General features: G+C 58.6%; 102 protein-coding genes, 1 tRNA gene, 1 pseudogene and 1 CRISPR repeat array (2 of these 105 only partly in view). Of the genes and pseudogenes, 54 read left to right on the top strand and 50 right to left on the bottom strand.

Annotation, left to right across the window (positions count from 1 at the left end; translation table 11 throughout):
* On the bottom strand, positions 1 to 950 hold the 5' portion of the coding sequence (locus GEI7407_RS13870; protein ID WP_015172824.1) for a DUF262 domain-containing protein. 868 nt of this gene lie to the left of the window's left edge; only the first 950 of its 1818 coding nucleotides appear in the window; it begins with the start codon at positions 948 to 950; its stop codon lies off the left edge, out of view.
* A gap of 1081 nt (positions 951 to 2031) precedes the next feature.
* Positions 2032 to 2355 carry a hypothetical protein gene (locus GEI7407_RS13865; RefSeq protein ID WP_223294430.1) on the bottom strand — a complete coding sequence of 108 codons (324 nt, stop codon included), beginning with the start codon at positions 2353 to 2355 and terminating at the stop codon, positions 2032 to 2034.
* Between the two features lie 220 nt (positions 2356 to 2575).
* On the opposite strand from GEI7407_RS13865, the gene cas12k reads away from it, so the two are divergent.
* Positions 2576 to 4837, top strand: a complete 2262-nt coding sequence (cas12k, locus tag GEI7407_RS19665) for a type V CRISPR-associated protein Cas12k (RefSeq protein WP_015172821.1) — start codon at positions 2576 to 2578, stop codon at positions 4835 to 4837.
* Positions 4838 to 5403: 566 nt separating this feature from the next.
* Positions 5404 to 5598: direct repeats of the CRISPR family, unit length 32 nt; unit sequence GAGTTGCGATCGCCCTTCCGGTACTGGAAGGG.
* A 642-nt stretch (positions 5599 to 6240) separates the two neighbouring features.
* Here cas12k and GEI7407_RS13855 read toward each other — a convergent pair.
* From GEI7407_RS13855 to yvcK, 3 genes are all read right to left on the bottom strand, one after another.
* A tRNA-Cys gene (locus GEI7407_RS13855) sits at positions 6241 to 6311 on the bottom strand.
* Positions 6312 to 6383: 72 nt separating this feature from the next.
* Positions 6384 to 6893 carry a bifunctional alanine racemase/tRNA (adenosine(37)-N6)-threonylcarbamoyltransferase complex ATPase subunit type 1 TsaE gene (locus GEI7407_RS13850; RefSeq protein WP_015172820.1) on the bottom strand — a complete coding sequence of 170 codons (510 nt, stop codon included), beginning with the start codon at positions 6891 to 6893 and terminating at the stop codon, positions 6384 to 6386.
* A gap of 14 nt (positions 6894 to 6907) precedes the next feature.
* Positions 6908 to 8278 carry a gluconeogenesis factor YvcK family protein gene (gene yvcK / locus GEI7407_RS13845; protein WP_015172819.1) on the bottom strand — a complete coding sequence of 457 codons (1371 nt, stop codon included), beginning with the start codon at positions 8276 to 8278 and terminating at the stop codon, positions 6908 to 6910.
* A gap of 385 nt (positions 8279 to 8663) precedes the next feature.
* Between yvcK and GEI7407_RS13840 the strand changes: the two genes are divergently transcribed.
* Together GEI7407_RS13840 and GEI7407_RS13835 are read left to right on the top strand one after the other, a co-directional pair.
* Positions 8664 to 9446 carry an ABC transporter ATP-binding protein gene (locus tag GEI7407_RS13840; RefSeq protein ID WP_015172818.1) on the top strand — a complete coding sequence of 261 codons (783 nt, stop codon included), beginning with the start codon at positions 8664 to 8666 and terminating at the stop codon, positions 9444 to 9446.
* 130 nt (positions 9447 to 9576) lie between these two features.
* On the top strand, positions 9577 to 10941 hold the full coding sequence (locus tag GEI7407_RS13835) for an MlaD family protein (protein WP_015172817.1): 1365 nt from the start codon (positions 9577 to 9579) through the stop codon (positions 10939 to 10941).
* 39 nt (positions 10942 to 10980) lie between these two features.
* Here the strand turns inward: GEI7407_RS13835 and GEI7407_RS13830 are convergent, their stop codons facing one another.
* Positions 10981 to 11271: a DUF3288 family protein gene (locus tag GEI7407_RS13830; RefSeq protein ID WP_015172816.1), complete on the bottom strand. Its 291-nt coding sequence runs from the start codon at positions 11269 to 11271 to the stop codon at positions 10981 to 10983.
* Positions 11272 to 11678: 407 nt separating this feature from the next.
* On the opposite strand from GEI7407_RS13830, the gene GEI7407_RS13825 reads away from it, so the two are divergent.
* Together GEI7407_RS13825 and GEI7407_RS13820 are read left to right on the top strand one after the other, a co-directional pair.
* Positions 11679 to 12215: a hypothetical protein gene (locus GEI7407_RS13825; RefSeq protein ID WP_015172815.1), complete on the top strand. Its 537-nt coding sequence runs from the start codon at positions 11679 to 11681 to the stop codon at positions 12213 to 12215.
* A 50-nt stretch (positions 12216 to 12265) separates the two neighbouring features.
* Positions 12266 to 14068 (top strand): penicillin-binding protein 2, encoded by a 1803-nt coding sequence (locus tag GEI7407_RS13820; RefSeq protein WP_015172814.1) that lies wholly within the window; start codon positions 12266 to 12268, stop codon positions 14066 to 14068.
* A gap of 83 nt (positions 14069 to 14151) precedes the next feature.
* Here the strand turns inward: GEI7407_RS13820 and pdhA are convergent, their stop codons facing one another.
* Complete coding sequence (gene pdhA / locus GEI7407_RS13815) at positions 14152 to 15183, bottom strand: pyruvate dehydrogenase (acetyl-transferring) E1 component subunit alpha (protein WP_015172813.1); 1032 nt, start codon at positions 15181 to 15183, stop codon at positions 14152 to 14154.
* 424 nt (positions 15184 to 15607) lie between these two features.
* On the opposite strand from pdhA, the gene GEI7407_RS13810 reads away from it, so the two are divergent.
* The 6 genes from GEI7407_RS13810 (at position 15608) to GEI7407_RS13785 (ending at position 23026) form a co-directional block, all read left to right on the top strand.
* Complete coding sequence (locus GEI7407_RS13810; protein ID WP_015172812.1) at positions 15608 to 17872, top strand: IMS domain-containing protein; 2265 nt, start codon at positions 15608 to 15610, stop codon at positions 17870 to 17872.
* Between the two features lie 11 nt (positions 17873 to 17883).
* The gene (locus tag GEI7407_RS13805) at positions 17884 to 18882 is read left to right on the top strand and encodes an AEC family transporter (protein WP_015172811.1); all 999 of its coding nucleotides are present in this window, start codon (positions 17884 to 17886) and stop codon (positions 18880 to 18882) included.
* Between the two features lie 96 nt (positions 18883 to 18978).
* Positions 18979 to 19740 (top strand): winged helix-turn-helix domain-containing protein, encoded by a 762-nt coding sequence (locus tag GEI7407_RS13800; protein WP_015172810.1) that lies wholly within the window; start codon positions 18979 to 18981, stop codon positions 19738 to 19740.
* A 125-nt stretch (positions 19741 to 19865) separates the two neighbouring features.
* Positions 19866 to 21206 carry a PAS domain-containing sensor histidine kinase gene (locus tag GEI7407_RS13795; protein ID WP_015172809.1) on the top strand — a complete coding sequence of 447 codons (1341 nt, stop codon included), beginning with the start codon at positions 19866 to 19868 and terminating at the stop codon, positions 21204 to 21206.
* 123 nt (positions 21207 to 21329) lie between these two features.
* Positions 21330 to 22121 carry a pseudouridine synthase gene (locus GEI7407_RS13790; protein ID WP_150109883.1) on the top strand — a complete coding sequence of 264 codons (792 nt, stop codon included), beginning with the start codon at positions 21330 to 21332 and terminating at the stop codon, positions 22119 to 22121.
* The gene (locus GEI7407_RS13785) at positions 22118 to 23026 is read left to right on the top strand and encodes a RodZ domain-containing protein (protein WP_015172807.1); all 909 of its coding nucleotides are present in this window, start codon (positions 22118 to 22120) and stop codon (positions 23024 to 23026) included. The genes GEI7407_RS13790 and GEI7407_RS13785 overlap by 4 nt, the downstream gene beginning before the upstream one ends.
* Positions 23027 to 23041: 15 nt before the next feature.
* On the opposite strand, the gene malQ is transcribed toward GEI7407_RS13785, so the two are convergent.
* Positions 23042 to 24547, bottom strand: a complete 1506-nt coding sequence (gene malQ / locus GEI7407_RS13780; protein ID WP_015172806.1) for a 4-alpha-glucanotransferase — start codon at positions 24545 to 24547, stop codon at positions 23042 to 23044.
* A 243-nt stretch (positions 24548 to 24790) separates the two neighbouring features.
* Between malQ and GEI7407_RS13775 the strand changes: the two genes are divergently transcribed.
* Together GEI7407_RS13775 and GEI7407_RS13770 are read left to right on the top strand one after the other, a co-directional pair.
* A complete protein-coding gene (locus GEI7407_RS13775; RefSeq protein ID WP_041269074.1) occupies positions 24791 to 25222 on the top strand; it encodes an NUDIX hydrolase in 432 nt (143 codons plus the stop codon).
* A gap of 54 nt (positions 25223 to 25276) precedes the next feature.
* On the top strand, positions 25277 to 25672 hold the full coding sequence (locus tag GEI7407_RS13770) for a RidA family protein (RefSeq protein WP_041268451.1): 396 nt from the start codon (positions 25277 to 25279) through the stop codon (positions 25670 to 25672).
* Between the two features lie 139 nt (positions 25673 to 25811).
* Here the strand turns inward: GEI7407_RS13770 and GEI7407_RS13765 are convergent, their stop codons facing one another.
* The 3 genes from GEI7407_RS13765 to GEI7407_RS13755 all read right to left on the bottom strand — a co-directional run bounded on the left by GEI7407_RS13765 (position 25812) and on the right by GEI7407_RS13755 (position 29843).
* Positions 25812 to 26873: an ABC transporter ATP-binding protein gene (locus GEI7407_RS13765; RefSeq protein ID WP_015172803.1), complete on the bottom strand. Its 1062-nt coding sequence runs from the start codon at positions 26871 to 26873 to the stop codon at positions 25812 to 25814.
* Between the two features lie 118 nt (positions 26874 to 26991).
* The gene (locus tag GEI7407_RS13760; protein ID WP_015172802.1) at positions 26992 to 28626 is read right to left on the bottom strand and encodes an iron ABC transporter permease; all 1635 of its coding nucleotides are present in this window, start codon (positions 28624 to 28626) and stop codon (positions 26992 to 26994) included.
* Between the two features lie 149 nt (positions 28627 to 28775).
* Positions 28776 to 29843 carry an iron ABC transporter substrate-binding protein gene (locus GEI7407_RS13755; protein WP_015172801.1) on the bottom strand — a complete coding sequence of 356 codons (1068 nt, stop codon included), beginning with the start codon at positions 29841 to 29843 and terminating at the stop codon, positions 28776 to 28778.
* A 380-nt stretch (positions 29844 to 30223) separates the two neighbouring features.
* Between GEI7407_RS13755 and GEI7407_RS21420 the strand changes: the two genes are divergently transcribed.
* From GEI7407_RS21420 to GEI7407_RS13745, 3 genes are all read left to right on the top strand, one after another.
* Positions 30224 to 30385 carry a hypothetical protein gene (locus GEI7407_RS21420; protein WP_190274141.1) on the top strand — a complete coding sequence of 54 codons (162 nt, stop codon included), beginning with the start codon at positions 30224 to 30226 and terminating at the stop codon, positions 30383 to 30385.
* A 19-nt stretch (positions 30386 to 30404) separates the two neighbouring features.
* Positions 30405 to 33650: a carbamoyl-phosphate synthase large subunit gene (gene carB / locus GEI7407_RS13750; RefSeq protein ID WP_015172800.1), complete on the top strand. Its 3246-nt coding sequence runs from the start codon at positions 30405 to 30407 to the stop codon at positions 33648 to 33650.
* A 683-nt stretch (positions 33651 to 34333) separates the two neighbouring features.
* Positions 34334 to 35290, top strand: coding sequence for an RNA polymerase sigma factor, RpoD/SigA family (locus GEI7407_RS13745; RefSeq protein WP_015172798.1), 957 nt, complete (start codon positions 34334 to 34336; stop codon positions 35288 to 35290).
* An 83-nt stretch (positions 35291 to 35373) separates the two neighbouring features.
* Here the strand turns inward: GEI7407_RS13745 and mutY are convergent, their stop codons facing one another.
* A complete protein-coding gene (mutY, locus tag GEI7407_RS13740) occupies positions 35374 to 36555 on the bottom strand; it encodes an A/G-specific adenine glycosylase (RefSeq protein WP_015172797.1) in 1182 nt (393 codons plus the stop codon).
* A gap of 33 nt (positions 36556 to 36588) precedes the next feature.
* Here mutY and GEI7407_RS21415 point away from each other — a divergent pair, with 33 nt between their 5' ends.
* From GEI7407_RS21415 to GEI7407_RS21110, 3 genes are all read left to right on the top strand, one after another.
* Entirely contained in the window at positions 36589 to 36906 is a 318-nt protein-coding gene (locus GEI7407_RS21415; RefSeq protein WP_190274140.1) for a hypothetical protein, read from the top strand.
* A gap of 165 nt (positions 36907 to 37071) precedes the next feature.
* On the top strand, positions 37072 to 37473 hold the full coding sequence (gene msrB, locus GEI7407_RS13735; protein ID WP_015172795.1) for a peptide-methionine (R)-S-oxide reductase MsrB: 402 nt from the start codon (positions 37072 to 37074) through the stop codon (positions 37471 to 37473).
* Positions 37474 to 37478: 5 nt separating this feature from the next.
* Complete coding sequence (locus GEI7407_RS21110) at positions 37479 to 37976, top strand: hypothetical protein (RefSeq protein WP_015172794.1); 498 nt, start codon at positions 37479 to 37481, stop codon at positions 37974 to 37976.
* On the opposite strand, the gene GEI7407_RS20330 is transcribed toward GEI7407_RS21110, so the two are convergent.
* Positions 37897 to 38361, bottom strand: coding sequence for a hypothetical protein (locus tag GEI7407_RS20330; RefSeq protein WP_015172793.1), 465 nt, complete (start codon positions 38359 to 38361; stop codon positions 37897 to 37899). The two genes, GEI7407_RS21110 and GEI7407_RS20330, sit on opposite strands and share 80 nt — an antisense overlap.
* An 87-nt stretch (positions 38362 to 38448) precedes the next feature.
* Entirely contained in the window at positions 38449 to 38964 is a 516-nt protein-coding gene (locus GEI7407_RS13720) for a hypothetical protein (protein WP_015172792.1), read from the bottom strand.
* A 90-nt stretch (positions 38965 to 39054) separates the two neighbouring features.
* On the opposite strand from GEI7407_RS13720, the gene aroA reads away from it, so the two are divergent.
* Complete coding sequence (gene aroA, locus GEI7407_RS13715; RefSeq protein ID WP_015172791.1) at positions 39055 to 40404, top strand: 3-phosphoshikimate 1-carboxyvinyltransferase; 1350 nt, start codon at positions 39055 to 39057, stop codon at positions 40402 to 40404.
* Here aroA and GEI7407_RS13710 read toward each other — a convergent pair.
* From GEI7407_RS13710 to GEI7407_RS13700, 3 genes are all read right to left on the bottom strand, one after another.
* Positions 40370 to 40813 (bottom strand): thiol-disulfide oxidoreductase DCC family protein, encoded by a 444-nt coding sequence (locus GEI7407_RS13710; RefSeq protein WP_015172790.1) that lies wholly within the window; start codon positions 40811 to 40813, stop codon positions 40370 to 40372. The two genes, aroA and GEI7407_RS13710, sit on opposite strands and share 35 nt — an antisense overlap.
* A gap of 48 nt (positions 40814 to 40861) precedes the next feature.
* Positions 40862 to 41359 (bottom strand): hypothetical protein, encoded by a 498-nt coding sequence (locus GEI7407_RS13705; protein WP_190274139.1) that lies wholly within the window; start codon positions 41357 to 41359, stop codon positions 40862 to 40864.
* Positions 41360 to 41441: 82 nt separating this feature from the next.
* Positions 41442 to 42674, bottom strand: coding sequence for an RNA-guided endonuclease TnpB family protein (locus tag GEI7407_RS13700; RefSeq protein ID WP_015172788.1), 1233 nt, complete (start codon positions 42672 to 42674; stop codon positions 41442 to 41444).
* Between the two features lie 1012 nt (positions 42675 to 43686).
* Here GEI7407_RS13700 and lepB point away from each other — a divergent pair.
* Complete coding sequence (lepB, locus tag GEI7407_RS13695) at positions 43687 to 44334, top strand: signal peptidase I (protein WP_015172787.1); 648 nt, start codon at positions 43687 to 43689, stop codon at positions 44332 to 44334.
* Positions 44335 to 44376: 42 nt separating this feature from the next.
* Here the strand turns inward: lepB and GEI7407_RS13690 are convergent, their stop codons facing one another.
* Together GEI7407_RS13690 and GEI7407_RS13685 are read right to left on the bottom strand one after the other, a co-directional pair.
* On the bottom strand, positions 44377 to 45636 hold the full coding sequence (locus GEI7407_RS13690; RefSeq protein WP_015172786.1) for a dihydroorotase: 1260 nt from the start codon (positions 45634 to 45636) through the stop codon (positions 44377 to 44379).
* A gap of 50 nt (positions 45637 to 45686) precedes the next feature.
* Complete coding sequence (locus GEI7407_RS13685; RefSeq protein WP_015172785.1) at positions 45687 to 47057, bottom strand: histidine phosphatase family protein; 1371 nt, start codon at positions 47055 to 47057, stop codon at positions 45687 to 45689.
* A 170-nt stretch (positions 47058 to 47227) separates the two neighbouring features.
* Here GEI7407_RS13685 and GEI7407_RS13680 point away from each other — a divergent pair, with 170 nt between their 5' ends.
* The 6 genes from GEI7407_RS13680 to GEI7407_RS13655 all read left to right on the top strand — a co-directional run bounded on the left by GEI7407_RS13680 (position 47228) and on the right by GEI7407_RS13655 (position 53200).
* On the top strand, positions 47228 to 48751 hold the full coding sequence (locus tag GEI7407_RS13680) for a CPBP family intramembrane glutamic endopeptidase (protein ID WP_015172784.1): 1524 nt from the start codon (positions 47228 to 47230) through the stop codon (positions 48749 to 48751).
* A gap of 202 nt (positions 48752 to 48953) precedes the next feature.
* Positions 48954 to 49214: a TM2 domain-containing protein gene (locus GEI7407_RS13675; protein ID WP_015172783.1), complete on the top strand. Its 261-nt coding sequence runs from the start codon at positions 48954 to 48956 to the stop codon at positions 49212 to 49214.
* A 102-nt stretch (positions 49215 to 49316) separates the two neighbouring features.
* A complete protein-coding gene (locus GEI7407_RS13670) occupies positions 49317 to 49778 on the top strand; it encodes a DUF2752 domain-containing protein (RefSeq protein ID WP_015172782.1) in 462 nt (153 codons plus the stop codon).
* Between the two features lie 35 nt (positions 49779 to 49813).
* Positions 49814 to 49999 (top strand): hypothetical protein, encoded by a 186-nt coding sequence (locus GEI7407_RS13665; protein ID WP_015172781.1) that lies wholly within the window; start codon positions 49814 to 49816, stop codon positions 49997 to 49999.
* Positions 50000 to 50132: 133 nt separating this feature from the next.
* Positions 50133 to 52547 carry a cation-translocating P-type ATPase gene (locus GEI7407_RS13660; RefSeq protein ID WP_015172780.1) on the top strand — a complete coding sequence of 805 codons (2415 nt, stop codon included), beginning with the start codon at positions 50133 to 50135 and terminating at the stop codon, positions 52545 to 52547.
* 230 nt (positions 52548 to 52777) lie between these two features.
* Positions 52778 to 53200: an FHA domain-containing protein gene (locus tag GEI7407_RS13655; RefSeq protein ID WP_015172779.1), complete on the top strand. Its 423-nt coding sequence runs from the start codon at positions 52778 to 52780 to the stop codon at positions 53198 to 53200.
* Between the two features lie 74 nt (positions 53201 to 53274).
* Here GEI7407_RS13655 and GEI7407_RS13650 read toward each other — a convergent pair whose 3' ends face one another.
* Positions 53275 to 53622 (bottom strand): hypothetical protein, encoded by a 348-nt coding sequence (locus tag GEI7407_RS13650; RefSeq protein WP_015172778.1) that lies wholly within the window; start codon positions 53620 to 53622, stop codon positions 53275 to 53277.
* A 336-nt stretch (positions 53623 to 53958) separates the two neighbouring features.
* Between GEI7407_RS13650 and tmk the strand changes: the two genes are divergently transcribed.
* The 4 genes from tmk to GEI7407_RS13630 all read left to right on the top strand — a co-directional run bounded on the left by tmk (position 53959) and on the right by GEI7407_RS13630 (position 56795).
* Positions 53959 to 54660 (top strand): dTMP kinase, encoded by a 702-nt coding sequence (gene tmk / locus GEI7407_RS13645; protein WP_051030871.1) that lies wholly within the window; start codon positions 53959 to 53961, stop codon positions 54658 to 54660.
* The gene (locus GEI7407_RS13640; protein ID WP_015172776.1) at positions 54606 to 55574 is read left to right on the top strand and encodes a DNA polymerase III subunit delta'; all 969 of its coding nucleotides are present in this window, start codon (positions 54606 to 54608) and stop codon (positions 55572 to 55574) included. The genes tmk and GEI7407_RS13640 overlap by 55 nt, the downstream gene beginning before the upstream one ends.
* Positions 55575 to 55758: 184 nt before the next feature.
* Entirely contained in the window at positions 55759 to 56223 is a 465-nt protein-coding gene (locus GEI7407_RS13635; RefSeq protein ID WP_015172775.1) for a hypothetical protein, read from the top strand.
* A gap of 11 nt (positions 56224 to 56234) precedes the next feature.
* Positions 56235 to 56795, top strand: coding sequence for a glutathione S-transferase family protein (locus GEI7407_RS13630; RefSeq protein ID WP_015172774.1), 561 nt, complete (start codon positions 56235 to 56237; stop codon positions 56793 to 56795).
* Between the two features lie 171 nt (positions 56796 to 56966).
* Here GEI7407_RS13630 and GEI7407_RS13625 read toward each other — a convergent pair whose 3' ends face one another.
* From GEI7407_RS13625 to GEI7407_RS13615, 3 genes are all read right to left on the bottom strand, one after another.
* On the bottom strand, positions 56967 to 57104 hold the full coding sequence (locus GEI7407_RS13625; RefSeq protein WP_015172773.1) for a photosystem II reaction center protein K: 138 nt from the start codon (positions 57102 to 57104) through the stop codon (positions 56967 to 56969).
* Between the two features lie 59 nt (positions 57105 to 57163).
* Positions 57164 to 58288, bottom strand: a complete 1125-nt coding sequence (tgt, locus tag GEI7407_RS13620) for a tRNA guanosine(34) transglycosylase Tgt (protein ID WP_015172772.1) — start codon at positions 58286 to 58288, stop codon at positions 57164 to 57166.
* Between the two features lie 154 nt (positions 58289 to 58442).
* Positions 58443 to 58898: a hypothetical protein gene (locus tag GEI7407_RS13615; RefSeq protein ID WP_015172771.1), complete on the bottom strand. Its 456-nt coding sequence runs from the start codon at positions 58896 to 58898 to the stop codon at positions 58443 to 58445.
* A gap of 469 nt (positions 58899 to 59367) precedes the next feature.
* On the opposite strand from GEI7407_RS13615, the gene cobS reads away from it, so the two are divergent.
* Positions 59368 to 60123, top strand: a complete 756-nt coding sequence (gene cobS / locus GEI7407_RS13610; RefSeq protein ID WP_015172770.1) for an adenosylcobinamide-GDP ribazoletransferase — start codon at positions 59368 to 59370, stop codon at positions 60121 to 60123.
* On the opposite strand, the gene GEI7407_RS13605 is transcribed toward cobS, so the two are convergent.
* Entirely contained in the window at positions 60120 to 61904 is a 1785-nt protein-coding gene (locus GEI7407_RS13605; RefSeq protein ID WP_015172769.1) for an N-acetylmuramoyl-L-alanine amidase, read from the bottom strand. The genes cobS and GEI7407_RS13605 overlap by 4 nt on opposite strands.
* 50 nt (positions 61905 to 61954) lie before the next feature.
* Entirely contained in the window at positions 61955 to 62929 is a 975-nt protein-coding gene (locus tag GEI7407_RS13600; RefSeq protein WP_190274138.1) for a mechanosensitive ion channel family protein, read from the bottom strand.
* Positions 62930 to 63352: 423 nt separating this feature from the next.
* Between GEI7407_RS13600 and GEI7407_RS13595 the strand changes: the two genes are divergently transcribed.
* Both GEI7407_RS13595 and GEI7407_RS13590 read left to right on the top strand, forming a co-directional pair.
* Complete coding sequence (locus GEI7407_RS13595) at positions 63353 to 64993, top strand: CTP synthase (RefSeq protein WP_015172767.1); 1641 nt, start codon at positions 63353 to 63355, stop codon at positions 64991 to 64993.
* A gap of 117 nt (positions 64994 to 65110) precedes the next feature.
* A complete protein-coding gene (locus GEI7407_RS13590; protein ID WP_015172766.1) occupies positions 65111 to 65530 on the top strand; it encodes a hypothetical protein in 420 nt (139 codons plus the stop codon).
* Here GEI7407_RS13590 and GEI7407_RS13585 read toward each other — a convergent pair.
* Positions 65527 to 66447 (bottom strand): ROK family protein, encoded by a 921-nt coding sequence (locus GEI7407_RS13585; protein WP_015172765.1) that lies wholly within the window; start codon positions 66445 to 66447, stop codon positions 65527 to 65529. The genes GEI7407_RS13590 and GEI7407_RS13585 overlap by 4 nt on opposite strands.
* A gap of 101 nt (positions 66448 to 66548) precedes the next feature.
* On the opposite strand from GEI7407_RS13585, the gene GEI7407_RS13580 reads away from it, so the two are divergent.
* Positions 66549 to 68189 (top strand): glycosyltransferase family 39 protein, encoded by a 1641-nt coding sequence (locus tag GEI7407_RS13580; protein WP_015172764.1) that lies wholly within the window; start codon positions 66549 to 66551, stop codon positions 68187 to 68189.
* A gap of 313 nt (positions 68190 to 68502) precedes the next feature.
* Positions 68503 to 68988: a rhodanese-like domain-containing protein gene (locus tag GEI7407_RS13575; RefSeq protein ID WP_015172763.1), complete on the top strand. Its 486-nt coding sequence runs from the start codon at positions 68503 to 68505 to the stop codon at positions 68986 to 68988.
* A 184-nt stretch (positions 68989 to 69172) separates the two neighbouring features.
* Here GEI7407_RS13575 and GEI7407_RS13570 read toward each other — a convergent pair whose 3' ends face one another.
* Complete coding sequence (locus GEI7407_RS13570) at positions 69173 to 69643, bottom strand: heavy metal-responsive transcriptional regulator (RefSeq protein ID WP_015172762.1); 471 nt, start codon at positions 69641 to 69643, stop codon at positions 69173 to 69175.
* 152 nt (positions 69644 to 69795) lie between these two features.
* Here GEI7407_RS13570 and GEI7407_RS13565 point away from each other — a divergent pair, with 152 nt between their 5' ends.
* A complete protein-coding gene (locus tag GEI7407_RS13565) occupies positions 69796 to 70701 on the top strand; it encodes a LysR family transcriptional regulator (protein WP_015172761.1) in 906 nt (301 codons plus the stop codon).
* On the opposite strand, the gene GEI7407_RS13560 is transcribed toward GEI7407_RS13565, so the two are convergent.
* Complete coding sequence (locus tag GEI7407_RS13560; RefSeq protein ID WP_015172760.1) at positions 70691 to 71395, bottom strand: dienelactone hydrolase family protein; 705 nt, start codon at positions 71393 to 71395, stop codon at positions 70691 to 70693. The genes GEI7407_RS13565 and GEI7407_RS13560 overlap by 11 nt on opposite strands.
* Positions 71396 to 71601: 206 nt before the next feature.
* Between GEI7407_RS13560 and GEI7407_RS13555 the strand changes: the two genes are divergently transcribed.
* The 3 genes from GEI7407_RS13555 to GEI7407_RS13545 all read left to right on the top strand — a co-directional run bounded on the left by GEI7407_RS13555 (position 71602) and on the right by GEI7407_RS13545 (position 74272).
* Positions 71602 to 72660, top strand: a complete 1059-nt coding sequence (locus tag GEI7407_RS13555) for a dipeptide epimerase (RefSeq protein WP_015172759.1) — start codon at positions 71602 to 71604, stop codon at positions 72658 to 72660.
* Positions 72644 to 73690: a DUF1611 domain-containing protein gene (locus tag GEI7407_RS13550; RefSeq protein ID WP_015172758.1), complete on the top strand. Its 1047-nt coding sequence runs from the start codon at positions 72644 to 72646 to the stop codon at positions 73688 to 73690. Before GEI7407_RS13555 ends, GEI7407_RS13550 begins: the two co-directional genes overlap by 17 nt.
* A 90-nt stretch (positions 73691 to 73780) precedes the next feature.
* On the top strand, positions 73781 to 74272 hold the full coding sequence (locus tag GEI7407_RS13545; RefSeq protein WP_015172757.1) for a helix-turn-helix domain-containing protein: 492 nt from the start codon (positions 73781 to 73783) through the stop codon (positions 74270 to 74272).
* Positions 74273 to 74310: 38 nt separating this feature from the next.
* On the opposite strand, the gene GEI7407_RS13540 is transcribed toward GEI7407_RS13545, so the two are convergent.
* Positions 74311 to 75285, bottom strand: coding sequence for an EAL domain-containing protein (locus GEI7407_RS13540; protein WP_223294429.1), 975 nt, complete (start codon positions 75283 to 75285; stop codon positions 74311 to 74313).
* A 2066-nt stretch (positions 75286 to 77351) separates the two neighbouring features.
* Between GEI7407_RS13540 and GEI7407_RS19660 the strand changes: the two genes are divergently transcribed.
* Entirely contained in the window at positions 77352 to 78404 is a 1053-nt protein-coding gene (locus GEI7407_RS19660; RefSeq protein ID WP_051030773.1) for a tetratricopeptide repeat protein, read from the top strand.
* 242 nt (positions 78405 to 78646) lie between these two features.
* Here GEI7407_RS19660 and GEI7407_RS13530 read toward each other — a convergent pair whose 3' ends face one another.
* Positions 78647 to 78901 (bottom strand): Asr1405/Asl0597 family protein, encoded by a 255-nt coding sequence (locus GEI7407_RS13530; RefSeq protein WP_015172754.1) that lies wholly within the window; start codon positions 78899 to 78901, stop codon positions 78647 to 78649.
* A 519-nt stretch (positions 78902 to 79420) separates the two neighbouring features.
* On the opposite strand from GEI7407_RS13530, the gene GEI7407_RS13525 reads away from it, so the two are divergent.
* A complete protein-coding gene (locus GEI7407_RS13525; RefSeq protein WP_015172753.1) occupies positions 79421 to 79975 on the top strand; it encodes a Dps family protein in 555 nt (184 codons plus the stop codon).
* A gap of 565 nt (positions 79976 to 80540) precedes the next feature.
* Positions 80541 to 82961 (top strand): sucrose synthase, encoded by a 2421-nt coding sequence (locus GEI7407_RS13520; RefSeq protein WP_015172752.1) that lies wholly within the window; start codon positions 80541 to 80543, stop codon positions 82959 to 82961.
* A 120-nt stretch (positions 82962 to 83081) separates the two neighbouring features.
* Here GEI7407_RS13520 and GEI7407_RS13515 read toward each other — a convergent pair whose 3' ends face one another.
* Positions 83082 to 84497, bottom strand: a complete 1416-nt coding sequence (locus GEI7407_RS13515) for an adenylate/guanylate cyclase domain-containing protein (RefSeq protein WP_015172751.1) — start codon at positions 84495 to 84497, stop codon at positions 83082 to 83084.
* A gap of 147 nt (positions 84498 to 84644) precedes the next feature.
* Entirely contained in the window at positions 84645 to 85757 is a 1113-nt protein-coding gene (cax, locus tag GEI7407_RS13510) for a calcium/proton exchanger (RefSeq protein ID WP_015172750.1), read from the bottom strand.
* An 815-nt stretch (positions 85758 to 86572) separates the two neighbouring features.
* Here cax and GEI7407_RS13505 point away from each other — a divergent pair.
* A complete protein-coding gene (locus GEI7407_RS13505; RefSeq protein WP_015172749.1) occupies positions 86573 to 89221 on the top strand; it encodes a DUF3536 domain-containing protein in 2649 nt (882 codons plus the stop codon).
* 140 nt (positions 89222 to 89361) lie between these two features.
* Here the strand turns inward: GEI7407_RS13505 and GEI7407_RS13500 are convergent, their stop codons facing one another.
* From GEI7407_RS13500 to psb28, 3 genes are all read right to left on the bottom strand, one after another.
* Positions 89362 to 89769, bottom strand: coding sequence for a YggT family protein (locus tag GEI7407_RS13500; protein ID WP_015172748.1), 408 nt, complete (start codon positions 89767 to 89769; stop codon positions 89362 to 89364).
* Between the two features lie 110 nt (positions 89770 to 89879).
* Positions 89880 to 90809 carry a TIGR01777 family oxidoreductase gene (locus GEI7407_RS13495; protein WP_015172747.1) on the bottom strand — a complete coding sequence of 310 codons (930 nt, stop codon included), beginning with the start codon at positions 90807 to 90809 and terminating at the stop codon, positions 89880 to 89882.
* Positions 90810 to 90820: 11 nt separating this feature from the next.
* A complete protein-coding gene (psb28, locus tag GEI7407_RS13490; RefSeq protein ID WP_015172746.1) occupies positions 90821 to 91210 on the bottom strand; it encodes a photosystem II reaction center protein Psb28 in 390 nt (129 codons plus the stop codon).
* A 274-nt stretch (positions 91211 to 91484) separates the two neighbouring features.
* Between psb28 and GEI7407_RS13485 the strand changes: the two genes are divergently transcribed.
* A complete protein-coding gene (locus tag GEI7407_RS13485; protein ID WP_015172745.1) occupies positions 91485 to 92168 on the top strand; it encodes a diacylglycerol/polyprenol kinase family protein in 684 nt (227 codons plus the stop codon).
* A gap of 223 nt (positions 92169 to 92391) precedes the next feature.
* Entirely contained in the window at positions 92392 to 93087 is a 696-nt protein-coding gene (locus GEI7407_RS13480; protein ID WP_015172744.1) for a hypothetical protein, read from the top strand.
* Between the two features lie 715 nt (positions 93088 to 93802).
* Here GEI7407_RS13480 and GEI7407_RS20325 read toward each other — a convergent pair.
* Together GEI7407_RS20325 and GEI7407_RS19655 are read right to left on the bottom strand one after the other, a co-directional pair.
* Positions 93803 to 93952: a hypothetical protein gene (locus tag GEI7407_RS20325; protein ID WP_015172743.1), complete on the bottom strand. Its 150-nt coding sequence runs from the start codon at positions 93950 to 93952 to the stop codon at positions 93803 to 93805.
* 313 nt (positions 93953 to 94265) lie between these two features.
* The gene (locus GEI7407_RS19655) at positions 94266 to 95459 is read right to left on the bottom strand and encodes a hypothetical protein (RefSeq protein WP_015172742.1); all 1194 of its coding nucleotides are present in this window, start codon (positions 95457 to 95459) and stop codon (positions 94266 to 94268) included.
* A 560-nt stretch (positions 95460 to 96019) separates the two neighbouring features.
* Between GEI7407_RS19655 and GEI7407_RS21410 the strand changes: the two genes are divergently transcribed.
* The 4 genes from GEI7407_RS21410 (at position 96020) to GEI7407_RS21405 (ending at position 99347) form a co-directional block, all read left to right on the top strand.
* Positions 96020 to 97003, top strand: a complete 984-nt coding sequence (locus GEI7407_RS21410; RefSeq protein ID WP_015172741.1) for a hypothetical protein — start codon at positions 96020 to 96022, stop codon at positions 97001 to 97003.
* Positions 97004 to 97179: 176 nt separating this feature from the next.
* Entirely contained in the window at positions 97180 to 97359 is a 180-nt protein-coding gene (gene rpmF / locus GEI7407_RS13465) for a 50S ribosomal protein L32 (RefSeq protein ID WP_015172740.1), read from the top strand.
* A gap of 217 nt (positions 97360 to 97576) precedes the next feature.
* Entirely contained in the window at positions 97577 to 98185 is a 609-nt protein-coding gene (locus GEI7407_RS13460; protein ID WP_015172739.1) for a sulfite oxidase-like oxidoreductase, read from the top strand.
* 820 nt (positions 98186 to 99005) lie between these two features.
* A complete protein-coding gene (locus GEI7407_RS21405; RefSeq protein ID WP_190274137.1) occupies positions 99006 to 99347 on the top strand; it encodes a hypothetical protein in 342 nt (113 codons plus the stop codon).
* Here GEI7407_RS21405 and GEI7407_RS13450 read toward each other — a convergent pair.
* The 5 genes and pseudogenes from GEI7407_RS13450 to GEI7407_RS13430 all read right to left on the bottom strand — a co-directional run bounded on the left by GEI7407_RS13450 (position 99344) and on the right by GEI7407_RS13430 (position 104195).
* Positions 99344 to 100492, bottom strand: coding sequence for a hybrid sensor histidine kinase/response regulator (locus tag GEI7407_RS13450; RefSeq protein ID WP_015172737.1), 1149 nt, complete (start codon positions 100490 to 100492; stop codon positions 99344 to 99346). The two genes, GEI7407_RS21405 and GEI7407_RS13450, sit on opposite strands and share 4 nt — an antisense overlap.
* Before the next feature lie 297 nt (positions 100493 to 100789).
* Entirely contained in the window at positions 100790 to 102499 is a 1710-nt protein-coding gene (gene ureC / locus GEI7407_RS13445; protein WP_015172736.1) for an urease subunit alpha, read from the bottom strand.
* A 157-nt stretch (positions 102500 to 102656) separates the two neighbouring features.
* A pseudogene (locus tag GEI7407_RS13440) lies at positions 102657 to 102959 on the bottom strand (urease subunit beta); the annotation flags it as partial.
* An 11-nt stretch (positions 102960 to 102970) separates the two neighbouring features.
* Positions 102971 to 103273, bottom strand: a complete 303-nt coding sequence (locus GEI7407_RS13435; protein ID WP_015172734.1) for an urease subunit gamma — start codon at positions 103271 to 103273, stop codon at positions 102971 to 102973.
* Between the two features lie 88 nt (positions 103274 to 103361).
* Positions 103362 to 104195 (bottom strand): urease accessory protein UreD, encoded by an 834-nt coding sequence (locus tag GEI7407_RS13430; RefSeq protein ID WP_015172733.1) that lies wholly within the window; start codon positions 104193 to 104195, stop codon positions 103362 to 103364.
* A gap of 166 nt (positions 104196 to 104361) precedes the next feature.
* On the opposite strand from GEI7407_RS13430, the gene GEI7407_RS13425 reads away from it, so the two are divergent.
* On the top strand, positions 104362 to 104598 hold the full coding sequence (locus tag GEI7407_RS13425; protein WP_015172732.1) for a hypothetical protein: 237 nt from the start codon (positions 104362 to 104364) through the stop codon (positions 104596 to 104598).
* A gap of 177 nt (positions 104599 to 104775) precedes the next feature.
* Positions 104776 to 105558 carry a DUF1350 family protein gene (locus GEI7407_RS13420; protein ID WP_015172731.1) on the top strand — a complete coding sequence of 261 codons (783 nt, stop codon included), beginning with the start codon at positions 104776 to 104778 and terminating at the stop codon, positions 105556 to 105558.
* Between the two features lie 2 nt (positions 105559 to 105560).
* On the opposite strand, the gene GEI7407_RS13415 is transcribed toward GEI7407_RS13420, so the two are convergent.
* From GEI7407_RS13415 to GEI7407_RS13405, 4 genes are all read right to left on the bottom strand, one after another.
* The gene (locus tag GEI7407_RS13415; RefSeq protein ID WP_041268449.1) at positions 105561 to 106214 is read right to left on the bottom strand and encodes a helix-turn-helix transcriptional regulator; all 654 of its coding nucleotides are present in this window, start codon (positions 106212 to 106214) and stop codon (positions 105561 to 105563) included.
* Between the two features lie 25 nt (positions 106215 to 106239).
* Entirely contained in the window at positions 106240 to 106362 is a 123-nt protein-coding gene (locus GEI7407_RS21825) for a hypothetical protein (RefSeq protein ID WP_015172729.1), read from the bottom strand.
* A gap of 96 nt (positions 106363 to 106458) precedes the next feature.
* Positions 106459 to 106944 carry a Dps family protein gene (locus tag GEI7407_RS13410; protein ID WP_015172728.1) on the bottom strand — a complete coding sequence of 162 codons (486 nt, stop codon included), beginning with the start codon at positions 106942 to 106944 and terminating at the stop codon, positions 106459 to 106461.
* Positions 106945 to 107098: 154 nt separating this feature from the next.
* On the bottom strand, positions 107099 to 107362 hold the full coding sequence (locus tag GEI7407_RS13405; RefSeq protein WP_015172727.1) for a ParB N-terminal domain-containing protein: 264 nt from the start codon (positions 107360 to 107362) through the stop codon (positions 107099 to 107101).
* A gap of 308 nt (positions 107363 to 107670) precedes the next feature.
* Here GEI7407_RS13405 and GEI7407_RS13400 point away from each other — a divergent pair, with 308 nt between their 5' ends.
* Entirely contained in the window at positions 107671 to 109344 is a 1674-nt protein-coding gene (locus GEI7407_RS13400; RefSeq protein ID WP_015172726.1) for a SpoIID/LytB domain-containing protein, read from the top strand.
* A 237-nt stretch (positions 109345 to 109581) separates the two neighbouring features.
* Here the strand turns inward: GEI7407_RS13400 and GEI7407_RS13395 are convergent, their stop codons facing one another.
* Complete coding sequence (locus GEI7407_RS13395) at positions 109582 to 109881, bottom strand: ferredoxin (RefSeq protein ID WP_015172725.1); 300 nt, start codon at positions 109879 to 109881, stop codon at positions 109582 to 109584.
* A gap of 448 nt (positions 109882 to 110329) precedes the next feature.
* Between GEI7407_RS13395 and GEI7407_RS13390 the strand changes: the two genes are divergently transcribed.
* Positions 110330 to 111367, top strand: a complete 1038-nt coding sequence (locus tag GEI7407_RS13390; protein WP_015172724.1) for a Gfo/Idh/MocA family protein — start codon at positions 110330 to 110332, stop codon at positions 111365 to 111367.
* Here the strand turns inward: GEI7407_RS13390 and GEI7407_RS13385 are convergent.
* The 3 genes from GEI7407_RS13385 to GEI7407_RS13375 all read right to left on the bottom strand — a co-directional run.
* A complete protein-coding gene (locus GEI7407_RS13385; RefSeq protein WP_015172723.1) occupies positions 111309 to 112286 on the bottom strand; it encodes a glycosyltransferase family 2 protein in 978 nt (325 codons plus the stop codon). The two genes, GEI7407_RS13390 and GEI7407_RS13385, sit on opposite strands and share 59 nt — an antisense overlap.
* Before the next feature lie 44 nt (positions 112287 to 112330).
* Positions 112331 to 113335: a glycosyltransferase family 2 protein gene (locus tag GEI7407_RS13380; protein WP_015172722.1), complete on the bottom strand. Its 1005-nt coding sequence runs from the start codon at positions 113333 to 113335 to the stop codon at positions 112331 to 112333.
* Positions 113336 to 113483: 148 nt separating this feature from the next.
* A protein-coding gene (locus GEI7407_RS13375; RefSeq protein ID WP_015172721.1) for an alpha/beta hydrolase crosses the window boundary here: on the bottom strand, positions 113484 to 113892 show its 3' portion. Its footprint extends 1343 nt past the window's final position; only the last 409 of its 1752 coding nucleotides appear in the window; its start codon lies beyond the right edge, outside the window; its stop codon occupies positions 113484 to 113486.

Raw genomic sequence — 113892 nt, 5'->3', positions numbered from 1 at the left:
AGTTGTTGGGTAGGGTTGCCTGCTGCGATCGCCTGTTGGCGTTGATGATAAGTAGCGACCAGCGCCACACAAGCAATGTAATCAGTCTCTTTTACGGTCTGTAAGACCCGATGCTGCTTGAGGCGGTCCTCCCGCTTTGCCCAGTCATCTCGGAGCGAAAAGTCCTGACTGGCAAAACAAGCGGTTGCCAAATCAAAGAAGTTGAGCTGCTCTGATTGAGTGTTGACCTTTTCAAACACGCGGCAGATTGCGGTTTTTGGCAGTCCTGGCTTGAGGCGAATCACTGGCACCTGAAAATGCTCAAATCGCTTGATCACCTCTCGCTCAAATCGATCTAAAAGTTCTAGTTTGACGGGATCGTACTGCCAGTATTTGGAATACCCCTGCCGCCAGGCAGCATAGCTAAACACTTGAGCCAGGGGAAACAATCCCAGTTCGTATTCTTGCTCTGGAGAGGAACAGTTGATGGCAGGATGTCCTGCAAAGCCAGGACGAATCCGACGGTTATTGAAACCCAGAATCGACTGTTCCCGCTCAACATCAGGGTCGAGGGCTTTCTGGATGTCAACGTAATACCAGCGATCGCTCATTTTGCCATTCCGTCGGCTCTGCACTCGTACAGGGCGATTAGAGAACAAACACATAAAGAGCGTGGTACACCGCTGCTGCCCATCCAGAATTAGTTCGGTAGGAATTGGAACTTGTTCCAACTGCACTCCTTCAACCAGCCGAGAACAAACCTTCCAGGAACCATTGCACACTTCTTGCAACAAGATGCCACCGATCGGCCACCCTTGACTGACGCTTGCAAGGAGATCAATCACCAGGTCATCGTGCCAACAGAAACTGCGCTGAAGATCAGGAAGTTGAATAAAGCCCTGTTGAATCTTCAGCAACAGATCTGGCAAGGCTTCCTTGGATAAATCAAACGCTGAAATAGGTGTGTTCATTGTCGCCATGTGGAAATGGGTAGAACTCGATGTTGGCAACAATAGATCCTGGAATTGAAGTAGATCAAGTGTTCTGTCTAAATTCCTATCAAATGATAGGACCAACCAAACACATCAAGGTCGTTTTGAAGGATAAAGAATCGCTCGTAATCGTGGAGGTAGAGGACATATCACATCCCAAATGTCAGGCGGAATCTCCTGATAATGGTGGAGAAGAAAATAAAACTCTCCCAATCGACGACTGTAGACTTCCTTCAACGCATGAGGTTGTCGGTTTTGGGTCATCCATCGAGTCATCGTTGGGATGCTACACCCCGCGATCATGGCAAGTTGTTCGTAATTGAAGTCATACTCCTGGTAAAGCTGCTCTGGGCTAATACCAGGTAGTTGACAATTGACGTAGAGACGGAAGAGCGATCGCTCCACATCCCCTAAAGGCTTCTGGTCTCCAGGATGGCTCATAGATCAACCTCCTCGCGATCGTTCAGGTGGAAAAGGAATCAACTCCAAATCCTCCTCACCAACCCAATCCACTGCAACCCACTGCCTTGACGGACTATCAACATCAAGCAGCAGCAAGTATAGCCATGACCATTCAGACGATGAGCGATCGTGGTTGGTTGGAATATAAACGTGACCAATAACCGTCCCCCAATCCGTATTTGGGTTGGGTATCCATCGACACCGACTTCCCAAACTAAATTTAGGTGCAGAAGCCATCGTTGGAAACTCAGCGGGAAGCTTACAAGAGTCGAGTTCTGAGAATTGCAGCACAGTCAGATTTCCGAGAAATCCCTTGAAGACAGTCAAATCACCCCTCCTTGTCTGCTGATTTGGGTTGTCGTTTGAGCAATCTTCAAGCCTCTCCATAACAAGTGACAGTGATTCGCAAGATTTTTGCCCAAACCCGGCTTAATGAGCCAATGACCCAAATTGCCGCTCACCCGTATATGTCAAATCAATGCAGCGGACACAACCTATTTTTACGGGCCAAGGAATGGGGTAACTACTCCCCCAATACCCACAGTAAAATGATCTACCCACAGCAACAAGAAAAACTTGCCAATTGGCAAGCAGCTTTTTATCGCTTCCGATGTTTTTTGATGTACATCTCACGGAGGGTCTGAAGATACTCCGGCTCAGTTTCGATCGTCGTCCAGATATGGTGAGCAAGCGCAAGCTTCTGCTTGTGCTTCTCGGAGGGGAATCTACGATGCTCTCCCTGCGAGAACCAGTGGTTCACCGTCGTCAGTGAACAGTCGCAGATGTAAGCCAGTTCCTCTCTTGTCACATCCCAGTGTTTCAGAAACTCATCGAGTTCCATGCTGTCATCTTCTAATGGCTGGAGATACGCTTCTAACGCAGTCCAGTGTCTATGAGCCGGGGTCTGTGGAGCAATAGCCATTGTCATCTTGTTTGTCACGGTGACAAGTTTAGGCTATCATATGCTTACCAGTTTAGATTTATCTTCTAAGGTATGTAGGAAGAATCAAGAGTTAGTGATTGACGGTGTTGCTTTCACTTTTCTCATTGCCGCTAAGTAATGCATACCTTCAGTTTGGTGAGGCAGTGTAGGCAGGGTCAAAATTCCAAAGATCAGAGAAAACTCGTTGTGTGGAAGAGTTATGCCTATCATCACCGTTGAGTGCCTATTGGCTGCTAGCGAAGAGACTCGTCAATATGTATGGTCGCTTATGGTGCAGCATGCAGTCCTTGTAAGAGAGCTTTTGGAAAGAGCCGCTCAGCATCCAGATTTTGAAAGATGGCAGAGTGCTGGCAATTTACCAGCAAAAGCTGTAGAACGCCTTGCCAAAGAATCAAGTAATGAAGAACCTCCGTTGCTTTTAGAGCCACGCTTCAGCCAACTACCTGATCGATTTTATAAATCAGCGATTTCTACCGTCCAGACTACTTATAAATCATGGCTTGCCTTACAGCATGGACGGCAACAACAACGTAATAGAAAGCAGCTCTGGCTAGATATCGTAGAAGACGATTTGCTCACGGAATATGATGAATCTCAACTGGATTCAATCATAAAAAAGGCTCATGAAATTCTATCTCAACTTTTGTCCGAGATGAAAAAGGAAGCCAATGAAACGTCGGAAGATAAAAAAGTTAGGAGGAAAAAAGCCACAAAAAAGAAAGATAAGGCTCAAACAGATTCAGAAGAAATGCAAGAAGAAAGAAAATTTATATCAATATACAAGCTGAATAAACTGTATAACTCTTCAACGGATGCTGTGACACGACGTGCCATTGCCCATCTGGTCAGAAATCATTCTCAAGTGAATGAAGAGGAAGATCCAGATAAGATTCCTTTAGAGATTGAGAAAACCAGAATTGAAATTGAGCGTTTGGATCAACAACTGAAGAGCCAATTGCCAAAGGGGCGAGATCCTTTTGGAACGCAGTACCAGAAGAATTTAGAGTTTGCTACTGAATTGCCAAGCAAACTTTCAACTTCTGAAGAGGATGTCTCAGAATTCATTAAATGGAATGCGGAAGAAGGGCAAAGACGAATTGCTGTTATGAGATTGCCAAAATCTTTACCCTACCCAATTAGTTTTGGTAGCAATACCGATCTTCGATGGTTCCAAGAGACACAGGAGCGTAAAACCCTCAAGGGTAAGAAAACAAACAAACCAAGAAACCAAATCATTGTCCGTTTTCAGGGATTGAAAAACCATAGCTTTAAGATCCTGTGCGATCGCCGTCAGTTACCACATTTTCAACAGTTTGTAACTGACTGGAAAACGTACCAAGAGTTGGACAGGAAAGGAAAAGCTGACTCAGAGAAGTGCTCTGCCAGTCTATTTTTACTCCGGTCTGCTCGTTTGATATGGAGGGAGGACAATCGGGTTCCACCCAAAAGCCTTCGCAAGAAGAAAGGGAAACAGAAAAATAACGCGGTAGTGGCATCGGGCAAGAATGTTGGCAGTTCTTCAGACAACCGAAAAACTGAACCTTGGAATACTCATCGGTTGTATCTTCAATGCTCGATCGATACTCGCTTGCTTACTGCAGAAGGAACTGAGGAGGTACGGCAGGAAGAGATTGGTCAGATCATTAAACAGTTGGAGGGCGATTCAAAGGATTCCAGAAAGAAGAAAGCGGTTACTGACAATCAGGAACTAACTGCTGGGCAAATGGCAGACAGGAAAAGGAAATCATCTACACTGACTCGACTTAATAATAAATCTGCTTTTTCACGCCCTAGCAAAAAACCTTATCAAGGACAGCCTGACATCGTGGTTGGGGTAAGTTTTAGCCGACACAAGCCTGCTACTGCTGTAGTGTGGGATGCAAAGGAGGACAAAATTCTAGAAACTCAAACTGTGCGTCAATTACTGGTTGACCGGAAGGTACAGGATAAAAGAGGAAATCAGACTATTGTTCAATTAAAGTTTCAACAGTATAGGTTGGTTGGTCGTCATCAACGATTGCGTCGAAATAGATTGCGCCGTCGTAATCAAGAGCGAAGTCGAGGTATGTACCAGCAATCCAAATCAGAAACAAATCTGGGTCTGTATGTGGACAGACTTTTGGCAGCTAGAATTGTCGAGCTAGCAATCAAATGGAAAGCTGGCAGTATTACTCTACCAAAGATCGAAAACATTCGTGAAAGTGTTGAAAGTGAAATAAGAGCAAGAGCTGAAAAGAAATTTCCTGGTTTGAAGGAAGCCCAGGATAAGTATGCTAAAGAGTTTCGGATCAGTTTTCATCAATGGAGTTACGGTCGGCTTGATACCGCCATTCGCTCTAAAGCAGCCCGTGTTGGAGTTTTGATTGAGACAGCATGGCAACCGGTGTCTGGAGATTTACAGGACAAGGCAAAAGACCTTGCCCAAGCTGCCTACTACACCCGAGAGTCTGCCGAAAGGTAGAAATAGTTTTTGCACCTTGACAATAGAATTAGAGCAATTCCGCCGCTATCGCATTGGCGAGTGCATAAAATAAGGGTAAGTTTACTGCTCAACGAGCAGGTACTTTCTAGCCTGGTGGTTCTGTTGCTGTATCAACGCTTTGACATCCATTACAGGTATCAAAGTTCAGTAACAGTTTTCTGTCGCTATGTGGATGGCTTAGGTTCTCCATCATGAGTACCAAAGTCCAATGACATCTGTAGGCTTAGCCTACTGTTCGGGGTCAGGTCTGGCGAGCCTGATACCAGGGAGTAAAGCTCTTTCAGCTAATCGGTTGATAAGGGTGCAGACGTACTGCGAGACAGCCACTAAAGTTTCCCCGATCAAGGGGACCTTCCTCAATTTTTGACAAACTAAAGCTAGGGACAACTTCCCGGTAGGTTTGCCAGAATCCAAATCCTTTATACGTAAGGGTTCAGAATCCTACATTTAAATGATTTATTCAAACAGAAAAGTTAACCTCTAAAATCTGTTTGGTTGGACAGAACAGGTTGCCGAAACCTGATTATGTTTGGATTTGGCTACCGGGAGTTGCGATCGCCCTTCCGGTACTGGAAGGGTTGAAAGTCCAGGCGGGATCATCGCGCCGAGAGTTTGTTCGTCCAGCAGAGTTGCGATCGCCCTTCCGGTACTGGAAGGGTTGAAAGCAACACTCCGTTTTCGCCTGACAACCTACTCCGCAGAGTTGCGATCGCCCTTCCGGTACTGGAAGGGCTGAAAGTAAGGTCACGGCAAATACATTACCGCAGCAGTCAAGTTCCAATTGCTTTCTCAGCATCAGCCAGTCTAGAAACAACTGGAATAAGGAGTGAGCATTAGGAAGCACAGCTTTGCACTGCTGTTCCGACATTAGAAGGGATACAGCTTTGGTTCTCTAGGTTGCGTCTTTATCAAAGTTGCGATTCGCCCTCTCGACACCAAACTGAGTGGGTTTGTATTTGTTCGAGCATGAGCTACTATGCTCACCCTCCTGTGCAGAAGAATTGAAAGTAAGAAACTGGCAATACATCATTCCATTCAGATTTACTAAATCTGGTTAGTCTGAAGAATGCGCTTTGAAAGCTTGACAGCGAGATGCCCATTAACAACCAAGTGGCTATCGACGAAGGAAGGTTTGAAAGAGGCAGGGGTCTGCAAAAGTTATCTTACTTCATCACGAGTGGGCTATGGTTAGATTAAGTCTTATGTGGCAAAATCAGGAATACGTCCAAATGTCAACTGCGACATTAATTCGTGAAACGTGCCCCAAATTGCCCAAACGACATTAATTTGTGAAATGGGTGTCAAAACTAGCCCAAACGACACGAATTCGTGAAACACGACAAAGAATTCGTGATTGTACACTTTTGGGCATAAAAATTTGAAGGCGGCACCCAGATTCGAACTGGGGGTAAAGGATTTGCAGTCCTCTGCCTTACCACTTGGCCATGCCGCCGTAACTCTGGGGAATCAATATAACAAATATGAGTGCGATCGCGAAACCCCCTAGGACCATATTTCCCAAAATCTATGGCTGAGGAGTGCTTGCAGAGAGATCGAGCGCGTCTGGCGTAAGGTCAAAATCCTCCAGAGAGAGCCCACCGACAGCCCGAATCTGCACTTGGCGACCCTCCTCGGTGGGGGCGATCTGGATATGTAGATAGGCGGGCGGCGTGTAGGTGAGGCGTTCGGGCCATTCGATGGCGACGATGCCGGGTTCTACCTCGAAGCCTTCCCAGTAGGTTTCGATACTGAGGGCATCCGCTTCGGCGGGTTCGAGACGGTACAGATCGAAGTGATACAGCGGTAGGCGGCCCTCTAGATACTCCTGGATGAGGGTAAAGGTCGGACTGACGAGGGGTTCGGTGATGCCGAGGCCTTCACCGAGGCCCTGGACGAGGGTGGTTTTGCCGCTGCCGAGGTCTCCCTCGAGGAGCAGGATGCTGCCCACGGGGAGCGATCGCCCGAGAGAGCGCCCGAAGCTTTGAGTTGCCTCAGCATTTGGCAGATACAGCGTGGCAGTGTTGGGTTGGTTCATGATCTGCTGAGCGCTCAAAGTCCTTCAACGCGGCTGTACCACTTCAGCAAGACCCGAGCGAGACGCTCTGGGCTGTGGCGCACGAGGGCTGTTTTTTCGTCCTCGTCCATGACGTTGGCTAGAACGATGCGCCGACCTAAGTTAATTACTTTTTCGCGATCGAGGGCGACGGCGTAGGAGCCCTCTTGGGCATAGTTGATCAAAGCCTGGGCGGAGGGCGTTTTCTTTTGGACGAGCACCGCATTGAAGAGGCGACGGCCGCCGCAGGCTTCATCAATGGCGCGGATGTGGTCGCTCACGGTGTAGCCCTGGGTTTCTCCGGGCTGGGTCATGATGTTGCAGATATAGATGCTGGGAACCTGGCGCTGGGCGATCGCCTCTGCGATTTCTGGGACCAGCAAGTTTGGAATCACGCTGGTGTAGAGGCTGCCGGGACCAATGATGATGTAGTCCGCTTCGCGGATGGCGCGCAGGACCCGAGGCAGGGCGGGAGGATTGGCGGGGATACAGCCAATGCTGCGAATGGTGCCTTTGGCCTCTGTAATGCTGGATTCACCTTCGATGCGGCGTCCGTCCGCCAGGGTGGCCCATAGACGCACATCGCTCAGGGTCGCGGGCAAAACTTGGCCGCGCACGGCGAGGACTTTGGAGCTGGCGCTGATGGCTTGCTCCAGATCGCCGGTGATCTCGCTCATGGCCGTGAGGAACAGGTTGCCAAAGCTGTGGCCGACTAGGCCATCGCCGGCGCGAAAGCGGTACTGAAACAGCTCGGTGAGCAGTTTCTCTTCATCGGCGAGGGCAGCTAGACAGTTGCGAATGTCGCCGGGCGGCAGGACGCCGATTTCTCGCCGCAGACGGCCAGAGGAGCCGCCATCATCGGCGACGGTAACGATGGCGGTGATGTTGGCGCTGTATTCTTTGAGGCCTCGCAGCAGGGTCGAGAGGCCGGTGCCGCCTCCGATGGCGACGATTTTGGGGCCGCGATTGAGGCGACGATGGGTCAGCAGGACGTCAACCAGCTCTTCGTCCCCTTCTGGCATGAGGACTTCGGTGATGGAGCCGAGGGTCCGGGTCTGCCCCCAAAAGATGAGCATGAGTCCTGAAATGATGGCGACAGGACCGCTGATATAGTTGGGGACGAGGGTGGCGATCGTCCCTAAAACCTGTGCGACCAGCTCGATCAGATAGTGGACGGGGGTGAGATTGACCCAGGTGGCTAGCCCGAGGCTAGCGAGCAGAACGCCGCCGGCACTGACCAAGAGCCATCGTTTGACCAAAAGACCAGGGGCGAGCCATTTGAACCACTGGTTGACGCGGTTGGGGGTCCGATAGCGCGACTCCCGCTTGAGGGTGTGTAGGGCTTGTTTTAAGGTGCTAAATGCCATTGGGAACCGAGGTCAGACATGGGGTGGGGCAAAGAAGCGAACTGGGGGGCACAGGCGATCGCAACAGAGGCTGGGAGAAATACCCAGAATAGATGTAGAAGAAATGCCTTGACTGTATCAGTCCATCCTGGGTCGGTTCTAGTCCAGTTTGGACTCAATCTGAGGATGGAAGGTTGCTGAGCCGGGAAGGAAAAGCGGCGATCGCCTTGAGGGAATCGCCGAATTAGCGGAATCAGTACCAAACCGCCAGAACGACAAAGCTATACTGCTAGGGGCGCAGCCCCGTTTGGGTGCGCTGGGGTGTCCCAGCATTGGCCGCGATCGCCCATCCACACCGTCTCATATAGAATCACCGTTGCGAGATTGCCCTACAGAATCAAACGCCATGGGGGAGCCCATCATTGAGCTAAAGGGAATCACCAAATCCTTTGGCCAAAGTCTCATCTTGGACGGAGTTGATCTCACCATCTATCGGGGTGAAGCTCTGGCCATCATTGGTCCCTCCGGTACTGGAAAGTCCACAATCTTGCGCATTATTGCAGGCCTGCTGGCCCCAGATGCTGGAGAAGTCTACGTCATGGGTCAGCGGCGCGAAGGTCTAGCGGGGGACTACGAAGAACCCCTAGGGATCGGCATGGTCTTTCAGCAGGCGGCCCTCTTTGACTCCTTGACCGTCGACGAAAACGTTGGCTTCTTGCTGTATCAGCACTCCAATCTGTCCGCAGCGCGGATTCGCCAACTCGTTGACCACAGCCTAGAGCTCGTCGGACTGCCGGGAGTGGGCGATCGCTACCCCGCCCAGCTCTCCGGCGGCATGCGCAAACGTGTTAGCTTTGCGCGGGCAATCATGTCCAATCCGGACGATGAAGGAGCCCCCGACCTGCTGCTTTACGACGAGCCCACCGCCGGCCTCGATCCCATTGCCTCCACCGTGATCGAAGACCTCATTCGCAGCCTCCAGGCCGCCAACGACGGCTGCGGCACCTACATCATCGTCACTCACCAAGACAGCACCATTCGGCGCACCGCCGATCGCATCGTGCTTCTGTACCAGGGTAAAGTGCAGTGGGAAGGCACCGTCAACGACATCGATACGTCCGATCATCCGATGGTGCGTCAGTTTTTCAGTGGCAGCATCGAGGGACCCATCCAAGTCGTAGGAGAATAAACAACGGCTGAGAGGGGCGTTAATGCATCAGATGTACTGGATGCATCAACCGTGGGGCAAACTGCCGGCCACCCTCCAGCAGGCCCCAAACTTCTGACGGCTCACCTCTGAAACGCAGTGAGGAGACGACATGCGCGCGCGAACAATTCGAGAAGGCTCAGTCGGGTTGCTGATTTTGCTGGGGCTTGGCTTAGCAGGAGGCCTGATCCTATGGCTCAAAGGCTTTAATCCAGCCAACCGCAGCTACCAAGCGACCGTCGATTTCGCCAACACCGGCGGTATCCAGCCCGGCGCGCCTGTGCGGTATCGGGGCGTGACCGTTGGTCGAGTGACGCGAGTGCAGCCCGCGATCGGCAGCGTCGAGGTCGACATCGAGATTTCTTCAGCAGACCTCTTGATTCCTCGAAATGTGCTGATCGAATCCAACCAGTCCGGCTTCATCGGCGAAGTGGCCATCGACATCACCCCCCTGGTCGAACTGACCCGCTCCGAAGTAGACACCCGCCCCCTCGATCCGGACTGCGACGAAAGCCTGATTGTGTGTGACGGTACGCGCCTGAGCGGCAGTATTGGCGTCAACTTTGATGAGCTGATTCGCGCGACCCTGCGCCTGACCAATTTGCTGACGGACCCCGAGATGTCAGCGAACATCAACTCTCTGACCAAAAATGCCTCGGATGCGGCGGCGGGCATCGCCGGGGCGACGGAGGAGATTGCCGTCTTGAGCCGAAATGTGTCGAGCCTGACCCAGGCTGCCAACCAAGAACTGCGGGCAGTGTCTGCCTCGACGGTGACAACCTCTAATGCGGTGGGGCAGGCAGCGGCCCAGCTAGGGCTAACGGCGAATCAGGCCAGTGAGCTTTTGGCGGCCAATCGCGTTGCCCTCACAGGAACGCTGACGAATTTGAATGCGACCAGCGGTCAGCTGCGCCAGATTTTGACGGACCTGTCGCCAGCGCTGAGCCGTGAGGGCGAAGTGGCCAACCGCCTCAATGTGACAGTGCGTAACCTGGAGCTGCTGACGACGAATGCGGCTCAGGCGTCGGAGGCCGTCCGGAATGCGTCTGTGTCGCTCAACAACCCTGAAACGGTGCTGCTGCTACAGCAGACTCTGGATGCGGCCCGAGCCACTTTTCAAAATACTCAGAAAATCACGTCGGACCTGGATGATTTGACCGGTGATCCGTCTTTTCGGGACGATCTCAAGCGCCTTGTGGAGGGACTAGGGGGCCTGGTGTCTTCGACGCAGCAGCTCAATGAGCAAACGCAGATCGCGCAGCAACTGGCTCCTCTGGGGGCGATCGCCAGTGTGCCGACCAAGCCGAGCGCTGCGGGAGTGGCGCGATCGCCGGATGAGCTGCCAGGATCGCTGTTGCAGCTAGACCCCCCTGAGTCCCCCGCAGATCTGCCCGCCGAAGCAGCTGAGTCTTCTCTGATCTTTGATACGGACTCTCAGAGTGCTGATTCCCCATTCGAGATGAAACTGGGAAATTAACGACTTACCTTCATAACTGAAGAACCGAAAGGGCTGGGCTTAGCTCCAGTCCTCGCGCTGGTTGCTGCGTCCCTTGTAGATCTGGGTGGAGTTGTGGATTTCTCGGGTGCGCGCGAAGAGCTCCTCTTCGGTCAGGTTCCAGCGCTGTAGGGCCTTGTCAAGGTTTGTCTGGATGTCTCGCGCTCCAGGAAATCCTTGATACCTCACCCGCAGCCGCGCTAGTTCAGCCAGATTCAAGTCACTGGGATCGCTGGCGAGCAGCTGCTGGGTGAGCTGGCGATCGGATTGTTCTTGGGGATGCTGCTGGTCTTTGGCGCTAGCGTCTGCCATGACAGGAAATGGGCCAGAAAGTCGGTCTTTCAGCATTCTCCCATACCCGAGCGATCGCCCAAGCCGCCGCTCATCTCAGCGAGTCAAAAGCTTAAAACTCTCTGAAGCTTGGCCAAATCGCGGATCAATCCCAGCTGAGTCTCATGATACGGTTGCATTGACAGCAATAAACTCGGCTATATTGGAGCCCAGCAAGGGGTCTCCCAAAGGCCAGAGCAGCTAAATAGCACCTAGAAAGCAGTTGCCAGCGTGGGCCGCAAGCCTTGGAGACACAAAACAAAGGCGTTGATTGTTGCAAGACAGGCGACAATCAGGGGAACAGCGCTCGCGATCCCCTGCTGAGCGAGTAAGCAGGGCAAGCAGTAGGCAAGACCTTTGATGCAAAATCACGGTGGGGAGGAGAGTCTATGCCGACAGTAATGGGATCCAAAACATCCGCGCGTCAGCGACCCAAAAAGCGTGTCAAGGGCCAGCCTCAGGCTGAAGTGATTGCCTTGCGGCAGGGGCGTGCTGGCCGACGGCCTCTGGCGGCGATCGATCCCCAGACCGGTCTCCCAAAAGGTATTGCTTCCCTGCGCAAGCCCTCAGTGCTTCCCTTGTGGTTCCGCTGCCTGGTGGTGATGCACCGGACCTCGGCGATCGCCGCTTTCGTGATGGTTGTGGCGGTACTGGGAGCCTACGGCTGGACCGTCTATTCCCAGCAGCTCTGGGGACGGACCTACGATCGCCTAGAGCACCTGCGCCGCAACGAGCGCCAGCTCACCGCCAATAATGAGCTGCTCAAAAATCAGCTAGCCCGTCAGGCCGAGCGCCCCGACTCGGGCTTTGTTCCCCAGAGCCCCAACAACACCATCTTCTTGACGCCAGCCCCCCAGCGCCAACCGCTGGCAGTTCCCCCCGAGCCTGAGTCCCCTGAGGCCACCCCGATGCCCTTGGGCTACTAGGGCAGGGTCCCGCGCTTCTTTCTGCTGTGTCTGGCTTGGTTCCTTTCTCTATGGCAACTTCTGTTCCTCCGAATTCTCGCCGAGCCCTGCGGCACTCTAGGGCTGTCCCCCGCCGGATGGGTCAGGCCTCGGCGGGGACTCCGGTTCACCCGACGCGATCGCGAATGCTTTTGGTTGGGGGCATTTTGTTGGCGGCGACCCTGGGCTTGGTGGCCAATCTAGTGCGGCTACAAATTGTCCATACGGCTGAGCTGAAAGAAAAAGCCCAGGCCCAGCAGCAGGTTTATTTGCGGCCTTTTGTGCCCCGCCGCCCGATTGTGGATCGCGATGGCAATGTGATTGCGGTGGATCAGCCGGTGGCGACGCTGTACGTTCACCCCAAGCTCTTTAAGGAGCCGCCGGAGGCGATCGCCGAAAAGCTTTCTCCCATCGTCGCTTTGAGCCCTGCCGAGCTGCTCAAGCGCTTTAGTGCGGCCCAGAGCGGGATCGAGCTGATCGAAAATCTACCGGAAGACAGCGCTGCCCGCGTCACGGCCCTGGGCCTCGATGGCTTGGAGCTGGTGCCCCACCAGATGCGCCTGTATCCCCAGCAAGAGCTCTTTGCCGACGTGCTGGGCTACGTCAACGTCGATCGCCAGGGCCAGGCCGGTGTCGAGTACAGCCAGCAAAAAATTCTCGAGCGCCATGTGCAGGCACTGCGCGTAAGCCGCATGGGCGACGGCACCTATATCCCCACCCAGGTGCCTGGGGGGTTTCTGCACAATGACGATCTTCAGCTACAGCTCACCATCGATGGTCGGCTACAGCGAGCTGCCCGGGCCGCTCTGAAGCAGCAAATTTCTCGCTACGGCGCCAAACGGGGGGGCGTTATCGTCATGGATGTGCGGGACGGAGCCCTGTTGGTCATGGCCAGCGAGCCCACCTACGACCCCAACCGCTACTACGACTTCAAAATCGATCGCTTCCGCAACTGGTTGCTGAGCGACCTGTACGAGCCAGGCTCGACCTTCAAACCTATCAATGTGGCGATCGCCCTCGAAGCGGGCGTCATCGAGCCCAACACCCAGATCTACGACGAAGGCCAAATCTTTGTCGACAGCTGGCCGATCTCCAACTTCGACTACTCCAGCCGAGGCGCCCGAGGCAATCTCAGCATCGCCGAGATTCTGGAGGTTTCCAGCAACGTCGGCATGGTCCACATCGTGGAGCGTCTGAAGCCAGAAGTCTACTACGGCTGGCTAGAGCGCATTGGCCTTGGGCAGCCCTTGGGTACCGATCTGCCCTTCGAAGTGAGCGGCCAGCTCAAGAACCGCGAGCAGTTCCTAGGCAGTCCGGTAGAAGCAGCAACCACGGCCTTTGGCCAAGGCTTTTCGCTCACGCCGCTCCAGCTGGTGCAGCTCGAAGCGGCGATCGCCAACGGCGGCAAACTCGTTACTCCCCACGTCGTCCGGGGCCTGCGCAGTACCGACGGCAAAATGCACTGGCAACCCGATTACACCCCCCGCCCCATCTTCTCTCCTGAAAACGCCCAGGCTGTCTTGGGCATGATGGAAAACGTGGTCAAAAACGGCACAGGCGAAGCCGCTCAGATTCCGGGATACCGAATTGCTGGCAAAACCGGCACGGCCCAAAAAGCCAACCCCAACGGCGGCTACTACGAAAACGCCAAGATCACGAGCTTCGTTGGCATTGTCCCCGTTGAAGCCCCTCGCTACGTGGTTTTGGCGGTGATCGACGAGCCCCAGGGCGGCGACGCCTTCGGTTCCACCGTTGCAGCGCCCATCGTGAAAGCGGTTATGGAAGTCCTGTTGGCGAGTGAAGGCATCCCGGCCCAGAAGCCCACAGCGCCCTAGCAAGCAACGCAAAAGCGGCAGAATTTTAGATTCTGCCGCTTCCTGTTCAATCGTTAGCTGGGACGCGATCGCCCTAAGAGGCTTTAGCTCTCAGCGAAAATGTAGCGGTAAAGGTCCTGAGGATTGGGCTCGGGGCTGCTCTCTGCAAACTGCACCGCATCCTCAATCACGGCCTGGATCCGCTGGTCGATCGCCTTGAGATCTTCCTGGGTCGCCAGGTTTTGCTCGGTCAGGTAGGCCGAGAACTTCTTGATCGGATCGCGAGCAAACCACTCTTCCTTTTCTTCCTTGGAGCGTAGCTCGTCGGGATCTGCCAGCGAGTGTCCCCGGAAGCGATAGGTCAGGCACTCGATCAGCGTGGGGCCTTCCCCTGCTCGGGCGCGAGCTACGGCTTCTTTGGCCACTTGGCGCACGGCCAAGACATCCATGCCGTCCACTTCATGACCGGGCATCCCAAAGACGCTGGCCTTCTTATAGATTTCGGGCTGTGAGGTAGCGCGCTCGTGGGCCATGCCGATCGCCCACTTGTTGTTTTCGACCACAAACAGAATGGGCAGTTTCCAGAGCGCCGCCATGTTCAGGCACTCAAAGAATTGACCATTGTTGGTGGTGCCGTCGCCGAAGAAGCAGGCAGTGACCTGGTCAGCGGAGGCATCTCCCATGGCTTCGCGGCGATACTTGCTCTGGAAGGCGGCTCCTAGAGCGACCGGGATGCCCTCACCGATGAAGGCAAAGCCACCCAGCAGGCGCTTGGGCTCGGAGAACAGGTGCATCGAGCCTCCCCGCCCTTTGCTGCAGCCGGTTTCTTTGCCGAAGAGCTCTGCGAGCACCTCTCGGGCAGAGACGCCCGCGCTGAGGGCGTGGACGTGGTCGCGATAGGTGCTGCAAACGTAATCTTCTCCTGGGCGCATGGATTGGATGACGCCTGTGGAGACGGCTTCTTGACCGTTGTAGAGGTGCACGAAGCCGAACATTTTGCCTCGATAGTACATTTCGGCGCACTTGTCTTCGAACTGGCGCCCGAGGACCATGTCTTCGTACAGTCGTAGCCCTTCTTCGCGGTCAAGGTCGGCGGAAGCAGCCGAAAATACTGGTAAAGTCCGTTCCTGAACCATCGATCTGTTCGTATCCTTGCGGCAATACCCGTCATGAGTGGACGACCCCGAACTGGAGATGTACGGGGTTTCTGACGCTTCCACTGTCCCAAAAGGGAAGGAGGTGGTCACCTATCGCGTCAAGCGGCTCTGTTATAGATTACTCGCTTTGTTAAGCCTATCAAGATTCCGACCCGGACTCCACCTGTGAACTGGGCGGATTGGGTCGAGGAAGGAGGCGATCGCGCTCTGGTTTTTTGGAAGGCTGCGGACTGCAAAACCGAGGGGCCAAAATTTCTGAAAGCTGCGATCGCGCCTAAACTCCGCTAGGATGGAGTGCCATTGATTGGGGAGGAACGAGTTATGATGAGGGCACTTTGGCCGGGGCAAAGGCGACGCCCAGGCTATGGACTGGATTAGTTGTTCACTGCTGGGGGAGTGAACTGTGCGGATTCCGCTTGATTACTACAGAATCCTGGGACTACCGATTCAGGCAACGGCTGAACAACTTCGCCAAGCCCACCGCGATCGCATGCTTCAGCTGCCGCGACGGGAATATTCGGAAGCCGCGATCGCCTCTCGACGTCATCTGCTGGACGAAGCCTACGCTGTTCTCTCCGATGTGGAGCAGCGCAAAGAATATGATGCGCGCTTTTTGGCCACGACCTACGAGCTAGACGCTGAGACGGCCCAAGCGCTTCAAGGGCCTGAGGGTGAGGCTACGGAGCTGACAGACGGCCCCAGCATCGAGATTGATGATCAGCATTTGGTGGGCGCACTGCTGATTCTCCAAGAACTGGGCGAATACGAGCTGGTGCTCAAGCTTGGGCGATCGTATTTGAGCAGTGATACCCTCGGGCTCAAGCAGGGGCGCTTTGGTGAGCCGGCGATCGCCCGGGCAGATATCCTCCTGACGGTGGCTCGAGCCCAGCTGGAGCTGGGGCGTGAGCACTGGCAGCAAGGCCAGTACGAGAATGCAGCGGCCTCTTTGCAGATGGGCCAAGAGCTGCTTCAGCGCGAGGGGGCCTTCAACGAGGTCCAAGCCGAAATTCTTTCGGATCTGCACAAGCTGCGTCCCTACCGGATTTTGGAGCTGCTGGCCCTGCCAGAGACGGCGCGAGAGGAGCGCCAGCAAGGCCTTCAGCTATTGCAGGCCATGCTGCAAGCGCGCAGTGGCATCGATGGCACCGGAGACGATCAGTCGGGCCTGAGCATTGACGATTTTCTGCGGTTCATTCAGCAGCTCCGGGACTATCTCACAGCGGCTGAGCAGCAGGTTTTGTTTGAGGCAGAGGCCGATCGTCCCTCTGCCGTGGCGACTTATCTGGCGGTGTATGCCTTGCTGGGGCGCGGCTTTGCAGAGCGTCAGCCTGCCTTGATCCGGCGAGCCAAGCGGCTGCTGATGCGCCTAGGGAGCCGGCAGGATGTCCACCTCGAGCAAGGGGTGTGCGCCTTGCTGCTGGGGCAAACCGAAGAAGCCAGTCGAGCCCTAGAACTGAGCCAGGAGTATGAGCCTCTGGCCTTTATTCGAGAGCATTCCCAAGGATCGCCGGATATGCTGCCGGGCCTGTGCCTCTATGCGGAGCGCTGGCTGCAGTCGGAGGTGTTTCAGCACTTTCGCGACCTGGCCCAAGATGAGGTGTCCCTGAAGGATTATTTTGCCGATCAGCAGGTGCAGTCCTACCTAGAGGCTCTGCCCAGCGAAGCGGAAGAGGAAGTAGTGCCGATGCCGCGGCGATCGCGGGCTGCCCGCAGCAGCGTGGCGGAGACCGCTACGCCGTCGATGGAGACGGTGGCAGCGCCCGCTGCGCGCTCGATGCCGACAGCGACAGCCGCCGCATCGTCCCCGCCCGTGGGCACAGAAGCAGGCCAAACGCCCCCAGCGGTGCGCGTGGGCCGCGCTGCCAAAGGCGCTGATGCGGCAGCCAAGCCTGCCGCTGCGGCTTCGGCCTTGGCCATCACGCGGCGCGAGGGGGCGCTGAGCGTTGCGGATTCCGGCAGCGGTGGCCGTCGCCGCCGCGAGGATCGGGTACGAGGCCAGCTCGAGAACGGCTATCGAGTTCCAGACCTAGAAGACCTGCCGCCCCGTCGACCGGGCAGCGGCTCGCGGCGATCGCCTAAGATCGGTCCGCTGCTGCTGCTGGTGACCCTTGCGCTGCTGGTTTTGGGTGGCACCGGCTGGGCCATCACGCGGGCTGTTGCCTGGCTGGGCAACCGGGAGCCTGCCGCCTCCTCGGCCAACTCAGAGCCTTTGCTGGTTCAGCTAGATCGGCCGATTCTAGAATTTCCGCCTGAGCTGCAAGCTGCTAGCGAGAGCCCAGCCGATCTCAACGCGGACATGGCCAAAGCCGTGATCAACGCCTGGCTAGCTGCCAAATCCTCGGCCCTGGGCGAGGAGCACTCTCGCGATCGCTTGGCCCAGATTTTGGTCAACCCAGCCCTGGCGGAATGGGAACAGCGGGCGATCGCAGCCGAGCGTGATGGCTGGCACTGGAAGTACCAGCACGAACTCTCGGTGGAATCTGTGCAGGTGAGCCCCAACGATTCCAACCAGGCCAGCGTCGAAGCCCAGGTTCGAGAAAAAGCGGATTTCTATGAACAGGGGACCCTCAACGCCGCTTCCTCCTACGATGACAATTTGCGAGTTCGCTACGATCTGGTGCGCCAGGAAGGAGAATGGCGAATTCAGGATATGGTAGTCCTGGACTAAGTCCTCCCGGAATGACAGAAACCCTTGTGCATGCCTATACGCCTTTGCTGGTTTGGGTCAGCTTAGGCCTGTTAGCTTTTCGGTTTGTCCCTCAATCCTTTCCCCGCCTGCTGGGCCGCGGCCTGTACTGGGTCGGAGTGCCCCTTCAGATTCTGGCGTTTACCCGCCGAACGGACTTCTCTCAGTCCATCGGCTGGGCGCCCCTGATGGCGATCGCCGCTCTGCTGCTGGGCCTAGCGTTTGGCTGGACGGGTTTGCGCTGGAGCCAGCATCAGCGCGATCGCACTCAGCAGAGTACCGCAGACTTGGCAGACCTAGCAGACCTAGCACCTGCCCTTGAGCCGCCCCGCTGGCTGAGCGAAGCGCCCAGCCAGGGCAGCCTGCTCCTCTCCGCCATGCTGGGCAACACCGGATTCGTGGGGCTCACCGTCCTGCCAGAGTTTGTTCCCGATACCCAGCTGGGCTGGCTCGTGTTCTACAACATGACTCAGAACGTTCTTGGGACCTACGGCCTTGGCATCCTGCTGTCCTGCCATTTTGGGGGACTCAGCGAAGCGCCCTCTTGGCCGCAAAAACTTCGGACCATGCTCAGCGTTCCCTCCCTCTGGGCCTTTACCCTTGGCGTCGCTACGCACTCCGTGAAACTACCTAGCGTGCTAGAAACAAATCTTCAGCGCAGCCTTTGGTTTGTGATTCCCTGTGCCCTGCTGCTGATGGGAATGCGCCTCAGCCAACTCAATGGTCTGACCAGTCTGCGTTTGGCTCTCTTACCCAGCGCCATCAAAATGTTTGTTTTGCCAGCAGCCATTGGAGGCGTGGCAACCGCAGCAGGCCTTGTGCAAGACGCTCGTCTGTCGATGGTGCTGATGGCTGGCATGCCAACGGCCTTTGCTGGACTCATCCTGGCAGAAGAGTACAGCCTTGATCATGAACTGATTGCCAGCAGCATCGCGCTAACCACGCCCATGCTGCTCCTGACGCTGCCTCTGTGGCTCCAGCTCTTTGGCTAGCCTCGTCTCCGCATCTTCAATAATCGGGGCTGTATTCTCCCATACTGGTAGGTTATCGATGATAGAATCGGGCTGAACCGTCACGGCAGCCCTATCATGCCGACTACGCTATCAGCAGAAGCCAGCCTGTCCCAAGCAAGCCTTAAGCTCGGCCGGGTTCTAATTGTCGAGGATGAAGAATTAATCCGAGAAACGATCGCACTTGCCCTCACGGACGAAGGCTACGAAGTCGTGGTTGCAGAAGATGGTCGGACGGCGCTGGAGCTGACCCACCAGTCTATGGCGCGGGCGAACTCTGACGAGGATGGGATCGACTTGGTGATTTTGGATCTCATGTTGCCCTACGTAAATGGACTGGATCTGTGCCGACTGATCCGGCGCGAAGGCAATAATGTGCCCATCCTGATGCTGAGCGCCAAAGGCAGCGAGACCGATCGCGTGGTTGGCCTAGAGGTTGGGGCTGATGACTACCTCACCAAGCCCTTTGGGATGCGGGAGCTGATCGCTCGCTGCCGAGCCCTGCTCCGTCGCCATCGCCACGCCCAAACGCGGGTTCAAGAGCCGGTGCTGCGCTTTCGAGATATTGTGCTGTATCCCCAAGAGTGTCGTGTTACCCTTTCGGGAGAGTCTATTAGTTTGTCGCCCAAGGAATTCCGGCTGCTGGAGCTGTTTATGAGCCATCCTCGCCGGGTTTGGTCTCGAGAGCAGCTGCTAGAGCGGATCTGGGGACCAGATTTCATGGGTGATAGCAAGACGGTCGACGTCCATATTCGCTGGCTTCGCGAGAAGCTGGAGGTCGATCCGAGCCGCCCCCAGTACCTTTTGACAGTACGGGGCTTCGGATACCGTTTTGGCTAATTTTGGGTGTTGTTCCGGCGGGTAGTTCCAAAGAGCACGCTTGGCGAAACTCGAAGGAACGCTCCAAAGGGGCGCTGCCCAAATCAAAAATGAGTTTTTGGTAAGGCTAGACGTCCGTTTTCCCGATGGGTAATGGGATGGTGGGACTGCTGGGGTTTGTGCTGGGCGTAGCCTTTAGTGCCGTGGCGTTGGTGCTATGGCAGTTTCGCTTTGGTCGACGCCTGGAACAGCTGCTGAAGGAAGAGCATCCTCAGAAACCATGGACGTTTCTGTATTTTCCGTCTGCTTGGCTGCGGGCGATCGCCCGTCAGCGGCAGTCCCAGCAAGCCCTAGAGCAAGAGATTGAGCTCTATCACCGCATCCTGCACGCTTCCCCGGTTGGCTATCTTCAAGTAGATGAAGAAAATCAGGTGACTTGGTCCAATCCGATGGCCCGGCAGCTGCTCGAAATCCAGCAGTCCGACTATCGCCGACCGCGTCTGCTGCTCGAACTGGTGCGCTCCTACGAACTCGATCAGCTGATTGAACAAACTCGAAACACTCAGCAGCTGTGTCGTCAGGAGTGGAATTTTCATGCCATTAACGCTGATCCCCAGCACTTATTCCCGCCGCGATCCTGTGCGCTCCGGGGGTATGGGCTGCCTCTGCACCGGGGACATGTGGGGGTCTTTTTAGAAAATCGCCAGGAAATTGCCCTGCTCACTCAGCAGCGCGATCGCTGGGTTTCAGATGTCGCCCACGAGCTCAAAACGCCCTTGACCTCGATTCGTCTCGTGGCCGAAACGCTTCAGTACCGAATTGATCCGGCCCTGCGCCACTGGCTCGATCGCCTGCTCAATGAAGTGGTGCGTCTGAGCAATCTGGTGCAGGACGTTCTTGACTTGAGTCAGCTCGAGCGCGGCACCCTGCACTGTCTGTCTATCAAGTCCGTTAACTTGCCGGACCTGATCCAATCGGCTTGGCTGAACCTAGAGCCTTTAGCCCGCCAAAAACAAGTAAAATTGGAGTATACGGGCGTTGCTCACCTCCTCATCCAAGCCGACGAGTCCCGCTTGTACCGAGTTTTGCTCAATCTTCTCGACAACAGTATCAAGTACAGTCCTGAGGGCCAGACCATTCGGGTTTGTCTGACCGAAATACAAGAGGCTGAGGCGAATCCAGCGAATTCTGCTCTTTCAACCAGACATCGAGTGCATCTAGAGGTTATTGACGCTGGTCCTGGCTTTTCGGAGGCTGCGCTGCCCTACGTGTTTGATCGCTTTTTTCGAGTGGATCAGGGCCGCGCGAGGCCTGCGAACCTCAAAGGCGATCGCGCCCTTGATCCCCAGATTTGTGGGGGAAACGGTCTTGGCCTGGCCATCGTCCGTCAGATTGTTGCAGCGCATCACGGCTCTGTCACTGCCAGCAACCATCCCGAAACCGGTGGCGCTTGGTTGCAAGTCACCCTGCCGTGCATCTCTCCATAAAACCGCACCAGAGATGCTTCGATCTCTCAACCAAGGCTGTAATATTTGTACATAGAACTTGTGTGTTTAGTCCGGCCCGGAGTGTTGCCCAGCTTGTTGCAGAGTGCCTCAAAACCCGCAATGGTGACTGAAAAACTGCAAAAAATCTTGTCCCAACGGGGTATTGCTTCTCGGCGAGGGGCGGAGGCGATGATCCTGGCGGGGCGAGTAATGCTGAACGGCAGCGTGGCATTTTTGGGACAGCGCGCCGATCCCTGGCGCGATGAGATTCGGGTGGATGGAGCGCTCTTGCGTTCAGAAGACTCTCCTCAGAGAGTTTATTTGCTGGTTCACAAGCCAGCGGGCTTCGTATCCACGTGTCGAGATCCCCAGAAACGCAAAACTGTCCTGGATTTGCTGCCCGTCTCTCTCCAAGAGGGTCAGGGTATCCATCCGGTGGGGCGACTTGACACCGATTCGACTGGGGCGCTATTGCTGACTAATGATGGAGAATTGACGTTCCAGCTTACTCATCCCCGCCATGAAATCGCCAAAACCTATGAGGTATGGGTAATGGGGCATCCTTCTGCGTCTGAGCTACAGGCTTGGCGCCAAGGGGTGATGCTCGACGGGCGCCGAACCTTGCCGGCCCAAGTTCGGGTATTGTGTCAGTCGGACGATCAGACCTGCCTCGAGATCATGTTGAAAGAAGGGCGAAATCGACAAATTCGCCGTGTTGCTGAACAGCTGGGTCACCCTGTTAAACGTTTGCATCGGGTCGCCATAGGTAGTATTCGCTTGGAGCGTCTTCGCCGCGGGCAGTATCGCTTCCTCACTCCTGATGAAATTGCACAACTCAAAATGCCTTGGGAACCCCGTTGCCAAAAATTGACCCTGACTCTGCCAGCACAAGCTACAAAGGAGCGCGACTTATGAGGAAGAATCTACCCCAATTTGAACAAGAGCGGGCGGAAAAGCTGTCTGAAATCGGAGGCTACCTGCGTCAATCTCGGGAAGGGCGATCGCTGTCGCTGGAGGAAATCTCCGCGAAGACGATGATTCCTGTGCGGACGCTCCGCGCGATCGAGGGTGGCGACCTCAAGCAGTTGCCTGAGCCGGTGTATGTTCATGGTTTTATTCGACGCTTTGCGGACTCTCTGGGGCTCAAAGGGGTAGATGTGGCGGGCGAGTTCCCCACGACGATGGCGATGACGCGATCGCACCGCCGTTTCCCTTGGCTCGGTCTGCGCTTGACCCAGCCCCGCCCGATGCACCTGTACTTGCTCTACATTGCGGTGATTGTCGTCGCCGTCAACGGCTTGTCCCGCCTGATCGAAGACTCTGCTCCAGCGACGGTCAACACGGCTAACCTGTATGAAGAGCCCCTGCCCGTTGAGAAATCTGGGCCTGTGCCTGATCAGGTGCAGCAGCCCTCCTCTGCTAAGGCTCCTAGCCGGCCTAACGGGACCGATAAGGTAGCCCCCCCTCGTCCAGCCTCTAAGCCAGTCGCTAGCCAGCCTGAGCGCTCTCAGCGATCGGTCGAAGTGAGTTTAACTTTCAAGGAGCAGTCCTGGGTGCGCATCGTGACGGATGGGCGCATGGCCTTCGAGGGCATGATGCAGGAAGGCGCTCAGCGCTCCTGGTCAGCGGATGAGCAGGTGGTGGTGCGCGCTGGCAATGCTGGCGGCGTCTTGGTGGCTCTCAACGGCGGCGAAGCCAAGGCTCTGGGGGCTCCCGGAGACGTGGAAGAAGTGACTTTTGAGCTCAACAACCCGTCAGCCGCCTTGCCGCCGACGGTGCTGGGCAGCGTGACGACGACGGCAAGTGTGATTCGCGACTAGGGCTGTGCTAGGGAACTAGTGGGGCAGGCGGCCGTAGGTCTCGGTCATGCCGCGCAGGCGATCGCGCAATTCTGGCGTCAGCGCGCCAGCGTGATAGCGCCAGCCCCAGTTGCCATGACTCTCGCTCGGCGTGTTCATGCGGCCTTCGCTGCCCAGCCCCAAGACGTCCTGAAGCGGGATGATGGCTTGGCAGGCAGTGGAGCTGAGGGCCAAGCGAATCATGTCCCAGTGGATGCCGTGGGGGCCAGTGCAGCCCAGATAGTGCAGCAGGCCTTCCTTCTCGTGGTGGCCGCACTGGGAGAACCAGCCCAAGGTGGTGTTGTTGTCGTGGGTGCCGGTGTACACGATCCACTTGGAGCCCTGGTAGTTGAAGGGCAGGTAGGGGTTGCCGGGGCCGGACCCAAAGGCAAACTGCAAAATCTTCATGCCTGGGAAGCCGAACTGATCCCGCAGCGCCTCTACTTCGGGGGTGATCACGCCCAAATCTTCGGCCACGATCGGCAGCTTGCCAAGGCGATCGCCCAACACCTGGAAAAAGGTCTCGCCGGGGGCCTTGATCCACTCGCCGTTGACGGCAGTTTCCTCGCCCATGGGGACGGCCCAGTAGGCCTCGAAGCCCCGGAAGTGGTCAATGCGAATCACATCGACGTAGCGCAGAAGCGCCTTGAAGCGCTGAACCCACCACTGAAAGCCCTGAGCCTCCAGATGCTCCCAGTTGTAGACCGGGTTGCCCCAGAGCTGACCGGTGGCGCTGAAATAGTCTGGCGGAACGCCCGCCATCAGAGCCGCTGCCCCCGTTTCCTCATCGAGGCAGAAGTTGTCCGGTTGAGCCCAAACGTCTGCGCTGTCGTGGGCGACGTAGAAGGGAATATCTCCAACAATCAAAATTCGTTGCTGGTTGGCGTAGGCCCGCAGCTTGGCCCACTGCCGGAAAAACTCAAACTGGGTGTACTGCCGGAAGAAAATGTCGTTGGCAAGGCGCGATCGCCATTCTTCTAGAGCGGCGGGGTCGCGGCGGGCGATCGCCTCATCCCACTGGTTCCAGGGCAGATCGCCGTGGGCGTCCTTCAGCGCCATGAAGAAGGCGTAGTCATCTAGCCAATAGCTTTCGTCACCGCAGAAGGCCTCAAATTCGCCCCTTTCCTCTGGAGATGCGTGATCTCGAAAATGGTCGCTGGCCAGACGCAGCAGCGGAAACTTGGTGGCAATCACCCGATCGAAGTCCACAGTGTCTGCCGGAAATTCGGGCAGCTGGGCCAGATCCGCCTCGCTGAGGTGCCCTGCCTGCTGCAACACCTCGAGGCTGATTAGCAGCGGGTTGCCGGCCGCTGCTGAGTAGGACAGATAAGGCGAGTTGCCGTAGCCGGTGGGGCCTAGGGGCAACACCTGCCAAATCTGCTGACCGCTGGCTACTAAGAAATCGACAAATTCGTACGCTGCAGGTCCCATATCGCCAATGCCAAAGCGGCCGGGCAGGGACGTCGGATGCAGCAAGATACCGCTTGATCTAGGAAAATCCATACACAGTTCAGATGAAGGTTAAACAAAACAGCAGTGGGCGATCGCGTCGCCCAACGTCAACGACGGCCGTAGCCCGAGACAGGCCAAATGAAACGGCGTCGTGAGCCGAAAGGGCGCAAACCCTTGCAAGAAGCTTGCGCTGAGGGCTAGGTGAGGCTGGGAAAAAGCGCGTGCCGCCTCGGCCTGCGCAGGACACGGTAGGATAAGCTCTGAAAAGACAGCGCAAAACTCCGGATGCCCTCAGTGGCCTATCGCAATCCCACCCCCACCGTTGACATTATTATCGAACTCATCGATCGGCCTCATCGTCCGATTGTCTTGGTAGAGCGCCAAAATCCTCCCTTGGGCTGGGCGCTACCGGGGGGATTTATTGACTACGGTGAATCGGTGGAGGCTGCGGCTCAGCGGGAAGCCCACGAAGAGACGGGGCTGTGGGTTGAGCTGCGGGAGCAGTTTCAAGTCTATTCGGATCCGGGGCGCGATCCCCGCCAGCATACCCTGAGTGTTGTGCTGCTGGCGACGGCAACGGGGGAACCCTACGCCGGAGATGACGCCAAGACGGTGGGAGTCTTTGAGTTTTGGCGGGTTCCGGCGAACTTGTGCTTTGATCACAACCGAATTCTGCGGGACTACTGGCAGTATCGTCACCACGGCCTGCGCCCTCGCCTTTCCTAGGGCAATTCGCCGTATACTGCCCGTTGGACCTTTGAGATGTTTGGCACCGGAGCCATGACTCGAAAAATTATTCAGACTGATCAAGCCCCTGCCCCCGTCGGCCCCTACAACCAGGCGATCGCGGCTCGCGGTTCCATGCTGTTTGTGGCTGGCCAGATTCCTCTCAACCCCGCCACTGGCGAGCTGGTCGGTGGTGATGACGTGGCTCAGCAGACCGAGCAGGCGCTGCGCAATCTAGAGGCGATCGTCAAGGCAGGAGGCGCGACACTCCAAGATGTCGTGAAAACCAGCGTTTTCCTGACCGATCTGAACGATTTTGCCGCGATGAACGAAGTTTACGCGCGATTTTTTGGGGAAGAGCAGGCGCCTGCGCGGGCCTGCGTCGAAGTGTCTCGCTTACCCAAGGGCGTTCGCGTCGAAATCGAGTGCATCGCTGTGCTGCCTGAATAGGGTTTGAGCTGACCGAGCTTGAGCCTGACCGGCTTGATTTGATCCCATGGAAACCCAAAGTGCTCTTGGCGAGTGAGCCGTGCAAGGCTGAAGCCAGGAGCGCTGTTTTTTGGGCAAAAAATTGCGGCAGCTCGGAGCGCTAGGCGGCGGGAAAGACGCGCAGGCTGGGGCTGGCGACTGAGAGCTGGACGCGGGTGCCAACGGCCAGCTGGGTGGCGGCGGTGGTGCGGGCGTGGAGCTCGCGGCCCGAGGGACTCAGCAGGCAGTAGCAAAGCTCGCGGCCCAGAAAAAGGCGATCGCGCACGACCACCGGCGCATCGTCGCAGGGCTCTAGAATGAGGTCTTCTTGGCGGATCATGAGGGTGCCCTTCTCCTCAGGCGCCTCGGCCCCACAGCGAAAGCTGCCGACCTCCGTTTCCCAGACTTCTCCTCGGCGCTGGGCCGGCAAAAAGTTTGCCTGGGTAACGAACTCCGCCACAAAGCGAGACACCGGCTCCTGATAGATCAGCTCCGGCGGGCCAAACTGCTCCAGGCAGCCTTGGCGAATCACGGCCACCCAGTCGGAGATGGAGAGGGCCTCCTCCTGGTCGTGGGTCACAAAAATGCCAGAGGTGCCGGTTTCTCGCAGGATGTGGCGCACTTCGTTGCGCAGGTGCGATCGCACATAGACATCCAGGTTGCTAAAGGGTTCGTCGAGCAGGATCAGGGCGGGCCGCGGCGCGAGCGCCCGGGCTAGGGCCACCCGCTGCTGCTGGCCGCCCGAAAGCTCGTGGGGGTAGCGCGCCTCGAAGCCTTCGAGACCGACCAGTCGAATCACCTCCGCCGCGCGATCGCGCGCTTCGGTCGGATTGACGGCCCCGCCTTTGGGTTTTTGGAGGCCAAAGGTCACATTCTGGGCCACGGTCAAGTGAGGGAAGAGGGCGAAGTCTTGGAAGACCATGCCGATCGCCCGCTGCTCTGGCGCAACGTGGCTGCCCTGACCCGCCACTCGCTGGCCCGCGAGCTCGATGGTGCCGCTATCGGGTTGCTCAAAGCCGGCAATCATCCGGAGCAGAGTCGTTTTGCCACAGCCTGACGGCCCGAGCAGCGCCAGCAAATCTCCCTGGGGTAGCGCTAAGGTCACCTGGTTAATAGCGGGGTGGGGAGTCCGGGGAAAGCGCTTGCTAAGCTGTTCGACGCGGAGAATGGGAGGCTGGGCCATGCGAGTTGACGAATCTCTAGTGTGGGAGTTATTGCGACAAAGTTTCAACTAAAGGCCATGATAAACGCAACAGTCGAGAACTTCATCAATTTGTCCGCCGAGAATAGACGGCTGAGCCTTAGCGCGATCGCTCTTGGAGCACCACCAGCAGCGTCAAGCCCGTCGACATCAGCAACATGGCCAACGACCCGATCGCCGCGTCGGTGAAATACACATCCTCGGTGGCCTGCCAGATTTGGGTGGCCAGGGTGCGAAAGCCGATGGGGGCGAGCAGCAAGGTGGCTGGCAGCTCCTTGACTGCCGTCAAGAACACCAGAATGGCGCCGCTGGCCAGACCGGGCCGAATCAGGGGCAGCGTAATGGCCCGGAGCGCCTGCCAGGGCGATCGCCCGAGGACGCGGGCGGACTCTTCGAGGCGGGGGTTGACCTGAAGCAGCGAGGTGCGCACGTTGCCCACCGCCTGGGGCAAAAAGAGCACCACATAGCCAAAGATCAGCATGGGCAAGCTCTGGTAGATCCAGGGTAGGTAGCGAGCGCCGAAGAACACCAGGGATAGGGCGACCACGATGCCCGGCAGACCAAAGCTGAGGTAAGAGCAGCGCTCAATCAGGGTCGTGATGGGGCTGGGAAAGCGGACGGCCAAAACCGCGATGGGCAAGGCCAGCACCGTAGCCGCGATCGCCGCCAGACATCCCCCCAGTAAGGAATTGCCCAGGGCCTGGCCCGTCGTCTGGAGAATGCCGCTCAGATCGGTGCCGCTGGCGATGCCCCGCGCCAGCCAAAAGAGCGTGATCCCGACCGGCAGCACGAGGCTGAAGCCCGTGATCAGGGCGCAAAACAGCAGAGCTGGATATTTCCAGGGTCCTAAGGGGATTAGCGTAGGCGATCGCCGACTGGTGGAGCCCCGGCTGTAGTACGCGGCGCGCGATCGCACTCTGTACTCTAACCATAGAATTCCCAAGACCAGCCCCACTAACACCAGCGCCAGCACCGCCGCCGAGCTGCGATCGAAACTGGATTTGTACTGAATAAAAATGACGCGGGTAAACGAGTCAAAGCGCATCAGCGACGGCGTGCCAAAATCCCGCAGCGCATACAGGGCCACTAGCAGCCCGCCCGCCACCATCGACGGCTGGAGCTGCGGCAGCGTGACCCGAAAAAAGGTTTGGCGAGCGTCATAGCCCAGACTGCGCGCTGCTTCTTCTAGGCTGGCGTCCATGCCTTGTAGCGCCGATCGCACGCTCAGCAGCAGGTAGGGATAGGTAAACAGCGTGATGCCTGCGATCGTCCCCGGCCAGCCGTAGAGCGACGGCAGCTGCTCAACACCCAAGGGCGCTAGCAGCAGCTGCAAAAAGCCCCCCCGGGGCGCAAAAGTCGCAATCAGCGTGAAGCTGCCCACGTAGCTGGGCACTGCCAGGGGCAGCGTGGTCACCACCAGCCAAAACCGCCGCCCCGGCAAGTCCGTGCGAATGGTCAAAAAGGCCAACGGCACCGCAATGAGGGCCGACAGCAGCGTCACGATGGCGGCCATCAGGCCGCTGTTGATCAGCACCTCTAGGGTGCGGGGCGCTGTGATCAGAGCCTCTAGCTTCTCGGGGCCAATGCCAGCGGCGCGCAGGAGCAGGTATATCAGCGGCAGCGCGATCGCCCCCGCCGTCAGAGCAGCCGGGATCGTGAGAAATATCGGTGGGCTGCCAGCCGAGCCTTGCCCAAGATTGCTGAGAGAAATCTGCCTACGAAGCCGCTCTAACACAGGCACTCACCAAAAATCAGCCAGAAACATAGTAGACGCCAGAAACGCCAATAGCTGAACTGGTGAAAATCACAGTTCAGCTAGGGTGGCTTGTTGGTAGGGCGGAGAGTCAGCGCGAGGGGCGATCGCCCCTGAGTCAAGAGGCTGCTCTAGATCACACCCGTTTCTTGGAGCAGCTGGAGCGTTCCCTCCAGATCGTCCAAATTGCTCAAGTCCACATCGGGAGTCTGGATTTCGCTCAGCGGCTTCGTGCCCTCACCCAAGGCAATCCCTTCCACCAGCGGATATTCTTCCGTTTCCTGGGCAAAGTAGGTCTGAGCTTCTTCGCTCAGCAAGAAATTAATCAGCTCTTGGGCTGCGTCGCCCTGGTCAGCGGTCTTCAGAATGCCCACGCCCGCCACGTTCACCAATGACCCAACGTCATTGGTGAAGTGGTGCATCACCGGCAGGGAGGGATTTTCTTTCTTGGCTCGATCGAGATAGTAGTGGTTGACCAGGCCCAGGGAAATTTCGCCGCGGCCGAGGGCTTCTACAATGGGGACGTTTTTGGGATAGACCTTGGCTTCGTTGGCCTTCATGCCTTCGAGCCACTCCCGGGTCCGATCTTCGCCCTCGCTGATACGCATCGCCGTCACGAAGGCCTGGAAGGAGCCGTTGGTTGGTGCCCAGCCGACCTTGCCTTTCCACTTCGGGTCAGTCAAGTCAAAGACGCTCTGGGGAAGCTCAGCCTCGGGTACGAGGTCGACGTTGTAGTCGACGGTGCGTACGCGACCCGAAATTCCGACCCAGGTTCCCTGGGGCGATCGATAGGTGGCAGCAACTTTGTTGAGGACGCTATCGGGGAGCTGGGTGAATTTGCCGGCTTTCTGGATCGCGCCGAGGGCTCCGGCATCCTGGGCAAAAAAGACGTCAGCAGGGCTGTTGTCCCCTTCTTCGAGCAGGGCTGCGGCCAGCTCGGCGGTGTCTCCGTAGCGGACCTGGATCTTGGTGCCGGTTTCGGTTTCGAACTTCTGGAGCAGCTCGCCGATCAGGCTTTCGCTGCGTCCCGAATACACTACCAGGGCGTCAGCGTCGGCGGCGGGGCTGGCCGGACTGGCGGCGGGGCTGGCGCTGGGAGAGCTAGCGGTGTTGGTAGAAGTGGGGCTGGAGCAGGCGATCGCGAGACTGCCAGAAGCGATGGCCAATCCCATTAAGGACAAGACTTTGCGGCGTTTCACGGACGTTTTCCTAATCGTTTACAAACTGGGGGATACAAACAGGGGCAAGACGCCTAGGGCAAGCAAGAGCGGCGCTAAGTCCCAAAACCGAAGGGCCGGACAGACAAGCGCTGCCCTCAGGCGTTTGGCGATCGCAGCTAACGTCGGCACCCCAAAGCGAATGCCGAGCAAAATTTGGCTTCAGCAAGCAAGTTTCTGAAGGTTTTGAGAAAAAATCTCTTCGAGACGCTAATTTGCGCTGATTTAAGGGCGATCGCTACAAGACAAAGACGTGAATTTTAATGCCTTATGACCCTAAAGCATTTCGCGATCGCCGTCAATACTAATGCAACTAATTCTCAAAAAGGTTTTGATCGCCCACCTCCCCGCGTGCAGGAGCGATGAACGGCAAAAATCCTGAGTTTCTCGGATCCCAATGGGCCGATTGTTCAGTTGTTTGTGGGGCGCGCTGGCAGGAAAAAGCGCATCAGCAAAAGCAAACCAAACAGGACGCTGCGATGTTAGGGATAGCCTTTACAATGGTCTGGATTTCAATGCTGTAATGCCAAGTCGACACGAACTATGCCCCGTCGCAATGACCTCCGAAAGATTTTGCTCCTCGGCTCTGGCCCGATTGTGATTGGGCAAGCGTGTGAGTTTGACTACTCGGGTACTCAGGCCTGTAAGGCGCTGCGGGACGAAGGATACGAAGTGGTGTTGGTCAACTCCAACCCCGCGACGATCATGACGGATCCAGAAACCGCTGACCGCACCTACATCGAGCCGCTGACGCCAGAGCTAGTAGAAAAGGTCATTGAAAAGGAGCGGCCCGACGCCCTGCTGCCGACGATGGGCGGCCAGACGGCGCTCAATCTGGCGGTGGCGCTGGCCAAAAACGGCGTGCTCGATCGCTACGGCGTCGAGCTAATTGGGGCCAAGCTAGAGGCGATCGAAAAGGCCGAGGATCGCAAGCTATTTAAAGAAGCGATGGAGCGCATTGGCGTCAGCGTGTGTCCTTCTGGCTTGGCCCACAACATGGTGGAGGCGCGGGCGATCGCCGAAAGAATTGGCACCTATCCGCTGATTATTCGGCCTGCATTCACCCTGGGCGGCACCGGCGGCGGCATTGCGTACAACAAAGAAGAATATGAGGAGATGGCAGCGGCCGGCATCGACGCCAGCCCCGTCTCCCAAATCCTGGTGGAGCAGTCGCTGATCGGCTGGAAAGAGTACGAGCTGGAGGTCATGCGAGACCTCGCCGACAATGTGGTGATCATCTGCTCCATCGAAAATATTGATCCCATGGGCATCCACACCGGCGACTCCATCACGGTGGCCCCAGCCCAGACCCTGACGGACAAAGAGTACCAGCGGCTGCGCGATGCCTCGATTCGCATCATTCGAGAGATCGGCGTCGAAACCGGGGGCTCCAACATCCAGTTTGCGGTGAATCCCGACGATGGCAATTTCATCGTGATCGAGATGAATCCCCGCGTCTCCCGTAGTTCGGCCCTCGCGTCCAAGGCGACGGGCTTCCCTATCGCCAAATTTGCGGCCAAGCTGGCGGTGGGCTACACCCTGGATGAAATCTCCAACGACATCACCAAGAAGACGCCCGCGTCCTTTGAGCCGACCATTGACTATGTGGTCACCAAGATCCCGCGCTTTGCCTTTGAGAAGTTCCCGGGAACCCAGCCGACGCTGACGACGCAAATGAAGTCGGTGGGCGAAGCGATGGCCATTGGCCGGACCTTCCAGGAGTCCTTCCAGAAGGCGCTGCGATCGCTGGAGATCGGGCGCGCGGGCTGGGGCTGCGACGGCCCGGAGAAGCTGCCCAGCCTGCCCCAGGTCCGCTCAGGCCTGCGCACGCCCAACCCCGATCGCATTTTCACCGTGCGCCATGCGATGCTCCTGGGTCTCACCAACGAAGAAATCTATGACCTGACCGGGATCGATCCGTGGTTCTTGGACAAGCTCCAAAGCCTGCTGGAAGTCGAGAAACTCCTCAAGCGGACGCCCCTGACCAGCCTCAGCCGCGATCACCTGTGGGAGGTCAAGCGCCAGGGATTTAGCGATCGCCAGATTGCCTACGCGACCAAAACCACCGAGGACGACGTGCGAGCCTACCGCAAGGGGCTCGGCGTGGTGCCCGCCTACAAAACCGTGGACACCTGCGCCGCCGAGTTCGAGGCCTTCACGCCCTACCACTACTCCACCTACGAAACCGAGACAGAAGTGCGTCCTTCGGACCGCCGCAAGGTCGTGATCTTGGGCGGTGGCCCTAACCGGATTGGCCAGGGGATCGAGTTTGACTATTGCTGCTGCCATGCGTCCTACGCGCTGCGCGAACAGGGCTTTGAGACCATCATGGTGAACTCGAACCCCGAGACGGTCTCGACGGACTATGACACCAGCGATCGCCTCTATTTCGAGCCCCTCACCAAGGAAGACGTCCTCAACATCCTGGAGGCCGAAAATCCCGAAGGCATCATCATCCAGTTTGGGGGCCAGACCCCGCTGAAGCTGGCAGTTCCCCTGGCTGAGTTCTTGGGCGGCGACACCAAAGGAGACGTGCCAACCCAGATTTGGGGCACCTCGCCGGACTCCATCGACACGGCGGAGGACCGCGAACGCTTCGAGAAAATCCTGCGGGCGCTGGACATTCAGCAGCCCCCCAACGGCCTCGCCCGCAGCTACGAAGAAGCCTTGGCGGTAGCTCAGCGGATTGGCTATCCGGTGGTGGTCCGTCCCAGCTACGTGCTGGGGGGCCGCGCCATGGAGATCGTTTACTCAGACGCTGAGCTCGAGCGCTACATGACCTTTGCGGTCCAGGTGGAGCCCGACCACCCGATCTTGATCGACAAGTTCCTTGAAAACGCCATCGAGGTGGACGTAGACGCGATCGCCGACCAAACGGGCCAGGTGGTTATCGGCGGCATCATGGAGCACATTGAGCAAGCTGGCATTCACTCCGGTGACTCTGCCTGCTCGATCCCGACCATCACTCTGGGTGAGCCGGTGCTGGAGGTGATCCGGACCTGGACCATCAAGCTGGCCAAGGCCTTGAAAGTCGTCGGCTTGATGAATATCCAGTTTGCTGTGCAGGGCGATCAGGTCTACATCCTCGAAGCGAACCCCCGCGCCTCCCGCACCGTGCCCTACGTGTCCAAGGCGATCGGCGTTCCCCTGGCCAAGTACGCGTCCCGCGTGATGTCTGGCGAAACCCTAGCCGACCTCAACTTCACCGAGGAGCGATCGCTGCGCCACGTCGCCGTCAAAGAGGCCGTGCTTCCCTTCGAGAAATTCCCCGGCACCGACACCATCCTGGGGCCTGAAATGCGCTCCACCGGCGAGGTCATGGGCATCGACACCGATTTTGGTAAGGCCTTCGCCAAGGCGGAACTGGCCGCAGGCCAGCGCTTGCCGCTATCGGGAACGGTCTTTGTCTCCATGAACGATCGCGAAAAGCAGGCCGTCGTGCCAGCGGTGCGAGAGCTGATCAATCTGGGCTTCCACGTCGTTGCCACCTCGGGAACCCAGCGCATCCTCGAAGAAAACGGCCTGAACGTCGAGCTGGTGCTCAAGGTCCACGAGGGACGTCCCCACGTCCTCGACTGGATCAAAAACCAGAAACTCCAGCTGATCATCAACTCGCCCGCTGGAGAAGAGGCGCAGCTCGACGATCGCACCATTCGCCGCACGGCCCTCTCCTACAAGATCCCCATCATCACCACGATCGCTGGCGCCAAGGCCACGGTGGACGCGATTCGATCGCTCCAGTCCCATCCCCTTGACGTCAAGGCCCTGCAAGACTACCTGGCCGAGTAGCAATAACTCGAAATTTGCCCGGTCATCGATTCATTTCGTGACATCCTCTCAGCTGCCCTCCGGGGCAGCTTTTTTTGTGGCTGCGGGGCGTGGGAGCAAGCCTTCGCCGGTTGGCCCAAAAAGCGCGAGAGGCCTCAAGGGGCGATCGCCGAAACCTGGAGCGGTATCATCCCAATGGATTGAATTGACGCAACCAAATGTAAAATATTTCTGTTAAGTAAAGTTGCGAATATGAAAAATGCTCCTGACGAAATCTTAAGAAAGTTGGCGAAAATTTGTTTCACAGGATGCATTCATAAATAGAATTTCTGGGTAATCTAGCTGTACAATCGCCCTCCAGCTCGCAAGTTCTACCTTAGGAAGAGTAGTCAAATTGCTCGGATATATTGTTACAATTTTTAATAGATCGTTTGTATAGAGGCCATCAATGAGCTTTTCCACAACTCTTCTATCTTTAATCTCCGTTGCGGGCGTGGTGGCAGCTTGGTACTGGCAGAGCCGGGCTTCTCATCAAACCGAGGCTGTTCTCATCCCTATCCGGACAGACGAGACGCGCTACCGCTCCTAGTTGCCCCTCGGTCCCCATCAACTGAACAATCTGCCCCCTTACAGGTTGACCTCTGGTTAGCCTGTAAGTCCCTTATTTTTACTCCAGCCTCCGATACTCTCCACTGTGCAGTCCTATGAAAACCGCTCAGAGCTCCACCGATCTGGTCCGCACCTACCTCCGCGAAATTGGTCGCGTTCCTTTGCTCACCCACGAGCAAGAGATCTTGTATGGCAAGCAGGTACAGCGCTTGTCTGGGCTGCAAAGCATCCGAGAGGGGCTGGTCGAGCGCTGGGACCGCGAGCCGACCTCGACGGAGTGGGCTGAGGCGGCGGGCGTATCTGAGGCCGATCTAGAGCAGGTCATCCAAGAAGGTGAGCTGGCCAAGCGCCGCATGGTCGAGGCCAACCTGCGCCTGGTGGTGTCTGTGGCGAAGAAATACATCAAGCGGAATGTGGACCTGCTGGACCTGATCCAAGAAGGAACGATCGGGATGCAGCGGGGCGTCGAGAAATTTGACCCGACGAAGGGGTATCGCTTCTCGACCTATGCGTACTGGTGGATTCGGCAGGCGATCACGCGGGCGATCGCCGAAAAAGGCCGGACGATCCGGCTACCGATCCACATCACCGAGAAGCTCAACAAGATCAAGAAAGCTCAGCGCCAGCTATCCCAAAAGCTTGGTCGGGCAGCCTCGGCGGCAGAGCTGGCCGAAGAGCTAGATCTGACGACCAAGCAGGTGCGCGACTACCTGGAGAAGGCGCGTCAGCCCCTGTCCCTGGACCTGCGCGTGGGAGACAACCAGGATACAGAACTGGGCGAGCTGCTAGAGGATACGGGACCCTCGCCGGAGGAGTTCACGGCTCAGGTGGCCCTGCGTATGGACCTCGAAGAGCTGATGGCGGACCTGACGCCCCAGCAGCGGGAGGTGCTGTCGCTGCGCTTTGGGCTGCGGGATGGACAGGCGATGACCCTGGCAAAAATCGGCGATCGCCTGAATATCAGCCGGGAGCGCGTCCGCCAGATCGAGCGAGAAGCCCTGACCAAGCTGCGCAAGCGCAAGGCCGACATGCGGGAATATCTGGCGAGCTAGGGCGCGATCGCCCGCTCCCAAACTGAAAAAGGGCAGCCAATCGGCTGCCCTTTTGTTTTGATATTGGATAGTTGAGCGAGGGATTAAGCTTCGGCCCGATCTGGGGCGTTGGCGCGCAGCGCCTCGATGATCTGGGTGTTGGCCTTGGGGAAGGGAAACTCGTCTAGGGCATCGAGGGTCACCCAGCGAATTTCATCGCACTCGATCGGGGTGGGCTCACCGGCTACGTGACGGCAGTGATACACCTGAAGGGTCACCCGAAAATGGGTGTATGCGTGGTCAATCGTGATCAGGTGATCGCCCACTTCAACGTCGATCGCCAGCTCCTCTCGAATTTCCCGAACGATGCAGTCCTCGACGGTCTCGCCCGCTTCGATTTTGCCGCCCGGAAACTCCCAGAGGCCGCCGAGCAAGCCGCTTTGGGGGCGCCGGTCGATCAAAATCTGGTTTTGGTCATTCCAGATGACCGCCACGCCGATCTGCTTGTGGGGAAGGGGAGAAGACGCTTCGCGCATGGGTAAAGCTGCTTGAATACCTAGAGAATAAGCCCGACAGTGGTTCTGCCAAGGGCAACCATAGCAGTCTGGCTGAGAGGGTGTACAGACCGTAGCGCCCAAGTCCATCAGAGCCTGGTTGAAGTCTCGCGGGTTCTGGGGGTCGAGCAGGGTCCCGGAGAGCGCCCAGAGCTGGGGCATGGCCTTGGCGGGCGGGGTGGCGAGGGCGCTCAGGCGAGCCAAAACCCGTTTAACGTTGCCGTCGAGAATGGACGTTGGCAAGTTGAAGGCGGCGCTCAGGATGCCGCCAGCGGTGGTTTGGCCGATACCGGGCAGGCTGATGGCCTCAGCCAGAGTGCTGGGAAAGCGTCCCCCAAAGCGCTCTACGATGTCTTGGGCGGCGCGGTGAAGATTGCGGGCGCGGGCGTAGTAGCCCAGGCCTTCCCAGGTTTTGAGGACGCTCTGCTGGTCGGCGGCGGCGAGGCTCTCGACGGTGGGAAACTGGCTGAGCCAGCGCTGGTAGTAGGGGATGACCGTCTTGACCTGGGTCTGCTGAAGCATGATCTCCGAGATCCAGATGGCATAAGGATCGCGGGTATTTCGCCAGGGGAGGTCGCGCCCTTGATGGCCGTACCAGGTGAGGAGCGATCGCCGCAAGTCAGCGACTTCGGTGACGGTGGGGGGCGGCGCGGGCTGAGCAGAGCGGGCGATCGCCTGCAAAAGGGGCAAGTCCGCCGCAGGCGGAGCAGAGCGCTTGGACCGAGGAGACACAGAACCTTCCTGTAAACGTTCCTGTAAAGGGCATTGTTTCAGCATATCGCCCCGGGAAAAACGCCTGGTCCGGGGCCGCTCCCAAAGAAAAACGGGGATCCGAAGGCCGCTAAACTTGAGGGTGAAGGCTTCTCGCTGATCGTGCCCTTGGCAAGGCTTCAAGGACTCGAAGGCGAGGACTTTCAGGCAAATTGCGTGCTGTCAAAAAGGCTTTTGAAATATGGAAAACACTGCATTTCTCGACCAAATCACGGGGGGTTTGGCTGTGGCGATTTTTGTGGGCGGAATGTTGATGATGTTCACCACGATTTTCACCAGCAAGAAATAGGTTGGAAATTTCTCAAACCCTAATCTGCCGCAATCTAAAAAATTGAGCTTAATGGGTGGAAATCTCGACTCCATTGGTCTCTGAGGGAACGCTAGGATCGAGGGGCAGAGGGCGATCGCTCCACAGTTCGCCGTGTCGCGCTCAACGGCGATCGCCTCGGGAACGCATTCGTGAAAAAGGATTCCTTCATGGCACCCAAAATCCAAAAGACCGAAGCTGAGTGGAAACAGCAACTCACCGACGAGCAGTTCCGAATTACGCGCAAAAAAGGCACAGAGCGAGCTTTTACAGGCGCTTACCATGACAACAAAGCCCCCGGAACCTACCGGTGCGTGTGCTGCGGTACACCCCTCTTTAGCGCTGAAACCAAGTATGAGTCGGGTACGGGCTGGCCTAGCTTCTGGGCTCCCCTGAGTGAGTCGGCCATTCGCTACGAATCAGACAACAGCTTCTTTATGCGGCGAGTAGAGGTGCTGTGCGCGGCCTGTGATGCCCATCTGGGCCACGTATTTGAGGACGGGCCGCGCCCCACGGGTCAGCGCTACTGCCTCAATTCGGCGGCTCTCACTTTTGAGCCTGTGGCGGAGTAAAGACCATGGCTGCGACGGCTAGCTGGCAGTATTCCATTCATGCGCCCAGCGCCTACGTGGTGGCTCACCAGAGCCAGTTGCTGCCGGCTTGGTCGCGGCCCATTGCTTCGGTTTTGATTGCGCTGCAGCACTGCCCCACGGCGCTGTGGGACCGAGTTGAAGCCTCCGAGCAGGCGAAAGACTGTCTTCGGGCGCAGTTTCTGGCCTTCGGGCAGGGGCTGGTAGCGGCAAACCACGGACCGGAGGAGCTGATCGAAATCTTTGATCCGCGCACGGGGCTGCCGACGCGATCGCCCGCTGGCACCCTGTGTCTAGACGATGTGGCGATCGCCCAAACCGCCCTCGGCTACCCTACCGTGCGGCGGGGCGGCTGCCTGCTGCTGCTGCATCCCCGCTGGGGTGCCCAGGTCTATCCCTCGGTGATTATGGCGTCAGTGTCGCCTGCTCGTTTGCAGCAGTGGGCGGAAGCGGCGGCTCAGCCTGATTGGGGGGCAGCGTGCTAGCGATCGCCACCCGCTTGGAGTACCACCACTCCCGCAGCGGTCCCGCTAGCTTCACCGGATAGAGCGTCAAAATAAACGGCTCTCCTCCATCACCTGGCCCCACGATCTCGACCCAATAGGATGGATGCCCTTGGGTGGCCATGTCCAGCACAAAGCGACGGCCCACGCGCCGCCAGCTGGGCTCCTTGCCGCGCCACTGTAGGCGACAGCATGGCCAAGGCAGCTCCTCGCGATCGAACAGCCGGCAGCATGCGCCCAGCACGCGATAGCTAAAGTGGCCACCATAGCTGCGAAAGACGTAGCCGGGCGAGAGCGGATGCTGAAGGGCCTCGGAGGTGAGATCTGCGCAGTGAATCTCAGTGGCTATTCGGCGATCGCTCCTCATGTCGTGTTCCTCGTTTCACTGTCTCAAATCCAGCTTCTCCCCGTATTTCAAAGGATTGCCGGGGATGGGGGGCGATCGCCCCGTGGATTAATGCTGAATTTCAACGTTTAACACGTAATGGCCCAGTTGTACCTTGGCCGCCCACAGTTCGTACTCAACCCGCAGGTGCTCCGGCATCAGAGGATTCTTGACCGTCAGGCTGCGCGTGTAGTTGCGCAGGTGCATCTGCCCATCATGGCCAAAGTCCTCGCTCCGGAGCCAGTAGCGGCTGAGCCCGTAGACCCCCTGCTCCCAAAAGTGGCGATAGCTGAAGTTTCCGTGGCCCTGCATCGTCAAAATGACCCGATAGGGCGAAATTTCGAGCCAGAGCAGCCGAGGAGACTCGCGAACGGCCGTCGTGGATTCGGTGAGGGCAGCCTCTGAGGGTTCCAAAGCGCCGTCTTCCCGGGGCGATCGCTCTGGTAACGCTGGCTCTGTCAGCACCAGATGAAAGCGATCGCGATCTTTTTGATAAATCGTAGCCGCCGTTTCCACCACTGACCAAAACGGGAGATCCGTCGAAACCAGCGAGAGGCAAACAGGCTTGCGGTGGTGTGTGAGCATGGTGTGAAGCGCAGATACCAGGCGGCGAAGGATGAATCGCGCGAAGAAAACGGTACGATCTCTAGCGCAGTTCCATGCCAGTCTAGCCCAATGCCTGTTGCGATCGAAACGCGGAAAACCCCGGAAAATCACCAAACTCTCGTCATCAAACCTGCCGCCGACGGACTGGCGCTACGGGGGCGTTTGCGGGTGCCCGGCGACAAGTCAATTTCCCACCGCGCCCTGATGTTGGGCTCCCTGGCCGAGGGCGAAACCGTCATCGAGGGGCTGCTGCTGGGCGAAGATCCTCTAAGCACCGCCCACTGCTTCCGGGCCTTGGGAGCCGACATCTCAGAGCTCAATTCCCAGCAGGTGCGGATCCAGGGCATTGGTCTGGGCAATCTGCGCGAACCGGGAAACGTGCTGGATGCGGGCAACTCCGGGACCACCATGCGCCTAATGATGGGCATTTTGGCTTCCCACAGCGATCGCTTTTTTGTCGTGACGGGGGATGATTCCCTGCGATCGCGCCCCATGTCCCGCGTCGTGAAGCCCCTCCAGCAAATGGGCGCCCAGATCTGGGGCCGTAAAGGCAACTCCCTCGCCCCCCTAGCCGTCCAGGGCCAGCGCCTCAAGCCGACCCACTACCAGTCCCCCATTGCCTCGGCCCAGGTCAAATCCTGCGTCTTGCTGGCGGGCCTGATGACCGAAGGGGACACCACGGTCACCGAGCCAGCCCTGTCCCGCGACCACAGCGAACGCATGCTGCGGGCCTTTGGCGCGAATCTCACCGTGGACCCGGAGACCTGTAGCGTCACGGTCCACGGCCCCGCCACTCTCCGCGGCCAAACCGTGGTGGTGCCGGGAGACATCAGCTCTGCGGCTTTCTGGCTGGTGGCGGCGGCCATCGTGCCGGGGTCAGACCTGGTGATCGAAAACGTGGGCGTCAACCCCACCCGCACCGGCATTCTGGAAGTGCTGGCCCAGATGGGAGCCGACATCACCCCCGAAAATGAGCGGGAAGTGGCTGGGGAGCCGGTGGCCGATCTGCGAGTGCGCCACAGCGCGCTGAAGGCCTGCACCATCGCAGGGGATATTATTCCTCGCCTGATCGACGAAATTCCGATCTTGGCGGTGGCGGCGGCCTTTGCGGAGGGGACGACGGTGATCCGCGATGCGGCCGAGCTGCGGGTCAAAGAGAGCGATCGCCTGGCGGTAATGGCGACGCAGCTGGGGCAAATGGGCGCTCAGATTACGGAGCTGCCCGACGGCCTAGAGATTACCGGCGGGGCGGCCCTGACCGGAACGGCGGTGGACAGCTACACCGATCACCGGATCGCCATGAGCTTGGCGATCGCCGCCCTCAACGCGACGGGCGAAACCCAGATTCACCGGGCCGAGGCCGCTGCGATCTCCTATCCCGACTTCACCGACTCTCTGCGTCAGCTGTGCGACCAGTAGGCCCGCAAGTGCCGGTATCGCAGACTCCGTAGGCGGCGTGATAGGTCTGGTCGCGCCGCCCAAAAATTTCGTAGCGGCGATCGCGCACCTGGGCATATACGCGATCGCCCACCCACTTCGCGCCGGGCAGGGCGCGGTACGCCTGCACAAAAGGACTGCCCCCCGGCAACAAGCGGCCGATTTCCTCCGCCGCGTCGCTGCCTTGCCAGCGGCGGCTCGGCTGCTGGCCATCGAGCAAAATCATGCCCATCTCGCAGTCTTGGGGCGTAATGCCAAAGCGGCCCAGGGTTTCGGTGTCCTGCATCGGCACATACTGAAAGCGATCGCCGCGATCGACTTGCTCTAGGACCTTGACCAGGTTGACGCAGAGATTGCAGTTGCCGTCGTAGATGACGTAATAAGCAGCCATGGCGATTCTTTCAAACGCTTCAAACCAACGCTTTTCTAGGCTAGCGCGCTAGTCCACCACCGCCCAGCGAACGTAGGGGCGGGCGTTGACAACGTTGAGATGGGTGATTTCGCTGTAGAGGCCGCTGGGGAGGGCCGTGAAGTCGACCCGAAAGGTCACCTGACCATTTTGAAACCGGGCGTGATAGTAGCGCTCTGGCTGCTCTAGGGTCTCTCCGACGCAGCTAGCGTAGCGGCTCTGGAGGGGCGCTGTGTACTCGATGCCCCGATCGCTGGCCCCCACAAGGGTTGCAGGCCCTCCGATGGTCAGGGTGTCCGGAATCACGGTGTACTCGGTGCCGCCCTCGTACTTGCGCTCCCAGGCCCACAGGCCCAGCAGCCGCGGACAGTTGCCCGACTCTTGGTAGACGCTGATGCGCAGGTTGGGCAGATGGGGCGGAATCACAGAAGTCGGGGGCATGGCCTGGGCCGACGGACTGAGCCCCAGGGCGATCGCCGCTGTGCTCAGCCACAGCCACTGCCCTGCCCCCCAAGAAATCGGAGCCATAAACCGCATGGGAAAGTACCTCGTCAGCGAAACGACGGAAAACCGGTAGATCGGAAGTCGCCGACCTGACCGTGACATACTCCTACACCGATACTGACGTATCCGGTGTCGGCTTCTCAGTGACCCCTGGTAACCCATCGGGCGTTTCCTGAGCTTTATTGACGGAATGCCCTACCGCCAAATACTTGATGTTGACCGCTGCATTGTGGTCACGGTCCAGCGTCAATCCACACTCAGGACAGACGTGAATCCTGTCCTGAAGTATTTTAGGAACTTTGACCCCGCAGCCACAGCAGTTCTGAGACGTGCCGCTGGGATTCACTGCAACCGTAAGCAATCCAGCTCTTTCAGCCTTGATTGCCAGAATTTGCAGGAACTGCCCCCAACCAGCATCCTGGGTCGATTTTGCGAGTCGCGTTCTCGCAATGCCTCGAATATTCAGCTTTTCATGGGCGACATGCTTTCCCTGGGATAAAAGCTTGCTTGCGACCTTGTGGTGAAAGTCCTTGCGCTGATTCGAGACTTTCAGGTGTGCTTTGGCAACTCGCTTAATTGCCTTCTTCTGGCGATTGGACCCTTTTTTCTTGCGTGACAGTGAACGCTGCAACCGCTTCAGACGCTTTTCGGCTTGGCGGTAGTGCTGGGGGATGGGTTCTTCTCTCCCTGAGTCGTCTACGAAGAACGACTTCAAGCCCAAATCAATCCCCATCGTGTTCTCAAGACTGGGGGCCTCGGGAGTGAGGGTGGGAACTGATGAATCCTCAAGACTCAGAGTCACATACCAGCCATCGACTTTGTAGCTGACGGTGGCAGTCTTGATCTTGAACCCTTCCGGTAAGGGGCGATGCTGAATCAGTTTCACCCAGCCAATCTTGGGGAGATTGATCTGCTTGCCCTGGATACAGTCTTGTTTTGCTTGAGGGAAGGTGAAAGAGCGGTATCGGCCTGCCCCCTTGAGTCGAGGCTTGCCGCTTCGCTTGCCGTTGCAGTCTCCCTTGAGCCAGCGGTCAAAGGTCTTCTTCACCCGGCCAATGCAGTCTTGCAGCACTTGAGAGTGAATCTGTCGGTACTCCGGGAATAAAGTCTTGGAGTTCACCAAGTCTCGTTTCTGGGAGTAGAAGTCAGGATTCTCTCGAAGTTCTGGCAGGTGGCAGATTAGCGGGCAATCGGTGATGTCACAGCGGTTTTGCTCGTACCAAGAGAACCGCTCACCGAGACGGTAGTTGTACTGTCTGCGCAGCAATTCCAGCCATTCGCCCATCAAGGCGACTTGGCTGACGGTTGGGCGCAATCGGTACTGGTAGGCGGTTCTCATTTGAGTATTTTACTGGGTGAGATTTTTCAGCATCCGCTCACCGAGCTGGAGAGTAGGACTTTCTGGCTTGAGGCGAAAGAGGGGGTTGATAGCGGGGCTGGTCGGTTCTCGCGTCAAACACAGTTCACCGACCGCCCTGCCATGAACGCGCCTTCGTCTCACGCCAAATCAGAGATTATGGACTTGAGGCTTCTGGCTGAGCTAGCTAACCCAATTTTCGACGCAAACTCAGGAACCTCAGGAGGCGATCGCCTTGAATCTTGCAGGCTCTGGCGCTACAACCAACCCTTTGCTAGCAAACCCAAAAGCAACTCCAAGCCCTGCCCGCCGCCGAAACCACTAGGTCTCTGGGTCTCGGAACAATTACGGACGCGACGGCATCTCAACACAGGCAAGGCTAGATTGGTAAAGTAGCAAGGAGTCGATGTCTTCGCTGGAAAGCCCTATGAACCGGTCCTTTGGGATGGGTGCAGGCCCGTAATCTAGGCGTTGGCGAGCCCAGCCCCGGCCTCTCAGGCCAAAGGCGATCGCGCCCCAGACAACATAAATCTCGGCGGCTAAAAATAGTCAAAATCCAGGTGAGACAAGAATTCGAGCGAAAAACTGCTTTGCCCTAGAGCCTGCAAAATGCCAAACAAAGCGCTGCCTTGAGGACCCAGTGTTCTGCGTTGACGGGAGCGAATGTGTCAAACTCTGACGAAGGTAGGATTGTTCCCGCTCTCCCGATCGTGCATCTTGTGTTTAGCAATTTTTGGGGAATCGGAGGGTAATCGCCCAGCCTTGCTCAGAACGTCCAAGGCGATCGCAGGCAGCGCTGGGACGCCTACACTAGACCAAGAGGGGTTATGGGAAGATGTCACCTTGTCAAGCTCAGCAAACTTGCGATTGGCAGCATCTGTTTTGAGGCTAAACTCAACTTGCAGCTAACCCAAACGCTTCTGCTCTGTTGCCCAGCAAGGGGCCTCGCAGCACGATGATTTTCAGACTGCATCCAGAATTGAACTAAACGTCTATGGCGCGCGCACAAAATCAAGTGTCCGAACAAAAACCTCAGCCAGCCTCGGAAAGTGTTTTGATCGAGGCGCTCAAAACCCTTGGCCTCACTGCTATTCTTGCCTTTGGCATCCGGACCTTTGTTGTGGAAGCTCGCTACATTCCCACCGGCTCGATGCTGCCAACGCTGGAAATCAACGATCGCCTGATCATCGACAAGATGGGCTACCGTTTCAGTGAGCCAAAACGAGGCGACATTGTGGTTTTCCGGCCGACGCCAGCCCTCCAGGCAGAGTTTAATGAGGCGTTTATTAAGCGGGTGATCGGGCTGCCGGGGGAAACGGTAGAGGTCAAGAACGGCCGAGTCTACGTCAACAATGAGCCTCTGCCGGAGAACTACACGGCTGAAAGACCCAACTATGAGTGGGGCCCGGAGACGGTGCCGCCGAATTCGTATTTGGTGCTGGGTGATAACCGCAACAACAGCTACGATAGCCACTACTGGGGCTATGTACCACGGGAAAATATTATTGGCCGGGCCGCTGTGCGCTTTTGGCCGCCAGGTCGGGTTGGGGGCATCACGCCGACGCCAGAGTACCGAGAAAATCCGTCGGAGAGTATGGCGGTGCCTCAATCTGAGTCCGGAACTTTGAGCTTGGGGCACTAAATTCTGGCGATCGCCCGCAGGCGATCGCACTAACTGTGGGGCCTATGCCCCAGGACACCAGGTTTTGACCACGCGGCCTTGCAGGGTGTGGTGAAGCCAGGCGGTGTTGCTGGAGCGCGATCGCAGGCTGCTTTCGGTGACGCTCCAGGGCTGACGGGGGTCAAAGAGGGTCAGCTCCGCAGGCTGGCCTGGGGCGATCGCCCCCAAAGCTTGGCCAAGACACTGAGCGGGCTGGCTGCTCAGGCAGCGCCACAGGGTCAGCGGCGACCAGCCGGCTTCTTCCACCAGGGCCTGCCACAGCAGCGGCAGCGCCAGCTCTAGGCCGATCGCTCCGGGCGGTGCTTCGGCAAAGGCGACGGTTTTTTCTTCGTAGGTGTACGCTGCGTGATCAATGGCGATCGCGTCTAGGGTACCGTCTAGCAGGCCTTGGCGCAGGGCCTCCATGTCTTCGGGGTTGCCGAGGGGTGGCGCCAGGCGCAAATTCGGGTCGTAGCTCTCGAGGTGGGTGGTGTTGCGCAGCAGGTGCAGCCACGAGACGCTGGCGGTGACGGGCAGACCCTGGGCCTTGGCCTGTCGCAAAAGCTGGACGCCGCCCGCAGTGGAAATGCGCAGAAAATGCACCGGGGTCGCGATCGCCGCGACGCAGGCCAAAAGGCTGCTCAGGGCCGCAGTTTCGGCAGCGACTGGGCTGCTGGCGAGGCCCAGCCGCAGGGCGTGGGTGCCTTCGCGGGCAACGCCGCCATCGAGAGCTCCTTCGCAGGCCCACAGCCCCACTGGCTTACCCAGGGGCTCGGCGTACTCCAGCACCCGCTGAACCAGCATCAAGTTGTTTAGAGACAGACCATCGGCAAAGCCGACCACGCCCGCGTCGACGAGGTCGGCCAGCTCGGTCATCTGGAGCCCCTTGAGCCCCTGGGTGAGAGCGCCCCACACCTGAACCTGGACCCCCAGGCTGCTGCATCGCCGCTGCAGCGCGGCGATCGCCTCTGGCTGGTCGAGGGCGGGCTGGGTGTCGGGCAGCAGGGTCACCCGAGTAAATCCGCCTGCGATCGCCCCTTGGGCCAAGGATTCGAGGGTTTCCCGCGACTCAAAGCCCGGCTCCCCGGAGTGGCTGTACAGATCCACCAGCCCCGGCCCCAAAATCAAGCCCTGGCCGCTGCGGACCTGGGTGTCAGCGGACCACGAATCGATCGCGCCCTCGACGGCCGCGATCGCCCCGTCTTCGATCAGGACATCGGCCACGCGGTCGGTGTTGGTGGTCGGGTCCAGCACCCGGACCTGTTGAAGCAGTTCACTCGTCATGGGGTTCTCAGAGCCTCAGGAAACACAAAGGGCGATCGCCGCTACAGGGCCTAGAGAGCGCCCGCTGCCGTTTTGTCCAACACGCTCCCGCTCAGGTGAGTGGTAATGTTCATCGCCTGGAGGACGGGCGGGCCGTCGGGACCGTCCGGATAGTCGATCACGCTCACTGCGCCATTGCCCTGCTTGCACTGCCAAAAGTCCTTGGCACCCAGGCCCAGCACGTGGCACAAGATGGCCTTGTTGACGGCGTCGTGGGCCACGACCATGCCCGTTTGGTGGGTGGGGTCAGCCTTGCGCCGAACGATGGCTTCCCAGGTTGCGATGGTGCGGTCCCAGACTTCTTGCAGGTTCTCGCCTTCGGGCATTTGCACCGTTTCCGGCGCAGTTTTCCACTGCTCGAGCTGGCCTGGAAACTCCGTTTCGATCTCAGACTCTAGCTTGCCTTCCCAGAGGCCGTGGCTGATTTCCCGCAGGCCGTCTTCGAGCTCGAGGGCGATCGCTGCGTGGCGCGCCAAAATCGCCTCAGCCGTTGCCTTGGGCCGCAGCATCGGGCTGCTGACCGCGAAGTCTAGGGCGACCTCTTGGAGAAACTCAGCAGCGCGCTGGGCCTGGGCTTGGCCATTTTCGTTGAGGGGCACGTCGATCTGGCCCTGGAAGCGCTTTTGGCGATTCCACTCGGTTTCGCCGTGGCGCACCAGCAGCAGCCGCGGTCCCTGATGGGTCTTGAGGGCGTCGGGCAGCGCTTCGCCCAGGTGGCTGGTCAAGTTGAGCGACTCGAGCTGAGCCGCCGTACCCCAGCCGCTGGGGAAGTTGAGAACGCTGATGCCGCAGTTAGACTGGCGAATGCGCTGATAGAAATCGGGCGCTAGGCCAATGGCGGTGCTGATGAGGGCGCGGTTAATGCCGTTGTGACCGACGATCAAGATAGTCTGGCCGCTGTGGCGGGGCAGGATGTCAGCCCAAAATTGCTTGGCCTGCTCGTAGAGGCTGGGGACCGGGTAGTGCTCGGTGGGGCCGTCGGGGCCGGGCAGCACCATCTTGAACTCATGGGGGCGATCGCGCCAGCAGCGATAGTCTTCTGGAAACTTCTCCTTGACCTCCGCAGACAGCATTCCTTGCCACAGGGGCAGGTCCACTTCTTGCAAGTCATCGCGAGGCTGGAGCTCGGGCACCGATATTTCCAGAGACCGCAGGCGATCGCAAATAGTCTCGGCTGTGGTCTTGGCGCGCTGTAGCGGGCTGGTATAAACCGCATCAAACGAAAGATCAGTGAAGGCCTCCGCCACTTTTTGGGCGGCTGCACGACCAAGATCGGTGAGCGTTGAAGCGTCCAGGCGGCCCTGAATTCGCCGCTCTAGGTTGTAGCTGCTCTGGCCGTGACGTACTAGAATGACGCGAGTGGTCAGGGTTCTATCCTCCATGTGTTTTCAATGGCTCTTGGCAAAACCCTAGGAGCCGGCAAAAGACCAGGAGAATTTTACCCTGTTCGGGTGCGCCTGAGGATTTGCGTCAGTAGCCTTTGTGACTGGACTGACCAAATTTCCGGCCGTCCCAACGGATTTTTGCCCCCCATACGGCACCCTCCAGCGGCATGACCTTGAAGCAAATTTTTGCGGCCCTTTTGACGGCCTTCGTAACCCTTAATCTGGTGATCTTGCTCTTGGGAAGCTGGCAGCAGCCCCAAATCCAGAGTCGCCTGGAGCTTTATCAAACAGACTTGCTGCTCCATGCGACGGAACTGAAGTCAGACCAAGAAATTGCTGCTGCAAGCCAGACTCTGGTGGGAGACAAGCCCCTAGAGACGGCGCAAAAACAGTACGAGTCGGTTCGCGAAGGAACCCAGGAGACCCTCAGCCAGCTGCTGCCGGGGCGGCCGGTGGCGGAGCTCCGCCTGGAGGAACTGTCGACGCGGACCTTGAAGGAGCTGCTGCTGCTCCAGCTGCGGCTGGATCTGCGACTGGGGGTGCTGAAGGCGGTGCAGGGCGATCGCCCAGGAGCGGTGGAGATCTGGACAGCCTTGGGCGATCGCCTCGAGCAGCAGCCGGTTGCTGGCCTCGATGCGGACCTGCCCCGCGTCCTGGCAGGGCTCTGGAGCGAGCCGCCCCGTCTCTTGCCGACCGCTGACGAATCTCTGATTCAAGAGTCCATGGAGGGGTGGTTTGAGTATCAGGCCCTCGCGCGCCTCTACGAGTTGCAGCAGCGCCAGAGCGATCTGGCAGCGCTACAGGCAGCGGAGCAGGTGACGGCTCAGCAGGCAGTCTACAAGCTGCTCCTAGTCAGCGCTATTCCGGGATTGGGGTCGTTTATTGGCCTGGTGCTGCTGATCGGGCTACTGATCCAGTGGGGGCTCAAGCGCAAGCAGGCGGTGCTGGCGGGCCGAGGAGATTTGCGCTGGTCGACGCCCTGGGACTGGTCCGATCTGCTGATCGTGCTGATGGGCGGATTTTTCTTCCTGGGGCAGATTGTTCTGAGCCAGATTTTGGTGCCTTTGACGGTGCAGGGCCTGAGCCTGAATCCGGCGATGATGACGGTGCGCACCCAGGCTGTTTTGACGCTGATCACCTATGGATTCTTGACCGCGGGCTCTCTGGGCGTGCTGTTTTGGGTGATCAAGCCTTTTCGGCCGCTGCCTCCGGACTGGTTCCGCTTCAGCTTGCGCGGAAATTGGGTCTGGTGGGCGGTGGGCGGCTACTGCGTGGCGCTGCCCTTGGTGATTGCTGTGTCGCTGATCAACCAGCAAATTTGGCAGGGTCAGGGCGGCAGTAATCCCATTTTGTCGCTGGCGCTCCAGGCCGAAGATCCGGTGGCGCTGCTGATTTTCTTTTCGACGGCGTCCATTGCTGCGCCCCTGTTTGAGGAGATCTTGTTCCGAGGATTTTTGCTGCCGTCTCTGACGCGCTATGTGCCGGTGTGGGGGGCGATCGCCCTCAGCAGCTTGATTTTTGCGCTGGCCCACCTGAGCCTATCCGAGGTGCTGCCGCTGGCAACCCTGGGCTGCGTGCTGGGCTTTGTCTACACGCGATCGCGCAACTTGCTGGCCCCGATGCTGCTCCACGGCCTCTGGAACAGCGGCACGCTCGTCAGTTTGGTGGTGCTGGGCAGCGGTCTCAACTAGACCTGATTCAAGCTTTCAATCTTGGTGCTAGGTGCTCTGGGAGAGGCGATCGCCTCTCCCAGGCTTGGTTTGAGCCGAAAAGCGCCTGCTTGCAACGTAAAAAAACATCACAAGTCGGCTATATTACTCGGCTTACCTCTGGGACGTGGCTATACTGGCGGGCAAAATCCATCATCTATCTGAAGGCAGAAGGAAATTGCCCATGACCAATGCAAGCGGCGGCGCCGACAAAAAAGTTGCAGCAGGCATCTGCGGAATTTTGCTAGGGGCGTTGGGTGTTCACAAGTTCTTGCTGGGATACAACACCGAAGGCCTCATTATGCTGCTGGTCACTCTGCTGACCTGTGGAATTGGCGGAGCAATCATGGGGGTAGTGGGCCTGATTGAAGGCATTATCTACCTAACCAAGACGGATGAAGAGTTTGTCAGCACCTACATTGTCGGTCGCAAAGGCTGGCTCTAGCATCTTCAAAAGAGCCTGACAGAGGCGTGACATCACGCCCTACTAGAGTTTTGGGAGCCAGTTCTAACGGTGTGGATTAAAGCAGCACACCCTCTAACCCCTGTGGGCAAACTTGTGCGCTGGGCTGGGTTGCTCCTGGGAGCCTCGCCCGTTGTGGGGGCCTATTTCTACGCTCGCGGCCTGCACATTCCCTTTCTGGTTTGTCCGCTGCGCTACTGGACAGGAGTGCCCTGCCCAACGTGCGGCATGACTCGATCGTTCACGGCTCTGGTGCAGGGAGATTGGGAACAGGCGATCGCCTACCATTTATTTGGGCCGGCCTTGTTCTTGGCGTTTCTGGTTTTGACCCTGCACTGCTGCTTGGAACTGGGGACGGGGCGCCGCCTCAAGGCTTTCTATGAAGCTTGGGTGCGCAAGCTTTCTCTCCAGGTAGCTGCGGGTTGCTTGGTTGGCGGCTACTACCTTCTGCGCTTAGGACTGCTGGCGCATTCGGGGGAATTGGGGCTGGCAATGGCGCGATCGCCTCTAGGGCAATGGCTTTTGCTCTGGACAGCCAGTTCCTAGCAAAGCAGAAAGACACTATCGGGACACTCTAAGCAATGAATGCACGCCCTCAGCGTTTGGCCTGGTTGGCTTTGCTGGCGATCGCCGGTTTTGGGTACTTTGGGCAGATGTCTGGACTAGACGCGCCGATGCTGCTCAAGCCCTGGCTCACGCTGCTGCCCATGCAAGGGGCAGTCTTGCTTTATTTTGTCTATCGCCATTGGCAACAGCGCCAAACCTAGCAGCTCTAGAGTTAAGTAAAAAATCTTAAACCCTTGGAAAGTACGGACTTTCGCGGACTGCTTCTCTTAGGCTATTAGAGAGCAGTCTTTTTTGTTGGCCCCTCTCCGGGCTTTCTTTGAGCTTTTGAAGTCTATGCAGCTTTCCTCCGTTCCCCGCGAAACCGCTGTGCCTGCGCCTGCGGAAACTGTGACCCTCGATGTCAGCGGCATGAAATGCGCTGGCTGCGTGAGCGCAGTCGAGCGGCAGTTGTTGAGTCATCCCGGCGTGGTGTCTGCCTGCGTCAATCTGGTGACGGAGGTGGCCACGGTGGAGTGCGCGACGGAGGCCGATCCAGCGGCGATCGCCCAGCGCCTGACCGAAGCGGGATTTCCGAGCCAGCCGCGCCAGACGGGCCGCAGTGCCCCCGAAGGCTGGAGCCCTGCCGAGCGTCATCAGCAGGAAACCCGCCAGCAAACCCGCCGATTGGCGATCGCCACCCTGCTGCTAGTGTTTTCTGCCATCGGCCACCTCAATTTGTTTGGGGGACCGACCCTGCCGCTGCTGAGCGACATCTGGTTCCACTGCGGATTGGCGACGGTGGCGCTCTTTGGGCCGGGGCGATCGCTGCTGGTCGACGGCTGGCAGGGCCTGCGCCACGGCGTCCCCAACATGAACACCCTCGTGGGCCTGGGCACCGTGTCGGCCTACACTGCCAGCGTGGTGGCCCTGGTGTTTCCGGGACTGGGCTGGGAGTGCTTTTTTGATGAGCCGGTGATGCTGGTGGGCTTCATTCTCCTGGGTCGCACCCTAGAGCAGCGAGCCAGAACTCGGGCGGCGGCGGCCTTCCAGGCGCTGCTGGCCCTCCAGCCCCAGCGGGCGCGCCTCGTCGCCAAAAAAGACTTGCTGCCCGAGGAGGAGCTGACCGAAACGCACCAGGCGATCGAGATTCCGGCGGATCAGGTGCGGGTGGGGGAATGGATCCAGGTGCTGCCGGGGGAAAAAATCCCCGTTGACGGTGAAGTGGTGGCGGGCCAGACCACGGTGGACGAGTCCATGCTGACGGGGGAATCGGTCCCGGTGCGCAAGCAGCCCGGCGATCGCGTTTCGGCGGGCACCCTCAACCAGTCCGGGGCGATCGCCCTGCGAGCGACCCGCGTGGGTTCTGACACGGCCCTAGCCAGCATCATCGAGCTGGTGGAAACGGCCCAAACCCGCAAAGCGCCGATTCAGCGGCTGGCGGACACCGTCGCGGGCTACTTTGCCTATGGCGTGATGGCGATCGCCGCCTTGACCTTTGGCTTTTGGTACTTCCTGGGGACGCGGCTGTGGCCCCAGGTGCTGGCCCACGGGGACATGGCCCACCCCATGACCCACGACCTCATGGGGCACATGGTCAGCCACGCCAGTGAAACCGACCCGATGATGCTGAGCCTCCGGCTGGCGATCGCCGTTTTGGTGGTCGCTTGCCCTTGCTCCCTGGGCCTAGCCACCCCGACGGCGATCCTGGTGGGCACCGGCGTCGGAGCCGAGCAGGGGCTGCTGATTCGCGGCGGCGACATCCTCGAGCGGGTCCGGCAAGTGTCCACCCTGATTTTTGACAAAACCGGCACCCTGACGACCGGCCAGCCCACTGTGACCGACTGCCAGCCCCTGACCCCGGACGGCAGCGCTGAGACCCTGCTGCGGCTGGCCGCTAGCGTCGAGCAGGGCACCCGTCACCCCCTGGCGGAGGCCATCCAGCGGGCCGCCGAAGATCGCACCCTAGCCCTACTTCCGGCCAAGGACTGGACCACCGAGCCGGGCTGCGGCGTAGCGGCCCAGGTGCAGCAGCAGCAGGTCATGCTGGGAACGGCGGACTGGCTCCAGGCCCAGGGCGTGGACCTTTCGCCAGAGGCCCAGGCTCTCGGGGATACCTACGCCGCCGATGGCAAAACCGTGGTGTATGTGGCCGCTGACCAGCAGCTCCTGGGCCTGATCGCCGCGATCGACACCCTCAAGCCCGACGCGGCCCAAACTGTCCAGCAGCTGCGGCAGATGGGCATCCGGGTAATGCTCCTCACCGGAGACCAGCCCGCGGCCGCGACGGCGATCGCCCGTTCCCTGGACCTCTCGCCCGAGGACACCCTCGCTGGCGTTCAGCCCAGCGGCAAAGCAGCGGCGATCGCCCACCTCCAGGCCCAGGGCCAGGTGGTCGCCATGGTCGGAGACGGCATCAATGACGCCCCCGCCCTGGCCCAGGCAGACCTGGGCATTTCTTTGCAGTCCGCCACCGACGCCGCCATCGAAACCGCCCAGATCGTGCTGATGCGCGATCGCCTGACCGATGTCGTCGCCGCCATTCGCCTCAGCCGCGCCACCTTGGCCAAAATTCGCCAAAACCTCTTTTGGGCCATGGCCTACAACGTTCTGGGAATTCCCATCGCGGCCGGAATCTTGCTGCCCGCCCTTGAATTTTCTCTTAGCCCTGCTGCTGCCGGTGGACTGATGGCCTTTAGTTCCGTGAGCGTCGTCACCAACTCTCTGTTGCTTCGCCGCTTCTCGGCTGCTCCCTCGAGCAAAGCTCGTTAATAATACTGTCAGCCTGGGCACTCTTAAGTAGAGTCTTTCTAAAGTCGAGGCATAATAGACTCATTAACCGCCTCACGAAAGCTTTAAGACTCCGGCCTGTAGCGATCGCCACCAAAGCCCAGCACCAGTGTTTTCTGGTAAACGCTCTTGGCTTTGCATCGCCCTCTCCTAGGTGATCATCGCTACCCAGAGCCATCCTGCTGGATTCATTTACGAAAGCATTCCTTACAATGCCATCAGAACCGAGTCAAAACCACCTACTTATCATCGAAGACGATAAAGGGCGGCGAGAATTTATCCTAGATGCCCCGGTCTACGCCATCGGACGAGACCCCAAGTGCGACATTCGACTGGTTTCCCAATTTGTCTCCCGCCGCCACGCAACCCTGGTCCAGCTGCCCAACGAAGACGGCAGCTACTACTATCGGGTCGTTGACGGTAACCTCAAGGGCAAGCCTAGCGCGAACGGCCTGCTGATCAATGGCCGCAAGCTCCAGGCCCATGACCTCCAAAATGAGGACGAAATTGTCTTTGGTCCCCAGGTCCGAGCGATTTATTACCTACTCCAGCGCGACTCCATCGCGACGGTGCCGCCGGATGAATTCGACATCACGCTGATCAGCCCCAACATGGTGGGCGATCCAGAAGACTAAAAAAATGCACTGCTGCCTAACCCATGAGTTAAACAGCAGTGCCTCAATTTGACAAAAGACTGGAGCTCGGTGCTCTAGCCAACAACGTTTTCGATCATTTGCCATTGCCGGTTTTCCAGAATGGCCTGATTGACGCGATCGAACATCTTGTGACAGTGGTTGTCTACCTGGAGAGGCAACTCTTCGTTCTTCATCACCAAGTTCATGCGGATCGCTTCATCTGTGGCGGTGGTCTTGTCGATGAGGACTTCGACGGTCACCAGTTTGGAAAACGAGACTTGGCCCGGGACTTCCCGCGCCATCATGTAGTCTCCCGTGTCATAGATAATGTCGAAGTCGCAATCTTCGAGGGTTTGCACTAGAAGTTGGCGAAGGTTGTTGAGCGGAACGGCAACGGTAAAAAAGCAAGTGTAGCGGGCCATAGGCCACCCTAGGAGCGCGACATCAAGAAGTTAACCCTATCTTACCGAAGGGGCCCCGAAGAACTGAATCATGCCGGGGTTAGGGATCGATAGGCTCGGGCGAGAAACAATCACGCCGGCACTTTGAATCATGGAGCCTTTTGGGCTAATGTTCAAGGGCATTGCTGGAATTCTTTGCGCTTGGTAGCGCGATTCTTCCAGCGTGCCTGTGAAAGCACGGAATTTCGCGACGAAAGAATACCCCAAGGGGCGATCGCCCAGGAATTAATCCTTTGGGCACTGCTCCCTTCGTTCGTATGATCCAAAGGGACATGCTTGGGGTCAGAAATTGTTTTGCTGAAGGGAAAACTAATTGTTTTTGAAGGGGTTGAAGGCGCAGGGAAAACAACCCAAATTCAACGCTTGCGGCACTGGCTGACGGAGGGCGCTGGACGCGACCTGATTCCGGCGGGCGGGCCTGGGGTGGTGGTGACGCGGGAGCCGGGCGGCACGGCCCTGGGAACCAAGCTGCGGCGGCTGCTGCTGGAGGTTGGCGAGGAGCCGATGAGCGATCGGGCGGAGCTGCTGCTCTATGCGGCGGACCGGGCTCAGCATGTGGAAGGTTTTTTGCGGCCGCTGCTGGCGGAGGGGGCGATCGTGCTGTGCGATCGCTTTACGGATTCGACGGTGGCCTATCAGGGGTTTGGCCGGGGGCTCGATGGCGAGCTGATCGCGCAGCTCAACGCGATCGCGACGGCGGGCCTGACCAGTGATGTGACGCTGCTGCTCGATCTGCCGGTGACAGTGGGCCTGGCCCGCACCCAGCGCCGGGGCCAAGCCGATCGCATGGAGCAGGCGAACCAAGCGTTTCACGAGCGGGTGCAGGCGGGCTTTCGGGCTTTGGCGGCGGCCCATCCGGAGCGCATGGTGGCCATCGATGCGGGCGGCTCAGAAGCCCAGGTGGCCCAGGAGATTCAGACGGTGATGACGGAGCGGCTTTGTCTATGGTATCCAGCCCTTGCTTTCCGCCCATCGGCCAGCCCCAAGCCGTTGAGCTGATCAATCAGGCGATCGCCCGCGATCGCGTTGCGCCGGCCTATTTGTTTGCTGGGCCGCCGGGGGTGGGGCGATCGCTGGGGGCGCGATATTTTATGGCGCAGCTGCTGAGCCGCAGCCTGCCGCCCCAGAAGGGGGACCTCCTGCGCGATCGCCTCCAGCGGGGCAACCACCCAGATGTGCTGTGGGTGCAGCCGACCTACCTCCACCAGGGCAAGCTGCTGTCGGCGGCCGAAGCGGCCTCGGCGGGCCTCAAGCGCAAAGCGCCGCCCCAGATTCGCCTTGAGCAGGTGCGATCGATCGCCCAGTTTCTGGGACGGCCGCCCCTGGAAGCGCCGCGATCGCTGGTGGTCCTCGAGGACGCGGACACCATGGCCGAGGCGGCGGCCAACGGGCTGCTCAAGACCCTCGAAGAACCGGGCAAAGCCACGCTGATCTTGATTGCGCCGGGGCCGGAGTCGCTGCTGCCGACCCTGGTTTCCCGCTGTCAGCGCATCCCTTTCTATCGGCTGACCCGAGAGGCTATGGTGCAGGTGCTGGCCAGTCTGGGACACGACGAGCTGCTCCAGCACCCTGAGGTTTTGGCGATCGCCCAGGGGAGCCCGGGAGCGGCGATCGTTGCCTGGGAGCAGATCCAGGCGATGCCGCCGGAGATCCTCGACGCCCTTCACCAGCCGCCGCGATCGCTGCGGGCTGCCCTCACCCTCGCTCGCCAAATCGACCAGACCCTCGACACCGAGGCCCAGCTGTGGCTCGTTGACTTTCTCCAGCACCGCTACTGGCAGCAGATGGCCGCCCACGGCCTGGGCTCCCATTTCCTGCTGAGACTGGAGAAGACGCGCCAGCACCTGCTGGGGTACGCCCAGCCCCGCCTGGTCTGGGAAGTCACCCTGATGGAGCTTGTGCCGAAACCCTGACTTGGACACTGGTTTCGCTGCGAAACGCAACGGTATGTCAAGTTTTCCCACGCGGGGCCAGAGCCCTGGGGCCTCTACCCTAGGATCGGGAGGTAGGCGATGACGCTCAGCACCTTGGCTGCAAAATCTCCCATCGGTCGCCAACACCGTGACGCCTTGAATTTGTGACTTTTGAGAAATCTCTATGACAACCGATTTGGCTTATCCCAACGTCTCTGATTTGACTGCGGAAGACTATGTGGTGATTGGCGTTGCCACCTGCTTTATCCGCGAAGACGGCGAGATTCACCAGGTCAAGATTGCGGAGCCGATCCCGTCGGCGGCCCTAGAAGCATTGCTCAAAGGCGTGCCCACTTCTTACGAAACCGCTCTGGGAACCACCCTCGGTGCCCTGATGCAGGGCGATCGCGTGGCTTTGCCAGCAGACTTTCCCGCCGAAACTCAGCTCTGCGACGACTTCGCCTTTCGCCTCACCGCCACGGCCCGCACCTACAAGCGCAAGCCCGAAGCCAAAACCCATTTGCCCCTAGGGACCAGCCGCAGCGACTTCAACTTCTCCGTCGAGCGCAAGCGGGTGCTCAACTCCGAACGCATTATTCGCACCGAGGATAATGTGAAACAGCACGCCTATACTCATCAGGTGCTGTAGGAGGCAATATTTTGTTAAAGCTGTATGGCGGGGCGCGCAGTCGCGCCTCAATTGTCCAGTGGTATCTGGAAGAGCTGGGTCTTCCCTACGAGTTCGTAATGCTAGACATGCAGGCGGGAGAGCATCGCCAGCCCGCTTATCTGGCGATCAACCCGGTGGGCAAAGTGCCTGCGATCGTTGATGGGGACTATGTCCTGTGGGAATCGGGCGCGATCTTGCTCTATCTGGCCGAGAAGTATGGCCCGGGCACGACTCCCGAAACGCGCGGCACGCTGGCCCAGTGGGTGAGCTTTGCCAATGCGACTCTGGGCCCGGGCCTGCTCAATGAATCTCTGCGCGAAAAAGAAGCGCCGCGCTTGCTGGGCGCAGTCGAAACGGTCCTTGCTCAGCATCCCTATCTCGCAGGACAGGAGCTGACGGTTGCAGACGTTGCGGTGGGCGCGACCCTGGCCTACATGCAGCTTTTTGTGGGCCTGACCTATGGCGACTATCCGGCGATCGCCGACTACCTGACCCGCATCACCGATCGGCCTGCCTACCAGAAAGCCATCGGCATTCGCTACCAAGCTTAGAGAGCTGGGGCCGGGACAGGGCGCAAAAATGAGAAAAACGCTCTAGGCGAAAACCAAGCAGCAAGGGCGCGATCGCGTCCTTGCAGCCCAGACAAAAACAGGAGGTAAGCGCACTTACCTCCTGTCTCGTATTGCAAATTTATATCTTGAAACCGAGGGTCAAACGTAGGTTTAACGGAAACCAACGGCTGCCTGCCAAACAAAAGCCAAAAGCAGGAAAAAGACCGGAATAATCGGCAAAACATCGACGAGGGGGTCAAAAATTGCGTAGGCTTCCGGCAACTTTGCCAACAGCAGGGCTGCTTCCATGAATAAATCCACCTCTCCAACACAGTTTTCAGAATTGGAACACATTTTAACATGGCAACTCAGGCCCGCAGAGACTCAGGCGAGAGCCATTCAGCAAACTCTGTGGTGAAAGTGCCTGCAAAAATCGAGTCCCGAATTCGCTGGGTAAAGCGGATCAGCTCAGTCACATTGTGGATGGACAGCAGGGTGTAGGCGAGCAGCTCCTGCGATCGCACCAAGTGGCACAAATAAGCCCGCGTAAAGTGCTGGCAGGTGTAGCACGGACAGGTTTCGTCAATGGGAGAAAAATCTTCTCGGTACTGGGAGTTCTTGATGTTCCAGCGGGTGCCGTGGCTGAGGACGGCGCCGTGGCGAGCAAAGCGCGTCGGAATCACGCAGTCAAACAGATCCACCCCAGCGGCGATCGCCTGCACCATCTCCCGGTAGGTCCCCACCCCCATCAGGTAGCGGGGCTTGTGGGCCGGCAGCAGCGGCGCTGTCGCCTGCACGATGCCCTCGATCAGGTCTGCGGGTTCTCCGACACTCACGCCCCCGATCGCGTACCCCGGCAGATCCAGCTCCACGAGCTGGCGCGCCGCCGCCTGCCGCAAATCCCCATAGACGCCCCCCTGCACAATTCCAAACAGGGCCTGATCCGATCGCTGATGGGCCGCGATGCATCGCTGGAGCCAGCGGTAGGTGCGGGCTGTGGCCTCCTGGACCGCCTCGCGAGATGCCGGATAGGGCGGGCACTCGTCAAAGGCCATGATCACATCGGCCCCCAGGGCGTTCTGAATTTCGATCGATCGCTCTGGCGTGAGATTGATCAGCTGGCCGTCCTTGGGCGAGCGGAACTTGACGCCTTCCTCGCTGATGACCCGCATCTCGCTGAGACTGAAGACTTGGAATCCCCCCGAGTCCGTGAGCATGGGGCCTTGCCAGTGCATGAAGCGGTGGAGACCGCCGGCCTGGGCCACGATATTCTCGCCGGGCTGCAAATGGAGATGGTAGGTGTTGGCCAGGACCATCTGGGCCCCCGTGTCCTTGAGCTGAGCGGGGGTGAGGGTCTTGACGTTGGCGAGGGTGCCGACGGGCATGAATCGAGGCGTCTCGACGGGGCCGTGGGGCGTCATGAAGACACCCGCGCGGGCGTGGGTGTGGCAGCACTGGGCCTGGCACTGGTAGGAAAAAGCGGATTGGCTCAAGGTGGCAGCTAGCGAGGAGAGGACAAAAGCGAACAAACACCAATGGCGTCAGCCACAGTCGACTGGCGCCCAAAGGAGAAAAACCTAGCGAGAGGTCTCGCGCGGCGTCAGGGGGCGATCGCCTCCCGAGGGCCGCAAGCGATCTCAGACTCTATCAGGAAAAATTTTCTTCGTCATCAATCTGGGCATCCCAGTTGGCGGAGAGCACATCTGCTACGACAGCCTCAAGGGCTGCCGTGCTGAGCGGTCGGCAGCCGGGCTCCTGAAACGGGTTGTGCAAGGGGATGAGCCGCAGTTGACGGTTGTCCTGGATCAGGTCAAAGTAGGCGCTGCCGTCCGGCGATCGCCCCATTTCCAGATAGTCAAAACTGTGGGTGTTGAGATAAATGCTCTGGTTGGCAATGAGGGTCGCCTGTTGGGAGTCGGCAAACACCTCCAGGATGCAGGCTTCTCCTTCGCTGGCGATCGCTCCGTCTTGTTGATAGACATAGCGAACACGACCCAAATCAGCCAGTAGCCGCTGCATGTCGCGTTTATGAACAACAGTGCCAACATCGACTATGCACGGAGCCGGCAGGTGCGTGCGTTGAGAAGATGGTTCGGGACTCATGAAAATAAGCCTCTAGCCAGAGTAGGCAGCTCAGAATTGTGGACAGTTAGGAAAGCGGATCGCTGCGCTAATCCAATGGGTACTGGGAAGAGCGAATCAGTGAAAGGCGCAGACTAGCGAAAACACTGGGTGATAGACGCTCAATCCTGGAGGGAGGGATGGTCCGTAATTGGGGGGCGGGGTGCCCAAAAGCTCTTCAGGAGCTAGCTTCTAGGCAGAGGGTGTAGATACCAGACAATTTTATCCCAGGATCTGAGGTCTGCCCTCCGGGGGACGGAATCCCATCTGCTGGGCGGTGGTAAAAATGTTTAGCATCTGGGGGAGCGATCGCTGGGATCTCCCCCGTGAGATCCATCATTGCACGGCGATCGGGCCAAAAGTTCAGTATTTTAGCGGAAGGACGGGGGTCGATCCTGAGTGCCCAAAAGTCTCAGTAGATTGGCCCTGGGCAACAGTAGCGTTTTTCCTAATGGGGCAAAAAATTTTTAGTACGTTGGCGGCTGCGTGGGTCTTCTATACCTGTGTGCCTCTGCCAGCTCGATGGCCGCTTAATTTTGACGGGATTGCCAAGGTGGCGCCCCTGGTGGGCGTGATCCTGGGGGCGATTGTGGGGGCGCTGGATGGGGGGCTGGCTTTGGCTGGGATGCCGATTTTGACCCGCAGCGCCCTGGTGGTCATGGTCTGGCTGGCCCTGACGGGGGGGCTGCACCTCGATGGCGCGATGGATACGGCAGACGGTCTAGCGGTGATGGATCCTGAGCGGCGACTGGCGGTGATGACCGACAGCGTGGCGGGGGCCTTTGGGGTGATGGCGGCGATCGCCCTCTTGAGTCTCAAGATCGTTGCCCTGAGCGAGCTGACGGGCGATCGCACCCTGGTGCTGATGGCGGCGGCGGGCTGGGGGCGCTGGGGCCAGCTCATGGCGATCGCCCGCTACCCCTACCTGAAGGCCGAGGGCAAAGGGGCTTTTCATAAGGCGGCGATTCGATCAAGCTGGGCAGCCCTGCCGACGGGGCTGCTGCTGGTGATCCTGGGCGGGGTCCAGGGGGCGATCGCCCCGGATCTGTGGCTGCGCGCCGCGCTGATGACCGGCGGCGGCGGGGCGATCGCCCTGGCCACGGGCGCCTGGTTTCACCACAAGCTGGGCGGCCACACAGGGGACACCTACGGCGCGGTGGTGGAGTGGACCGAGGCGCTGCTGCTGGTGCTGCTGACCCTGGCCTAGGGCTGGCGGGTGCTCTGGCTGACCCACCGGCTCACGCCTTCGGCGATCGCCTCTGCCAGGTCCTCCTGGGCCTCCGGATCCACGATCCACTCATACTCCTCGGGGTGAATCATGAAGCCCAGTTCCAGCATGACCGCTGGCGCCACGGCCGGACGCGTCAGCGCCAAGTTATTCCAAAAGACCCCGTAGGACGGGCGATCAAGGGTTTCCGTCAGGTAGTTATGCAGAAATACTGCCAGACTGTGGGCCTGGGGATGGTACCAAAATGCCGATAGACCCTGGGTATTTTCGGCATCTCCGCTGTCGGGAAGGGCGTTGTAGTGAAGGCTGAGGGCGAGGGTCGGTTCCTGCTGGTTGATGATGTCCACGCGATCTTGGGGATAGAGATCGTCATCCCCTTCCCGCGTCATCACCACCTTGGCCCCCCGCGCTTCCAGGCGATCGCGCACCTGCTGGGACACCCGCAGCGCCACATCTTTTTCGGGGTAGCCGGTGGGTCCCCGCGCGCCCAGATCATTTTCGCTGCCGTGGCCCGGATCGAGCAGCACCGTCACGCCTTCGAGGGGCCGCCGCCGATCGGACCGAGCGGGCGGATGCCGCAGAGACAGCACCAGGCTGCTGCCTTCGTAGCGCAGCTTGTAGCCCCACTGCTGCTCGGACTTGAGCTGAAAGCGGTAGTCGATGCGGCTGGGGCTGACCTGCTGCCAGTCGAGGCGCTCAATGATCGGGTCGTCATCGAGCCGAATGATGTCTGTTTGGGCCGTGGTGTTGTAGAGGCTGAGGGTCAGAACGTCGTCGCCCTGCTGCACGCTCACGGGAACGGGCACCTCCAGCGGGAAAACAATCTCGGTCCAGCCCGGCACGGCGCGCGATCGCGCACTGCGAATAATCGAGCGGGCCGCATCACCGCTGGTGGTCCGAATGGCGCTGGTGTCCGTCAGCGGTTCGGTTTCAGACTGCCGCAGCCATGCCCCGTAGTCGAGGCGCAGCCAGTCTCCCTCCCGGCCGGTGACGGCGGCTTGGCTGCCCTTGGGCAGGGGGGTGAGGCGGGAGTAGTCGCTGGCCGGGCCGGTGCGGGCGATCGCCTCCTCTGCCGTCACGGTCACCACCGCTAGATTGGCCGGAGACAAGATTTCCACCGGGCCTGCACCAGCTTCTCGTCGGATTTGGCCGCCGAGGCTGAGCTGAAACTCCGGCGTGCCCAGCACCCCCGGCGTCGAGAAAGTGCTACAGCCCTGAAACACGCCGCGATCGCCCGCAGTTTGGGGCTGATTTTGCTGAGTGAGCACGGACAAATTCGACGGCAGCGACGTCTGTCGGCCCTGAGCCTGAAGCGGAATCACCTGGCCCCCGAGCAGCACCGAAACCTGGGCCTGGGGCGGCGCGATCGCCCCAAAGCAGATCGGCTCTCCCGGCAGGCGGGCGATCGCCCCATTGGGCTTCAGCGATCCCTCCCCAAACGCCAGTCCCTGAGGCGCTGGCGGCTGACTGGGCAGCCGAGTCACCACCGTCGTCAGCTCCTGGGATCCGTAGCGGAGGGTAAAGCGATTCTCGCCCATCTCCAGCGGAAAACTGGGCGCAAAGTGGCCTGCCTCGCTGCGCTGGATCACCTGGCCGTTGACCTCGACCTCGCCGCCAGGGGCCGCCGTCCCGATCAGAAAAATCTGCTCTGCCGTGGTTTCGTGGTTGGGCGGTGGATAGGCCAAAAACAAGGGTTGTTCTGCCTGGACCGGCGCGGCGATCGCCCCTCCCACCACCATCCATCCCAAAAACTGCTTCATGGCCTGCCCACTTAGATTTGTCCCCTACTGTATTACGCCTTGGCCATGCCCTAAAGCTCCCGCGGCCGCAGCGCAAACTCCACCCCTTTTTCCTGGAGCTTCGTCTTGATGAGCAAATTGATCTGCTGCTGGATGTCCATATAGCGCAGGTACTCATTGCCCTCGACGTAGTACACCGTCTCGAAAATCAGGCCAAACTCCCCGTAGGCCGCAAAGTGTGAGCGATCGAAAATAGCGCCGGGCATATCGTCAATGATGGCCTTCACGATCTGAGGAATCGTGTGCAGCTGCTCCTCGGGTGTGTTGTAGGATACCTGAAACTTGAAAAGCGCCCGCCGACGCTCCATCGATCGGAAGTTTTGTAGGCGAGAATTGGTGAGGTTGGTATTAGAAAAGACCAGCTGCTCGCCCCCAATGCTGCGCAGACGCGTCGTCTTGATGCCGATGTTTTCGACCGTGCCCGTGAAGCCCTCCACGGTAATCAAATCGCCAATTTCAAAGGGGCGATCGAACAAGATCGCAAAATAGCTAAACAGATCTTCGAGGACGCCGCGGGACGCTAGGGCCACGGCCGCGCCACCAATGCCCAAACCGGCGACCACCGCCGCAATGTCAAAGCCTAAGTTGTCGAGCAAAAAGATGATGCCCAAGGCCCAGAAAAACACTCGAATGCTGGGCAAAAGAATGTTGAGGCTGGTTTGCCGCGCCGCGTATTCTTCGCGAGTGAGCCAATAGATTTTGAGCAAATACTCGATCAGGGAGTTGATGCCCCGAATGCCCAAAAGGGTCAACAAAATGATGCCGAAAGAATCAATCACTCGGTCCAGAATGCTGTAGAGCTTGAGATTCTGAAGGCTGATATAGATCAGGCCTACATAGGCCAAGGGCAAAACCGATCGCTCAATAATTTCGACCAGAGAATCGTCCCAAGGATTGGTCGTTTTGTTGGCCCATCGCTTGAGACGGCGCAAAATAACTCGGTCGGTTAATTGAATCGCAATCAACCCAAGAACAAGGGTGACCAAAGAGGCAATGTAGTCCCCTATGCTGTTTTGAAAAACCGTGAAATTAACAAAGCGTTCCCACATATCAAGGTCTCCGGAAAGGCAAGCTGAAGGCACTAGAGCAGGGCGATCGCCGATGGTTGGGCAGCGCGCCTAAGGAGGCTGGTAGGCCAAAGACCGCCGCTGCTCGGCGTCAAGAACTGGAACCGGCCAGAAACTCAGGCCAGCGGGCGATCGCCGATTATCAAGACAGCACCCATCACCATCCGTGAAAGACCGTCCCCAAAAGTGCTAGAGGAGGCTTCAATTTACAGGCGCAAAATCACGGATTCAGCGAGCTATTTTTGCACACCAAGGGCCGCATCTTTTTCAATGTCGTTCGTAAAGTCAATGTGGCACAATTGACGGGGTGTATTTCCGGAACCTCGGGCGCTTTCAAATTCTATGGCTAAGTTTATCTTCGTGACGGGTGGAGTTGTTTCCAGCATTGGCAAGGGAATTGTTGCCGCGAGCTTGGGACGACTCTTGAAGTCGCGGGACTACTCTGTTTCGATCCTGAAGCTCGACCCCTACATCAACGTAGACCCCGGCACGATGAGCCCATTCCAGCACGGTGAAGTCTTTGTGACCGAAGACGGTGCTGAGACGGACCTCGACTTGGGCCACTATGAGCGCTTTACGGACACCTCCATGTCTCGCCTCAATAGCGTCACCACGGGCTCGATCTACCAGGCCGTGATCAACAAAGAGCGGCGGGGCGACTACATGGGGGGAACGGTGCAGGTGATTCCCCACATCACGAACGAAATTCGCGAGCGGATTCACCGCGTCGCTCGCAACACCAATCCTGACGTCGTGATCACTGAGATTGGCGGTACGGTCGGCGACATCGAGTCGCTGCCTTTCCTCGAAGCGATTCGTCAGTTCCGCAAGGATGTCGGCCGCCAGAATGTCCTTTATATGCACGTGACGCTGGTGCCCTGGATCCCGTCGGCGGGGGAAATGAAGACGAAGCCGACCCAGCACTCGGTGAAGGAGCTGCGATCGATCGGGATTCAGCCCGACATTTTGGTGTGCCGCTGCGATCGCCCCTTGCCCCCCGGCCTGCGGGACAAAATGTCCGAGTTCTGCGATGTGCCTGCGGCCTGCGTCATTCCGGCCCAGGACGCCCAGAGCATCTACGAAGTGCCCCTGATGCTGGAGCGCGAAGGGATGGCCCAGCAGGTGCTGAACCTGCTCCAGCTCGAGCCGCGCCAGCCCGACCTCGGCCAGTGGCAGCAGCTGGTCGATCAGATGTATCGCCCCACCCGCAAGGTTGAAATCGCCATTGTGGGTAAGTATGTGCGCCTCAGCGACGCCTATCTGTCGGTGGTGGAGGCTCTGCGGCACGCGGCGATCGCCCAAGACAGCAGCCTCAATATTCGCTGGGTCAGCTCCGAAGACATCGAAACCTACGGTGCCGAGCGCTACCTGGGTGGCGTAGACGCCGTGGTTGTGCCCGGTGGCTTTGGCACCCGCGGCATCGACGGCAAAATCATGGCAATTCACTACGCCCGCACCCACCAGGTCCCCTTCCTGGGACTGTGTCTGGGCATGCAGTGCGCCGTCATCGAGTGGGCGCGCCACGTCGCTGGCCTAGAAAACGCCAATAGCGCCGAATTTGACCCCAATGTCACCAATCCGGTGATTAACTTGTTGCCTGAGCAGCAGGATGTGGTGGATCTCGGTGGTACGATGCGGTTGGGTCTCTACCCCTGCCGAGTGGCTTCTAACACCCTAGCGAGCCGCTTTTATCAGCAGGAAGTGGTGTACGAGCGGCACCGCCACCGTTATGAATTCAACAATGCTTACCGAAACTTGTTCCTAGAGACAGGTTATAAAGTTAGCGGGACCTCTCCTGACGGTCGTCTGGTGGAGATCGTCGAATTGCCCGATCATCCTTTCTTTATTGCGACCCAGTTCCACCCGGAGTTCCAGTCGCGGCCCAATGATCCCCATCCTCTGTTCCGGGGGGTGGTAGAAGCCGCGATCGCTCGGTCACCCGTTGCTCAGTCGGACGTCACCTCCCCGGCTGAGGTCTCTTGACCTGAGTAGATTGCTACAGGGGGTTCGGGGCCAATGTGCAAACGGGCAGGCTCCGAACCCAAATCAGCAGCGACCGAAACACATTGAGGAAGCGGGGAGGAACGATGAGGAGGTTGTGTGGCCTACTGGATCAAGTTCAGCTATGAGCGCGAAATTCACGTGGTCGATCTAGACCAAATTAGTGCGTTTGTCTACGCTCCCAACGGGCGTTTGACGTTCTGGCTGCCCGAAAGTGCGATTCCTGTAGTCCTGACTCCCCAGTCCAACCCTGAGGCCCACTGCGCGGTGCTGGACTACCTCAAGCAGCGAACAACCTACTTTCCCCGGTCCACCTGGATTCGGATGCCCTACGATCGCAGCGAATACTACATTGATCTCAGCCGCATCAGCGCCTTTTCCTTTGCGCCCAACGGCCGAATTTCTTTCTGTCTGCCGGCTGGGGGGATGACGCTGGCCCTCAACGCCCATAACTGCGGTGATGGCTACCAGGTCGTGATGGACTACATCCAAAAAACGACCGGCCATTCGTTGCCTTAATTCGCTGCTGCAAGGTGCTGCCACGCGAGTTTGGCGGCGCCGACCATGCCGGCTTGGTTGCCGAGCTGGGCGGGCAGGATCTGGAGTCCCTCGCGGGAGCTGGGCAGGACGCGGCGCTCGATCTCGGCGATCGCCGCCGGAAAGAAGAAAGGCGCACTGGCGCTAATGCCGCCGCCGATAATGATGGCTTCTGGCGTGAGCACGTAGATCAAGCTGGCCAAGCCCGCGCCCAGCTCGCGGCCGTAGGTTTCCCAAAAGGCGATCGCCTCTCGATCCCCCGCCAGAGCGCGCTGCCCCAGATCTCCTGGCTCCAAACCGGTGCGTCGCCGGATCGCCTGGACCGAGGCGTGCTGCTCGAGGGAGCCCTGATTGCCGCTATTGCAGGGAGGACCATCGGGATCGAGGGTGATCAGGCCCAGTTCCCCAGCGGTGCCTTGGCGACCAACAAACAGCTCACCGTTGAGAATAATGGCGCCGCCGACGCCCGTTCCCAGGGTGAGCAGGATCAAGTCTTGAAAGTCTTTGCCCGCGCCGATCCAGTACTCTCCGAGTCCGGCGCAGTTGGCGTCATTGGCGATGATGCTGGGGCGGCCAGTTTTGGCTTCGAGCCAGTCCGCGAGGGGCACATCTCGCCAGCCTGCTAGGTTGATGGCGACGCGGGCCACTCGGCCTGGTGCGTCGGCAGGGCCGGGAGTCCCCAGGCCGATCGCCAAGCTCTGGCCGTCGGGATCGACTTGGTCGATGGCCTCGAGGAGCGCCAGCAGGACCGCTTCGGGCGTGGCGGGCTGGGGCGTGGGGACGCTGAGGGAGGCCAGACAGGTGCCGTCTGCACGGAAGCGACCGAGTTTGATGGCGGTGCCGCCAAGATCGATGCCGATGACGTTGGCGGTGGGAGAAGCAGAGCGATCGGTGCCCATGGGTGACGAGGACGCAAATTTGCTCAATTATTGTACGGGGTGACGGCGCGATCGCCTCTAGGGACAGGCCCGAAGCCTGCGGGAGCAGTGGCAGAGAGTTTATGAAAAGAACCCACCATTGGTTTGGCCTGCTGGGGGCGATCGCCTTGGGAGCGGCGCTGCGGTTTTGGCAACTCGAGAGCAAGCCGCTGTGGCTCGATGAGGTCCTGACGGCTCTGTTTAGTCTGGGCCACCATTTGGCGAGTCTGCCCCTCGATCGCCCGCTGAGCTTGGCGGACGTGACGGCGATTTTTCAGCTCCAGCCGGGCACCACCTGCGGCCAAATCGCCCAGCACCTGCTGACGGAGTCCACCCATCCGCCGCTGTTTTTTTGCCTGATGCACCGCTGGATGCAGGGGCTGCTGGGCGTGGGCGTGCCCTGGGTGTGGGCGCTGCGATCGCTGCCGGCCCTGCTGGGGGTGGGGGCGATCGCAGCCCTGTACGGCCTCAACCGAGTAGCCTTTTCGCCTCGGGCGGCCCTGCTGGGGGCGTGGGTGATGGCGGTGTCGCCCTTCGCGGTGTACCTGTCCCAGGAAGGCCGTCACTACACCCTGCCCATGCTTTTGGTGACCCTGGCCCTCACGCTCTTGGTCTCGCTCCAGCGGGATCTGCGACACCAGCGCGATCGGCCTTGGCGATGGCTGGCTTGGGTGGCGGTGAATGCCTTGGGCCTTTATGTTCACTACTTCTTTTTGCTGGCGATCGCGGCTCAGGTCGGGGTGCTGCTGGGACTGGCGGGGCTATACCGCCGGGGCTGGCGCACCTGGATCGCGATCGCCCTGGCGGTGGCGGGGATTGGCCTCGCCTACGGTCCCGCTTGGCCCAGCTTTTGGCTCCATTTCCAGCGCCCCGAGACCAACTGGCTGACCCTAGCCAATCCGGTGGCCCCGCTGTATCAAACGCTGCTGGGCTGGGTGTGGACGGTGGTGGCGCTGCCCGTGGAGGAGCAGCCCCTGGGCCAAATCGTGGTGTCGGCGCTGCTGATGCTGGGGGCGATCGTCTGGCTGGGGTATTGGCTGATCCAGGGAGCACGCCACGCGTGGCAAACCAGCGGCGATCGCGCCACGATTGGGGTTTTGGCTGGATTCCTCGGCCTGATGACGCTGGAGTTTTGGGCGATCGCCTACGGCCTCAACAAAGACCTCACCGCCATTCCCCGCTACAACTTTGTCTACTATCCTGCCCTGGCGTCCCTGCTCGGCCTGTGTCTGGCGGCTCCCTTCCCGCGCCCCAGAGTTTCCCCCGTGCTGGGGGCGATCGCCTTGGGCGTCGCCAGCAGCCTCCTCGTCAGCGCCAACTGGGTCTTTCTCAAGCCCTACCTGCCCGATCGCGTCGCCCAGCACTGGCAGCAGTTCCCCGATCGGCCCTTGGTGGTGGCTCTGGCCTACCAAGATCTTCAGGAAGTCGCTCTGGGCCTGAGTTTTGGCCTCGCCCTCTCAGAGGGCGATCGCCCCGCCGCGTCGCCGCCCACGCAGCTTGCCTTCTTTAGCCGGGTCCGGGGCTACGAGCCCATTTGGCGAAATCTTTCCCGGCTCGATGCGCCTAGCCAAAGCGATCTGTGGATCGTCGGTCCAGGCCTCAAGCAAAGTCAGTTTCCCCCAGCCTTGGAGCTCCAAAGCCAGGGACAGCCCCTTCAGTGCACCCTCGACCCCACCAACTACTACCGCATCGGCGTCCCCTACCAGCGCTATCAGTGTCCATAAGCTGGCTCAAAAGGCTGCATGAAGGAGCGCTCGTCACGAAAACCCAGATAAAAGCTGAAACGCTTTTATATTTATCTGTTTTAGCGACAAAAACGCTATTCAACTCTGCTGATTCCGCTCAAAAAGCATCGAGTTGATAATCTGGGGTTTTCCGTGAAAATCCTCGATGATTTGCGCCCAGAATCATTAAAATTACTGCTTTTCAGACAGCGCTATTCCCCAGGGGAGATTGTTTAGAGCCTATGACCAAAGAGAGATAAAAGTAACTCTCTTTCTTCATTAGAGTGCAGGGGAATCTAACAAAAACTTAACCATGGACAATATCTCTGATACTCTGCAAAACGCCAAAGATAAAATGCCAAACTTGACGCCGACTCCGCCCAAGTTTAAGGAGCACTCTAGCGCCCAAGATTTGAAAGCGCGTTTGGAGTGGGGCGAACCTGCGCTCACGATCATTGATGTGCGCGATCGCGAGGCCTTTAATAACGGCCGAATCTTGGGAGCGATTTCGATGCCCCTGGATACGCTGGTGGATCGCGTCCGGGCTGCTCTGGAGCCGGTACGAGACATCTATCTCTACGGCGCCGACGAAGGCCAGACCGCCCAAGCCGTCAGCCAACTGCGCACAGCGGGCTTCCGCAACGTCGCTGAAATCAAGGGCGGCCTGGAGGGCTGGAAAGCCGTTGGTGGACCGACCGAAGGGATTCAAGAAAACGGCAACTTGGGTGCGGGAGAATATAACGTTATCTCTCGTATGGCAACCCAGGAAAGAACTCAGAAGGCGGCTAAAAATCAATAAATTTGTGCAGAAATGGCGCAAATTTGTTGATTACGATCGTATTAATTGTGCGATCGCAACTCGCTAGAATCTGAACTAAAATTGCGGTACTTCTAAGTGTAAAGAGGTGCCGCAATTTTGCTAAAAATGCGCCTTTTTACGCAAAAATAGCGCCCTGGAAGAACCAGGCAAAATTTGTCTTTTTCTAACGCTCTAGGCTCTGATTTGGCTTGCTGTTCGTGTCTAAAGAAACAGTCGCAATCAGGGGGCAGACCTGATCTTCGCTGAGATGACTGGCCATCTTCGAGTCCGACATTTTTGACCAGCGATCGCGGTATTCCTCTAGCTCCTCTTTGAAGGCGATCATCTGCTGAATTTGGGAGTCGAGGTGAGCAATTTTTTGCTGTAGCAGCGTTTGCACTAGATCGCAGGGCATTTGGCCGTGATTGCGCACCTCTAGAATGCTGCGAATGTCGTCGAGGGAGAAGCCAAGCGCCTGAGCTTGCTTGATGAACTGCACCTGTTCAACGGTGTCTGGGTGATAGTAGCGATAGCTGTTCTCGCCGCGCTCTGCTGGCTGTAGCAGGCGCAAGCTCTCGTAGTAGCGCAGCGTGCCCACTGAGACGCCCGTTTTCTTGGAGATTTCCCCGATTTTCAGCAAATTAGCGGTCAGCATAGGTGCTTTCTCCCGGCGGTCTTCAAAAGGTCACTCCTTTAGCTTAAACACTCAAGCTGACTAGAGGGTCAAGGGTTGATCACAGCTTGACCGCTCAAAACCTGGCAAAGCCTGTCACGATCTACAGATGAGGTCTGTCTGGTAGCCAGGAGATGGAGCTGCGGCATCTGCGGTATTTTGTGGCGGTGGCGGAGGAGCTGCACTTTGGGCGGGCGGCGGAGCGCTTGCAGATGGCCCAGCCGCCCCTGAGCCAGCAAATCCGCCAGCTCGAGAAAGAGCTGGGATTTGAGCTGTTTCGGCGCACGAAGCGGAGCGTGGAGCTGACGGAGGCGGGGGCGGTGTTTTTGCGGGAGGCGCGGCGGCTGCTGCGGCAGCTGGAGCAGGCGGTGGAGCTGGGGCGGCGCACCAGCCGGGGCGAGACGGGCAAGCTGGTGGTCGGGTTTGTCAGCTCGGCGGCCTACAATGTGCTGCCGCCGATGCTGCAAGCGTTCCGCAGTCGGTTTGGCGATATTGATCTGAGCCTGCGGGAGCTGACGACGGATCAGCAGGTCCAGCGGCTGCGGGAGGGCCGGATGGATGTGGGGTTTATGCGGCCGCCGGTGGAGGATGAGGCGTTTAGCCAGATGACGATTTTTGGGGAGCCGCTGGTGGTGGCGCTGCCGGAGCACCATGCTTTGGGGCGGCAGGCGGCGATCGCCCTGGGATCGCTGGCTGGTGAGCCGTTTATTTTGTTTCCCCGCCCTCTGGCTCCGGGGCTCTATGACCAGATTATTAGTCTGTGTCAGCAGGCAGACTTTAGCCCGAACGTGGTCCAAGAGGCGATTCAGATGCAGACCATCGTCAGCTTGGTGGCGGCGGGGATGGGCGTTGCGCTGGTGCCTGCGTCGCTGCAAAATCTCCAGCGCACGGGGGTGATCTACCGGCCGGTGGCGGAGCCGACGCCCAAAGCGACGATCGCTCTGGTGTGGCGCACCCACGACACCTCGCCGACGGTGCAGCGTTTTTTGGAGGTGGTGCGGGCGATCGCCCCCGATTTGGTTGGCAGCGTTAGCCCTTGAGGTGCGATCGCAAAAATTCCTCGGTTCGCCCGTTGGCCAGGGTGGCGGCTGCATCGTCGTAGGTCTGCCCTCCAAAGCGCGCAAAGGCGTGATCTACCCCGCCGTAGGAGTGCAGCGTCACCTGCTCGTGGCCATCCAGGGCTTGACGGATCGTGGCCTGGGCCTCGGGCGAGACAAACTGATCTTTTTCGGCCAGGTGCAGCATCAGCGGCTGGTGAATATTGGCGGCCTCAGCTAGGTACTGGTCGATGGACACGCCGTAGTAGCTGACGCTGCAGTCGGTGTCGGTGCGGGTAGCCATCAGGTAGGCTAGCAGACCGCCCAGGCAAAAGCCCACCGAGCCCACGCGACCGTTGCAGCTGGGCAGGTGACGCAGGGTTTGCAGAGTGCTGTTGAGATCGGTAATGCCTTTATCGACATCGAAGCCCTGATAGAGTTCGAAGGCTCGCTTCCAGTCTTCGTCGGTGCGGTCGGTGAGCTGGATGCCCGGCTCTTGCCGCCAAAACAGGTCGGGCACCACGGCCACATACCCAGCCGCCGCATACCGATCGGCGATGTGACGCATGACCTCATTCACGCCAAAGATTTCTTGAATAATCACCAGGCCAGGCCCTGTCCCGCTGGGGGGTGTGGCGAGGTAGGCGCTGAAGCTTCCCTGGTCAGCAGCGGCGATCGCGATTTCCTTCGTAGACATGACTCTTTGTCCTTGGTGCAGCAGCGTATAGGGTCAAACTCAAATCTATATTGAGATAGTTGCCCTCACGATACCTGCCAGGCTGACGGGTTGCTATGGAACTCTGAGAAGATTTTTGGCTGGGGTGTCGTTGATAGGATGCTTAGCCGCCAGGGCACTGATACCCTGGATGATCAAATGGTGATGTGGAACTGGTAACTCCCAGCATGCAGGTTTTCCTAGAGCCTTTCACGGTCCACAAACGCTTTGCCCTGCGCATCAGCCGAGGCACCACGGCGGAGTCCACCAATGGGTGGATCCGGGTGCAGCAGGACGGCATCGAAGGCTGGGGCGAGGCGACGGCCTTTTCGATCGGGGAGGTGCAGCAGACCCCAGAGGCGATCGCCGCGTCTCTGGCGACGGTATTGCCGGACCTAGAGCGCTTCCATGCGGGCGATCGCCAAGCCATCGAGGCCCACTGCCGAGAGGCGGGGCTCCTGTCGGCGGCCTGGGCAGGGCTGGACATGGCCCTCCACGACTGGCTTGGCAAGCGGGTGCAGCTGCCCCTGTGGCGATTGTGGGGGCTCGATGTCCAGCGGACGACAGCGCCCATTTCGGTGACCATCGGCATCAGTTCGCCGGAGGCGGCGCGGGAGCGGCTGCGGGGCTGGCTGGAGGTGTTTCCGGCGAGACTCTTTAAGGTGAAGCTGGGCAGTCCCGAAGGCATCGAGGCGGATCAGGCGATGTTTCTGGCGGTGCAGGAGGAGGCGCCTCCGGGCTCGCAGTTTTTTGTCGATGCCAATGGGGGCTGGAGCCTGAAGGACGCGATCGCCATGGCGGACTGGCTGAGCGATCGCGGGGTTCGCTATCTGGAGCAGCCCCTGGCTCGGGGCCAAGAAGCTGACTTGCCGGCACTCTACGGGCGATCGCCCCTGCCCCTGTTCGCCGATGAGAGCTGCTTCACCAGTCGCGACATTCCGGTGCTGGCTGGCAAAGTCCACGGCATCAACATCAAGCTCATGAAGGCGGGCGGCCTCTCCGAGGCCCAGCGCATGGTCCACACCGCCCGGGCCTGCGGCCTCCAGGTGATGTTTGGCTGCTACTCCGACAGCGCCCTGTCCAACACCGCTGCGGCCCAGCTTTCGCCCCTGGCCGATCACCTCGATCTCGATAGCCACCTCAACTTGCTGGACGATCCGTTCAGTGGCGCTAGGATGCAAGGGGGCCGCCTCGTGCCGCCCGATCAACCCGGTCTAGGAGTAAACCACCGTGCGCCTGAGCACTAGCGATCGCTTGGCCGTGCTGCTGCATGACGGCATTTTGACTTCCCAGGGCAAAACCGGCTTGGCCCTGCTGCGCTACAGCGCTGCCCAGCCCGTAGCCGTGATCGATCGCCAAACGGCGGGCCAAAATCTAGAAGCCTTGACGGGCATTGCGGCCTCAGCGCCCATCGTGGATTCGGTACAGGCGGCCCTGGCCCATCAGCCCACGGTGCTGGCCATCGGCATTGCGCCCTCGGGCGGTGCCTTGCCCCCGGAGTGGCGCCAGGAAATCCGAGCGGCGATCGCCGCTGGCGTGTCCATCCTCAATGGGCTCCATACGCCCTTGGCCACAGACCCAGAATTTCAGGGACTCTTGCGGCCGGGACAGCAGATCTGGGACGTGCGCCAGGAGCCTCCGGGGCTGCGCACCGGCACCGGCCAAGCGCGATCGCTCCCCTGTCAGCGAGTTCTGGCCGTCGGCACCGACATGGGCGTCGGCAAAATGTCCACCACGCTAGAGCTGCATCGCCAGGCCCAAAAGCGAGGTCTGCGCTCCAAATTCATCGCCACCGGCCAAGCGGGCCTGATGATCGCGGGGGAAGGCGTGGCCCTGGATGCCGTGCGCGTGGACTTTGCGGCGGGGGCCGTCGAGCAGGCCGTGATCCAGGCCGCCCCGGACCAAGACATTCTCTGGGTCGAGGGCCAAGGCTCCCTGCTCCATCCGGCTTCCACTGCGACGCTGCCGCTGATGCGGGGCGCTCAGCCGACCCACTTGGTGCTGGTCCATCGCGCTGGTCAGGACCACCTGCGCAACTTTCCCGATTTGCTGATTCCGCCGCTGCCGGAGGTGGTGCCCCTCTATGAGACTTTGGCGGCGGGAGCTGGCCTGTTTGGCCATCCGCGCGTAGCGGCGATCGCCCTCAACACGGCCCACCTCGATGAGCCTGCCGCTCAGCTCGCGATCGCCGTTGTCCGAGCAAAAACCGGCCTGCCCTGCACCGATCCCGTTCGCTTTGGTGCCGACGAACTTTTAGATGCCTTTTTGCAGGGCTAAAGTTCTCGCCTACTGCGGATCCCAGCCCATGGCACAGCCACTATAATATCTGGGCTAAGACCTTCTTCCTTCTGAATCTTTCCCGGTTGCATGGCTCAAGCTCGGATCAAGCTCGTTCCCCATCTCAGCTACGAAGAACTGACCCAACGATACCGGGCCTGCCGAGATGCCAAGGAACGCTCTCGGTGGCAGGCCATTTGGCTTCTTAGTCGACCAACCAAACCCCCCAGCGCTGAGCAAGTCGCCGAAGTGATCGGCTTCACTCCCGACTGGGTACGCAAGCTCGTCCATCGCTACAACGAACACGGTCCCGACGGTCTCGTCGATCGGCACCGCGCAAACCCGGGTGGCCAAAAGCCCATCCTCAACCTCGAGCAGCAAACAGAACTGCTCCAGCTTTTGCAGGCGCCGCCCCCCGACGGCGGGCTGTGGAGCGGTCCCAAAGTGGCCCGCTGGATCGAGCAGGTCACCGGCAAGAAAATCAGCAGCGTCACCGGCTGGAATTATCTACGCAAATTTGAGAGCCAGCTCCCCCAGCCGCGCCCTCGGCACCGCCCAGCCACCAGCTCCCAATCTGCCTAGGCCCTGCTGTTGGCGGAGCCTCTTGGAAGGGCGATCGCCTACACCGACGCAGCCCGCTTAATCGGCGCCTCTGCGGGCCGCGCGATCAAAAACCCTTGGGCATAGGTCGCGCCGCGATCGCGCACCCAGTTCAGTTCCTCCAGGGTCTCAATGCCCTCTGCCACGGTCTGGATTTCTAGCTGGTGAGCCATCTCCAGCAACTTCTCAGTGATCAGCGCCTTGTAAGGATCGCTGTGGACATTGCTAATCAGATGGCGATCGAGCTTGATAAAGTCGGGCCGAATTTGGTGAATCAAATTCAAATTGGAATAACCCGCCCCAAAATCATCCAGCGCCACCAAAAATCCTGCTTCCTTATAGAAGCGCAGAATCTTGAGTAGGTGATTGAGCTCCGTCAGCTGAGCCGACTCCATCACCTCAAACACCACCCGATTGTGGGGAATTCCCGCCTCATCGATCGCCCGCACCGTCTTGCGCAGGCAGGTCGCCGGATCGTACACCGACGTCGGCGCAAAGTTAATGAACAAGAGGCTTTCGAGGGAATGGCGCTTGGCCTGCTGGATGGCGCTCTGGCGCGCGATCACATCGAGCTGAAGCAACAGCCCCGCATCTTGGGCTTGGGAAAACAGCACTCCCGGCGAAATAAAGTTACCCTCATCGTCCATGGCCCGGAACAGCGCCTCATGGCTAAACACCTTGGAGGTGTCCTCAACGAAGACAATGGGCTGGAAAAAGCTGGTAAAACGCCCTTTTTCAATCAGGTCCGTAATCCAGGCAGAGCGCTGCAAGCTGATGAAGTTGCGCAGCGAGACCACCCGCGAAAAGTCCTTCAGCTGAGGCTCAAGGGAGCCGCTCATCCACAGCGTGCGGGACTCTTGCAGCTCTTTTTCGGTTAGCCTTTGCTCGATCTCCTCTAGAAAATCTTCTGCTGCCGGTGAATGCAGGTCGATGCTCAAGCACTTGCCTTCCTCGATGGATTCGCAGTTGAGCTTGAGGTGCCAGGCAGCTGACACCAGCTTGTAAAACGTGTGCTCAGACGGTAGCCAAAGATAAATATGGCCCACATCATCCTGGATCGGATGAGGGAGATCTTCACACCGAGAGCAGCGCCCTCTATTCATGCACGATGACTCATGGCGAGAGTTTTGTTTGGGGAGGGTGTTCGTTTTGATCACAATTTCGGGGGGTTGTGAGGGGGAACAATAAAAACGACACTTATTGGCGAGTTTGTATAGCAGAAGGCTGCTGGGCGATCGCCGCTATGACGTGCCACAGGCTACAAGGGAGATCCAGGGTGCGAAGCTGTCTGGGGCGTGATTTGCGCAATCAAAGAGTGACTGTGCAGCACTTTGGAGAGCTTCTCAGTACGCCTTGGAAGGGGTTTTGAGAATTTGCCTGCCAAGGCGATTAGGAAGGGGCCATTGACAGAAATAAGCGCTATTCAAGTCGAAAATTGATTGGCTGGCCAAAGTACTTTTACTTTGATCCCAGCTCCTGAAGCCCCAAAATCTACTCGTAATCGCTCTGGGGCTAAATTTACTAAAAATCTGACCTTCTATTCTCCTCCGATTATAGGATTTGTTAATTAATATACAAAATCTATCCGTAGGTAGAAAGAGGTAAGTGTTAAGTTGGCTACATCGCTGAATAACGGTTGAAAGGTGGAATCTCAAAAGCGGTTCTGCACAAACATAGAAAACCTCAAAAGCCTTAAGAAAAGAAATTTTTAAAGATAGATACAGGATGCAAAAAAACCTCGAGAAGCAGTTGAAGGGCGATCGCCAGAATTGAAATGACTTGCAAAAAGACTTGAAAAGTGATGATTGTTCAAAACATTAATCACTTTGAAAATTCATCCTGAACTTATTGTTTTTAAAATGAATTCTGATCAGCCTAAAAAGCTGTGAATTAGTTTCTCTTATTAATGCTGAAAGAATCGATAATAGACAGCCTGTTAAAGCTCTAAAAAGGGGACTTCTCAAAAGACTCTCTCTAGAAGATATAGCCTGTCAATCCATATTTTTGCCTAATTGCTGTCTTGACTGACGAACGTTAGATAAATTCCTAACTGGATGCAGATTGAATAAATCAGAAAATCTAATCTTCTACTGCTTAAAAGGTTAATTCGTCAAAAAGAATCAGAAGCGCTTGGGACGTTAATGCCAGTTGGGATTCCTAGATAAAGGCTGGTGCCTGGGATGGAAGTTACTGGGAGTGATTCCAGAGTTTCTGGATTGAACTGCTTTGATAGCTACCTCAGCAACCGACAGAATGCTGACGCTGGCCGTAGAGTGAAGGATTTTTTACGGGTAATTTGCCTTGTCATTAGCGGAAGTTCGCTATAGACGCAAGGGGACAAGAGCAAGCAGCGCTGTATATAAATTAACGTAAATCTCCTGTGTTTTGTGCGTAAGCGCTCTGATATCTGGCGCAGCTGGCTCTGACGGGAGATTTGAGTGAAGGCTTCATTAAAAAATCTTTTGAAAGATTTTTGAGATTTGACTATGGGGTTTGGCCTAAACCTAGGACGAATGTTTCAAATACTCTGGCCGATGGCCTCACAGAGGTGCAAACTGACATCCTGCTAGAGAGGGAGTTTGAGCGGAGGGGGAAGTGCTAGACTTTAGGGCGATTTGGCAGGCTGGAGGGTCGAAATTCTCCTCATAATGTCGAATTTAGGGGAAGTTTGGGCGATCGCAACTGTGTCTCTGCGAGAGGGTTGAAGAACCCTAAAACGGATTAAAACGCCAACATATGGTCGTTTTTTCGGAACGCTAAAGACACCAGGCGATCGCAACTAAAGATGAATCTTTTCAGTTTTTGTCAGAAAAATTTAAAAATTGCGATCGCCCTCTAGATGTCCTGCTAAAGCTGACATCAGCCCATGAAGTTTGTGTGGTTTTGCTGAAGAACATTTCTTGCTTTAATCTGCCTTCATGGTGCAAAGGTTAAAATTTACGTAATGTCTCCTAAAGAGTGGCATCGTCTCGCAGGCACTTTGGCCAACTGTACCCCTAGCAGATGCTTGGATATTGACGCTGTGCTAGATACCGGTCAACACACACTGACAGGCAACGCGTTGCTGATCTTTCGTCAGGGCCTAGCCTATGCCGCTGCAAATGCCTACGAAAAAGCGCTGGCAAGCTACGATTGCGTGCTGGGCCTCTGTGCAGACTATTACGAGATTTGGTACGAGCGAGGGCTGGTCCTAGAAAACCTGTGTCGCTACCCAGAGGCGATCGCCAGCTATAACCGGGCCCTGGAGCTTGAGCCTGCGCGGGAGATAGCGTGCAGCATTCTGAGCAGTCGAGGTGACGCGCTGCAGTATGGCTTGGGCGATTATGAGGCGGCCATTTCGAGCTATGAGCGCGCGATCGCCAGCTTGCCGTCTTACTACCTGGCGTGGCACCACCGCGGCAACGCTCTCTTTTATGGGCTCAACCATTTTCAAGCAGCTCTAGAAAGCTACAACCAAGCGATCGAAATCAATCCGGGCTTTGCGGCAACTTGGCAAAATCGGGGCAATGTCCTGGTGGAGATGGCGCACTATTCAGAGGCGATCGCCAGCTACGATCAGGCGCTGGTCCTCAGTCCCGACGATCAGGCCATTCGCTATGCCCGCAGCCGCGCCATCGACAAGGCCGGCGGCATTGACGATCGCAAGCTGCCCACCACCAACCCAGCTTGGTATGGCCGGGGATACTACGAAGACGAGAACGCTGAAGCTGTCCCAGAGCCCACAAAGCCAGAGGTAGAAAAAAGTAGCCCCGAGCCTACGCCTGCGGTCCGCTACCGCCCGGCCCTGCTGCTCGAAGACGAGCTAGGTCAGCGAGAAATCCCCCTCACAGAAAACCTCTGTACCGTAGGTCGCGACCCGCGCTGCACGATTCGCATCCATTCCCAATTTGTCTCGCGGGTCCATGGCACTTTGGTCTGTCTGCCTCAGCCCGATGGCAGCTACGCCTATCAAGTTGTGGACGGCACCCTGGAGGGCAAGCGCAGCACCAACGGCATTTTGGTGAATGGCCACAAACAAGAGTCTTGGGAGCTGAAAGCGGGCGATCGCCTTGACTTTGGCCCCAACGTTCACGCGATTTACCTAGAGCCGACCTACACCCCCCCATCTATCTAGGCGCTCTCCCGCTCAAAAGTCAGTTCGTCATCAGCCCTTTGGATGTACCCAAACCGGGGCAGTGCACTGCCGCTCAGCGAGTTTCGGGAATGAAGGGAGCGCTCGAGAAATTTACCAAATTTCTATGGGTTTCTAAAAGATCTCAAGGGTGCTGAGCTACTGACGATCAGTATCAATAGTTTTGCAGCAGCTCTGGAAGAAAAATGAGGGCAGCGCCCGAAAAGACCTGTGCCGAGCGACCGCTATGACTCAGTGGACCAGCAGCGCTCTAGCCACTGAGCTAGGGAGGAGCGCGGTGTCGTCATTTGCCGAACGACGCTTTCGAGCTGGACAGCCTCGGTGGGGCCGTTGATCCAAACGCGCAAAGGCTGATTGGGGAGGCAGCAGCAGGAAATGCCCAAATCGCGCAGACGGTAATAAACTTGCCAGCGGATCTCCCAGTCGACGTTGACGATGTTGCCGGTTTCGAGATCTTGTTGAGGATTGTGGGGATTCATGCTGTTGCTCCGAAACGGTGGTTTTGGCGCTGCTGCTGTTGCTTGGGCTGGCAAGCACTGCTTAAAGCCTTTCAACTTTGCTAAAGGCTAGCAATTACCTGTGATTATAAATGCAAATTATTCTCAACTGTCAACCAGGGTTGTGGCACGATCGCGGGGGTGATCTTGATTTGGCGAGTGGGCGATCGCGCTCTAGGAGAGCGGTTGCGGGCGATCGCCCCGCGGCATCCTCAGAGGCATTGCCGCCCAATGGTCTTTGTAAAGCAATTGCAAATTTTATCTATTAAATTTCATCAGCCGATAGAATAATGATTCGGTAGCTTCTCAGAATCTCTTTTAAGCTAGGGGGTAGAAGCTTTGTAGATTAAGGCTTCACTTTCTGAGTTTTGCTACATTCCTCGCGAAAAGCTGAGCCAAAATCGCGGCGCGCGTCACGCCCAGAGCAAGGCTGATGGATGAGGAATCCATGACGCTGTATCGACGTTGATTAAGAACGTTTCGCACAGGAGACGGATGGAAATGTCGAGTACGCAAAGTTTGGTGCAAGCCTACGGAGCGGTGACGGATAACCCTATCCTGCTAGAAAAAAGTGTGACGGTGCCGGTCTGTGAGGGGCTCAATGCCGCCTTAGCGAGCTTCCAAGCGCTGTATTTGCAATATCAAAAGCACCATTTCGTGGTGGAGGGGGCGGAGTTCTACTCGCTCCACGAGTTCTTTTCGGAGAGCTACGACGAGGTCCAGGAGCACGTCCATGAGATTGGCGAGCGCCTCAATGGCCTCGGCGGCGTGCCTGCGGCGAGTTTTGCGAAGCTGGCGGAGCTGTGCTGCTTTACGCCGGAGCCGGACGGCATCTATCAGTGTCGGCAGATGCTCGAAAATGACCTAGCTGCTGAGCAGGCAATCATTTCTTTGATTCGTCAGCAGGCGGGTCAGGCGGAGAGCCTGGGCGATCGCGCCACGCGCTATCTCTACGAAAAGATCCTGCTCAAAACAGAGGAGCGGGCGTACCATATCGGCCACTTCCTGGCCAAAGATAGCTTGGTTCTGGGGCTGCTGAATGGGAGCGATCGCTAAAGCGCAATCGCCTCTATTGCCAAATTTGAAAGATTGATAGGGAGCGATCGCCGATCACCGTGGGCGATCGCTCCTTTTGGCGTTTTGGGGCTGATTCTGCGAAGTTGGGAGAAAAGGCGCGATCGCTGCTTGCCCAAAAATTAATCCCATTTCCCCCAGATTTCACGAAGACATTAAAGCTTGCCGCGAAACTTCGCGGGGCCGTAGTTTAGACTTCTGGCAGAGGTGCCATCCGCTTTATTTACGCTACAAACTCCCTAGCAGTAGGGCTGCGCGCACATCGCCAGAGGGTTTTCGCGTCGGCCAAATATTTCGTGAGCTCTCTCCCGGTGCCGCTGCTGTTAGATACCGCTCTGAATCCTGACGGTCCCCAGCAGCGGCAGAAAACCATTGCAGCTTCAGCAAAGCCCTGAGCGCCACTTTGTGCTGGCTTTTCTTGTGAGTTGTCTCCGCCCTCGCCCCAAAAGCTTTCCCCTAGAAGCGGCGGCTAGGCGATCGCACCTCAACGCTTCAGCAACCTACCTGCTTTGCCCCATCTCTTGTTGGTTCTACGAAGGAAGACACTATGTCCGCATTGATTCAAGCCGTCCTCAACAGTGAGGAAAAATCGGATCTTCGGCAGTTTGTCAGCGAACTCCGGGGGGAAGAGCAGCGCTATCTGCTTCGCAACGACATTTTGGGCGCATTCGGGCGCTACTGCAGCCAAAACGACAAACCTGCCTCCTTCCAGTCCTCCTCGTCCCTCGGTCGACTGATCTCCTACACCCAAGAAATCATTCTCGAAGACGAAAGCCTCTGCATCATTGTCCGTCCCAACATCGCTCATCAAGAGACCTACCGCCTCTTTGACGATCTCGCTATCGAGCCCATGTCTGTGCAGGAGCTCTTGGATGTGCGCGATCGCTTCGTCAACCACTTCCACCCCAACGAAGGCGACGTCCTCGAAATCGACTTTCAGCCCTTTTACGACTACTCCCCCACCCTGCGCGATCCCAAAAACATCGGCAAAGGCGTCGCCTTCCTCAACCGCTTCCTCTCCAGCAAACTCTTCCAGGACCCCGCCCAGTGGCTCGAAGCTCTCTACGAGTTCTTGAACCTGCACTCCTACGACGGCACCCAGCTCCTGATCAACGGCCGGATCAAGAGCCAGCGCCAGCTCTCCGATCAGATCAAGCAGGCCCTTAACTTCGTCAACGAGCTGCCCCCCGAGCAGCCCTACGCAGAGTTTCGCTTTGATCTCCAGACCCTGGGCTTCGAGCCCGGATGGGGCAACACTGCCAGCCGCGTCCGGGAAACCCTCGAAATCCTTGACGCCCTCATCGACTCCCCCGACGATCGCTCCCTCGACGCCTTCATCTCGCGCATCCCCATGATCTTCCGGATCGTGCTGGTGTCGCCCCACGGCTGGTTTGGCCAAGAGGGGGTCCTCGGGCGGCCCGATACCGGCGGTCAAGTCGTCTACGTCCTAGACCAGGCCCGCAGCCTCGAAAAGCAGCTCCAGGAAGACCTAATCTTGGCTGGTCTTGACGTCCTCAAAGTCCATCCCAAAGTTGTCATCCTGACCCGCCTGATTCCCAACGCGGACGGCACCCTGTGCAACCAGCGCCTCGAAAAAGTCCACGGCACCGACAACGCCTGGATCCTGCGCGTCCCCTTCCGCGAGTTCAACCCCAATGTCACCAACCACTGGATCTCGCGCTTTGAGATCTGGCCCTACCTCGAAACCTACGTCATCGACTCCGAGCGCGAGCTATTGGCGGAGTTCCAGGGTAAGCCGGATCTGATCGTGGGTAACTACTCCGACGGCAACTTGGTCGCCTTTTTGCTGTCGCGCCGCCTCCAGGTCACCCAGTGCAACATTGCCCACGCCCTCGAGAAGTCCAAATACCTCTTTAGCAATCTTTACTGGCAAGAGCTCGACGAGCAGTACCATTTCTCGATCCAGTTCACGGCGGACCTGATCGCCATGAACGCGGCGAATTTTATTATTAGCAGCACCTATCAAGAAATTGTCGGGACGCCGGACAGTGTGGGGCAGTACGAGTCCTATGCTTGTTTCTCGATGCCAGATCTCTATCACGTGGTCAATGGCATTGAGCTGTTTAGCCCGAAATTTAATGTGGTGCCGCCGGGGGTCAATGAATCGGTGTATTTCCCCTACTCGCGGACCGAAGACCGAGTGCCTGCGAATCGCGAGCGCATCGAGGATCTGTTGTTTACGGCGGAGGAGCCGGAGCACATCTTTGGCAAGCTGGATGACCCGAGCAAGCGGCCGCTCTTTTCGATGGCGCGCCTCGATCGCATCAAGAATCTGACCGGTCTGGCGGAGTGCTTTGGGCGCAGCCCGGAGCTGCAAGAGCGCTGCAACCTCATTTTGGTGGCGGGCAAGCTGCGGCGGGAGGAGTCCACCGATCCCGAGGAGATCAGCGAGATTGAGAAGCTCTACGGGCTGATCGATCAGTACAATCTGCACGGAAAAATTCGCTGGCTGGGGGTGCGCTTGCCCAAGGGCGACTCGGGGGAGATCTACCGGGTGATCGCCGATCGCCAAGGAATCTTTGTGCAGCCGGCGCTGTTTGAAGCCTTTGGTTTGACGATTCTGGAGGCGATGATTTCGGGGGTGCCGACCTTTGCGACGCGCTTTGGGGGACCGCTTGAGATTATTCAAGATCGGGTGAATGGTTTCTATATCAACCCGACGCATTTGAAGGAAATGGCCCAGAAGATTCTGGATTTCGTGTCCAAGTGTGACCAAGATCCGCGGGCTTGGGAGGAGATTTCGAAGCGCGGCATGGATCGGGTCTACAGCACCTATACGTGGCGGATCCACACGACGCGGCTGCTCTCTTTGGCGAAGATCTACGGCTTCTGGAACTACACGTCTAAGGAAAAGCGGGAGGATATGCTGCGCTACCTGGAGGCGCTGTTTTATCTGATCTATCGTCCGCGGGCGAAGGCGCTGCTGGAGAAGCATTCCCACCGCTAGAGCCGATGGGGCGACGCTGCGTGCTTGGGCGCGCGGACCCTAGGCTGGCAAACCCCTCCTCCTGGGCTGATTAGCGCAAGAGGAGGGGTTTTTGCAGGGTGTCTTTGGCCAAGAAAAGGGTCAAGCGGCTTGCTCGGAGGCTTTGCGGCTGATGAGCCAGTAGGTGGTCATTTGGCCGCGGCCTTTGATGTCGATGGTGCCGCGCTTCTCGAAGTGGTAGCGATCGCGCAGCTGCTGATAGACAGCTTCTGTGACCTGGATGCGGCCAATTTCGCCCTGGGATTCCATGCGACTGGCGACGTTGACAGTGTCGCCCCACAGATCGTAGATGAATTTTTTCAGGCCGATGACGCCGGAGACGACGGGGCCGGTGCTGATGCCGATGCGCAGCCGAAAGGGTTCGCCGAGGTCGGTATAGAAGTGGGCGATCGCGCTTTGCATGGCGAGGGCCATATCGGCGATCGCCTCGGCGTGGTTGGCCTGGGGCATGGGCAGGCCGCCGACGACCATGTAGGCGTCCCCGATGGTTTTGATTTTTTCGAGGCCGTGGTGCTCGGCGAGCTGATCGAAGGTCGAGAAAATCCGGTTGAGCAGGTCCACGAGCTCAATGGGCGAGATTCGCGAGGACAGGGTGGTGAAGTCGACGATGTCGGCAAAGAGGATGGTGACTTGCTCGAAGCGATCGGCGATCGCCTGCTGGTTGTGCTTGAGCTTTTCGGCGATCGGCTGGGGCAGGATATTCAGCAGGAGGCGATCGGCTTTTTCTTGCTCGGATCGCAGGGCCTGCTCGGCTTGGCGGCGATCGCGGATTTCCTGCTGCACCCGGCCAAACATCGCCTGAAAGGCCTTGGCGACGTCGGTGACCTCGTCTTGGCGGCGCAGCGAAAGGCTGTAAAAGCGGGGCATGATGTGGGCTTGAGCAATGCTGTCGCCTGCGGCCATGAGATCTTGGCGCAGGCGCACCACCGGCAAAATGACCGTGAAACTGAGCACCCACATCAGCACTGCCGTCACAAACAGGCAAATCAAAATAATCAACCCGGCGATGCGCTGCTTGAAGCCAGACAGCTCCTTGCGGACCCAGCTTGCGTCGTGGCGGATGACGAGCACGTAGGGGCGACTGAGCTGCTCGGGCGATCGCGCGACGTCGTAGCGCTTCTGGTCGTCGCTGTGGTACCGAGCCAGCGGGCGATCGCCCAGCTCCCGAAACGTCAGCGCTGGCGCTTCACCAAAAGCCCCAATCAAGGTGCCGTCCAAATCGTAAAGCGTGCCGCCCAGAACGATAGAGCCAGCCTTGAGATCAGGATTGCGGAAGCGATCGAGGGCCTCAGGCGTGAGACGCTGGGGCACCAGCAGCGCTGTCACCTCACTAGACATCATCTCCAGATTGGCAAAGAGCTCCTGCTCGCGCCGGTAGTAGGAGGGAATAAAAATAATGATTTCAATGATCAGGATGCTGAGGAACACCCAGGCCGTGATCTGCCGCGATAGCCGAGCTTGGATCAAGTTGAGGCCGTTTCGCAGTGTGGATATCATGGCTTCCTAGGGAGCGTGCAGGCGATCGCATCTCTTCCCTTTATACAGGGCTCTTGAGGGAGATCCTGTACAAACCAAAGCGCGATCGCTTCTGGAGGAGCGATCGCGCCATCGCGCTTTGAAAATGCTTCCGATGCTCCTTGAGCCTCAGATCACCGGGTGGAAGTAGAACGCGACGCCCAAGACCGCGTAGGCCGCCAGCAACAGCGTTCCCTCGAGCCAGTTGGACTTGCCGTCGGAGCTGATGGAGTTGGCAATCAGGACCGCCACTGCCACCGCCACCAGCTCAAAGGGATTGAAGTCTAGGTCCATGGGCTGACCCATGAACCAGCCCGCAATCACCAACACCGGCGCGACAAACAGGGCAATCTGCATACTGGAGCCCACCGCCACAGACAGCGAAAGGTCCATCTTGTTTTTCATCGCCACCGTGACGGCCGTGGCGTGCTCAGCGGCGTTGCCAATGATCGGCAGCAGGATCACACCGGTGAAAAGGGGCGTCAGGCCCAGGCTCTCGGTGGCCACCTCCAGGGACTCCACCAGCAGCTCAGACTCGATCGCCACGAGCAGCGTCGCTCCCAGCAAAACGCTGCTCCACAACAAAGTATTGGGCTTATGCTCGCTGATTTCTTCCGCTTTGATCGGTTCGGCGGTGTCCTCGCTCTCGCCCACGATTTCGGCCACGCCGACGTCATAGAGATAGGAGTGGGTCTTCATGGAAAACAGCAGCGTCAGCATGTAAACCAGGATCAAAATGACGGCAACTGCTAGAGAGAGGTTTTGCAGGGTCTTCTCTTCGATCCCGGCGGAGGTGAACTGTACCGCTGTGGGCAGCAGGATCGCGATGACGGCCAGGTTCATGGACGAAGCGTTGACCCGGGCCACAATGGACTGAAATTCTTGTTCCTTGAAGCGGATCCCGCCCAGCAGCATGGCTAGGCCCATCACCAACAGCAGGTTGCCGATGATGGAGCCGGTGATGCTGGCTTTGACCACGTCGATCAGGCCAGCGTTGAGGGCGATGAGGGCGATGATCAGTTCGGTAGCGTTGCCAAAGGTGGCATTGAGCAGACCGCCGAGGGTGGGGCCGACGACCACGGCGAGCTCTTCTGTCGCTGTGCCCATCCAGCCTGCTAGGGGCAAGATGGCGAGTCCAGCGGTGATGAAGACCACGAGCGGGCCCCATTCTAAGAAGTGCGCGGCGATCGAGACGGGGACGAATAGTAATAAGCCGAAGAAAATCAGATTTTTGACTGACATAGAGATAGTGATTGTCCTTGGTCAGGAGGCGTTAGTGAGACCTTGCGCCGTCAACGTTAGCTTAATCAGCCAAACGCCTCACGTCCATCATCTTGGGTTGAGGGGGCAAAAGGTGTCTGCATTGGGGAGCGATCGCCTTTGCTAGAAGGGGGAGATGCTTCTTGGTGCGAGCGATCAGCGCGAAGGCGAGGCAGATAGTCGAAAAAAGCGACTCACTTCTCCACGGGACAAAGGATGGAATTCATGTCAAGTCAATTGACGTTGATCCCCGCAAATTTTCGTGAAAATTTTCTATGAATTCTCAAATTTCTATTACGAAAGTCGACAAGTTTTGAGAATCATTGAGTCAAAAAGCTTGAATAAGAAAGGGCTAAAGGCGTAAGTGGGCGATCGCCTGCTAATGGCTCAAGACTCTGATGGGTATGGCGTTGGGCGATCGCAATCTGGCACCGGTAGCTTTGCCGAAGCTGCCCTACCGCTCCATCGACTGCTAGAGAAATCGAATTTGTATCAGCATGGACAATCTAAGTCTTTATGCGGATTTTCGAATACTTTTGACTCCGCTACTTTAACCAATAGTGTTCCTAGCATTTCGGAGTTCTGCTGTTGGCGAGGCTGCCCTGGCCCAGAAAGGGGCGGTCATTCTGCTAGCGGCCTTTGAGGAGCACTCAGGAATTTTTTGCCCGTGGACAGTTTCAGAAATGCCCGTAGAGGGGTGGATGGGTGAGCCGCTGGTCTGCGCTCGGCGCGCGATCGCAGTGCTCTCGCGTTTTGTGTCTGGGGCTGTCCTTTTGTCCTTTTAGTGATTTATTTGCATGACTTCCTATCATCCCCATCCCGCTTCAGACTCTCCCAGTCCTGAGTCGGATTTGCGATCCGAGGCGGCCCTGGGCTCAACGGTGGAGATTGAGCAGCCCGTAGTGCCTGTGGCCCAGGGGGTCTACGTCACGATTCACGGCCACTTTTATCAGCCCCCCCGCGAAAATCCCTATCTCGACGCCATTGAGCGCCAGCCGAGCGCAGCGCCTTTCCACGACTGGAATGAGCGCATTCACCACGAGTGCTATCGGCCCAACGCCTTTGCCCGCGTGCTCAGCGCCCAAGGGGAGCTGCTGGGGATCGTCAATAATTTTGAATATTTGAGCTTCAATATCGGGCCAACGCTGATGTCATGGCTAGAGCGCTATGACGTGGAGGTGTATCAGCGGATTTTGGAGGCGGACCGCAAGAGCTGCGATCGCCTGAATGGCCACGGCAACGCGATCGCCCAGGTGTACAACCACATCATTTTGCCCCTGGCCAATGAGCGGGACAAGCGCACCCAGATTGTCTGGGGCAAGGCCGACTTTCGGTCTCGCTTTGGGCGCGATCCCGAGGGCATGTGGCTGGCAGAAACCGCGGTGGACGGCCCCACGCTCAAGGCCCTGGTGGCGGAGGGGATTCGCTTTATCATTCTGGCGCCGTCCCAGGTCCAGCGCTGCCGCCCCTTGCCCACGGCAGACGACCCCGACCCAGAGTGGCACGAGGTGGGCGGCGGCCAGATCGATCCCACGCGGCCCTACCGCTGCTATGTGCCGGGGGGCGATCGCCAAAAAGACTACATTGACGTGTTCTTCTACGACGGCCCGATCTCGCGGGACATGGGCTTTAGCGACGCCTTGGCCAGTTCCCACAGCTTCGCGGGGCGGCTGGGCATGGCGGTGCGCGGGGATCACCGTCCGGCCCAGCTGATCGCCGTGGCCACCGACGGCGAAACCTTTGGCCACCACCGGGGCGGCACCGAGAAGTGTCTGGCCTACGCCTTCACTCAGGAGTTTGAGCAGCGGGGCTGGACGGTCACCAACTTCGCCCACTACCTGAGCATTCACCCGCCGCTGTGGGAGGCCGAGCTGAAGCCCGTGACGGCCTGGAGCTGCTCCCATGGCGTCGATCGCTGGCAGGACGACTGCGGCTGCGGCGGGGGCGGCCTGTGGAACCAACAGTGGCGGCGGCCGCTGCGTCAGGCCCTCGACTGGCTGCGGGATCAGCTGATCGAGGTGTACACCTCGGTGGCCAGCCGCTACCTGATCGACCCCTGGGCTGCCCGGAATGACTATATCCAGATCATTCGCGATCGCAGTCCCGCCAATATTCATCGCTTTTTGGCCCGCCACCGCACCCGCCGCCTGACGGCCGCCGAGCAAATCGACGTCCTGCGGCTGCTGGAGATGCAGCGGCACACCCTGCTGATGTACACCAGTTGCGGCTGGTTCTTTGAAGAAATTTCGCGGCCCGAAGGAACGCAGATCCTGCGCTACGCCACCCGCGCCATGGAGCTAGCCGGGGACGTCTCGGGCATCCAGCTCGAGAAGAAGTTCGTCAAGCGCCTGTCCCAGGCTCCCAGCAACGTGGACCTGTTCAAGCACGGGGGCGAGGTGTACCGACAGCTGGTCCTGCCAGCCCAGGTCAGCCTGGAGCAGGTCGCGGCCCACTACGCCATCACCTCCCTGTTTACGACCTACGCGCCGGAGCAGCAGGTCTACTGCTACACTGCCCACCAAATGGACTACCAGCTCCAGCGCATCGGGTCGCTGTCCCTGGTGGTGGGGCAGGTGCAGCTAGTCTCGTCGATCACCTGGGAAACCGGGGACTTTGTCTTTGCGGTGCTCCATTTGGGCGGCTGGGATTTCCACTGCTGCATTCAGCCCTTCAGCGGTCGGCGACCCTATACGCAACTGCGTGATGAGCTGTTCGAGGCGCTGAAGCACGCCAGCGCGGCCCACAGCATCTTGGCGATGAACCGCTTGTTCAACGGCAAGTTCTTTAGCCTCCATGACCTGTTTGCGGAGGAGCGCCACCGGATCATGCGCCTGCTGAGTCAGGAGACCCTGACGCGGCTCGACCAGCTCTACACCCAGGTCTACCGGGACAACTACGGGGTGCTGATGGCCTTCCATCGCGATGGCCTGGAGGTGCCCCAAGAGCTTCAGGTGGCGGCGGAGGTGGCTCTGAGCCATCGGGCGCTGACGGCCCTGAAGTCCCTAGAGCAGGACATGAACGATCCCAGTGTGACGGCCCAGCCGCCGGGATCGGTCCATCTGGCGGAGCTGGAGGCGATCGCCCAAGAAGCGGAGCATCTCCACTGCCGACTGAATATTCCCAGCGCCAGAGTGACCCTAGAGCAGCTGATCTTGCGGGCGCTGTGGCACCTGATGCAGGACTTTGCGCCCGCGACGGCCGAGAGCGAAGTGCAGCAAATCGAGCGCCTGATTCGCCTAGGGGCTCACCTGCACCTGGGGATCAGCCTCGATCGCGCCCAAGAGGTCTTTTTCCAGGGCATTGTGGGACCGGCCCTGGAGAGGGCCGTCCTGGAAGGCTGCTCCCAGGACGAGGTAGAGGGCGATCGCGATCGCGAAGAGCTGCTGCGCTGCTACCTGGCCCTGAGCCGGATTTTGGCAGTGGATACTGGGGCCTTGGTGCGCTAAGGGCGCTAGGCGTCCGGAGATAGGACAACAACGGCCCAACAAAAACGGCCAAACAAAGGAGGCGATCGCACCCAAGGGCGATCGCCTCCTTTGGCATAGAAGCTGTGTCCGGAAAGAAACCGCTGGCTCAGAGCTCGGCCCTAGGCGCTCTTGCTCCAAATCAGGCGCACCAGCTGTCCCACCAGCCACGCCAACAGCGCATAGACCGGCATGGCCACCAGCAGATTGACATCAAAAATCGGGCCGCTGCTGGAGGCTGGACTGATAAAGAGGGTCGAGAACGGAGCGGCAAAAGGCTCTGACAGACCGTAGATCACCTGAGCGAAGGTATTTTCTGGGTTAGCGCCAAACAGCCGCAGCAAGAACCGCAGCAGCAGCAAGATCAGCAGCGCTCCAACGGTGTAGTAAATGACGCTCACCGCCCGGTTGACCCGCGCTTCTCGAAAAGCAACGGACATGCGCCACTCTTCTTCCCGCAGGCGCAGCTCTTCCCGCTGTCGCTCGGGGTCTTCGTAGGGCTCTTCGTAGGGTCTTCTGTCTTCTTCCATAGCTCGACTCCGTGGACTTCTCGTCAGTCTCCAGCCCATTGATACCACGTCTAGAGAAGGAATGGCTTCGGGCACGCAGGGTTGCCCTGCGGCGGGGCTGGGGGCGATCGCTACCCGCCTTTGAGGATGTTTTGCAAAGCGGGTTTCACCGTCGGGTACTGAAACACAAACCCTGATGCCTCGGTGCGCTTGGGCAGGACCTGCTGACCTTCGAGGACGACCTTGGCGCCGTCACCCAGCAGCAGCTCCAGCACAAAGCCCGGCACCGGCAGCCACGAGGGACGCCCCATCACTTCGCCCAGGGCCTGACAGAAGCCCTGCATCCGCACAGGATTGGGGGCGGTGGCGTTGTAGACGCCGCTCATGCTGGTGTCGGTGAGCGATCGCAGAATCAGGTTTACCAGATCCTCGCGATGAATCCACGAGAACCACTGCTGGCCCGTGCCCAGCGGCCCACCTGCGAAGATCTGGAAGGGCGTCAGCATCTTAGCCAGCGCCCCGCCCTCTCGGCCCAGGACAATGCCCAACCGCAGAATGACCAGCCGCGTGCCGCTTTCCTTCACGCCCTGGGCTTCGCCTTCCCAGGCCTGGCAGATCTCCGCCAAGAAGTCTTGACCCGGCGGGCTGCTCTCTTCGAAGGTGGCTGTCTCGCTGGTGCCGTAGTAGCCGATGGCGGAGGCATTGACGAGGACGGCGGGCTTGGGGTTGCTTTGGGCGATCGCCTCTACGATGCGGCGCGTGCCCAGCTGGCGGCTCTCTAGCAAGACCTTCTTGTGCTCGGGGGTCCAGCGCTGCTCCGCGATCGGCTCACCGGCCAGGTGCACCACGCCATCACAGCCTGCGATCGCCCCCTGCCACGGCCCCGGCTCCGTCCCGCCGTAGGCCACCACCTCCACCGTCGGGAAGGCCGTCTTGGGAAAAACGCGACTTGCTTTAGCGGCGTTGCGGCTCAGCACCACCACCGAGTGACCCTCACCGGCCAGCCGCTGCACCAAGCGGCTTCCCACAAATCCTGTTGCGCCCGTTACTGCTACCTTCATGGCTTCTTGACTCAATCCTGAGAATTTTCGCGATTGGGTTCACCGTACGCCATTCCGTTGGCCTCTGCATAGCGGTCCATAAATCTCCGAAAGCGCTCCCAGTGCTCCTCCCGCTCGATCTCAAACTTGCAGTCCACGCGCTCGAGGTCGTCCCCTTCCGGCCCGCCAAAAATGAACTGCACCGAGGATGGCTCGACCGTAATTTGACCCTCGCTGTCCGTGAGCAGCAGTGCATTTGAAAAGCGTTTGCGATAGCTATTAAAGCGCTCAATGCAGCGCAATTTCTCAAAACTTAGCAGCACTGAACGCGCGCCTGTGTTGCGATTGCGGCGCAGACTAACGTTTGAAATTTCTTCTGAAATCCCTTCAAAAAATTCGACTGAGGGCAGAGAAGTAGTCATGTAAAAAAGTAATTTCAATCATATTGAAGCTCAGTATACAAAACATTGCTGATGCTAACCTCGGCACCCTGACAGAGACGATCTCCAGTCATCACCAAGGGCGATCGCTCCCTTCCCCGCGAGAAATATTCGAGGGGCGATCGCGGGCCTCAAAAATCGCTGTATTCTACTTGAAATGTTTGCTGTGCCGAGTTTGTGAGAGTCTGCAAGACTGCACTGTCGTAGGCTGTCTCGGTCGCCGCAGCATCCTGTCGCCCATGGGACCAATCGATCGGTGGATCTCTCAAACCTGATAGTTCAAATTGTGCTCGTGGCGCTCTGGCTCGGCCTCATTGGTGCCCTGGCCACCGTCGCTCACCGCATCACCCAAGGCAATACCGAAATTGCTCGCAAAGTTGTTCATATTGGGACGGGCAACGTAATTTTGCTGGCCTGGTGGCTGCAAATCCCGGCCTGGATTGGCATTTCCGCTGGCGTCCTGGCAGCCATCGTCGCCCTGTTGTCCTACAAAATCCCTTTTTTGCCCGGCATCGACAGCGTCGGCCGCAAAAGCCTCGGCACCTTCTTCTATGCCGTCAGCATTGGCGCGCTGGTGGCCTGGTTTTGGCCGCTGCAAATGCCCTACTTCGCAGCCCTTGGCATTTTGGTGATGGCCTGGGGCGACGGCTTGGCCGGCCTGATCGGCCAGCGCTTTGGCCGCCGCAAGTACGAGCTCGGCGGCATCAAAAAAAGCTTTGAGGGCTCCTTCACCATGGCCTTGGTCAGCTTTGCGGTCAGCGGCGCTATCTTGCTGAGCGCCTATGGCTGGCAGGGGCCTGTTTGGGGCATCGCCCTGGGGGTGGCCCTGGTGGCTACGGTGCTAGAGGCCTTTTCGAGCCTGGGAATCGATAATCTGACCGTGCCTCTGGGCAGCGCGGCGCTGGCGTTTTGGCTCAGTCAGCTGTTGGGGCTTGCCTAGGGCGATCGCGCCTTGAATGGCCATAGGCGATCGCCTTCGAGAACTTGCTACACCCGTGGTCGAGTTCACCCTTTGGCCTGCTTATTTCAGCCAAATTCCTGAGAAGACATCCGTCTTATTGCCTATTTCGAAATACTAAGCATTAAAACTTGTTACGATATTTCAAGAATTCTAATCTCAGACAGATTTTTATTTCTCAAAACCGACTAGCTGGAGTTTTTGGATGCAGTTTCTACGGTCTTCTGAGCCCCTTTTGCGTCGCAAACAACATGCTCTGGATGTCCAGGATCTCAAAGGTCTTTTGAAGCTTGATCTAAAAATTGGTAACTTCCAGCTTTTATCCGGCACCTATACGCGAATTGATCAAGTTTTCTTGCTCTGGGGCGTGATTACGGCCGTTATCTTTTTGACAGCCCAGTTTATGCCGATCGCCTGGCACATTCAGGCGATCGCCTGGAGCGTCTTGACGCTAGTGGGAACAGCGTTCATGGGCTGGCTGGCCTGGTGCTGGGTGCGGATTGAGCGCCTCAGCTGGCTGATCTACCTCTGGGGCTCCTTAATGCTCAGCGGCGTCATTCTGACGGATTTGGGCATTTTCCTGGGCTGGGGATGGGTGCTGATGCACCTGTGCTCGCTGTGGCTCGTGCTCAGCGCCCTTGGATATGTGGGAATGGGCCTGGGGATGGGCTCGCGCACCTTCCTTTTGGTAGGAGGGTTCCACCTCTGTGGAATCGCCGTTCTACCCCAGATGCTTGGCTGGCAATTTCTAGCGACGGGCGTACTGATGGCCGGGAGTTTGCTGCTTTTGGCAGAGGTGCAGTGGGATATGCGTCCTCCCATTGAGAACTACGCTTTCTTGACCGCCGAAGAACAGGAATTTAACCGACAGCAGCAGCACCTCCGTCAACTAACTTCTTGATGTTTTATTGCTAAAAAATTAAGTATTGCTTTTGAAGGAGGACGCTCCTTCATGGAGTAGCCATAATGAGGTCAATACAGCAAGAAATCGAAGTTTTTTATCTTGAAACTTTTGACAATAGGCTGTGAAACCATCGCAAGCTTTTTGCTGTTTTGCTTGCTGATTGCCAACCGAAGGAGAACGGCCGCCAGGAAGGCAAATGGTTGCGCTAAAAAGTCTGGGCATCAGGCTTTTGAAAAATGTGAATAAGAGTTGATGGGAGAACAGAGATGTAGCAGGGTTTTTGCCGTTTCCCCTGCCTCATGACCGCCGAGAGGATGCGAAACCATCCCCAAGAACAGCTTGAGGGGTCAGCATCAACTGAATGTTCTCCCAATCTCCTCTTTTGACGTCAAATAGCTTTTGAAAAAATTACTCGAAAGCGATCGGCTGGTGGAAGAAAAATCCACTGCGATCGCCATTTTCGTTTGCCCAATAAATTACAGTCTTATTCTCAAATAGCTTTAGATTTTGCTGCCTTGAAATGGTTGATTCAAAGTATTTATTCTGGCTAGTTCTGTTTGTTGAGCGAAATTTATAGCGAATTCAAACCATAGAATTCTCATTAAGACAGATTAAAGGGCGAATCCAAGAATGTAAGGAATTCTTGGATTCGCCGTTGAGAATATCAGTCAAAGCAAATGCAATGCAGCGATGAATTTATTTGTCCTCCTAACTAATCAACAGTTTTAGTTTCTTTGTACGGGTCACCTTCAAAGGGTTGAACTCCGACGTCTGGATACTGATCATCACTAGGGCCAAAAATTCGAGCAACACCTTCCGATATGTAGCGGAACATGTTTTCGAAGGCGAGGGAGATATTCATAGGGCGTCCTCAGGGTGAGTTGAAGCGATGCCGAGATCCCGTTTAGAACTGATATCTCATACCTCAATAGTAGGGCTAAAGCCCCTTGGACGCTTGAAGTTCGCAATACTTTTTTGCATTGAGAAGCCAATATTGCTTAATTTCTGAAAAACTTAATTCCTGTTTTTTGAGATGAAAAAGACTGAAATTATTGCGCAAGTTTTGAGGTTTCAACTGTCTAGGAAGGTTCTGGCCATTTGTGAAAAGCGTGAAGATACAAAAAAGGGCGTCCTAGAACGCCCTTTTTTCAGCAAGCTAAGAACAAATCTAAGGCTTATGAAGCGCCGGTGCGGCTTTTCCAGCGGGCGATCGCGCTTTGAGCGCTGCTATACAGCGGACTGTCGGTCGGCACCAAAGAGGCAGCGGCGATCGCGTCTCGCACTTGGCCTCGGGAAGCTCGCGACTCAGCCAGCATCATGATCTGCTGGCTCCACTGGCCGGTCAGCTGCTGGGCTTGGCCATAGCCCGGTTGTCCCGGCTTGATCTGGCGGACTTTTTCGATGGCGCGGTTGTAGGTGGAGGCCTGTCCGGGGCGCAGGAGCGCTGTAGCGGACTGAATCACCTCCCACTGAGGGATGGCCTGCTGGGCTTGGCGCTTGAGCGTGCTGGGGCTGTCTGAGACGAGTTTGGCGGCGGCGATCGCCGTTTGAAATTGACCTTGCTGGGCGCGCCGTTCGGCCAGGGTCCAGATTTGCTGGTTCCAGGTGGCGATCGCCTGCTGGGCAGCTCGATACTCCGGGGCTCCGGGCTGAATTTTTTGGGCGGCCAAAATCGCGTGCCGCAGCTTAGAGGCCTGGTTGGGGTCGGCCAGCTTGCGAGCGTCCGCTAGGGAGCCAGCTTTCGCAGCGGTGGCGCTGGCCGGGGCGGCGGGCTTGGCGGCGGGCTTGCTGGCAGTGGCTGCTGGTTTTGTCGCCACTGAGGGCGCAGGGCGATCGGAACTGGGCTTTGCAGAAGCGGTGTTAGCGTCCGGAGAACTGGTGTTGGCGGCTGACGGGGCAGCGTTTGCGGGTTTGCTCGAAGGGTTCGCCGCCGCCGTTGTGGCGGTTGCCGTAGATGCAGCGCTTGCCTGGGTCGCTGGTTTCTCGCTAGAGGCGGCCGTCCCGCTGGACGCCGCTGCTTGGGAAGTGGCCTGTGCCGGTTCCTGGGATGAAGCGCTGGCGGCGTTCTGGGCAGGTGCGGTCTGAGGGCTGCTGGCTAGCGTGCTTGGGTTTGGGGCGTTGCCCTGGGCGGATTCGGGGCCAGATGTGGGCGGCTGGGTCGGGGCGATCGCCCCTGAACTGGCCGCGATCGCGCCTGGCGCTTCGGCGCTGGGGGCAGCCGCCCACATCAGGTTCCGGTAGCGCAGCAGGACTCCCACCAGCAGAGCCGCCAAAACCAGGCCCCCAACGACGAGCAGGCGATGCCACACAAGGGTATTGCCGGTCTCACTTTCTGACTGGGAGGCCTTGGTCGGAGGAGCCGATGTCATGGGAGCGGCCTCACGCGCTGCGGACGGCGAAACAATGGAATTTTTAAGAACGTTAGCCATGGCCAATTAATGCTGAAGCGGAGCGATCCAGCCGTCAATGGCAGCCTTTGCACCCCAGGATTGGACGGATTAGCGATCGCACAAGACGCGCACGCAAGTCGCTTATTCTAGTGTGCCCGCAAACTATCGAGATGCCACGGGTGTCCCACAGAAAATTTCTTTCCCAGAAGCTGTTGGCCGCCAACGTAGGATCGCTCCCCGAGGCTGACTTGACCCTTAGATAGCTCCATAACGAAAATTCACCACCTGATAGAGAGCAAATGATGGCGTCCTCGCCTAAGATTTAATGCAATCTTGCCCATCGCTGTATCCAGGGGGCTGGCTAGTGGCGGGCGATTGCCTCCAAAACCCTCCAAACTGCGCTAACACGGCTGCCTGGGTCACAATTTTGTGTTTTGGGTTGTGCGGTCTGATTCCTTTCGACCTCGCACTAAAATTGCACCGACCCCTGAATCGCATTGCACCTTTGAGGCACTTCCCCAGAGAAGTGAGCACAAACCATGAAACATCAGCCCCAGTCCAGCCCCATGCGCCAGCGAGCCAGTCGTTTGCTGGCTTTCCCCCTCAGCTTGGTAACGCTCTTTGGCGGGGGGAGCTTGTGGTTGCTGGAAATGGCGATCGCGCCGCCCGCGGCCCAGGCCTACACTGCGCGGGTCAACCTCAGCCTCGATCGCCGCGCTAATGAAAGCTATGACACCCTGCTGCGCCGCGCCGAAACTGCCGCCCGAGCCGCTGCCCAGCGCGCCTTTGACAACGACATCCTCGCTACAGAAGTCTCCGTCATTGTGGCTGGCCAAAATAGCGGCCTCATCGTGCCGATCTTGGCCCTAGAGGTCAGCCGCGCAGACTGGCGTCGCCGCCCTGATCCGCAGCAGTGGGCAACCTACTACAGCAATGCCGATCTTCTCTTGGGCATCAACCAGCCTGTGATCGCCGCGCCTGCTCCTGCCCCTGTTCCTGTGCCTGTTCCAGCGCCCACGGCTCCCTTGCCCAGCGCAGCGCCCGGCGCTGCCCCCGCTCAGACCGAGACGGCCCCTGCGGCAGGTGAAGGTCAAGCCGCCCCCGGCGCCGTACCGCCAGCCACTACTACCCCTGGCGCTGCGCCGCCGGCTCAAGTACAGCCGGGTGAAGCGCCTGCACCTGGAACGGCTGCGCCCGGAACTGCCGCACCTGGAACGGCTGCTCCCGGAACCGCTGCCCCTGGTACTGCCCCTGCACCGACCCCCGGTGCTGCCCCCGGTACTGCCCCCGCGCCGACCAACGCCGCGCCAGCCCCAACCAATGCGGCACCGACCCCGCCCCCCGGCGCGGCGCCAGCGCCGACCAACGCCGCGCCAGCGCCCGCCACGGCTGTTCCCGCTCCCCAGCAACAAACGGTGCCTGCCCCGGCTCCTGCGGCCCCGGCTCCTACAACCACAGCGCCTCAGCCCCGATCGGCAGTCGTATGCTCCGGCGGGACCTGCCGCACCGTGGAGCAGCGCTAGGAAGGGCGAAGACTACGTGAGATGGGTCCCACTCAGCGACAGGCTTTTGCGCTTACCCATAACGTTATGGGCGACTAGCAAGCAATCGCCCAAGGTTCTTCCTCTGTGATCCCTCAGAACCTTTTGCATGCTCTAAGATAGAAAGGTTGTCAAATTCTGGTTGAGACTGGACGGTCATGGCTGTTCCCAAGAAGAAAACCTCCAACGGTAAGCGCGATCAGCGCCGCGCACACTGGAAGCGTCAAGCCGCTCTGGAGGCTCAAAAAGCGCTTTCCCTCGGCAAATCCATCCTGACGGGACGCTCGAAGGGCTTTGTGTATCCCAGTGAAGACGAAGAAGAGGCTGGCGAAGAGTAGGCATTTTCCACTGTCCTACCGCTTTCAAAGCAGGGCTTCCCAAAGCCCTGCTTATTTTTTTGCCTCGCATTGCAGGGTTTTTTTGTGAGTAAAGGTCGCACTCTGTCACCGCTTGGGAGTCAAACGGTAGAGTGAGAAAGATGGCGGCCGAAGCCGCTCATGCTACAGCCCCCCTTGAAATCGCGGGCTTTGCTCAAAGCTCTGTAAAAATCACCTTATGCTAGGCAAGTTTTTTCACAAACCCGGCCCTGAACACAGCGATCGCGTTCCGCCCGGCCAGCACCTCACCAATGGCTTCCCCGTCCTCACCTACGGCGAAACACCCCCCGTCGATCGAGACACCTGGGAGTTTCGAGTCTGGGGCTTGGCGGAAGAGCGCGTGTTTTCCTGGGATGACTTCATGGCTCTGCCTCAGCATGACTTCACCGCCGACTTTCACTGCGTGACGCGCTGGTCAAAGCTCGACGTCAAGTGGCGGGGAGTCAAGGTAGCCGACTTCATGGCCCTGCTGAACCTCGACCCCAAGGCAGCCCACGTGATGGAGCACTGCTACGGCGGCTACACCACAAACGTCCCCTTGGCCGATTTCCTGCGCGAGGAAAACTTCTTTGCCCATACGCTCTTTGATGAGCCACTGCCGCCCGATCACGGCGGTCCGATGCGATTGGTGATTCCGCACCTCTACGCCTGGAAAAGTGCCAAGTGGATTAACGGTTTAGAGTTTCTCGAAAAAGAAGTGTCTGGTTTCTGGGAGCGCAATGGCTACCACCGCCGGGGAGAACCCTGGGCAGAGGAGCGCTACAGCAACCGCTTTTTTGGCGGCTAGGGCCAAAAAGCGAGGTCAGAGAGCGGGCTCTGTGGGCGATCGCCTACAGAGCCCTAAGTTGGTGTCTCTGATCGATGTCTTTGGGCGCTCACCAGAAGCCAGGGCGCCGCGTTTCTGGGTACCCACAACGCTCTAGCTCCTCGAATCAATCGCGGCCAGAATGAACTTTAGGCTGCTAGCGTAGAGGGCAGGAGCACGCTAGATCGGGGTGAACTGCATCTTTGGCGTAGAATGTCCCGCATTTCGTCCGTTTTTTTGCCCCAGAGCCCTTGTTAGAACTAGGGAAAAGGCTGAAGTTTTTGTTAAAAAGTGCGGTGTTTGCAGGGCTGAAGCCCTGCGGTTGTGTTCTTTTTCCTGCTGGCGTCAGCTCTCTTCTCTCAGTTAGGAAGCTAGCCAATCGAATGCGAAATGCTGGGCATTCTTTGGAATCTCAGTGTATGAGCTCGGCACTTGTGTCCTGGGGGTGATTTTATTTTGCTTCGTTTCATCGAATATGGTCCAAATGTGTGCTGGTTAACAGCAAAAAAGGCTGTACTTACATGACAGCGTTTTGATTTCTCATCGTCTCTAAGAGTTTGAGTGTGTGATGTGCTTGTCAAATATCCCAAAAGTCCCAACTAACAGAAGACAAGATGGGGTGTATGAAAGTCGATGCAAGTTGAAAAATTCTGCGTGGGACTTGACGAGTCAAACGGCGCCGAATAATTGGATGAGTCATCAAAAAAATGCTCAATACCCAGAAATGTATAAAGTTGCTGTGGTCGATGATGATGAGCACTGGTGTCAGGCGATAAAGCGGTTTTTCCGATACCGTTTTGACGTGACGACTTTCACTGATCCAGAGTGCTTTGTCCAGCGATCGCAGGAATTTGATTTGCTATTAGTTGATTTTGTGCTGCTGCCACTGTTCTTTTTTGAGCCGATTCACAATGGCTATGAACTGGTGCAGTTCCTCAAGCGCCATCTGACCCAGCCGCCGCTGATGGTTTTGGTGTCCGGCATGATCGACGCTGAGGATCACTACCTCTTTCCAGAGGCAGATGCCTGCGTGATCAAGACGGTTGACCTGGATGTGCTAGAGCAGCAGATGTTTCGGCTGCTGGCGCGGCGATCGCCCGTTCCCGAACGGTGTGATGAAGGCAGAGCAGGATTGGGGGCCTAGCTGAGGGGCAAATAGACGCTGAACGTGCTCCCCTGGGCCACAACGGATTCGACGGTAATCCTGCCTTGGTGAGCCTCGACGATCCGGTGGGTGAGGTGTAGCCCGAGGCCGCTGCCGGAGCGCTTGTGGTTGCCCTGGCGGAAGCGATAGAAGATGCTTTGCAGGTCTTGGGGAGGAATGCCGACGCCGCTGTCGGTGATGGAGATGACGGCCCAGTCGCGATCGCCATTTGGGCAGCGACCGTCGGTCCCGGCGGGACAGGCATAGGCCTCAATGACGATATCCCCAGCGTCGGTGAATTTGATGGCGTTGCCGAGCAGATTGGTAAAGACGCGGTGCAGCTCAAGGCGATCGCCCACAATCCGCCGATCGACTGCCTGACTGCCCTGGGGATCCAGATTGACTTTGAGGGTCAGGCTCTTTTCTTCGGCCAGGGGCGCCAGCTCGTCAACGACTTCTTTCAGAAGCTCCTTAAGGTTGATGGGGTGCAGGGTCAGGGTCTTGTTGCCGGCCTCGTAGCGATAGACCTCGAGCAACGTATTGACCATTTGCAGCAGGTTGCGGTTGCTGCGAATCATGGTTGCGATCGCCTCGTGCATCTCCAGCGAGATTTCCCCGAGCGCCTCCTGCTGAAACAGGTTCAGCATCCGGTCCGCGGCCACCAGGGGGGTGCGCAGATCGTGGGTCAGGCGCGAGACAAAGTCTTCTCGCTGCCGGGCGATCTGGTCGCGCTCATCTACGCTGTGCTTCAGGCGCAGCAGCGATCGCACCCGCGCCAGCAGCTCGTCGTACTCCATCGGCTTGCGGATGAAGTCGTCCGCGCCGTTGTCGAGGCCCTCAGCCACGCTTGGACTGTCGTAGGCCGTAATCAGCAAGATTGGAGTAAACGAGAGCTTGGTATTGTCACGGATGCGCCGCGTCACCTCGAAGCCGTCCATCTCCGGCATCATGATGTCGAGCAAAACCAAGTCTGGCGGCGACAGATCAATGTGGCGGAGCGCCTCTTTGCCGCTGTCCGCGATCGTGATGTCGTAGCCTTCTTCTTCGAGAATGGCCTGGATGAGATAGCAGTTGTCCGGCGAATCATCTACCACCAAGATGCGATCGCGGCGGGAGTCTTGAGAGAGGCGAGAGTACGAAGTCATGAATCCGGGGTATTTGCTACCGTGATGTGCGAAAGGCACGGGAAGGGGGGAGATTAATCAAAAATCCTCTGTTGCCTATTGTGATTTTGAAGTTAGGAAATTTTCGTCACCCCTAGGAAGGATTGCTGTGGTAATTGCAGCATCTTAGGTGAGAAATGCTACAGCGAGGGGCCGGGTCCAGGGTCTGAACTTTAAAAAAGTTTGCAGGCTAATCCAGTCCCCATTTCTCAAGCGAAGGGGTGGAGGCTGGAAACGCTGGCAAAGCGCGATCGCCTATCTATTTCGTCGCGGAGCAGCCTAAAACAGAAAATAGCGCTGGGCCATGGGCAGGACGGTGGCTGGTTCGCAGGTGAGCAGTTGACCATCAGCGTGGACCTCGTAGGTTTCTGGGTCTACCTGAATCTGGGGCTGATAGTCGTTGAGCTTCATGTCACCTTTGGTGAGCTGGCGAATGTTGCGGACGGCGACAGCCTGCTTGCGGAGGCCGAGGCGGCTGGGAAGGTCGGCCTGGAGGGCGGCTTGGGAAACAAAGGTAAGAGACGTCGAGGCGATCGACCCGCCAAAGCTCGCGAACATGGGCCGCATGTGCACCGGCTGAGGCGTGGGAATGCTGGCGTTGGGGTCGCCCATCTGGGCCCAGGCGATCGCCCCGCCCTTGATCACTAGCTCCGGCTTCACACCAAAAAAAGCGGGTTTCCAGAGACACAAGTCGGCCAGCTTGCCCACCTCGACCGATCCCACCTCGTGGGCAATGCCGTGGGCGATCGCCGGATTGATTGTGTACTTCGCCACATAGCGCTTGGCCCGCTGGTTGTCGTGGCGCTCCGAATCTTCGGCCAGAGCGCCTCGCTGCACCTTCATCTTGTGGGCCGTCTGCCAAGTGCGAATGATCACCTCGCCCACTCGACCCATGGCCTGGGAATCCGAGGAGATCATGCTAAAGGCGCCCAGATCCTGCAAGATATCTTCGGCGGCGATGGTCTCTCGCCGAATCCGAGACTCCGCAAATGCCACGTCCTCGGGAATGCTGGGGCTCAGGTGGTGGCACACCATCAGCATGTCGAGGTGCTCATCCAGCGTATTGACGGTGTAGGGCCGCGTGGGATTGGTCGAAGACGGCAGTACATTGGTCTCGCCGCACACCCGGATGATGTCCGGGGCGTGGCCCCCTCCGGCTCCCTCGGTGTGGTAGGTGTGGATGACCCGCCCCTGAAAGGCAGCAATGGTGTCTTCCACAAAGCCTGATTCGTTGAGGGTGTCGGTGTGGATGGCCACCTGGATGTCGTAGGCGTCTGCCACGCTGAGGCAGGTGTCGATGGCGGCGGGCGTGGTGCCCCAGTCTTCGTGGAGCTTCAGGCCGATGGCTCCAGCCTCCACCTGCTCGCGCAGTCCCTTGGCCTTGGCGCTGTTGCCCTTGCCCAAAAAGCCCAGGTTCACGGGGAAGGCGTCGGCGGCTTGCAGCATCCGGTGGAGGTTCCAGGGGCCGGGGGTGCAGGTGGTGGCGTTGGTGCCGGTGGCGGGACCAGTGCCGCCGCCGATCAAGGTGGTGATGCCCGAGGCGATCGCGGTTTCGATCTGCTGAGGACAGATGAAGTGAACGTGAGCGTCGATGCCGCCCGCCGTCAGGATCATCCCCTCACCGGCGATCGCCTCGGTACTCGGGCCGATGATGATGTCGATGGCGTCTTGAATGTGGGGGTTGCCCGCTTTGCCGATGGCGACAATGCGACCGTCTTTGACCCCGATGTCGGCTTTGACGATGCCCCACCAGTCCAGGATCAGCGCGTTGGTGATCACCAGATCCACCGCGCCTTCGTCCCGCGAGAGAGGCGACTGGCCCATGCCTTCGCGGATGACCTTGCCGCCGCCAAACTTCACTTCGTCGCCGTAGGTGGTGTGGTCCCGCTCAACTTCGATGATCAAGTCCGTGTCTGCCAGCCGCACGCGATCGCCCACCGTCGGCCCGTAGGTTTCCGCATAGGCCCGCCGATCCATTCTGTAGCTCATCTGTTTTCCCTTGCATTAGCGCCTGATTTGCCCCGGGACTGGTCGCCCCAGAGGGTGCCCGCCGCCCAAACTGATTCTTGCGAAGTTACTTTTTCTTCTTTTTGTGGCCCTTGGCTTTGGCCCCTTTGCCGGTGTCCTGCTCGTCAGGAGCTGTGTCAAGAGGGCCGTTGATTTGGCCATTGAGGCCGTAGACCTCGCGGCTGCCGGCCAAAGCGACCAGGGTGACCTGCTTTTCGTCGCCGGGCTCAAAGCGCACCGCCGTGCCTGCGGGGATGTCGAGGCGGAACCCGCGGGCCAGGGCGCGATCGAAGCGCAAGGCCGAGTTGACTTCAAAAAAGTGAAAGTGAGACCCCACCTGAATCGGGCGATCGCCCGTGTTGGCCACCGTGAGGGTGACGGTGGGCCGTCCGGCGTTTAGCTCGATGTCGCCCGCATCAACCAACAGCTCTCCGGGAATCATGGCGATCGCTCCTAGCGAATGGGATGGTGAACGGTGACCAGCTTGGTGCCATCGGGAAACGTCGCCTCCACCTGCACCTCAGGAATCATCTCGGGCACCCCCTCCATGACGTCGTCGCGGCCCAGGAGCGTCGTGCCGTAGTTCATCAAATCAGCCACCGATCGCCCGTCCCGCGCCCCTTCGAGGATGGCGGCCGAGAGGTAGGCCACTGCCTCGGGGTGGTTGAGCTTGAGGCCGCGGTTTTTGCGCCGCTCGGCCACCAGGGCGGCGGTGAAAATCAGCAGTTTGTCTTTTTCTTGAGGGGTTAACTGCACCAGTGCATCTCCTTAACAGAGGCCAGATAGAAGCCAAATAGAAGCCAAATTTATGAGAGCCAAATAGGGGCCAAACGCTTGCCAAGGCTCACAGCGGCCATACTCGGGGCGGACAGGCGGGACGCTGAATGAGGGCTTGGCGCAGCAGGTCCCAGACGCGGAGCATCCAGGCGCGGGCTTCTTCGGTGGAGTCGCCCCGGTAGCGGCAGAGCATCCCTGCCATCAGCCGCGTCACGCCGACTTCGCCGCGGCCCTGCCACAGCGCGCGGGCCTCGGCCACCAGCTCCGGCGCGATGGGCTGCCCCACCACCGCAAAGCTGCCCACCAGCGATCGCCCGTGGAGGCCGTGGGGACTGTCCAGCCACGCCGGATTTCCGGGCAGCCATTGGCGATCGATCCACAGGGGCTGGCCTTGGCGCCACACTTCGGTGTGCGATCGCCAGTTGCCCTGAACAAAGCGCTCGCCCCGCGCGCTGCGACCGAGGCGCGTCAGCTCCCAGCCAAACCACCAAGCGTCTGGAGCCAATTCTACTCGCAAGTCCTGGCGATACACTGCGCCATCAAACACGATGCTTTCCTGGGGCAGCCACTCCACGCAGGCCCCTGCTCCCACGTCTAAATGAACCCTTTGCTGCGCTTCAAAACCGTTACTGCGGTACAGTTTGCTGGCGGCGGCTGTGGTAAGCAGGGCGTGGCTTTCGGGCTCTAGGCGAGCGCGGATCGTCAGGCGATCGCCCCCCACGATACCGCCCGCCGTGTGCAGCAAGACGCTATGACACACGGCCCCCTCCGGGTGAAACGGCCGCTGAATCTTGAGCGGGGCCAGGGCCAGGTTGTGGATCGGTTGGGTGATGCCTTGGCGCTGGGCGTACACCAGGTCCAAGGTGCCGCACCACGGCTGCGTTGTCGGAGCCCCAGACATTGTCACAGTCGCTTTCTCTCCAGATTTGGGTGGGTGAAGGGCGATCGCGCCCAACGTGCATCTTTATGAGTCTAGGGCGGCGATCGAAATTTTCGGCCCTAGGTCTTGATTGGGCCGATCGCTGCGGGAACTCTAAAGACCAAGCTGCTGAAGGGAGAAAAATGCCATGGGGGTCTTTCTTGGGGCGATCGCCGTCATTGTGAGTCTGTTTTTGTGGCTTTTGTGGCTGGGCCGCTCCCCTTCGTCTCCCGGCCGCTCCCGCAAAATCGCCGTGCTGGGCCGCCCGTCCCGGGGCAAGCTCCTGCGCAAAACGGCCTCGCGCCTGCGCCGAGACTATCCGGGCCAGACCGAAGACTGGTACTGGCAAAAAGCCCAGGATATCGTCCGGCGATCGCGCGGCTAGCAGAGCCCCTGGCTCCCGCCTAGAAGCTCTCTGAGCCACGCTGCCCAGTTTTGGCTAAGGCGCGATCGCCCCTAGAGCGCCGCCGGAGGATCTATATTTTCTTAAGGACTCTGAAAAGATTCTGAAACCCCCAACCATCAATCCTTTGGGGAGAAAACCAAGCGCTAGGGGACACCTGTGGCTGAGTGGAAAGAACTGCACGGTAACTGGGTGCTGATGCCGCGCCGACCCGTTGGCATTGTGCATTTTTTGGGAGGGGCCTTTGTGGCGACCGCGCCCCACATTACCTATCGGTGGCTCCTCGAAAGTCTGGCCAAGCAAGGCTATGGGGTGGTGGCCACGCCCTTTGTGAATACCTTTGACCATCAGGCGATCGCCCAGCAGGTCATTCGCAACTTCAACCGCGCCTTTTACCAGCTCCAGGAAACGGACTTTAACCGGCAGTATCTCCCGGTTTACGGCCTGGGGCACAGCATGGGCTGCAAGCTGCACTTGCTCATCGGCAGCCTGTATCCGGTGGAGCGCGCGGGCAATGCGTTTATGGCTTTCAATAACTATCCAGCGAAGCGATCGATTCCGTTTTTGGAGCAGTTCCAGCAGTTCACGCCGTCCTTTTCGGTGGAGTTCACGCCGTCTCCGGCCGAGACCAATGACCTGATCGCTCGGGACTACCAGATTCGCCGAAACCTGCTGATCCAGTTCACCAACGACGACATCGACCAGACCAAAACCCTCGACATCGTCCTGCAAAAGCGCTTTCCGCGCATGACCGTCTTGCGGACCCTCAAGGGCAACCACTTGACGCCGCTGGGCCAGGATATCGCGTGGCAGGTGGGCGAGTCGTTTTCGCCCATCGACGCGATCGCCCAGTTCGTCAAGCAAGAGGTGTACCGCGACCTCAATCCGCTCCGGGACGAGATCCTGCGCTGGCTCAATCCCTTGGCGCCCCTCCGCACCTAGGGCTAGCCGTCCGCGACCACCTCTGCCCGAAAGAGCAGTCGGTCGCGGTGGCGATAGCCGGGACGCTGGACCCGCACGCGATCGCCCTCGGCGGCTAGTCCCTGGACGAGGGTGTGCCACTGGGGCGCGTAGGCCACGGCCTCATCCACGCTGCCGATGGGCTCGACTTCCCAGGTGTCGAGGAGCTGGTGCAGGGGCAAAAGCTGCTTGAGCAGCGCGTCGAGCTGGGCGGCAGACAGCTCTGGGCGCTGGCGGGCCAGATGGACGATCCGGGGCCACTGCCGCAGCCAGGACTCCAGGCGATCGAGGCTGGCCTGCTCAAACTCAAGCTGGAGCTGGGTGCGCTGCTGAGTCAGCTGGTCCTGAAGGCGGCGATACTCGGCGGCGAGGTCTGGGCTCGTGGCGACCGTCTGGGCTGACAGCGTGTCTGAGCGGAAGAGCGAGAACTGGGCGATCGCCTCCTCCAGCGACAGTCCCAGGGCGATCGCCAGCTTCCGCAGCGGCTCCACCCGCATCTGATCTGCGCGACCCTGGCGGAGCTGCTGCACCTGCCACCGGGAGACCCCGGCCTGCTTGGCCAGGACTCGCAAACTCGAAATCTTGCGCGATCGCAGGTGGGCCTGAAGCCGCTGCTCGTATTCTGCTGAAGAAGCCATGGGCTGGGATGTCGTCAACAACTGCTCACCGTTGCCACTGCAACTGTTGATCATTGTCCAGCGTGCGCGGCGGAGGGCGATCGCCCTCCGCCAAAAATTCCGTCAGTTGAGTCCCGAAAACTCCCTTTTCGCCAGTTCTCCAGACCATCAAAAACCCCCTCCTCGCGATATCGGAGAAGGGGGCCGGGGTTTAAGGCGGTGTGGCAACGCTTTGGTTAGCAGGAACGTTGCTCACAGCCAAGTCTTACAGGAAGCTGCGGAGCATCCAGGCTGCTTTTTCGTGAACTCGCATCCGCTCGGTGAGCAGATCCGCCGTCGATTCATCACTGGCTTTTTCGACAGCCGGGAAGGTGGCCCGGGCCGTGCGAACCACAGCTTCGTTGGCTTCCACCAGCAGCCGGATCATGTCTTCGGCCTTGGGGACGCCGCGAGTTTCCTTGATCGAGCTAAGCTCAGCGTACTCGCTGTAGCTGCCTGGTGCCGGGTAGCCCAGCGTCCGGATCCGCTCTGCCACATCGTCAACGGCGATCGCCAGTTCGGTGTACTGCGTCTCAAAGAGCTGATGCAGGGACTGGAACATCGGACCGGTCACGTTCCAGTGGAAGTAGTGGGTCTTGAGGTACAGCGTGTAGGTGTCTGCCAACAGGTGAGAGAGACCCTCGGCGATCGCCTTGCGGTCACCTTCTTCAATCCCGATATTGACTTCGATCGGTTGCACTTTCGCAGCCATGCGTTCCTCCAAGAATGAACGGTGAGCCAAGCCAAAATCCAAAATGCTTGAATATTCGGCAGCTTTATTCAGTTTCTAGCGAAATTTTAGGGCTTTTGCATCTTCTGGCGGAGTTATTCTGCCCAATCTCCTCTCCTGGCGAAATGCGGCCCTCCTAGGCCAAATGCATTCGCAAAACGGACCGGGGAGCTTGGCGGACTCGACACCGAATGGTTTCCAGACCCAGGCGCTGACACGCTTCGTAGCGGTGGCAGCCTGAAAATCCGTAGTACTGGCCGTCCACCTCCAGCACATCAATCGGTTCGCGCAGCCCTTCGGTGCGAATCGACTCCATCAGCGCGATGACTTTGTCGGGGTCGGTTCCTCGGGGGAGGGGCCGACGAATTGCAGCGATGGGAATGTCCTGGACTCTTGCCATTCGGTGAGTTCCTCCAGTGTTTAATCTTTCTAAATCATACTCGTTATGAGTACGAGTTGCAACTGGCTCTTGCGATCGCCGGCAACTCGGTTTTTCCCAGCTTGGCGCGGCTCAGTGTCCGGATCATCACCCGCTGGGGTGGAAACAAAGGGACACAGGTTTTGCGTCAAGGGCTCAAGATACGGCACTTTGCGCAACGGGCTGCCCGGCGATCGCCCTTGCCTCCCGCCAAAAGGGCTGTATCTTGGGAAAGAGATTTTGCGCTTCTGCGGTTCGTTCACCCTCGATCTCCTTACACGCTGCGGCCCATGGGTTATTCTTCTTCTGCTTTGTCTGCTGTGCTGCCTCGCTGGATACCTCACTGGCAGCGGTGGTCGGCGATCGCCCTCTTAGCAACCTGCTGGCTCGGAAGCGCCACGCCAGAAGCCAAAGCGCAAGGGAACCAGGATATCGAGCTCAAAGTCGGCGTGGTCCAGCGCTTTGGCTCCAAGCCCACTGACAAGCTCACCCTCAAGGCCCAGCCGGGCGATCGCCTGACGCTGAGCTTCCAGACCGGCGACAAAACCGAAACCATCGAAGCGACGACCATGGTGATCGAGGCCAAACCCCAGCCCCTCACCGAGCAAGTGGTCCAAGAGCGGGTGGTGCTCAGCACCCACCGGAGCTTTGAAAGCGCGGAAGACAGCGCCAACCAGTGGCGATCGCGGGGCATCGAAGTAGAAATCGCCCAGCCCGGCAACTGGCAAGTGTGGGCCAAGCGATCGGTTTACAGCACGCCCCTGCTGCGCCGCTTGCTCCTGCGCAGCATCGAAATGGCCGAAATCAGCGGCCCCTTCCTCGACTCCCAGACGCTCACCGCCGTGCCCAAGAGCTCGTGGGTGGTGAATGGCTATCGCTACAACCGGGACGAAGTGGACATCACCGCTGGCCAGGGCCTGATTCGAGTGGAGGAAGGAGCGGACGGCAGCGATCGCAGCCTGTACGCCGGCAGCCTCCGCCTCCAGCCCAACACCTACGGCACCTACACCCTCGTGAACTTCGTGCCCCTCGAAACCTACCTGCGAGGCGTGGTGCCCCACGAGATCGGCGCAGGTGCTCCCCAAAACGCCATCGAAGCCCAGGCGATCTTGGCCCGGACCTACGCCCTCCGGAATCTGCGCCGCTTCGCCGTCGACAACTACGAGCTGTGCGCCGACACCCAGTGCCAGGTGTACTGGGGCCTCGATGGCACCACGCCCCAGACCGACCGGGCGATCGCCGCCACCCGCGGCCTGGTCCTGACCTACCAAGATGAGCTGGTCGACGCCCTCTACTCCTCCACGACCGGCGGCGTCACCGCCTCCTTCACCGACGTCTGGAACGGCACCCCCCGCCCCTACCTGCGGCCCGTAGTCGACTCCGTCAACAACGTCTGGAACCTGGCCCAGCAAGATCTCTCCGACGAGCAGGCCTTCCGGCGCTTTATTCAGATCAAGCAAGGCTTCAATGAAGACGGCTGGAAGTGGCTGCGCTGGCGAGAAGAAGGCAGCCTGCAAAAGCTCAACCAGGATCTGCGGGCCTATCTCCAGGCCAAAAAGAACCCCCTAGCCAGCTTCCAAACCATTCAGCAGGTTCAGGTCTCTCGGCGATCGCCCTCGGGCCGCGTCCAGCAGATGCAGGTCACCACCGACAAAGGCGTCGTCACCCTCGAAAAAGACGAGCTCCTGCGCGCCTTCGAGACCCCCAACAGCACCCTCTTTTACCTAGACCCGCTCTACCAGAGCGACCAAAAAACCTTGCGGGGCTATGCCTTTGTCGGGGGCGGCCTGGGCCACGGCGTCGGCATGAGCCAGACCGGCTCCTATCGCCTCGCCGAGCTCGGCTGGTCGAGCGATCGCATCCTCAGCTTCTACTTCCCTGAGACCCAGCTCCAGCCCATCAGCCCCGCCATCACCTTCTGGCGCGAGCCCCAGGATCTCCAGGCCCAGGCCCCGCAGCCCTAACGACTCGAATCGGGGTGTGCTTGGGAAAGAATTCGCCCAAACACCCCAAAAGACCTCTGGATCTTTTTAAAACCCCCTTTAAAAAAACAAAGAGAGTCAAAAACGACTCTCCCAGAGGTCGGCCCCTTGGGGCCTTCATTCTTTTGCCTGTTTGGCGCTAATCCACCGGAATCAGAGACAGGTCAACGTCAACAAACTTTGTAGCGCAACCCCGTCTCTGACCCAGGCCCACAAGGCTTAGTAAAGCTCTTCTTCTTGGTGGGTGAGGATGGTGCAGTCGGAAGTGGGGTATGCAACGCAGGTCAGCACGAAACCAGCTTCGATCTGATCGTCATCCAGGAAGGACTGGTCAGACTGGTCGATGGTGCCAGACTTGATTTTGCCAGCGCAGGTAGAGCAAGCGCCTGCACGGCAGGAGTAGGGCAGGTCGATGCCTTGCTCTTCAGCCGCATCCAGAATGTACTCGTCATCAGACACGTCAATCGTGGTGTTGAGACCTTCTGCCTCGTTGATTAGCGTGACCTTGTAAGTAGCCATTTGTGGTCCTCTCGTTAACAGAAACGGCATTCCAAGCGCACCAGAGGAAGACCCTAAGCGGTCTTGCAAGCCAAGCGCCAACCCCTGGCAAGCTTCACTCCTCTGATACTACGGGAAAAATTAAGAAAGGTTTAGGAGGATTAGTAATGAAGTTGTTATTGCTACTTGAGATAAGACCTTTTTATATAAAAAACGATTTATAGAAACTCAATTGATGGCAAATTATTAAGCTCTCAAACCTAGAAACGGCAAGCGTTAAACAGTTCTTAGTAATTCAAAAATTTCCCTCGTTTTTGAGACAAATTAGTATTAGTTATCATTATATTTCTCAATCATCACCTGAGCTTAGGGCTGCTGAAAAGCATTGCTCTGGCGCCCTTTGGGACAAAGGCCACCCAAAGTTTGCTGCTAAGCTGCTGTCTGAGAAAGGTTGCGGGGATCATCGCCCATGGGCGCTTTGGACACGATTCATGTTGGCATTGTTGGGACGGGTTACGCGGCGAAGCTGCGGGCGGAGGCGTTTCAGGCAGACGAGCGATCGCGCGTCGATCGCGTAGCGGGCCACAGCCCCGACAAAACGGCGGCCTTTGCCCAGGCCTACGGCGCGGCCCACACCCTGGACTGGCAAGAGCTGGTGGCGCGGCCGGATCTGGACTTGGTGGTGATCTGTAATGTAAATCAGGCCCACGGAGTGATCGCCCGGGCAGCCCTCCAGGCGGGCAAGCACGTCGTGGTGGAGTATCCGCTGGCCCTAGATCCCCAGGAGGCAGCTGAGCTGATTGCGCTGGCGCACCAGCAAGACCGCTTGCTGCACGTGGAGCACATCGAGCTGCTGGGGGGAGTCCATCAGGCCCTACTGCAAAACCTGCCCCGGATTGGCGAACCTGTTTATGCGCGCTACAGCACCCTCAATCCTCAGCGGCCTGCGCCCGATCGCTGGACCTACCAGCCCAAGCTGTTTGGGTTTCCGCTGGTGGGGGCGCTGTCGCGGGTGCATCGCCTGACCCACGCCTTTGGGCGGGTGGAAACGGTGACCTGTCAGGCCAGCTTTGATTCGGGGGCGATCGCCAACTCCAGTGGCTCTTACCGGAGCTGCTTGTGCAGCGCCCAGCTCCGCTTTGAGAGCGGGCTGATCGGGGAGATAGTCTACGGCAAGGGAGAGGCGCTGTGGCAGGTGGAGCGGCGCTTTGAGGTGCAGGGGCGGGCGGGAGCGCTCCTGTTTGACGGCAACGACGGCACGCTGATCCAGGCCGAGGGCTTCCAGGCCCTGGAGGTGGGCGGCCGCCGGGGCCTATTCGCCAAGGATACGGCGGCGGTGCTGGACCACTTGCTAGACGGGCGATCGCTCTATGTGAGCCCCGCCGAGAGCCTCTATGCTCTGTGCGTGGCCGATGCGGCCCGCCGATCCGCTGAGGAAGGCCGCCTGGTCAAGGTGGCGGCGGAGTATGCAGCGCTGGCGTCGGCCTTTGGTGCTCAAATCCCTTGACCTCGGCCAGGGTATAGAGGGGGCGGCCCTTGACCTCTTCGTAGATGCGGCCAATGTATTCGCCCAGGATGCCGATGCTGACGAGCTGAACGGCCCCCAGGAAAAAGATGGCGATCGCGATGGTGGCAAAGCCTGTCAGGGGAGAGTTGGGCTCAAACAAGCGCCAGTAGAGCACCAGCAGCCCCATCAAAAGGGCGATCGCCGCCGACAGCAGGCCCACATAGGTGGACATGCGCAGCGGCACCTTCGAAAAAGACACCAGCCCGTCAATGGCCAGGGCCAGGGACTTGCGGAAGGTATACTTCACCTCCCCGGCAAAGCGGGGATCGCGCTGAAACGGAATCGCCGTCTGACGGAAACCGGCCCACGCCCGCAGACCGCGCAGGTAGCGGTTGCGCTCGGGCATGGCGTTGAGCGCCTCGACCACCTGGCGGTCCATCAGGCAAAAGTCCCCGGTGTCGGTGGGGATGTCCACGTCTGCCAGGTGCCGCAGCACCCGATAAAAGCCGTAGGCCGTGAGCCGCTTGAACCAGCTTTCTTGACGCCGCTGCACCCGCTGGGCGTAGACCACCTGGTATCCGGCGCGCCACTGCTCCACCATGGCCGGGATCAGCTCGGGCGGATCCTGCAAGTCGGCGTCCAGCACGATCACGATGCGCCCCCGCGCGAAGTTCAGGCCTGCCGTCACGGCGGTCTGGTGGCCGAAGTTGCGGGCGAAGCTGAGGTAGCACACGCGGGGGTCGCGATCGCGCAGATCGCGCAGCAGCGCCAAGGAGCGATCGCGGCTGCCGTCATTTACCAAGATCAGCTCGCAAGGCCCGTCAAGGCCATCCATCACGGCCCCCACCCGGCGGTACATCTCAGGGATGGTGGCTTCCTCGTTATAGATCGGAATCACCAGGGAGTAGGTCGGCTGCATATCGGAAGGCTCAGGCCCAGTGCTCACAGACGTTGCGATCGCCCTCACGATCGAGCCGCGGGTCCCACCACGTCCCGCACCCGGTAAATGGGTCGCTTCTGGGACTCGTGGTAGGTGCGCATCAGCAGCTCGGCCAGCAGCCCAAAGCTAAACAGCTGGACCCCGGTCAAGAACAGCAGCACCGCCAAAATCAGCAAAGGGCGATCGCCAATGCTTTGGCCAAAGCCCAGCTTCAAAATCGATAAATACAGCCCCAGGGCCGACCCCAAGAGCGTACAGAGAATCCCAAAAAAGCCAAAGACATGCATGGGCCGGGTGAGGAATTTCTTGAAAAAGAACACCGTCACCAAGTCCATCAGGACCCGAAAGGTCCGGCTGAGGCCATACTTGCTGTGGCCGTAGCGGCGGGCGTGGTGCCGCACGGGGATTTCGGCGACCCGCGCCCCCTCGATGAAAGCCAAAGCGGGCAAAAAGCGGTGCAGTTCGCCGTAGAGGTTGAGATCTTGGACAATTTCGGCTCGGTAGGCCTTGAGGGAGCAGCCGTAGTCGTGGATGTGCACCCCCGTCACTTGGCCGATCAGCGCATTGGCGATCCGCGACGGCAGCAGGCGGGTCAGGGCGGCGTCTTGACGCTTCTTGCGCCAGCCGCTCACCAAGTCGTAGCCCTCTTCTAGCTTGGCCAGCAGCTCCGGAATATCGGCGGGATCATTCTGGAGATCGCCGTCCATCGTGATGATGATGCGCCCCCGAGCGTGCTGGAATCCGGCGGCCATGGCGGCGGTTTGGCCGTAGTTGCGCCGCAGCAGGACGCCCCGCAGGTCCGTGCGCGATCGCGCCAGCTCGCCCAGCAGCTCGGCCGATCCGTCCTGGGAGCCGTCGTCCACGCACACAATTTCGTAGGAATGAGGCAGATCGACGACGGCCGCTGCGATCGCCTCAATCAGCTTGGGCAAGCTCTCAACTTCGTTATACAGGGGAACAACGATCGATAAATCAGGCTGGGCGTCCGCAGAAAGCGGCGTCAGCTCGGGTGCTAGGGACGCATCCATGGATATTTATGGTGCCAGGTAAAAAAGATCAGCAAAATTGCGCGCACTGGCCAGGTTCATTGTATCGGCAAGGGCACTGCTCCAATGCCGTTTTGTCTGGGTCGGGGTTTCTAGACGCGGCCAGGGCAAACTTTGTTCGAGGTCGGGGTCAGCGCCGGCTCACAGGGGCGGCGGTGGCGGTAGGCGGGGGCGACTTTTCTTGGAGAGCCTCGGTGAGCTGCGCTGAGTTGAAATCTTTAACCAAGGCCAGACTCACCGAGGGCTGGTCAATCAGGGGCGGGTAGTTGGCCTGGAGATAGCTGCGGTAGGCGGGCTCTTGGCCCAGGTAGGTCTTGAAAAAAGCCACGCTCATGGCTTCCATGTAGTTTTGGGCGATCGCCGGGTCTGGGCCGACGAGGGCCGACGGCAGCGGGATGGGCTCCTCGCCTTCCGAGGGTTCATCTAGGGTCGAAAAGTGACTCGCGCGCTCCATCATCAGCAGATAGCGATCGGCACTGCCATTGATCCAAGTAAATGGACGAATTTGCTCGGCCAGCGCTGGGGCAATGGTGTCATTG

The organism is Geitlerinema sp. PCC 7407, assembly GCF_000317045.1.
GTDB lineage: Bacteria > Cyanobacteriota > Cyanobacteriia > PCC-7407 > PCC-7407 > PCC-7407.
Note: the sequence above shows the minus strand (reverse complement) of the source record. Positions and strands in the feature narration are given on the sequence as shown.

Bases quoted from the DNA above. Each gene is read 5' to 3' on its own strand.
- GEI7407_RS13865 (WP_223294430.1), bottom strand. From the start codon at position 2,355: ATGGCTATTGCTCCACAGACCCCGGCTCATAGACACTGGACTGCGTTA.
- cas12k (WP_015172821.1), top strand. From the start codon at position 2,576: ATGCCTATCATCACCGTTGAGTGCCTATTGGCTGCTAGCGAAGAGACT.
- GEI7407_RS13850 (WP_015172820.1), bottom strand. From the start codon at position 6,893: ATGAACCAACCCAACACTGCCACGCTGTATCTGCCAAATGCTGAGGCA.
- yvcK (WP_015172819.1), bottom strand. From the start codon at position 8,278: ATGGCATTTAGCACCTTAAAACAAGCCCTACACACCCTCAAGCGGGAG.
- GEI7407_RS13840 (WP_015172818.1), top strand. From the start codon at position 8,664: ATGGGGGAGCCCATCATTGAGCTAAAGGGAATCACCAAATCCTTTGGC.
- GEI7407_RS13835 (WP_015172817.1), top strand. From the start codon at position 9,577: ATGCGCGCGCGAACAATTCGAGAAGGCTCAGTCGGGTTGCTGATTTTG.
- GEI7407_RS13830 (WP_015172816.1), bottom strand. From the start codon at position 11,271: ATGGCAGACGCTAGCGCCAAAGACCAGCAGCATCCCCAAGAACAATCC.
- GEI7407_RS13825 (WP_015172815.1), top strand. From the start codon at position 11,679: ATGCCGACAGTAATGGGATCCAAAACATCCGCGCGTCAGCGACCCAAA.
- GEI7407_RS13820 (WP_015172814.1), top strand. From the start codon at position 12,266: ATGGCAACTTCTGTTCCTCCGAATTCTCGCCGAGCCCTGCGGCACTCT.
- pdhA (WP_015172813.1), bottom strand. From the start codon at position 15,183: ATGGTTCAGGAACGGACTTTACCAGTATTTTCGGCTGCTTCCGCCGAC.
- GEI7407_RS13805 (WP_015172811.1), top strand. From the start codon at position 17,884: ATGACAGAAACCCTTGTGCATGCCTATACGCCTTTGCTGGTTTGGGTC.
- GEI7407_RS13800 (WP_015172810.1), top strand. From the start codon at position 18,979: ATGCCGACTACGCTATCAGCAGAAGCCAGCCTGTCCCAAGCAAGCCTT.
- GEI7407_RS13795 (WP_015172809.1), top strand. From the start codon at position 19,866: ATGGGTAATGGGATGGTGGGACTGCTGGGGTTTGTGCTGGGCGTAGCC.
- GEI7407_RS13785 (WP_015172807.1), top strand. From the start codon at position 22,118: ATGAGGAAGAATCTACCCCAATTTGAACAAGAGCGGGCGGAAAAGCTG.
- malQ (WP_015172806.1), bottom strand. From the start codon at position 24,547: ATGGATTTTCCTAGATCAAGCGGTATCTTGCTGCATCCGACGTCCCTG.
- GEI7407_RS13770 (WP_041268451.1), top strand. From the start codon at position 25,277: ATGACTCGAAAAATTATTCAGACTGATCAAGCCCCTGCCCCCGTCGGC.
- GEI7407_RS13765 (WP_015172803.1), bottom strand. From the start codon at position 26,873: ATGGCCCAGCCTCCCATTCTCCGCGTCGAACAGCTTAGCAAGCGCTTT.
- GEI7407_RS21420 (WP_190274141.1), top strand. From the start codon at position 30,224: ATGAACGGCAAAAATCCTGAGTTTCTCGGATCCCAATGGGCCGATTGT.
- carB (WP_015172800.1), top strand. From the start codon at position 30,405: ATGCCCCGTCGCAATGACCTCCGAAAGATTTTGCTCCTCGGCTCTGGC.
- GEI7407_RS13745 (WP_015172798.1), top strand. From the start codon at position 34,334: ATGAAAACCGCTCAGAGCTCCACCGATCTGGTCCGCACCTACCTCCGC.
- msrB (WP_015172795.1), top strand. From the start codon at position 37,072: ATGGCACCCAAAATCCAAAAGACCGAAGCTGAGTGGAAACAGCAACTC.
- GEI7407_RS21110 (WP_015172794.1), top strand. From the start codon at position 37,479: ATGGCTGCGACGGCTAGCTGGCAGTATTCCATTCATGCGCCCAGCGCC.
- GEI7407_RS20330 (WP_015172793.1), bottom strand. From the start codon at position 38,361: ATGAGGAGCGATCGCCGAATAGCCACTGAGATTCACTGCGCAGATCTC.
- GEI7407_RS13720 (WP_015172792.1), bottom strand. From the start codon at position 38,964: ATGCTCACACACCACCGCAAGCCTGTTTGCCTCTCGCTGGTTTCGACG.
- aroA (WP_015172791.1), top strand. From the start codon at position 39,055: ATGCCTGTTGCGATCGAAACGCGGAAAACCCCGGAAAATCACCAAACT.
- GEI7407_RS13710 (WP_015172790.1), bottom strand. From the start codon at position 40,813: ATGGCTGCTTATTACGTCATCTACGACGGCAACTGCAATCTCTGCGTC.
- GEI7407_RS13705 (WP_190274139.1), bottom strand. From the start codon at position 41,359: ATGGCTCCGATTTCTTGGGGGGCAGGGCAGTGGCTGTGGCTGAGCACA.
- GEI7407_RS13700 (WP_015172788.1), bottom strand. From the start codon at position 42,674: ATGAGAACCGCCTACCAGTACCGATTGCGCCCAACCGTCAGCCAAGTC.
- lepB (WP_015172787.1), top strand. From the start codon at position 43,687: ATGGCGCGCGCACAAAATCAAGTGTCCGAACAAAAACCTCAGCCAGCC.
- GEI7407_RS13690 (WP_015172786.1), bottom strand. From the start codon at position 45,636: ATGACGAGTGAACTGCTTCAACAGGTCCGGGTGCTGGACCCGACCACC.
- GEI7407_RS13685 (WP_015172785.1), bottom strand. From the start codon at position 47,057: ATGGAGGATAGAACCCTGACCACTCGCGTCATTCTAGTACGTCACGGC.
- GEI7407_RS13680 (WP_015172784.1), top strand. From the start codon at position 47,228: ATGACCTTGAAGCAAATTTTTGCGGCCCTTTTGACGGCCTTCGTAACC.
- GEI7407_RS13675 (WP_015172783.1), top strand. From the start codon at position 48,954: ATGACCAATGCAAGCGGCGGCGCCGACAAAAAAGTTGCAGCAGGCATC.
- GEI7407_RS13665 (WP_015172781.1), top strand. From the start codon at position 49,814: ATGAATGCACGCCCTCAGCGTTTGGCCTGGTTGGCTTTGCTGGCGATC.
- GEI7407_RS13660 (WP_015172780.1), top strand. From the start codon at position 50,133: ATGCAGCTTTCCTCCGTTCCCCGCGAAACCGCTGTGCCTGCGCCTGCG.
- GEI7407_RS13655 (WP_015172779.1), top strand. From the start codon at position 52,778: ATGCCATCAGAACCGAGTCAAAACCACCTACTTATCATCGAAGACGAT.
- GEI7407_RS13650 (WP_015172778.1), bottom strand. From the start codon at position 53,622: ATGGCCCGCTACACTTGCTTTTTTACCGTTGCCGTTCCGCTCAACAAC.
- GEI7407_RS13640 (WP_015172776.1), top strand. From the start codon at position 54,606: ATGGTATCCAGCCCTTGCTTTCCGCCCATCGGCCAGCCCCAAGCCGTT.
- GEI7407_RS13635 (WP_015172775.1), top strand. From the start codon at position 55,759: ATGACAACCGATTTGGCTTATCCCAACGTCTCTGATTTGACTGCGGAA.
- GEI7407_RS13625 (WP_015172773.1), bottom strand. From the start codon at position 57,104: ATGGAAGCAGCCCTGCTGTTGGCAAAGTTGCCGGAAGCCTACGCAATT.
- GEI7407_RS13615 (WP_015172771.1), bottom strand. From the start codon at position 58,898: ATGAGTCCCGAACCATCTTCTCAACGCACGCACCTGCCGGCTCCGTGC.
- cobS (WP_015172770.1), top strand. From the start codon at position 59,368: ATGGGGCAAAAAATTTTTAGTACGTTGGCGGCTGCGTGGGTCTTCTAT.
- GEI7407_RS13605 (WP_015172769.1), bottom strand. From the start codon at position 61,904: ATGAAGCAGTTTTTGGGATGGATGGTGGTGGGAGGGGCGATCGCCGCG.
- GEI7407_RS13595 (WP_015172767.1), top strand. From the start codon at position 63,353: ATGGCTAAGTTTATCTTCGTGACGGGTGGAGTTGTTTCCAGCATTGGC.
- GEI7407_RS13585 (WP_015172765.1), bottom strand. From the start codon at position 66,447: ATGGGCACCGATCGCTCTGCTTCTCCCACCGCCAACGTCATCGGCATC.
- GEI7407_RS13580 (WP_015172764.1), top strand. From the start codon at position 66,549: ATGAAAAGAACCCACCATTGGTTTGGCCTGCTGGGGGCGATCGCCTTG.
- GEI7407_RS13575 (WP_015172763.1), top strand. From the start codon at position 68,503: ATGGACAATATCTCTGATACTCTGCAAAACGCCAAAGATAAAATGCCA.
- GEI7407_RS13570 (WP_015172762.1), bottom strand. From the start codon at position 69,643: ATGCTGACCGCTAATTTGCTGAAAATCGGGGAAATCTCCAAGAAAACG.
- GEI7407_RS13565 (WP_015172761.1), top strand. From the start codon at position 69,796: ATGGAGCTGCGGCATCTGCGGTATTTTGTGGCGGTGGCGGAGGAGCTG.
- GEI7407_RS13560 (WP_015172760.1), bottom strand. From the start codon at position 71,395: ATGTCTACGAAGGAAATCGCGATCGCCGCTGCTGACCAGGGAAGCTTC.
- GEI7407_RS13555 (WP_015172759.1), top strand. From the start codon at position 71,602: ATGCAGGTTTTCCTAGAGCCTTTCACGGTCCACAAACGCTTTGCCCTG.
- GEI7407_RS13545 (WP_015172757.1), top strand. From the start codon at position 73,781: ATGGCTCAAGCTCGGATCAAGCTCGTTCCCCATCTCAGCTACGAAGAA.
- GEI7407_RS13530 (WP_015172754.1), bottom strand. From the start codon at position 78,901: ATGAATCCCCACAATCCTCAACAAGATCTCGAAACCGGCAACATCGTC.
- GEI7407_RS13525 (WP_015172753.1), top strand. From the start codon at position 79,421: ATGTCGAGTACGCAAAGTTTGGTGCAAGCCTACGGAGCGGTGACGGAT.
- GEI7407_RS13520 (WP_015172752.1), top strand. From the start codon at position 80,541: ATGTCCGCATTGATTCAAGCCGTCCTCAACAGTGAGGAAAAATCGGAT.
- GEI7407_RS13515 (WP_015172751.1), bottom strand. From the start codon at position 84,497: ATGATATCCACACTGCGAAACGGCCTCAACTTGATCCAAGCTCGGCTA.
- cax (WP_015172750.1), bottom strand. From the start codon at position 85,757: ATGTCAGTCAAAAATCTGATTTTCTTCGGCTTATTACTATTCGTCCCC.
- GEI7407_RS13505 (WP_015172749.1), top strand. From the start codon at position 86,573: ATGACTTCCTATCATCCCCATCCCGCTTCAGACTCTCCCAGTCCTGAG.
- GEI7407_RS13500 (WP_015172748.1), bottom strand. From the start codon at position 89,769: ATGGAAGAAGACAGAAGACCCTACGAAGAGCCCTACGAAGACCCCGAG.
- GEI7407_RS13495 (WP_015172747.1), bottom strand. From the start codon at position 90,809: ATGAAGGTAGCAGTAACGGGCGCAACAGGATTTGTGGGAAGCCGCTTG.
- psb28 (WP_015172746.1), bottom strand. From the start codon at position 91,210: ATGACTACTTCTCTGCCCTCAGTCGAATTTTTTGAAGGGATTTCAGAA.
- GEI7407_RS13480 (WP_015172744.1), top strand. From the start codon at position 92,392: ATGCAGTTTCTACGGTCTTCTGAGCCCCTTTTGCGTCGCAAACAACAT.
- GEI7407_RS20325 (WP_015172743.1), bottom strand. From the start codon at position 93,952: ATGAATATCTCCCTCGCCTTCGAAAACATGTTCCGCTACATATCGGAA.
- GEI7407_RS19655 (WP_015172742.1), bottom strand. From the start codon at position 95,459: ATGACATCGGCTCCTCCGACCAAGGCCTCCCAGTCAGAAAGTGAGACC.
- GEI7407_RS21410 (WP_015172741.1), top strand. From the start codon at position 96,020: ATGAAACATCAGCCCCAGTCCAGCCCCATGCGCCAGCGAGCCAGTCGT.
- rpmF (WP_015172740.1), top strand. From the start codon at position 97,180: ATGGCTGTTCCCAAGAAGAAAACCTCCAACGGTAAGCGCGATCAGCGC.
- GEI7407_RS13460 (WP_015172739.1), top strand. From the start codon at position 97,577: ATGCTAGGCAAGTTTTTTCACAAACCCGGCCCTGAACACAGCGATCGC.
- GEI7407_RS13450 (WP_015172737.1), bottom strand. From the start codon at position 100,492: ATGACTTCGTACTCTCGCCTCTCTCAAGACTCCCGCCGCGATCGCATC.
- ureC (WP_015172736.1), bottom strand. From the start codon at position 102,499: ATGAGCTACAGAATGGATCGGCGGGCCTATGCGGAAACCTACGGGCCG.
- GEI7407_RS13430 (WP_015172733.1), bottom strand. From the start codon at position 104,195: ATGTCTGGGGCTCCGACAACGCAGCCGTGGTGCGGCACCTTGGACCTG.
- GEI7407_RS13425 (WP_015172732.1), top strand. From the start codon at position 104,362: ATGGGGGTCTTTCTTGGGGCGATCGCCGTCATTGTGAGTCTGTTTTTG.
- GEI7407_RS13415 (WP_041268449.1), bottom strand. From the start codon at position 106,214: ATGGCTTCTTCAGCAGAATACGAGCAGCGGCTTCAGGCCCACCTGCGA.
- GEI7407_RS21825 (WP_015172729.1), bottom strand. From the start codon at position 106,362: ATGGTCTGGAGAACTGGCGAAAAGGGAGTTTTCGGGACTCAACTGACG.
- GEI7407_RS13410 (WP_015172728.1), bottom strand. From the start codon at position 106,944: ATGGCTGCGAAAGTGCAACCGATCGAAGTCAATATCGGGATTGAAGAA.
- GEI7407_RS13405 (WP_015172727.1), bottom strand. From the start codon at position 107,362: ATGGCAAGAGTCCAGGACATTCCCATCGCTGCAATTCGTCGGCCCCTC.
- GEI7407_RS13400 (WP_015172726.1), top strand. From the start codon at position 107,671: ATGGGTTATTCTTCTTCTGCTTTGTCTGCTGTGCTGCCTCGCTGGATA.
- GEI7407_RS13395 (WP_015172725.1), bottom strand. From the start codon at position 109,881: ATGGCTACTTACAAGGTCACGCTAATCAACGAGGCAGAAGGTCTCAAC.
- GEI7407_RS13390 (WP_015172724.1), top strand. From the start codon at position 110,330: ATGGGCGCTTTGGACACGATTCATGTTGGCATTGTTGGGACGGGTTAC.
- GEI7407_RS13385 (WP_015172723.1), bottom strand. From the start codon at position 112,286: ATGCAGCCGACCTACTCCCTGGTGATTCCGATCTATAACGAGGAAGCC.
- GEI7407_RS13380 (WP_015172722.1), bottom strand. From the start codon at position 113,335: ATGGATGCGTCCCTAGCACCCGAGCTGACGCCGCTTTCTGCGGACGCC.